Annotated in this window: 89 protein-coding genes, 1 pseudogene and 1 riboswitch (1 of these 91 cut by a window edge); of the genes and pseudogenes, 56 read left to right on the top strand and 34 right to left on the bottom strand. The window is 70.8% G+C overall.

The features are described 5' to 3' along the window. A partial coding sequence (locus AC1DIW_RS20175) for a hypothetical protein (protein ID WP_478110445.1) occupies positions 1–330 on the top strand: 330 nt, incomplete at its 5' end. A 120-nt stretch (positions 331–450) separates the two neighbouring features. On the opposite strand, the gene AC1DIW_RS20170 is transcribed toward AC1DIW_RS20175, so the two are convergent. The 3 genes from AC1DIW_RS20170 to AC1DIW_RS20160 are packed head-to-tail and all read right to left on the bottom strand — an operon-like array spanning position 451 to position 2,769. Further along, the gene (locus AC1DIW_RS20170) at positions 451–684 is read right to left on the bottom strand and encodes a lipoyl domain-containing protein (RefSeq protein ID WP_442281113.1); all 234 of its coding nucleotides are present in this window, start codon (positions 682–684) and stop codon (positions 451–453) included. Beyond that, a complete protein-coding gene (locus tag AC1DIW_RS20165; protein ID WP_442281112.1) occupies positions 681–1,727 on the bottom strand; it encodes an alpha-ketoacid dehydrogenase subunit beta in 1,047 nt (348 codons plus the stop codon). The genes AC1DIW_RS20170 and AC1DIW_RS20165 overlap by 4 nt, the downstream gene beginning before the upstream one ends. A 10-nt stretch (positions 1,728–1,737) precedes the next feature. Further along, complete coding sequence (locus AC1DIW_RS20160) at positions 1,738–2,769, bottom strand: thiamine pyrophosphate-dependent dehydrogenase E1 component subunit alpha (RefSeq protein ID WP_478110442.1); 1,032 nt, start codon at positions 2,767–2,769, stop codon at positions 1,738–1,740. Between the two features lie 471 nt (positions 2,770–3,240). Between AC1DIW_RS20160 and AC1DIW_RS20155 the strand changes: the two genes are divergently transcribed. Then, positions 3,241–4,164, top strand: coding sequence for a cupredoxin domain-containing protein (locus tag AC1DIW_RS20155; protein ID WP_478110447.1), 924 nt, complete (start codon positions 3,241–3,243; stop codon positions 4,162–4,164). A gap of 333 nt (positions 4,165–4,497) precedes the next feature. Here the strand turns inward: AC1DIW_RS20155 and AC1DIW_RS20150 are convergent. Continuing rightward, a pseudogene (locus AC1DIW_RS20150) lies at positions 4,498–5,394 on the bottom strand (DEAD/DEAH box helicase family protein); the annotation flags it as partial. A gap of 527 nt (positions 5,395–5,921) precedes the next feature. Beyond that, positions 5,922–6,473, bottom strand: a complete 552-nt coding sequence (locus tag AC1DIW_RS20145; RefSeq protein ID WP_478110440.1) for a zinc metalloprotease — start codon at positions 6,471–6,473, stop codon at positions 5,922–5,924. Positions 6,474–7,449: 976 nt separating this feature from the next. Here AC1DIW_RS20145 and AC1DIW_RS20140 point away from each other — a divergent pair. Next, on the top strand, positions 7,450–9,573 hold the full coding sequence (locus AC1DIW_RS20140) for a bifunctional lysylphosphatidylglycerol flippase/synthetase MprF (protein WP_478110439.1): 2,124 nt from the start codon (positions 7,450–7,452) through the stop codon (positions 9,571–9,573). A gap of 25 nt (positions 9,574–9,598) precedes the next feature. Here AC1DIW_RS20140 and AC1DIW_RS20135 read toward each other — a convergent pair whose 3' ends face one another. Then, a complete protein-coding gene (locus AC1DIW_RS20135) occupies positions 9,599–10,279 on the bottom strand; it encodes a response regulator (protein WP_478110437.1) in 681 nt (226 codons plus the stop codon). Then, positions 10,276–11,442 carry a sensor histidine kinase gene (locus AC1DIW_RS20130; RefSeq protein ID WP_478110436.1) on the bottom strand — a complete coding sequence of 389 codons (1,167 nt, stop codon included), beginning with the start codon at positions 11,440–11,442 and terminating at the stop codon, positions 10,276–10,278. Before AC1DIW_RS20130 ends, AC1DIW_RS20135 begins: the two co-directional genes overlap by 4 nt. Positions 11,443–11,655: 213 nt before the next feature. Between AC1DIW_RS20130 and AC1DIW_RS20125 the strand changes: the two genes are divergently transcribed. The 4 genes from AC1DIW_RS20125 to AC1DIW_RS20110 all read left to right on the top strand — a co-directional run bounded on the left by AC1DIW_RS20125 (position 11,656) and on the right by AC1DIW_RS20110 (position 15,658). Further along, positions 11,656–12,378 (top strand): ABC transporter ATP-binding protein, encoded by a 723-nt coding sequence (locus AC1DIW_RS20125; RefSeq protein ID WP_478110435.1) that lies wholly within the window; start codon positions 11,656–11,658, stop codon positions 12,376–12,378. Next, the gene (locus tag AC1DIW_RS20120) at positions 12,375–13,118 is read left to right on the top strand and encodes an ABC transporter permease (RefSeq protein ID WP_442281103.1); all 744 of its coding nucleotides are present in this window, start codon (positions 12,375–12,377) and stop codon (positions 13,116–13,118) included. Before AC1DIW_RS20125 ends, AC1DIW_RS20120 begins: the two co-directional genes overlap by 4 nt. Before the next feature lie 162 nt (positions 13,119–13,280). Then, positions 13,281–14,672, top strand: coding sequence for an NAD-dependent malic enzyme (locus AC1DIW_RS20115; RefSeq protein WP_478110433.1), 1,392 nt, complete (start codon positions 13,281–13,283; stop codon positions 14,670–14,672). 2 nt (positions 14,673–14,674) lie between these two features. Continuing rightward, positions 14,675–15,658: an aldo/keto reductase gene (locus tag AC1DIW_RS20110; protein ID WP_478110432.1), complete on the top strand. Its 984-nt coding sequence runs from the start codon at positions 14,675–14,677 to the stop codon at positions 15,656–15,658. 13 nt (positions 15,659–15,671) lie between these two features. Here the strand turns inward: AC1DIW_RS20110 and AC1DIW_RS20105 are convergent, their stop codons facing one another. From AC1DIW_RS20105 to AC1DIW_RS20095, 3 genes are all read right to left on the bottom strand, one after another. After that, positions 15,672–15,923 (bottom strand): hypothetical protein, encoded by a 252-nt coding sequence (locus AC1DIW_RS20105; RefSeq protein WP_478110430.1) that lies wholly within the window; start codon positions 15,921–15,923, stop codon positions 15,672–15,674. Beyond that, a complete protein-coding gene (locus AC1DIW_RS20100) occupies positions 15,920–16,567 on the bottom strand; it encodes an RNA polymerase sigma factor (protein ID WP_478110429.1) in 648 nt (215 codons plus the stop codon). The genes AC1DIW_RS20105 and AC1DIW_RS20100 overlap by 4 nt, the downstream gene beginning before the upstream one ends. Before the next feature lie 95 nt (positions 16,568–16,662). Then, positions 16,663–16,935 (bottom strand): hypothetical protein, encoded by a 273-nt coding sequence (locus AC1DIW_RS20095; protein ID WP_478110427.1) that lies wholly within the window; start codon positions 16,933–16,935, stop codon positions 16,663–16,665. Positions 16,936–17,123: 188 nt separating this feature from the next. On the opposite strand from AC1DIW_RS20095, the gene AC1DIW_RS20090 reads away from it, so the two are divergent. From AC1DIW_RS20090 to AC1DIW_RS20075, 4 genes are all read left to right on the top strand, one after another. Next, the gene (locus AC1DIW_RS20090; protein WP_478110425.1) at positions 17,124–17,585 is read left to right on the top strand and encodes a hypothetical protein; all 462 of its coding nucleotides are present in this window, start codon (positions 17,124–17,126) and stop codon (positions 17,583–17,585) included. Between the two features lie 35 nt (positions 17,586–17,620). Next, positions 17,621–18,259 (top strand): GTP cyclohydrolase I FolE, encoded by a 639-nt coding sequence (gene folE / locus AC1DIW_RS20085; protein WP_478110424.1) that lies wholly within the window; start codon positions 17,621–17,623, stop codon positions 18,257–18,259. A 124-nt stretch (positions 18,260–18,383) separates the two neighbouring features. Then, positions 18,384–18,743, top strand: a complete 360-nt coding sequence (locus AC1DIW_RS20080; protein ID WP_478110422.1) for an SDR family oxidoreductase — start codon at positions 18,384–18,386, stop codon at positions 18,741–18,743. Next, on the top strand, positions 18,740–19,240 hold the full coding sequence (locus AC1DIW_RS20075; RefSeq protein ID WP_478110420.1) for an SDR family oxidoreductase: 501 nt from the start codon (positions 18,740–18,742) through the stop codon (positions 19,238–19,240). Before AC1DIW_RS20080 ends, AC1DIW_RS20075 begins: the two co-directional genes overlap by 4 nt. 13 nt (positions 19,241–19,253) lie before the next feature. Here the strand turns inward: AC1DIW_RS20075 and AC1DIW_RS20070 are convergent, their stop codons facing one another. Next, entirely contained in the window at positions 19,254–19,661 is a 408-nt protein-coding gene (locus AC1DIW_RS20070) for a transferase (RefSeq protein WP_478110418.1), read from the bottom strand. A gap of 225 nt (positions 19,662–19,886) precedes the next feature. On the opposite strand from AC1DIW_RS20070, the gene AC1DIW_RS20065 reads away from it, so the two are divergent. From AC1DIW_RS20065 to AC1DIW_RS20055, 3 genes are all read left to right on the top strand, one after another. Then, positions 19,887–20,897 (top strand): aldo/keto reductase family protein, encoded by a 1,011-nt coding sequence (locus AC1DIW_RS20065; RefSeq protein WP_478110417.1) that lies wholly within the window; start codon positions 19,887–19,889, stop codon positions 20,895–20,897. A 117-nt stretch (positions 20,898–21,014) separates the two neighbouring features. Further along, entirely contained in the window at positions 21,015–22,679 is a 1,665-nt protein-coding gene (locus AC1DIW_RS20060) for a nuclease-related domain-containing DEAD/DEAH box helicase (protein ID WP_478110415.1), read from the top strand. Positions 22,680–22,754: 75 nt separating this feature from the next. Beyond that, positions 22,755–23,183, top strand: a complete 429-nt coding sequence (locus tag AC1DIW_RS20055) for a hypothetical protein (protein WP_478110414.1) — start codon at positions 22,755–22,757, stop codon at positions 23,181–23,183. A 15-nt stretch (positions 23,184–23,198) separates the two neighbouring features. Here AC1DIW_RS20055 and AC1DIW_RS20050 read toward each other — a convergent pair whose 3' ends face one another. Next, on the bottom strand, positions 23,199–24,839 hold the full coding sequence (locus tag AC1DIW_RS20050) for an HNH endonuclease signature motif containing protein (RefSeq protein WP_478110412.1): 1,641 nt from the start codon (positions 24,837–24,839) through the stop codon (positions 23,199–23,201). A gap of 151 nt (positions 24,840–24,990) precedes the next feature. Between AC1DIW_RS20050 and AC1DIW_RS20045 the strand changes: the two genes are divergently transcribed. Then, positions 24,991–26,385 (top strand): pyridoxal phosphate-dependent decarboxylase family protein, encoded by a 1,395-nt coding sequence (locus tag AC1DIW_RS20045; RefSeq protein WP_478110410.1) that lies wholly within the window; start codon positions 24,991–24,993, stop codon positions 26,383–26,385. Between the two features lie 12 nt (positions 26,386–26,397). On the opposite strand, the gene AC1DIW_RS20040 is transcribed toward AC1DIW_RS20045, so the two are convergent. Next, on the bottom strand, positions 26,398–27,753 hold the full coding sequence (locus AC1DIW_RS20040; RefSeq protein WP_478110409.1) for a wax ester/triacylglycerol synthase domain-containing protein: 1,356 nt from the start codon (positions 27,751–27,753) through the stop codon (positions 26,398–26,400). Positions 27,754–28,161: 408 nt separating this feature from the next. On the opposite strand from AC1DIW_RS20040, the gene AC1DIW_RS20035 reads away from it, so the two are divergent. The 4 genes from AC1DIW_RS20035 (at position 28,162) to AC1DIW_RS20020 (ending at position 32,617) form a co-directional block, all read left to right on the top strand. Continuing rightward, complete coding sequence (locus AC1DIW_RS20035) at positions 28,162–30,084, top strand: CARDB domain-containing protein (protein ID WP_478110407.1); 1,923 nt, start codon at positions 28,162–28,164, stop codon at positions 30,082–30,084. Further along, entirely contained in the window at positions 30,081–30,560 is a 480-nt protein-coding gene (locus AC1DIW_RS20030; RefSeq protein ID WP_478110406.1) for a hypothetical protein, read from the top strand. Before AC1DIW_RS20035 ends, AC1DIW_RS20030 begins: the two co-directional genes overlap by 4 nt. Positions 30,561–30,763: 203 nt before the next feature. Next, on the top strand, positions 30,764–31,681 hold the full coding sequence (locus tag AC1DIW_RS20025; RefSeq protein ID WP_478110405.1) for a universal stress protein: 918 nt from the start codon (positions 30,764–30,766) through the stop codon (positions 31,679–31,681). 42 nt (positions 31,682–31,723) lie between these two features. After that, positions 31,724–32,617 (top strand): universal stress protein, encoded by an 894-nt coding sequence (locus AC1DIW_RS20020; protein WP_478110403.1) that lies wholly within the window; start codon positions 31,724–31,726, stop codon positions 32,615–32,617. A 146-nt stretch (positions 32,618–32,763) separates the two neighbouring features. On the opposite strand, the gene AC1DIW_RS20015 is transcribed toward AC1DIW_RS20020, so the two are convergent. Both AC1DIW_RS20015 and AC1DIW_RS20010 read right to left on the bottom strand, forming a co-directional pair. Further along, on the bottom strand, positions 32,764–33,318 hold the full coding sequence (locus AC1DIW_RS20015) for a universal stress protein (RefSeq protein ID WP_478110402.1): 555 nt from the start codon (positions 33,316–33,318) through the stop codon (positions 32,764–32,766). After that, a complete protein-coding gene (locus AC1DIW_RS20010) occupies positions 33,315–34,778 on the bottom strand; it encodes an MFS transporter (protein ID WP_442281082.1) in 1,464 nt (487 codons plus the stop codon). Before AC1DIW_RS20010 ends, AC1DIW_RS20015 begins: the two co-directional genes overlap by 4 nt. 223 nt (positions 34,779–35,001) lie before the next feature. Between AC1DIW_RS20010 and AC1DIW_RS20005 the strand changes: the two genes are divergently transcribed. Continuing rightward, the gene (locus AC1DIW_RS20005) at positions 35,002–35,445 is read left to right on the top strand and encodes a ChaB family protein (RefSeq protein ID WP_478110400.1); all 444 of its coding nucleotides are present in this window, start codon (positions 35,002–35,004) and stop codon (positions 35,443–35,445) included. A gap of 133 nt (positions 35,446–35,578) precedes the next feature. Next, the gene (locus tag AC1DIW_RS20000) at positions 35,579–36,502 is read left to right on the top strand and encodes a universal stress protein (RefSeq protein ID WP_442281080.1); all 924 of its coding nucleotides are present in this window, start codon (positions 35,579–35,581) and stop codon (positions 36,500–36,502) included. A 61-nt stretch (positions 36,503–36,563) separates the two neighbouring features. Here the strand turns inward: AC1DIW_RS20000 and AC1DIW_RS19995 are convergent, their stop codons facing one another. Then, positions 36,564–36,995: an SRPBCC family protein gene (locus AC1DIW_RS19995; RefSeq protein ID WP_442281079.1), complete on the bottom strand. Its 432-nt coding sequence runs from the start codon at positions 36,993–36,995 to the stop codon at positions 36,564–36,566. 120 nt (positions 36,996–37,115) lie between these two features. Here AC1DIW_RS19995 and AC1DIW_RS19990 point away from each other — a divergent pair, with 120 nt between their 5' ends. After that, complete coding sequence (locus AC1DIW_RS19990) at positions 37,116–37,496, top strand: VOC family protein (protein WP_442281078.1); 381 nt, start codon at positions 37,116–37,118, stop codon at positions 37,494–37,496. Positions 37,497–37,631: 135 nt separating this feature from the next. On the opposite strand, the gene AC1DIW_RS19985 is transcribed toward AC1DIW_RS19990, so the two are convergent. The 3 genes from AC1DIW_RS19985 to AC1DIW_RS19975 are packed head-to-tail and all read right to left on the bottom strand — an operon-like array spanning position 37,632 to position 42,302. Beyond that, positions 37,632–40,049: a Tex family protein gene (locus AC1DIW_RS19985; protein ID WP_478110398.1), complete on the bottom strand. Its 2,418-nt coding sequence runs from the start codon at positions 40,047–40,049 to the stop codon at positions 37,632–37,634. Between the two features lie 56 nt (positions 40,050–40,105). Then, positions 40,106–40,870 (bottom strand): FadR/GntR family transcriptional regulator, encoded by a 765-nt coding sequence (locus AC1DIW_RS19980; protein ID WP_478110397.1) that lies wholly within the window; start codon positions 40,868–40,870, stop codon positions 40,106–40,108. Then, on the bottom strand, positions 40,863–42,302 hold the full coding sequence (locus AC1DIW_RS19975) for an amidase (RefSeq protein ID WP_478110395.1): 1,440 nt from the start codon (positions 42,300–42,302) through the stop codon (positions 40,863–40,865). Before AC1DIW_RS19975 ends, AC1DIW_RS19980 begins: the two co-directional genes overlap by 8 nt. Positions 42,303–42,469: 167 nt before the next feature. Between AC1DIW_RS19975 and AC1DIW_RS19970 the strand changes: the two genes are divergently transcribed. The 11 genes from AC1DIW_RS19970 (at position 42,470) to arfC (ending at position 52,548) form a co-directional block, all read left to right on the top strand. Then, positions 42,470–43,525 carry an isocitrate/isopropylmalate dehydrogenase family protein gene (locus AC1DIW_RS19970; RefSeq protein WP_478110393.1) on the top strand — a complete coding sequence of 352 codons (1,056 nt, stop codon included), beginning with the start codon at positions 42,470–42,472 and terminating at the stop codon, positions 43,523–43,525. Then, on the top strand, positions 43,522–45,060 hold the full coding sequence (locus AC1DIW_RS19965) for an ABC transporter substrate-binding protein (protein WP_478110391.1): 1,539 nt from the start codon (positions 43,522–43,524) through the stop codon (positions 45,058–45,060). Before AC1DIW_RS19970 ends, AC1DIW_RS19965 begins: the two co-directional genes overlap by 4 nt. A gap of 90 nt (positions 45,061–45,150) precedes the next feature. Continuing rightward, positions 45,151–46,101: an ABC transporter permease gene (locus AC1DIW_RS19960; RefSeq protein ID WP_442279919.1), complete on the top strand. Its 951-nt coding sequence runs from the start codon at positions 45,151–45,153 to the stop codon at positions 46,099–46,101. Continuing rightward, the gene (locus AC1DIW_RS19955) at positions 46,098–47,015 is read left to right on the top strand and encodes an ABC transporter permease (protein WP_478110389.1); all 918 of its coding nucleotides are present in this window, start codon (positions 46,098–46,100) and stop codon (positions 47,013–47,015) included. The genes AC1DIW_RS19960 and AC1DIW_RS19955 overlap by 4 nt, the downstream gene beginning before the upstream one ends. Next, entirely contained in the window at positions 47,012–48,034 is a 1,023-nt protein-coding gene (locus tag AC1DIW_RS19950) for an ABC transporter ATP-binding protein (protein ID WP_478110387.1), read from the top strand. The genes AC1DIW_RS19955 and AC1DIW_RS19950 overlap by 4 nt, the downstream gene beginning before the upstream one ends. Further along, a complete protein-coding gene (locus AC1DIW_RS19945; protein ID WP_478110385.1) occupies positions 48,031–48,861 on the top strand; it encodes an ATP-binding cassette domain-containing protein in 831 nt (276 codons plus the stop codon). Before AC1DIW_RS19950 ends, AC1DIW_RS19945 begins: the two co-directional genes overlap by 4 nt. Further along, positions 48,858–50,384, top strand: coding sequence for an aldehyde dehydrogenase family protein (locus AC1DIW_RS19940; protein ID WP_478110383.1), 1,527 nt, complete (start codon positions 48,858–48,860; stop codon positions 50,382–50,384). The genes AC1DIW_RS19945 and AC1DIW_RS19940 overlap by 4 nt, the downstream gene beginning before the upstream one ends. Next, on the top strand, positions 50,377–51,186 hold the full coding sequence (locus AC1DIW_RS19935; RefSeq protein WP_478110381.1) for an SDR family NAD(P)-dependent oxidoreductase: 810 nt from the start codon (positions 50,377–50,379) through the stop codon (positions 51,184–51,186). The genes AC1DIW_RS19940 and AC1DIW_RS19935 overlap by 8 nt, the downstream gene beginning before the upstream one ends. A 96-nt stretch (positions 51,187–51,282) precedes the next feature. After that, positions 51,283–51,717: a hypothetical protein gene (locus tag AC1DIW_RS19930; RefSeq protein ID WP_478110379.1), complete on the top strand. Its 435-nt coding sequence runs from the start codon at positions 51,283–51,285 to the stop codon at positions 51,715–51,717. A 124-nt stretch (positions 51,718–51,841) separates the two neighbouring features. Further along, the gene (locus tag AC1DIW_RS19925; protein ID WP_478110375.1) at positions 51,842–52,120 is read left to right on the top strand and encodes a hypothetical protein; all 279 of its coding nucleotides are present in this window, start codon (positions 51,842–51,844) and stop codon (positions 52,118–52,120) included. Beyond that, positions 52,117–52,548, top strand: coding sequence for a channel accessory protein ArfC (arfC, locus tag AC1DIW_RS19920; RefSeq protein WP_478110374.1), 432 nt, complete (start codon positions 52,117–52,119; stop codon positions 52,546–52,548). Before AC1DIW_RS19925 ends, arfC begins: the two co-directional genes overlap by 4 nt. A gap of 26 nt (positions 52,549–52,574) precedes the next feature. Here the strand turns inward: arfC and AC1DIW_RS19915 are convergent, their stop codons facing one another. Both AC1DIW_RS19915 and AC1DIW_RS19910 read right to left on the bottom strand, forming a co-directional pair. Next, positions 52,575–53,027 (bottom strand): hypothetical protein, encoded by a 453-nt coding sequence (locus AC1DIW_RS19915; protein WP_478110372.1) that lies wholly within the window; start codon positions 53,025–53,027, stop codon positions 52,575–52,577. 446 nt (positions 53,028–53,473) lie between these two features. After that, complete coding sequence (locus AC1DIW_RS19910; RefSeq protein ID WP_478110371.1) at positions 53,474–54,094, bottom strand: DUF6318 family protein; 621 nt, start codon at positions 54,092–54,094, stop codon at positions 53,474–53,476. A gap of 288 nt (positions 54,095–54,382) precedes the next feature. Here AC1DIW_RS19910 and AC1DIW_RS19905 point away from each other — a divergent pair, with 288 nt between their 5' ends. Continuing rightward, on the top strand, positions 54,383–54,970 hold the full coding sequence (locus tag AC1DIW_RS19905; protein ID WP_478110370.1) for a DoxX family protein: 588 nt from the start codon (positions 54,383–54,385) through the stop codon (positions 54,968–54,970). A gap of 111 nt (positions 54,971–55,081) precedes the next feature. Here the strand turns inward: AC1DIW_RS19905 and AC1DIW_RS19900 are convergent, their stop codons facing one another. Further along, positions 55,082–55,759, bottom strand: coding sequence for a VOC family protein (locus tag AC1DIW_RS19900; RefSeq protein WP_478110368.1), 678 nt, complete (start codon positions 55,757–55,759; stop codon positions 55,082–55,084). Positions 55,760–55,853: 94 nt separating this feature from the next. Between AC1DIW_RS19900 and AC1DIW_RS19895 the strand changes: the two genes are divergently transcribed. Further along, positions 55,854–59,204, top strand: coding sequence for a TM0106 family RecB-like putative nuclease (locus tag AC1DIW_RS19895; RefSeq protein WP_478110367.1), 3,351 nt, complete (start codon positions 55,854–55,856; stop codon positions 59,202–59,204). A gap of 25 nt (positions 59,205–59,229) precedes the next feature. On the opposite strand, the gene AC1DIW_RS19890 is transcribed toward AC1DIW_RS19895, so the two are convergent. Next, complete coding sequence (locus AC1DIW_RS19890; RefSeq protein WP_478110365.1) at positions 59,230–59,685, bottom strand: hypothetical protein; 456 nt, start codon at positions 59,683–59,685, stop codon at positions 59,230–59,232. Positions 59,686–59,766: 81 nt separating this feature from the next. Then, entirely contained in the window at positions 59,767–61,212 is a 1,446-nt protein-coding gene (locus AC1DIW_RS19885) for an ADP-ribosylglycohydrolase family protein (RefSeq protein WP_478110364.1), read from the bottom strand. Between the two features lie 182 nt (positions 61,213–61,394). Between AC1DIW_RS19885 and AC1DIW_RS19880 the strand changes: the two genes are divergently transcribed. The 3 genes from AC1DIW_RS19880 to AC1DIW_RS19870 are packed head-to-tail and all read left to right on the top strand — an operon-like array spanning position 61,395 to position 63,510. Beyond that, positions 61,395–61,757: a hypothetical protein gene (locus AC1DIW_RS19880; RefSeq protein WP_442279903.1), complete on the top strand. Its 363-nt coding sequence runs from the start codon at positions 61,395–61,397 to the stop codon at positions 61,755–61,757. Continuing rightward, positions 61,750–62,247: a hypothetical protein gene (locus AC1DIW_RS19875; protein WP_442279902.1), complete on the top strand. Its 498-nt coding sequence runs from the start codon at positions 61,750–61,752 to the stop codon at positions 62,245–62,247. Before AC1DIW_RS19880 ends, AC1DIW_RS19875 begins: the two co-directional genes overlap by 8 nt. A gap of 24 nt (positions 62,248–62,271) precedes the next feature. Then, a complete protein-coding gene (locus AC1DIW_RS19870; protein WP_478110361.1) occupies positions 62,272–63,510 on the top strand; it encodes a lipid II:glycine glycyltransferase FemX in 1,239 nt (412 codons plus the stop codon). A gap of 13 nt (positions 63,511–63,523) precedes the next feature. On the opposite strand, the gene AC1DIW_RS19865 is transcribed toward AC1DIW_RS19870, so the two are convergent. After that, the gene (locus tag AC1DIW_RS19865; protein ID WP_478110360.1) at positions 63,524–64,339 is read right to left on the bottom strand and encodes a hypothetical protein; all 816 of its coding nucleotides are present in this window, start codon (positions 64,337–64,339) and stop codon (positions 63,524–63,526) included. Between the two features lie 315 nt (positions 64,340–64,654). Further along, positions 64,655–65,314, bottom strand: a complete 660-nt coding sequence (locus AC1DIW_RS19860) for a hypothetical protein (RefSeq protein ID WP_478110358.1) — start codon at positions 65,312–65,314, stop codon at positions 64,655–64,657. 192 nt (positions 65,315–65,506) lie between these two features. Between AC1DIW_RS19860 and hrpA the strand changes: the two genes are divergently transcribed. Both hrpA and AC1DIW_RS19850 read left to right on the top strand, forming a co-directional pair. Further along, positions 65,507–69,532 (top strand): ATP-dependent RNA helicase HrpA, encoded by a 4,026-nt coding sequence (gene hrpA / locus AC1DIW_RS19855; protein ID WP_478110356.1) that lies wholly within the window; start codon positions 65,507–65,509, stop codon positions 69,530–69,532. Between the two features lie 97 nt (positions 69,533–69,629). Next, complete coding sequence (locus AC1DIW_RS19850; protein ID WP_478110354.1) at positions 69,630–70,556, top strand: proteasome assembly chaperone family protein; 927 nt, start codon at positions 69,630–69,632, stop codon at positions 70,554–70,556. A gap of 91 nt (positions 70,557–70,647) precedes the next feature. Here the strand turns inward: AC1DIW_RS19850 and AC1DIW_RS19845 are convergent, their stop codons facing one another. Both AC1DIW_RS19845 and AC1DIW_RS19840 read right to left on the bottom strand, forming a co-directional pair. Further along, on the bottom strand, positions 70,648–72,399 hold the full coding sequence (locus AC1DIW_RS19845) for a DNA polymerase (RefSeq protein WP_478110353.1): 1,752 nt from the start codon (positions 72,397–72,399) through the stop codon (positions 70,648–70,650). Continuing rightward, on the bottom strand, positions 72,392–73,558 hold the full coding sequence (locus AC1DIW_RS19840) for a MalY/PatB family protein (protein WP_478110351.1): 1,167 nt from the start codon (positions 73,556–73,558) through the stop codon (positions 72,392–72,394). The genes AC1DIW_RS19845 and AC1DIW_RS19840 overlap by 8 nt, the downstream gene beginning before the upstream one ends. Positions 73,559–73,715: 157 nt before the next feature. Between AC1DIW_RS19840 and AC1DIW_RS19835 the strand changes: the two genes are divergently transcribed. The 9 genes from AC1DIW_RS19835 to AC1DIW_RS19795 all read left to right on the top strand — a co-directional run bounded on the left by AC1DIW_RS19835 (position 73,716) and on the right by AC1DIW_RS19795 (position 84,658). After that, positions 73,716–74,471, top strand: a complete 756-nt coding sequence (locus AC1DIW_RS19835; protein ID WP_478110349.1) for an EcsC family protein — start codon at positions 73,716–73,718, stop codon at positions 74,469–74,471. A gap of 107 nt (positions 74,472–74,578) precedes the next feature. Beyond that, positions 74,579–75,121, top strand: a complete 543-nt coding sequence (locus AC1DIW_RS19830; RefSeq protein WP_442279893.1) for a YkvA family protein — start codon at positions 74,579–74,581, stop codon at positions 75,119–75,121. A 95-nt stretch (positions 75,122–75,216) separates the two neighbouring features. Beyond that, positions 75,217–76,644 (top strand): DUF4192 domain-containing protein, encoded by a 1,428-nt coding sequence (locus AC1DIW_RS19825; RefSeq protein ID WP_478110348.1) that lies wholly within the window; start codon positions 75,217–75,219, stop codon positions 76,642–76,644. Positions 76,645–76,730: 86 nt separating this feature from the next. Then, positions 76,731–76,845, top strand: a riboswitch (SAM riboswitch). 15 nt (positions 76,846–76,860) lie between these two features. Next, positions 76,861–78,144 carry a homoserine O-acetyltransferase MetX gene (gene metX / locus AC1DIW_RS19820; RefSeq protein ID WP_478110346.1) on the top strand — a complete coding sequence of 428 codons (1,284 nt, stop codon included), beginning with the start codon at positions 76,861–76,863 and terminating at the stop codon, positions 78,142–78,144. Positions 78,145–78,251: 107 nt separating this feature from the next. Next, positions 78,252–78,650: a universal stress protein gene (locus AC1DIW_RS19815; RefSeq protein WP_442279884.1), complete on the top strand. Its 399-nt coding sequence runs from the start codon at positions 78,252–78,254 to the stop codon at positions 78,648–78,650. A gap of 319 nt (positions 78,651–78,969) precedes the next feature. Continuing rightward, on the top strand, positions 78,970–80,535 hold the full coding sequence (locus tag AC1DIW_RS19810; RefSeq protein ID WP_478110343.1) for an RNA polymerase sigma factor: 1,566 nt from the start codon (positions 78,970–78,972) through the stop codon (positions 80,533–80,535). A 282-nt stretch (positions 80,536–80,817) separates the two neighbouring features. Next, the gene (locus AC1DIW_RS19805; RefSeq protein WP_478110341.1) at positions 80,818–82,569 is read left to right on the top strand and encodes a SulP family inorganic anion transporter; all 1,752 of its coding nucleotides are present in this window, start codon (positions 80,818–80,820) and stop codon (positions 82,567–82,569) included. Further along, positions 82,566–83,933 carry a diacylglycerol/lipid kinase family protein gene (locus AC1DIW_RS19800; protein ID WP_478110340.1) on the top strand — a complete coding sequence of 456 codons (1,368 nt, stop codon included), beginning with the start codon at positions 82,566–82,568 and terminating at the stop codon, positions 83,931–83,933. Before AC1DIW_RS19805 ends, AC1DIW_RS19800 begins: the two co-directional genes overlap by 4 nt. A 5-nt stretch (positions 83,934–83,938) precedes the next feature. Beyond that, positions 83,939–84,658: a phosphatase PAP2 family protein gene (locus AC1DIW_RS19795; protein WP_478110339.1), complete on the top strand. Its 720-nt coding sequence runs from the start codon at positions 83,939–83,941 to the stop codon at positions 84,656–84,658. On the opposite strand, the gene AC1DIW_RS19790 is transcribed toward AC1DIW_RS19795, so the two are convergent. From AC1DIW_RS19790 to AC1DIW_RS19765, 6 genes are all read right to left on the bottom strand, one after another. After that, positions 84,568–85,239 (bottom strand): phosphatase PAP2 family protein, encoded by a 672-nt coding sequence (locus tag AC1DIW_RS19790; RefSeq protein ID WP_478110337.1) that lies wholly within the window; start codon positions 85,237–85,239, stop codon positions 84,568–84,570. The two genes, AC1DIW_RS19795 and AC1DIW_RS19790, sit on opposite strands and share 91 nt — an antisense overlap. 23 nt (positions 85,240–85,262) lie before the next feature. Next, the gene (locus AC1DIW_RS19785; protein WP_478110335.1) at positions 85,263–88,028 is read right to left on the bottom strand and encodes a cation-translocating P-type ATPase; all 2,766 of its coding nucleotides are present in this window, start codon (positions 88,026–88,028) and stop codon (positions 85,263–85,265) included. A gap of 46 nt (positions 88,029–88,074) precedes the next feature. Continuing rightward, positions 88,075–88,935, bottom strand: a complete 861-nt coding sequence (gene ppk2, locus AC1DIW_RS19780) for a polyphosphate kinase 2 (RefSeq protein WP_478110333.1) — start codon at positions 88,933–88,935, stop codon at positions 88,075–88,077. A gap of 112 nt (positions 88,936–89,047) precedes the next feature. Further along, positions 89,048–91,360, bottom strand: coding sequence for a transglutaminase TgpA family protein (locus AC1DIW_RS19775; protein ID WP_478110332.1), 2,313 nt, complete (start codon positions 91,358–91,360; stop codon positions 89,048–89,050). Continuing rightward, positions 91,357–92,601: a DUF58 domain-containing protein gene (locus tag AC1DIW_RS19770; protein ID WP_442279877.1), complete on the bottom strand. Its 1,245-nt coding sequence runs from the start codon at positions 92,599–92,601 to the stop codon at positions 91,357–91,359. Before AC1DIW_RS19770 ends, AC1DIW_RS19775 begins: the two co-directional genes overlap by 4 nt. 14 nt (positions 92,602–92,615) lie before the next feature. Next, a complete protein-coding gene (locus AC1DIW_RS19765) occupies positions 92,616–93,638 on the bottom strand; it encodes an AAA family ATPase (RefSeq protein WP_478110331.1) in 1,023 nt (340 codons plus the stop codon). A 450-nt stretch (positions 93,639–94,088) separates the two neighbouring features. On the opposite strand from AC1DIW_RS19765, the gene mraZ reads away from it, so the two are divergent. The 7 genes from mraZ to mraY all read left to right on the top strand — a co-directional run. Continuing rightward, on the top strand, positions 94,089–94,520 hold the full coding sequence (gene mraZ / locus AC1DIW_RS19760) for a division/cell wall cluster transcriptional repressor MraZ (RefSeq protein WP_442279875.1): 432 nt from the start codon (positions 94,089–94,091) through the stop codon (positions 94,518–94,520). 190 nt (positions 94,521–94,710) lie between these two features. After that, entirely contained in the window at positions 94,711–95,748 is a 1,038-nt protein-coding gene (gene rsmH, locus AC1DIW_RS19755) for a 16S rRNA (cytosine(1402)-N(4))-methyltransferase RsmH (RefSeq protein ID WP_478110329.1), read from the top strand. Next, positions 95,745–96,425, top strand: a complete 681-nt coding sequence (gene ftsL, locus AC1DIW_RS19750; RefSeq protein WP_478110327.1) for a cell division protein FtsL — start codon at positions 95,745–95,747, stop codon at positions 96,423–96,425. The genes rsmH and ftsL overlap by 4 nt, the downstream gene beginning before the upstream one ends. Positions 96,426–96,903: 478 nt before the next feature. After that, on the top strand, positions 96,904–98,691 hold the full coding sequence (locus tag AC1DIW_RS19745; RefSeq protein WP_478110325.1) for a peptidoglycan D,D-transpeptidase FtsI family protein: 1,788 nt from the start codon (positions 96,904–96,906) through the stop codon (positions 98,689–98,691). An 11-nt stretch (positions 98,692–98,702) separates the two neighbouring features. Continuing rightward, positions 98,703–100,322 carry a UDP-N-acetylmuramoyl-L-alanyl-D-glutamate--2,6-diaminopimelate ligase gene (locus AC1DIW_RS19740; protein WP_478110323.1) on the top strand — a complete coding sequence of 540 codons (1,620 nt, stop codon included), beginning with the start codon at positions 98,703–98,705 and terminating at the stop codon, positions 100,320–100,322. Further along, positions 100,319–101,740 carry a UDP-N-acetylmuramoyl-tripeptide--D-alanyl-D-alanine ligase gene (locus AC1DIW_RS19735; RefSeq protein ID WP_478110321.1) on the top strand — a complete coding sequence of 474 codons (1,422 nt, stop codon included), beginning with the start codon at positions 100,319–100,321 and terminating at the stop codon, positions 101,738–101,740. The genes AC1DIW_RS19740 and AC1DIW_RS19735 overlap by 4 nt, the downstream gene beginning before the upstream one ends. Further along, on the top strand, positions 101,737–102,741 hold the 5' portion of the coding sequence (gene mraY, locus AC1DIW_RS19730; RefSeq protein WP_442279869.1) for a phospho-N-acetylmuramoyl-pentapeptide-transferase. The gene runs 81 nt beyond the window's last position; only the first 1,005 of its 1,086 coding nucleotides appear in the window; its start codon is at positions 101,737–101,739; its stop codon lies beyond the right edge, outside the window. Before AC1DIW_RS19735 ends, mraY begins: the two co-directional genes overlap by 4 nt.

The raw sequence follows: 102,741 nt of genomic DNA, 5'->3' as shown, positions 1-102,741 counted from the left end.
GCGGGGGAGACCCATGTGAGTGTCGATGAGCTGGCCGGGGTCACCGGGATCGACACGAGCGCGGGCGCGACCGGGACCGGGACGGCGTTCAGTTCCGGGTCGGTCACCACGACCCAGCCGAACGAGATCCTGTTCGGGGTGGTCGGGGTGGAGTCTGCTGCGACCGTGCCGGCCTGGGCGGCTGGCTGGAGCGGGCTGCCGAACCTGAGCGTGTCCACTGATGACCTGGCGACGGCCTTCCGCGTCACGACCGCGACGGGTGCCTACACCGCGTCGGGCACCAGCGGAGGCCAGTGGATGGCCGCCATCACCGCCTTCAAGACGAGCTGACCTGACACCAGGTAGTCCTTCTTCCGGTGACGAAGGGCCCGGGCGGCGTCCCGTCCGGGCCCTTCACCGCTGCCGGCTCGAAGTCCAAGACCTACGTCTCGGCCGGAGAGTCGAGGATCTCTAGTCGATCCGGGCGATCGGAGCTCCCTGCACCACGCTGGCCTCCTCGTCGACGAGCAGATGGACGACGCCGGCCACCGGCGCGATCACCTCCGCGGCAACCTTGTCGACCTGCACCTCCGCGATGAGCTGGGCGGCCGAGACGGTCGCGCCCTCCAGCACGAACCACGTGGCGAGCACCCCCACGGCCTGCGGCGACTCCTTGGACAGGGCCGGGAACAGGACGTCGGTCATATGGCCACCGCGCGGCGCACCGCCTCCTCGATCCGCTCCGGCCGCGGCAGCACGGCGTACTCGAGCACGTGGGCATACGGGATCGGGACGTCCGGCACGGCCACCCGCTGCACGGGGACCCGCAGCAGCGTCGGGTCGTGGTCGGTGACCGTGGCCACGACCTCACCCGACAGCCCGAACGAGCGGTAGTCCTCGTCGACGACGACGAGCCGGCCGGTCTTGGACACCGACTCGAGGATCGCCTCGCGGTCGAGCGGTACGAGGCTGCGCAGGTCGACGACCTCGACGTCGATCCCGTCGGCGGCGACCTTCTCGGCCACGTCGAGCGCGTGGTGCACCGACAGCGAGATCGTCACGACCGTGACGTCACGGCCCTCGCGCGCAACGGCCGCCTTGCCGATCGGCACGACGTGCTCACCTTCGGGCACCTCTCCGATCGAGCGGGCGTTCTTCGCCATCCAGGGCAGACCCATGACGCCCTTGTGGAACATGTAGACGACAGGGTTGTCGTCGCGGATCGCGGACGTCATGAGGCCCTTTGCGTCGGCTGGGTTGCTCGGCACGACGACCTTCATCCCGGGCAGGTGCGCGAACGTACCCCAGAGGCACTGCGAGTGTTGGGCGCCGTCGGAGTAACCGCCGCCGACGGCCGTGGTCAGCACCATCGGCACCGTGACGTGGCCACCTGACTCGAAGTGGATCTTGGCCATGTGGTTGTAGATCTGGTCCAGGCAGACGCCCATGAAGTCGGCGAACATCAGCTCGACGATGGGTCGCATGCCCTCGACGGCGGCGCCGATGCCGAGCCCGATGAAGGCGCTCTCGGAGATCGGGGTGTCGATGATGCGGTCAGGGCCGAAGCGGTCGACCAAGCCCGTCGTCGAGCTGAAGATGCCGCCGTAGGCGCCGACGTCCTCGCCCAGGTAGACGACCGCGGGGTTGCGCTCCATCTCCTGGGCGATCGCCTCGACCATGGCCTTCGAGGTCGTCAGTCGGCGGTTGGTCGCCGGGGTGGGGGCAACGGGGGTGTCAGTGATGGTCATCGTCGTCTCCTCAGGCGAACACGTGGGACGTCGCCGACGCGGCGTCGGGCAGCGGGCTGTTCTTGGCGTAGGCAACCGCGTCCTCGACGCGTTCGCTGGCCGCGGCCCGGATCCGCTCCACGGCGTCGTCGTCGAGCAGCCCGGCATCGCGGAGCCGGCGCTCGTAGCGGGGGATGGGATCGTGCTCCGGCACCTCGGCCAGCTCGGGCCGGTAGCCCTGCGCGTCGCCCTCGAAGTGCCCCCACATGCGCAGGGTGTGCACCTCGATGAGGCTGGGGCCGGCACCGGATCGGGCACGAGCGACGGCCCGCTGCGCGGCGGCATACACGGTCTCGACGTCGTTGTCCTCGACGCGCTCACCAGGTATGCCGTAGGCCGCGGCGCGGTCGGCGTTCGACGGGATCGCGGTGGCCACGTCGCGGGGCACCGAGATCGCCCAGTCGTTGTCCTCGACGACGAAGACGACCGGCAGCGACCACCGCGCCGCGAGGTTGAGCGACTCGTGGAAGGCGCCCTGGTTGGCGGCCCCCTCGCCGGTGACCGCTACGGCGATCCGGTCGGTTCCCTTGCGCTGGAAGGCGAATGCCTGGCCGAGAGCAGGCGGGTAACCCTCCGCGATGATGCCCGAGCAGGAGAAGTGGGTGGCGGGGTCGAAGAGGTGCATGTGACCGCCGCGCCCACGCCCGAGGCCGGTCTCGCGCCCGAAGATCTCCGCGGTCATCCGATGCAGGTCCATGCCGTGAGCGATCGCGAGGTGGTGGGGGCGGTGCGTCGCGGTCACCGCGTCGTCAGTGGTCAGATGGGCGCAGACCCCGGCAGCGACAGGCTCCTGGCCGGCGGACAGGTGCATCTCGCCGGGCACGAGCCCCTTGCCGATGTCGAAGCCGGGCCCCTTGTCGGCGTGGTACTCGCGAAGGATGGCTTCCTCGTAGGTCCGGCACAGGACCATCGTCGAGTAGAGCCCGAGACGAGCCTCGGCGTCGAGCGTGTCGCCGGGAGCGAGCCCGCCGGTGGGGGACGGGGGTTGGGCGTGCGTCGTCATGACGACCTCCAGATGCCCGGGCGATGGTGGAGGGATGGCGCCTCGGGGAGTGGGGCGACGAGACCGGCGCGGCCGTCCCGGGGAACCGGCTGGCCACTGTCCAGCGTAGGCATCCTGCGCGCCGCCGTTGAGCAAAGCGGAGGATTCTCAGGCAGGCTACGGCGCTGCCTTTCACACGCGAGCCCGTGCACAGGGTGCGTCGTGGCCCCGCGTAAAGGCTTGCGCCCCAGTGGAGTTCATCGCAGTTGCGCAAGGCTGTGAGCCCGGTCCAAGTCTTCGTATCGAGCGCTTTGTCGGTGGATTCGGCGTAAACGTGTCTTCTCGTTCTTTGCCTTCGGGCCGTGCCGCGCCGGTCCTACAGTGGTCTGTCCCCCCCGGCCGCTTTCGGCCGTGACCGGAAGCGCGCCACTCACCCACGGGCCGAGGAGGCCTGGCATGAAGAAATCCCGTTTGTCGCATCGAATCCGGTTGGTGGTCGCCGCTCTCTGTGCCGCGGCGCTGGCCCTGTTCCTGGTTCCTGGGGTCGCCGCCCAGGCCAGAACGAGTACGGATCGTGACGTCCGCACCTGGAACGTGCAGGTCGGTCAGGAGTCGCCCGACGACGCCATCCAGGGAATGGCGTTCCTACCCGGCACGATCTGGATCAATGTCGGAGACCGGATCACGTGGACGGCGATGGCAGGGGAGATCCACACGGTGACGTTCCTGGCGAAGGGCCACTCGCTGACGCCCTTCGACCCCTCGGACCCGACCATGCTGTTCCGTCAGGGCGGCCGGCACTATGACGGCGTCTCCTACTACAACTCGGGCATCATGACGGACGAGTCCGATTCGGGCTTCCCGGCATCGCGCACCTACACCCTCACCTTCGACAAGGCCGGCACCTTCACCTACTGGTGCCTCGTCCACGGCACGATGATGAAGGGCGTGGTGAACGTCCGAGCTGCCGGCACGCACTACCCCTACTCACAGGCGCAGTACGACCGGTCGAGCGCCGCGCAGGCTGAGCGGATCCTCGCAGACGGCCGGAGGCTCTGGTCCAAGACGGCGGCACTCGCCACGAACCGGACGGTCTTCGCCGGCGCCGATGACGGCGTGGCCATGGTCATGCGGTTCATCAGGCCGACGGTGCACGTGCGCGTCGGTCAGAGCGTCACGTTCCGCAACGTGGGCATGGCGGCGCCACACACCGTCACCTTCGGACCGGAGAAGGCCAACATCTTCGTTCCGTACGGCGACCCCACCCACTTCAGGGGTGCTCAGCTGAACTCGGGCATCATCCCGCCCGGCGGGTCCTTCACCGTGACGTTCACCAAGGCCGGCACGTACGCCTACATCTGTGCCCTGCACGACTATCTGGGCATGACGGGCACCGTGGTGGTCAGCAACCGGTAGACGGCTCACCACTGAGCCGCCATGGGCCACGCGCCCACGGCGGATCCAGCGTCGGAGAGGGGCTCGGACTCGTTCGAGCCCCTCTCGCGGTGGCGAGCCGTTCACGCAACGACGCTTGCAGCCGTGAAATGGTCCGCGGGCATGGGCGTTCGAAGTCGCCACGTGATGGCGATGGGCCGCTCGCCCCGATGTTCCACGTATCAGGGCGTCCCACAGTCTCAGCTCCGCGGCGACCCGGCCGTCGAAGAACGCCCGCACGTCGGTGCCGTCACCGCGCTCCGGCGTCGCGGTGAGGCCGAGGAGCTCGTCGGGCCGGAGGTGGTCGAGGATCGCCTTGTAGGTGCGAGCCTCTGCGTGGTGGAACTCGTCGATGACGACGACCGAGTACGCATCGGCTGGGAGATTGGTGATGCCGTATGCCGTGAGCGACTGGACGGATGCGAAGACGTGACCCCATCGCTCAGGGCGGGCGCCGCCGACGTAGAGCTCACCGAAGTCGGCGTCGTTCAGAACCTCTCGGTACGTGCGCAGGGACTGTTCGAGGATCTCTCGACGGTGAGCGACGAAGAGCAGTGTCGGTCGGTTCCCTCCTCGTTCGCACAGGCGTCTGTAGTCGAGGGCGGCCACAACGGTCTTGCCGGTTCCCGTTGCTGCGACAACGAGATTCCGATGCCGACCGTGCACGATGCGCTCGACGTCCAGCTGCTCGAGCATCTCGGTCTGGTGGGGATAGGCGCGCACCTCGAGACCAGAGAGCGACAGGGTGACGCGGTCGTGGGTGCGGCGACCCGAGGCCTCGGCCAGCGCATCGTCGAGGCGGTCCCGGTCGCGTTCGGGGTCATAGCGCTCGAAGGTCGCGTCGTGCCAGTAGCTGTCAAACGTCGCCCGGAACTTCTCGATCAACGACGGAGTGGCGATCGCAGAGAGTCGAACGTTCCACTCCACTCCGTCCAGCAGGGCCGCACGCGACAGGTTGCTCGATCCGACGTAGGCCGTGTCGAAGCCGGTGTTGCGTCGAAACAGCCATGCCTTGGCGTGGAGGCGAGTCCGCGGTGCGTCGTACTGGACCCTCACCTCCGCGCCGAACTCGCTGACGAGGCGGTCGAGGGCCGCTCGCTCAGTGGCCCCCATGTACGTCGTGGTGATGATGCGGAAGGGCACCCCACGATCGCGGAGCTCACGCAGCTGGGTCTCGATCACGCGAATCCCGTGCCACTTGACGAAGGCCATGATGACGTCGACGCGATCTGCGGTCGGGATCTCGGCTCGTAGCTCATGCCCGATCCCCGGCTCGCCTGAGGCATTGGTCAGGAGAGCGGCGTCTGACAGCGGCGTGGCCGGTCGGAGAGTCGACCGGTGCGGGTGATGGTTGCCCGCGTAGGACACGGCCAGCAGCTGGCGCGATGTGTCAACGACCGCGTCCTCGTCGGAACCGAGAACGCCCAGCACCCGGTTGACCAGGGTCACGCGAAGCTCCGGGTTTCGCTCACTGCGCAGAACGCGGGCCACCGCCTGGGCCACGTGCCGGCTGAGAACCTCCGGCTCATCTGCGTCGGCCACCGCTGCCCGCGGTGCGTCGACGTCTCCAGCCTCGTCGAGGCGCTTCTGGAGATGAGCCGTGATGAGACTCTCGTAGACGCCCTCGAGCAGACTTCCCCCGTCACTGGTCATGGCGGGCAGCTTGCCACGGCAAGGGGCGCAGAGCGGCTCGCTCGGGGCCGTGTCGAAGGGGTCGATGTGGAGCGGCTACGAGACGCTCAGACCCCTGGTGCGCAGGGACCACTTCCGAGCGCGGCGAGGCCTGCCCTGTCCCCGGCGCCGAGCTGCCCCGCGAAGAGCGGGCCCGAGGGACCGCCACCACTCGGGGTGCGCTCACCCCCGAACATCAGCTGTGCAGGGTCGGTGACGTGAGCCGCTCCGAGGACGTGACCGAGCTCGTGCATGATCACACCGCGGGCACCGTTCGAGCTGCCGGCGGAAGGCCCTGACATGAGCGTTGGCGTGTCCAGCCAGACGGTGCCGGTGACGTAGGTCAGGCGTCCGTGCGTATCGCGCCATGGGCGGCCGCCACCCAACCCCGCCACGCGCCCGGCGAGCCCAGGAGACTCGCTCTCGTCGCTCCACGCGATGAGGACAGGCGCCCAACGCTGTCCATAGCGTTCTGGCTGGAACGCCCGGCGCTGCTCGGAGGGTGCTTCGTCGGTGAGGCCGTCGTTGACGAACTTCAGTCCCGTGGCCGCCGATATCTGGGCAACGGCCTCGTCGACGAGGCGGGCGCCCCCTGGACCCGCGGCGGCTGTGCGCGTCACATAGTGGATCGGGCGACAGGGATCGAACGTGACGGGCTCGTCAGTACCCGTCTGCATCATGGAGAAGCCATACGTTTCGCTACCGGCGGGTGCTGCGTGCACAGGTGGCAGGAGCCGCGTCCCGGCGAACTCGACACCGGCCGGCGGGATGTCAGCGCCCATCGGGCGCTGGGCCCGAGCCGGGAACAACCAGGCGACGTTGCCGGGACCCCACAGGGCCGAGGCCACGATGAGCACCACCACTCCCGTCCCCAACCGCGGATGCCGCAGCCACCACGGACCGGTCGCGGCTGCCCGTCGTCCTGACCACTGTGGTGTCGGCGTCCAGTCACGAGGTCCGACGCCTGAGCCGACAGGCGACGGCCACAGCACGGCGCCTCCGTCCGAGGTTGCGTCGAGCCGATCCAGGCGTTCGAGTGCCTTGGTCATGCGACGTCGCCGTCGCCCCGGTCCACCCGTCAGCGCGTCGACGTGACGACGCCACCCCCCTGAAGCCATGTCGGCAGGCTAGGCACCTTTGAGACGAATCGCGCCGGTTTCGGTAGAAGTGCCCCGTACGTCCCTGGACGGTCGTGCCCCACCAGCCGCGACGGGATCGAGCACGTCGTGGGCGTCGATGTCGGCAGAGCCGTGGCAGGGCTGCTCGTCGTGGAGGAGGAGGTGGTCGTGGAGGCCGACGAGCTGTTCGACGCGACGCTCGCACCGGACGCGGTCGTTGCGGGGGGAGCGGATCCGCCTGACCCGCAGGCGCCCAGCGTCATGGAGACCGTGGCGGCGACGGGTGAGCATGCGCAGCCGTCCGATGCTGCTCGTCATCCTTCCTCCCCTCCACGTGAGCCTCGATCCATTGGACCGCCACCCGCTCGAAGCGGAGCGCCGATGTGCCCGACCAGACAGCTTCGTCGCGCGGTGGCAGCCGCCTCACGACATCGGCCAAAGCCTCGACGCGAGCAGTCCGCGGCGGGAGCATGGAAGCATGTCTCGTCTCCGGACGGTGACGCGTCGCCTCCCTCTGACGAGCACCCTCGTGGTCGCCGTCTTCGTGCTGTCGCTGTGGTCTCGAGCCCTGTGGAGTCCCCTGCGCAGTCAGCCGTTGCGCGACTCGGCGACCTACGGTCTGCCGGCCCTCCACCAGGGCTCGTGGTGGACCGTCCTCACAGGCGCGTTCTTCGCCGTGGAACCGCAGCAGTACGTGCCGATCCTGCTGGGGCTCATGATCTTCGGAGGTTTCACGGAGTGGCGCCTCGGGACCTTGCGGTGTGCGGTGGCCCTGTTGTCCTGCCACGTGGTCGCCGTCGTGGGTGCGGCAGTCCTGCTGGAGGTGACCCGAGACCACGGCTACGAGTGGACCACCGCGCTCTCCCTGGTCCGGGACGCCGGTCCGTCGGCGGGTTTCCTCGGCGCGGCCGCTGCCGCCTCCGTCACCCTGACCCCGCCCTGGCGCGGGCGCGTCCGCACCCTGCTCGTGGCGTACGTCGTGCTCTTCGTCATCCACATGGGGGCGTTGGCCGACCTCGAGCACGTACTGGCAGTGGGGTTCGGCCTGCTCCTCGGTCCGTTCCTCGTCGGCCGCGCGCCGTCGCTGACCTTCAGGCACCTGACCCGCCGGGACTTCCGGCTGCTCGCCTCCGGCTTCTTCCTCGTCGCTGCCGCCGAGGTCCTCCTGCGGCCCTTCACCACCGCCGACGGTCCGTTCGCGGTCACCATGACACCGGAGGCGCGGGCCGAGCAGCTGACCCAGACCGACATCGTGCTCGGCGTCGTCCAGGCCGTGCTCTGGCTCTGGCTCGCCCGGTCGCTCTACAAGGGTCGGCGCTGGGCCTGGCGCTGGGCGGTGGGGCTGCTGGTCGTCGTCATCGTCATCCAGATCCTCAACCTCGGCTACATGGTGGTGGTCGGGGAGCGAGGCCTGCTCGCCGCCGGCTGGGAGCTCCTCGGCAACGCGCTCGGCCTCTCGGTCTGTCTCGTGGGCCGCCACGCCTTCCGCAACCCGTCCGTCCGCCGAGCGCGTCGCACCAGTGGCAGCCTGGTGGCGCCGGCGGACGACGACCAGCGCTCGCGGGCCACGCGGCTGTTGCGGGAGGAGGGCACGGTCAACCGGCTCGCGTGGATGACGACCTGGCCGGAGAACCGGTGGTTCGCGCCGCCCTCGATGCATGGATACGTGGCGTATCGCGTGCACGCCGGCGTCGCCCTCGGCCTCTGCGACCCCGTCGGCTCCTCCGAGGAGGAGCGGTCGGAGCTGCTCGGCGAGTTCGCGAATGCCGTGCACGGGCAAGGCCTGGTGCCCTGCCTCTTCACCGTGACCGCGGAGACCTCGCGCCACGCGCGCGCCCAGGGCTGGCACTCGCTCCAGGTGGCGGAGGAGGCGTGGATCGAGCTGCCCACCCTCGACTTCGTCGGCAAGTCGTGGCAGGACGTCCGGACGGCCATGAACCAGGCCGCCAAGCTCGGAATCCGCTTCCGGATCGGCCCGCTCGCAGACATGCCGCGTGGGATCCAGATGCAGGTGAAGGCCATCTCGTCCGAGTGGGTCGAGGACAAGGGCCTGCCCGAGATGGGTTTCACGCTCGGCGGGGTCGACGAGGCCCTCGACCGCAGTGTCCGCGTCGGTCTCGCCATCGACGGGGACTCGACGGTGCACGGCATCACGTCGTGGATGCCGTTCCATGCGAGCGGAGGGGGTGACCCCGCCGGCTGGACCCTCGATGTCATGCGGCGACTGCCTCGTGGCTTCCGCTACTCCATGGAGTTCCTCATCGCGTCGGCCTGCGTGACCTTCAAGGAGGAGGGCTGCCCCGTGGTCTCCCTCTCCGGAGCGCCCCTCGCCCGCACCTCTCCGCCTGCCGGTGAGGAGTCCCTCGACCGGGGCACGCTCGACAGCTTCCTCGACCGGCTCGGTGCGTCTCTGGAGCCCTACTACGGATTCCGTTCCCTGCAGGCCTTCAAGTCGAAGTTCCAGCCGCGCTACGAGCCGCTCTACCTCGTCTTCCCCGACGAGGCAGCGCTCCCGCGCATCGGACTGGCGCTCAGCCGCGCCTACCTGCCGGACGCGGGGATGCGCGACTTCGTGACCCTGGCACGCTCGAGTCGAGGGTGACCGGCTCCGGCGACGCCGGACGCGCTCAGGCGCCGTGGGGCTCGACGAGGCCGCTCTCGTAGGCCAGCACCACGAGCTGCGTCCGGTCACGAGCCCCGAGCTTCATCAGCAGCCGGCTCACGTGCGTCTTGGCGGTCGCCGGCGTCACGAAGAGCTGCTGGCCGATCTCCTGGTTCGACAGGCCGCGCGCGACGAGGACCAGCACCTCCTTCTCGCGCTCGGTGAGGCCGTCCAGGGACCCCGTCGCTTCCCACCGCGCCACGCCGGGCGACGCCTGCCGGCGCACGAACTCCGCGATGAGCTGGCGCGTGACGCTCGGCGCCAGCAGCGACTCGCCCTGTGACACCACCCGGATCCCGTCGAGCAGCTGGGCCGGTGGAGTGTCCTTGAGCAGGAAGCCGCTGGCTCCTGCGCGCAGCGCCCCGAAGACGTAGTCGTCGAGGTCGAACGTCGTCAGCACGAGGACGCGCGTCCCGACCCCGAGTCCAGCGATCGCGCTCGTTGCCTCGAGCCCGTCCATGACGGGCATCCGGATGTCCATGAGCACGACGTCGGGCTCGAGCTCGCGCACCAGCGCCACGGCCTCCGCGCCGTTCTCACCCTCGCCGACCACCTCCAGGTCGGGCGCGGAGTCCACCAGCAGGTGGAAGGCGCCCCGCACGAGCGCCTGGTCGTCCACCACCACGACCCGCACCGGCGCGCTCACGACGACCCCCCGGCATACGGCAGCCGGGCCCGCACCCGGTAGCCCCCACCCGGACGGGGTCCCGCCTCGAACTGCCCGCCGTAGAGCTCCACGCGTTCGCGCATCCCCAGCAGACCGTGTCCCGACCCACCGCTCTGCGGCGGCCCGAGGTGCTCCTCCGGCCGGCCGCCGTCGGTCACCTCGACCTCGACCCCGTTCTCGCCACAGGAGATTCGCACGTGCGCGACTGCGCCGCCGTGCTTGATGACGTTCGTCAGGGACTCCTGGACGACTCGGTATGCCGCCAGGTTGACGCCCGCGGGCACGTCGGCGACGGTGCCACTCGACTCGAGGGTCACCCCCAGCCCGGCCGCCCGCGTCTCCGCGACCAGGCCCGGGATGTCGGTGAGTCCGGGCATGGGACGCGTCGCGGCGACCTCGTCGCCCCGGCGAAGCACCCCGAGCATCCGGCGCAGGTCGACGAGCGCGTCGCGGCTGGTGGTCTCGATGACCGCGAGAGCCTGTCCCGCAGCTGCCACGTCGGTGTCGATGACATGACGCCCCACGCCCGCCTGGACCGCGACGACGGACATGGAGTGGGCGACGATGTCGTGCAGCTCGCGCGCGATGCGCAGCCGCTCGGCCGCCACCGCCGCACGGGCGCGGTCCTCCCGCTCGCGCTCGAGCAGCCGGGTCCGCTCCTCCATCGCCGTCCACCGCAGACGCCGCTGTCGCAGGTTGTCACCGGCGAGCCAGGCGACCGCCGTGGCGAGCAGCGTCGACACGACGTCGCTGGGCGTGACCACGCCGGCCGGCTGCGCGGCGAGGGCCACGACGAAGGCTGCCACCGACGCCGAGAGCGCGACGAGCGAGTCCCGGCGACCGCCGTGCAGGGCGAGCCCGAACAGGAGCACGAAGACGCTCACCCCCGGGAACGCCGCGTAGTGCAGCAACGAGAAGGCGAGCAGAGCTGCCAGGACCACCGCGAGAGCCCCCCACGGGTAGCGGCGGTGCACGGCATACGGCGCTGTCAGCAGCAGGGCGAGCACCCACGCCCAGACGTCCGCCGGCCGCTGGGCAGCGCCTGGGGTGGCGCCGAACGAGAGGACCAGCACGACGAAGAGCCCGACGGCCACGACGGCGTCGGTCAGCCGCGGGTCGAGGCCTCGCCGCGGTCGGGGCATGCGCCACTCCATACCTGCACAGTAGGGAGCGACCGACCGCGTGGGATCGGCTTCGGGGCGTACGCCTGAGGGTGTATGCCGTCGTGCCCGCCGTCCTGCAGCCATCCCCGAGGTGCAGGCGGAGGATCGGCCGTCCGGCCGACGACTCGGGCGACCCCCGGACCGGATCGTTGGTGTCAGCCACACCGGCACCGAAGACAGGAGCTCACCACCATGCCCACCCTCTCGTTCCACCAGCTCAGCAAGCAGTACGGCTCGGTCACGGTCCTCGACCGCTTCACCGCGACGGCGTTGCCCGGTCGAGTCACCGCGTTCCTGGGCGTCAACGGCGCGGGAAAGACCACCAGCATGCGGATCATGCTCGGCCTGGCCGAGCCGACCAGCGGGACGGCGACCATCGACGGGGTCCGTTACAGGGACCTGCCGCACCCGACCCGCGTCGTCGGCGCGGTCCTCGACCAGGGATTCCATCCGAACCGCTCGGCCCGCAACCACCTGCGCCTGACCGCGAGGCAGGCCGGAGTGCCTGCGAACAAAGCCGATTCGCTGCTCGAGCGTTTCGGTCTCGGGGCTGCGGCGGCCCGTCGGGTCGGCGGGTTCTCACTGGGGATGCGCCAACGGCTGGCCCTCGCCTCGGCGCTCGTGGGTGACCCGTCGGTCCTCATCCTCGACGAGCCGCTCAACGGTCTCGACCCGGACGGCATCCGCGAGATGCGTCACTTCCTCCGGTCCTTCGCGGACGCGGGCGGCACGGTCTTCCTCTCGAGCCACCTGCTCACGGAGGTGGCAGCCGTCGCCGACGACCTCGTCGTCATCCACGGCGGCACCCTTGCCGCAGCCGGGCCGGTCGACGCACTCGTCACCGACGACACGGACCTCGAGTCCGTCTTCCACACCCTGATCCACCCCACCGACACGCAGGAAGTCTGGTCATGAGAAACCTTGTCTCCCTAGAGCTCTACAAGCTCCGAACCACCCCGGCAGCCTGGGTCAGCCTGGCCGTCACCCTGGTGCTCGGCACGGCATCGGTCGCGTCGAACGCGCTCGTTGCCAGCCCGGGCGGGCCGGCTTTCGGCTCCACCGACCACGTCAACCACGCGCTCTCCGTCTCGGCGCTCACCTCGATGGTGATGCTGGCGGTCGGCGTCCTCATCGTCGCTGGGGAGTACCGCCACCGGACGGTCATGCAGACCTTCCTCGCCGAGCCACGCCGGATGAGGGTGCTGGCGGCCAAGGCGGCGACCGCCCTGGGTCTCGGCGCGATCCTCGGCGCGGGCACGTTCGGCATCGCCTACGGGGAGGCCCTGGCGATCTACGGCGCTCGTGGCGTTCACTCGCTGCCGGTCGACGTCGCCCAGCTGTGGATCGGCGTCACCGTGGCCACCGCCCTGTACGGTCTCGTCGGCGTGGCCCTCGGTGCGCTCACGCGAAACACCGTCGCTGCCATCATCGGCGCCATCGCCTGGGTGATGGTCATCGAGGCCGGCATCCTCGGCAGCCTCGTCCCGGACGTCGCCCACTGGCTGCCCGCCGGCGCTGCCATCGCCCTGACGAGCGTGGGCACGGCAGCCCAGGGCGCACTGAGCCCGACGGCTGCGGCCCTGGTGCTCGCGGGATGGGCGCTGCTGATCTCGGGGATCGCGGCGCGGTTCAGCCTCCGGCGCGAGGCGCACTAGCAGCTCCCTCCAGCACGCCACAGCACCGCGCAGCACCGCACAGCACCGCACAGCACCGCAGGGACCGTGCACCACGTCGATGGTCGACGTTGTGCACGGTCCCTTGCCGTCGCGGGTGGAGGATGAGGCATCGGCAACGTTGCATCGCGCGAGAGGACTGTCATGGCCATCCCGAGTCCCGGCTACTCGATCACGGTCCGGGTCGAGGTTCCGGCCGCGGCCAACGCGACCGCGGCCCTCACGACGGCCGTCGCCTCGACGGGCGGCGCGCTCACTGCCCTCGACGTCGCGGAGAGCCGGACCGATCGCCTCGTCGTCGATGTCACCTGCGACACGAGGGACGAGGCCCACGGACACCTCATCACCGAGGCGATCGCGGCCATCCCCGGTGCCGTGGTCCGCAAGGTCAGTGACCAGACGTTCCTGCTCCACCTCGGCGGCAAGATCGAGGTCAACCCCAAGGTGCCGCTCAAGCACCGCGACGACCTCTCGCGCGCCTACACGCCCGGAGTCGCTCGCATCTGTCTGGCCATCGCCGAGCACCCCGAGGACGCCCGCCGCCTGACCATCAAGCGCAACACCGTCGCTGTCGTCACCGACGGGTCGGCGGTGCTCGGTCTCGGCAACATCGGCCCGCTCGCAGCCCTGCCGGTCATGGAGGGCAAGGCGGCGCTCTTCAAGCAGTTCGGCGGCGTCGACGCGTGGCCTGTCTGTCTCGACACCCAGGACTCGGACGCGATCGTCGCCACGGTGCAGGCGATCGCGCCTGTCTACGGCGGCATCAACCTCGAGGACATCTCTGCGCCAAGGTGTTTCGAGATCGAGGCTCGACTGCGGGAGTTGCTCGACATCCCCGTCTTCCACGACGACCAGCACGGCACGGCGATCGTCGTCCTCGCGGCCCTGAAGAACGCGCTCCGGGTCGTCAACAAGTCCATCGACGACGTGCGCATCGTCGTCTCCGGCGTCGGCGCGGCCGGTCACGCGATCATCCGCCTCCTGCTCACCCAGGGCGCGCGCGACATCGTCGCGTGTGGCCGCACTGGTGCGGTGCACAACGGCGGAGAGGGGATGGAGCCCTTCCGCCAGTGGATCGCCGACCACACCAACCCCCGGCGTCAGAGCGGCACCCTCAAGCAGGTCCTCGTCGGCGCCGACGTCTTCATCGGCGTCTCGGCGCCGGACCTGCTCACCGGCGACGACATCGCGACGATGGCGCCGGACGCGATCGTCTTCGCCCTCGCCAACCCGGTCCCCGAGGTCGACCCGATCGCCGCCAGCGAGCACGCGGCGGTCGTGGCGACCGGTCGCTCCGACGCGCCGAACCAGATCAACAACGTCCTCGTCTTTCCCGGCTTCTTCCGCGGGCTCCTCGACGCCCACGTCTCCGAGATCACCGACGCGATGATGGTCGCGGCTGCCTCGGCGATCGCCGACTCGGTCCATCCCGGCGAGCTCAACGCGAGCTTCATCATCCCGAGCGTCTTCGACGCCAGCGTCGCCCCGGCGGTGGCGGCCGCCGTGCTTCGTGTGGCGGGTCCGGCCAGGCTCTGACCATGCAGACACGTCAGCTCGGTCGCACCGGTCGTCAGGTCTCCGTCGTCGGTCTGGGCTGCTGGCAGCTCGGCGCCGACTGGGGCGACGTCGACGAGTCCGACGCCATGGCCGTCCTCCACGCGGCGGTCGATGACGGCGTCACCTTCCTCGACACCGCGGACGTCTACGGTGACGGCCGCAGCGAGACGCTCATCGGCAGGCTCCTCGCCGAGCGCCCCGACGCCGGGCTCACGGTCGCGACGAAGATGGGCCGCCGGGCCGATCCGCACGTGCCCGAGGCATTCACGATCGATGCGTTCCGGGTTTGGACCGACCGCAGCCGCCGCAACCTCGGCGTCGACCGCCTCGACCTCGTCCAGCTGCACTGCCCGCCGACACCGGTCCTCTCCGACGATCGCGTCTACGACGCCCTGGACACCCTCGTCGACGAGGGCGCCATTGCGGCATACGGCGTCTCGGTGGAGACGTGCGACGAGGCGCTGACGGCGATGGCCCGGCCCGACGTCGCGACCGTGCAGATCGTCCTCAACGCCTTCCGGCGCAAGCCGCTCGAACAGGTGCTGCCCGCTGCTGCGGCCGCCGGGGTCGGGATCATCGCTCGCGTGCCGCTCGCGAGCGGGCTGCTGTCGGGCAGGTACGACGAGGGCACGACCTTCTCGCCCGGGGACCACCGGACGTACAACCGTGGCGGTGACGCCTTCGACGTGGGGGAGACCTTCGCCGGCGTGCCGTTCGAGCTCGGAGTGCGGGCCGCGCGGCGGGTGACGGCACTGGCCCAGCCGCACCCTGCGGCCCAGGTGGCGCTGCGCTGGATCCTCGACCAGGCCGGCGTCAGCACCGTCATCCCCGGCGCCCGCAATGCGGCACAGGTGCACGGCAACGTGGCTGCGGCGACCCTCGACCCGCTCGGCGACGAGGTCCTCGACGGGCTGCGGGACATCTACGACGAGGAGATCCGCGAGCACGTCCACAGCCGCTGGTGACCGGGTCGGGTCGTCACCGCGCTCTCAAGAGGTCGATGAGCGACCGTGCCTCCTCGTCGCAGGCGGCGCACCCGCGCAGGTGCGTGGTCATCGCATCGTCGCGGTGCTGCGGGTCGTGGACCGATGCCTCGGCATAGGTGTCCATCCGCTCGAAGCACTCCTCGCACGAGAGCCAGGGCGTCGTGTCCTGCAGGAGCGACTCGACCGCCTGCTCGGTCAACGCAACGGGTCGCGGTCGGGGGCGGGGTCGGGGTGTCTGGCTCATGGCGTGCCTGCCGAGGGGGTGGGGTCGTGATCTGTCTGGGGAGTCCGGGGTGAGTGTGCCTGTGACGCAAGGAGATAGCCCTTGACGGTGAGCTCGCGTCGGAGGCGGGAACGCACGTCGTGGAGTGCCTTGTAGAGGGCCCCGCGGCTGGTGCCGAGTCGTTCGGCGAGGACGTCGATGGGGACTGCATCGACGAGGAGCGCGACCGCGATGCGTCGTTGGTAGGGGGTGAGGACCCGGCTCATCGCCTGGCCCACTGCGCTCGCGAGGTCGGTGCCTTCCGCGGACAGCTCCGGACCGTCGTGTGCAGGTGACGGCTGCTCGAGGTCGCGCAGCTCGACCTCGCGGTGCTGCCACTGCAGGCGCCGCACCTCGGTCGCCGCCTGGAGGATGGCGAACTTGAACGCCCACGTCGTGAAGCGGCTCCTGCCCTGGAAGGTGTGCAGCTTGCCGAGGAGCGCGGTCATGGCCTCGTCCGCCGCCTGGTTGACGATGACGTCGACCGCACCGGGCGAGGGGTCGGGCAACGCTGCCCGCATCCGCCACACCTGGTGACCGGCCGCGCGGATCATCAGCGAGTGGAGCTCGCGCAGCGCCGACACCTGGCTAGGACCGGTGCCGCCGAGCGCGGCGACCCAGTCCACGGTGTCCGCCTCGCCGTTCCGAGCGCCGGCAGAGTCCCCGGCCGACGATGAGCGGACGCCGACGGAGGACAGGTCGTCCCTTTCCACGGCCGTCATCAGCTCGCCCGCGGCTCGTCGATGTGTACAGCGGCGTCCACGTCGTCGAGAGGCGAGAGGATCCGTGCCGCGAGCTCGGGCGGGCAGCCGGCGTCGACGAGCTCGAGCAGGGCGTGCAGGTCGATGTGCTTGCCGGCCAACGACATGGCCAAGGCGGCCGGGAACCCGGCCTCGCGCAGCCGGCACCAGCGCCACTGGGCGACGTCGAGCGGAGGCCCTGACGAGCGGCAGGGCGCCGGTGAGGAGCGAGGGCGGAACTGGTCGGTGATCATGCTCTGTTTGCCGCCGCGAGCGGCTCCCGTCTTACCGGCGACGGACCTCGCACCCCCGGTAAGACCTGTGGTCCCTGACCGCACTAACACTCCGTCAGCGTCCCACCGTCGCGCCTCGATGTCCTCGATGTCCTCGATGTCCTCGAGAGCGGCAGGTCGGACACCGCGTCACCTGTCCAGGAGGACACATGGTCACCATCGGAAGCCACCGCTCGATCCTCGAGCGCCAGGCACGCACCCCATCGCAGGGCAGCGACCCGGCACACCAGGCGTACGCCGTTCTGCGGACGGCCTTCGTGGTCGCGCCGATCGTCTTCGGACTCGACAAGTTCGCGAACGTCCTCGTCCAGTGGGACCAGTACCTCGCTCCCGTCCTCTCACGGCCACTGCCGGTCACGCCCCACCAGGCCATGTATGCCGTGGGCGTCGTCGAGGTCGTTGCCGGCCTCGTCGTGGCGTTCCACCCTCGTCTCGGCGCTGTCGTCGTGGCCGCCTGGCTCGGCGGGATCATCGTCAACCTGCTCCTCCTCCCCGGCTTCTACGACGTGGCGCTGCGCGACTTCGGGCTGCTGCTCGCGGCCGTGGCGCTGCAGCGGCTGGCCACCCGCTTCGACCCGCGACCCCTGACGTGGCCGCTGCGCCGCGGCTGAGCCGTCATGCCCGCACCCCAGGAAGGACCCATCCCGTGAATCCGTCACTCTTCCGGCCAGAGGCCACGCCCCCGGCGCACCAACGCACTCGCACATGGTCGGGCACCGGTGCCGTCGCGGAACCGGACCTCGAACGTGCAGCGGCCGGAGCGCGCATCCTGTTGGAGGCCCTGGGCGTCGACCTCGACAACGAGTCCCTGGCCCGCACGCCGGAGCGGATGGCGGCCTCCCTGGCCGAGCTGATGAGCCCCAGACCCTTCCACCTGACGACGTTCCCCAACGACGGCGGCTACGACGAGCTCATCGTCGCGAGAAGCATTCCGCTCCGATCGCTGTGCGAGCACCACATGCTGCCGTTCGTCGGGACCGCCCACATCGGCTACCTGCCGGCCACGCGCATCCTCGGGCTGTCGAAGCTGGCTCGGGTCCTCGAACACTTCGCCTCGCGCCCGCAGGTGCAGGAGAGGCTGACGGTCCAGGTGGCCGACTGGTTGAGCGCCCAGCTCTCACCCGTCGGCGTCGGGGTGGTCATCGAGGCCGAGCACCTGTGCATGACCCTGCGGGGCGTGCAGGCTCCGGGGACCACGACCATCACGTCGAGCCTGCTCGGAGTCCTGCGTGAGGACTCCCGCTCCCGCGCCGAGTTCCTCGCCCTGACCCGGCCGCCCGGCTGAGCGGCACACGGATCGACGCAACCGGCTGACCGCCTATGCCGTCCGGTGGCAGCCTGAGGGGGACGCGAGGTCCACCCGCGCCGCGTGTCCCGCGCCAAGGGGCAGTCCCGGAAGGACAACGGCCATGATCGCGGTCATCGGCGGCACCGGCCGCCTCGGTCGTCTCGTGTCGGCACGCCTCGTCGAGGCAGGTGAGCACGTCCGAGTCGTTGCGAGGTCGGCGACGAGCACCGCGGTCCCCGGGATGGAGTTCGTCGCCGCCGACCTGCGCGACCCGTCGACCCTGGCGCCGGCGCTGAACGGCGTCGACACGGTCGTGGCGGCCGCGCACGGCATGTCGCCGGGCGCGGGGAGTCGCCGGCCGAGGTCGACCGCGACGGCAACATCGCCCTCATCGAGGCATCGAGGACGCGTGGAGCCGCTGTCGTCCTCGTCTCCCTCGTCGACGCGTCGGCGCACCACCCGATGGAGCTCCACCGGATGAAGTGGGCGGCCGAGCAGCACCTGCGGGCGAGCGGCGTCGCCTGGACCATCGTGCGAGCGTCGGCCTTCGCCGAGATGTGGATCGAGATGCTCGCGCAGACGGCGGCCGGTGGCAAGGGGCCGCAGGTCTTCGGCGACGGGACCAACCCGATCAACTTCGTCAGCGTCGAGGACGTCGCTGTCGCCGTCACCCGTGCGGCCACGGACCCGTCCCTGCGCGGGCAGGTGATCGACGTCGGAGGACCTGACGACCTCACGCTGAACGAACTCGCAGGGATGGTCCGGCCGGACGTGGCTCCCCGTCACCTGCCACGTCTGGCGCTGCAGGTCATGGGTCAGGCCGCCCGACCCGTCCGACCGTCGATGGCCCGTCTGGTCCGCATGAGCCTGGCCATGGATCACGCCGACCTGCGCTTCGACGCGTCAGCCGGCCACGCGGCATACCCCTGGCTGCCGTGCACCTCGGTGCACGACCTCGCGCAGGCAGCGACCGGCTGAGACCGGGGTGAGCTCAGGCCGCGTGGCGGCGCGGGGAGCTCGAGCGGACGACAGCACCAGGTCGAATGACGTCGTCGCTGTCGACGCGCGCCCCGTCCCAGACGTGCGCGTCGGCGCCGATCTTGGCACGCGCACCGATCCGGGCGTCCCGGCCGATCACCGCGCCGGGAGCGACGTGCGCGGTGGTGCCGACGCTGGCTCCGTCGTGGACGACCGCCCCACGGTCGATCCAGGCGCCACCGGCGATACGGACGCCCTCTCCGACGACCGCTCCACGGTCGACGTAGGCGTGCTCGCCGACGAAGGCCGTCGGGGCGACGTGGGCGTGCGACTCGACGAATCCGCCACCGTTGTCGTGGCGGGCGTAGCGCAGCATGGTTCCGTTGTCCTCTTCGAACTCCTCATACTTCCTTCGCCTCATGGTGCACCCCCTTCTGGTCCGGGCATGAGCACTCTGCCCACGCGTTCCTCGTGCGGATCAACGTTCAAGTAAGAATGAAGATTCCGCGGTCACCGGCGCTTCTGCACCGGCTCTCGATCAACGTTCTTACCCGCACCGACAGTTCCAGCCACGCCCGATTCGTCCCGTCTCACCAGGCGACCAGGCGCCTCTGGCGGTGTCGGTAGGGCGGCATACGGTAGACGAATGAACTTCCGATACCTCGGCAACAGCGGACTCAAGATCTCCGAGATCACCTACGGCAACTGGCTCACGCACGGCTCGCAGGTCGAGAACGACGTGGCCACCAAGTGCGTCCGGGCCGCGCTCGATGCCGGCATCAGCACCTTCGACACCGCCGACGTCTACGCCAACACCAAGGCCGAGAGCGTCCTCGGCGAGGCCCTGAAGGGCGAGCGGCGCGAGAGCCTCGAGATCTTCACGAAGGTCTACTGGCCCACCGGCCCCGGCGGCAAGAACGACACCGGGCTGTCGCGCAAGCACATCATGGAGTCGATCAACGGGTCGCTCGAGCGGCTCCAGACCGACTACGTCGACCTCTACCAGGCCCACCGCTACGACACCGAGACGCCGCTCGAGGAGACGATGCAGGCCTTCGCCGACGTCGTCCGCCAGGGCAAGGCGCTCTACATCGGCGTCAGCGAGTGGACGGCAGACCAGATCCGCGAGGGCGTCACTCTCGCGAAGGAGCTCGGCTTCCAGCTCATCTCGAGCCAGCCGCAGTACTCCATGCTGTGGCGCGTCATCGAGGACGAGGTCGTGCCGACGTGCGAGGAGCTCGGCGTCAGCCAGATCGTGTGGAGCCCCATCGCGCAGGGCGTCCTGACCGGCAAGTACCAGCCCGGCCAGCAGCCGCCGGAGGGCTCGCGTGCCGCCGACGAGAAGGGCGGCGCCGACATGATCAAGCGGTTCATGAACGACGACGTGCTGACCCGCGTGCAGAACCTCAAGCCGATCGCCGACGAGGCCGGCCTGACGATGGCCCAGCTCGCCGTCGCCTGGGTGCTGCAGAACCCGAACGTCGCAGCCGCGCTGGTCGGCGCCTCACGTCCCGAGCAGGTCGCCGAGAACGTCAAGGCCGCAGGCGTGAAGCTCGAGCCCCAGCTCATGACCAAGATCGACGACGTCCTCGGCGACATCGTCGAGAAGGACCCGGGCAAGACGAAGGAGACTGCGCCCCAGCAGCGCGTCGCCTGACGCTCGCTCCCTGAGCAGGGCATCACCACCGAGGGCGTATGCCGTCCGCCGCGTTCCGCTGGGACGCGCCGGACGCCATACGCCCTCCGTGTCACCCCGAGCGGCTAGCGTCGCGCCATGGTCAGGGTCACGGGGGAGACACCGCGCTTCGCGCACGAGTCGGAGCGGGTCGTGTGGGACCTGCTGCAACGGCAGAAGGACGCCGACTGGATCGTGCTGGCCAACCAGCGGCTGACGACCGCGAAGAAGGACCATGAGCTCGACCTCGTCGTGCTCATGCCAGGCGAGGGCGTCGTCGTCGTCGAGGTCAAGGGCGGGTCGGTCTGGGTCGACGAGCAGGGACAGTGGCGCCAGGGCAACCGGCGGGACAACCTCGTCCATCCCGTTGACCAGGCCCGCGAGGGCAAGTACGCCCTGCGTGAGTACGTCGAGCGCGACCCGCGGTGGCGCGACTCGTCCTGTCGGCGCATCCGGTGGGGCCATGCGATCGTCTTGCCCTTCAGCGATCTCGCGGACGACTTCGCCACGCCGGACTGTCCTCGGTGGACCATCTCGGGCAGGGGCGACCTCGACCACCTCGCCGAGCGACTGCGCGACGTCGTGGCTCGGCAGGAGACCGCGTGTCGTCGCCCGGATGAGGACGACCTCGACCTCGTCGTCGAGATCCTGGCCGGACGGAGTCTCCCCCTCCACGACGTGGCCGCCGAGGCCGACGACCGCGAGGCTGTCGCGGACCGCCTGACGCAGGAGCAGGCCGCCCTCCTATCGGTGACCCGGCTCATCAACCGGATGGAGATCCGCGGGGGAGCCGGCAGCGGCAAGACGATCCTCGCCCTCACCCAGGCCAAGGACCTGACCCGCGGGCAGGGAGAGCGCAGGTCGCAGCGTGTCGCTCTCGTCTGCTACTCGATCGGGCTCTCGCAGTACTTCAAGCGACAGCTCGCCGGGGTGCCGCGCCACCACCGGCCCGCGTTCGTGGGGTCGTTCGAGGACCTCGCCAACGAGTGGGGCATCGACACGGCGTCGCACGACCGCAACGACGCCGTCTTCTGGGAGCGAGACCTGGCGGCGCGCATGACCGAGATCGCCGCAGGCCTGTCTGACGGCAAGAAGTTCGATGCCGTGATCGTCGACGAAGCACAGGACTTCGCCGACCACTGGTGGCACCCGCTGATGAAGGCGCTGCGCGACGAGGACGAGGGCGGCCTCTACGTCTACTCGGACGAGAACCAGCGGATCTTCGCCCGTTTCGGTCAACCACCGGTGCCGCTCGTCCCGCTGGTGCTCGACCACAACTTGCGCAACACCCAGCAGATCGCTCGGGCGTTCGGGCCGCTCGCCCCCATGCGGATGCACCTGCGCGGGGGGCCGGGCGCCGACGTCCGCTTCGTGCCGTGCGCTCGCGAGGATGCGATCAGCAGCTCCGACGACCAGGTGGACCTGCTCCTCGAGGAGGGCTGGCAGCCGCAACACGTGGCGCTGCTGACCATGGGATCACGCCACCCCGCGCAGGTCGAGCGGCAGGAGGCCGACGGACACGTCGGCTACTGGCGCTCCTTCTGGGACAACGACGATGTCTTCTACGGCCACGTCCTCGGCTGCAAGGGCCTCGAGCGTCGGGCCGTCGTGCTCTGCGTCAACGCGAAGAACACCGATCGCGCACGCGAGATGCTCTACGTCGGCATGTCCCGTGCCACGGACGAGCTCGTCGTGGTCGGCGAGCCCGGCTTCATCCGCGAGATCGGCGGCGACCAGGTGGCGCACCGACTCGGCATCTGCTGATCTTCGTCGTCGAAGCCTGAACAGGCTGGGGACAACTTCGACGGGCCGGTGGCCCACGAGACGACCATGGCGGCCATGACCTTCGAAGACCTGCCCCCTCGGGCCAACGAGATCCCTCTGACCAACCGACGCGTCGCGGCGGACGTCATCGACCTCATCATCAGCGACGCGGACCGGGCGACGGGGTGCGTCGCCGTCATGATCTGCGACTCCGAGGACCGAGGCATCCAGCCGGTCGTGCTGCATGACGTGCCGCCGGATGCCGAGGCCGGCGGCTTCGCCCAGCTGCTCGACATGCTGCTGCCGCTCGTGGCCGAGAACGACGGCGCGGTCCTCATCGGCCGAGGGCGACCGCATGGGACCGCGCCGAACGACACCGATCGAGCGTGGCACCAGATGGCGATCGACCGGTGTGCCGACCATGACGTCGACCTGCTCGGCTACTACCTCGCGACGGCCGATGGCGTCTTCAGGCTCCCCGAACCGCTCTCGGCGGTTTCCTGACGCCGAAGGGGATGGTCAGAAAGGCGGGTGATCGTTCCCCAGAGACCTCGACAATGAGGTACTGCCCTTCCGGGTGGAGGGCGCCCTTGCTTCGTCGCGGACCGCCTCGAGCCAATCCTTCGGGCAGGTGTCGTAGATGCGGGCGGCCTTGGTGCGCCATCGAACTCGATCGCCGTCGCGCCCCACGAACCAGTGCCCGTTGGTGTGCAGGTTGTGGTGCGCCCGGTGCTTGCTGGTGAGGTTCGCGACCTCTGTCGGGCCGTGTGGCCATGGGATGTCGTGGTCGAGGTCGCACCGAGCGGCTGGGACCGTGCAGCCTGGCGCGCGGCAGGTGCCGTCGACAGCCTCGACGTGCGCCCGCATCGCCGCAGTCGGCCGGTAGGCGCGCGTCTCGAGGTGCAGGGCGGCTCCAGTCTCGGCGTCGACGCGGAGGCGGCGCCACGTCGAGTCGTCGTTGAGCATGATCTGACGGGCATGGTCGGCTGTGACCCATCCGTGGCCGACGACCTCGCAAGGCGCACCGGTGAGGCCGACGGCCGTCGTCCACGGGATGACGAGCGTGATGGCGGCCGCCGGCCGCCGCCCCAGACGGGTGAACCACTCACTGACGCGTTGGGACGCGTGGTCGGGCCCGGCCGGCGAACCCGGAGCCGCACCGGGGACGGCGGCGCTCTCGGGCCAGCCGAACATGAGGATGTCGGTGATGACGTCGGCGCGGAGCGAGTCGAGGTCGCGGGGATCACCTGCCTGTCGGGCGGCGCGGGCAATGGCGTCGACGCGCTCCATCGCGGCGATGACCTTGTCCGCGTCGTTGACGAGGTTGAGCACCCCGAAGCCGTCGCGGTCGATCTGCGCGTGAGCACCACGCCGGCGCCGCGCCCTGCGTCGGCGGTCGGCAGCCTCGCGGTCGGCAGCCAGGCATGCGCGGGTCAGTCGCTGACGGAAGAGAGTGGGGGAGGGCGGCGCACCGTCCTTGGGCCGAAGGACGGCGTCGACGATGTCAGGGCCGCACTCGACGGGCAACGCGGCGATCTCGGACTGCATCGTGCAGGCGCGGTAGAGAGTCACCGCACCTCGCTGAAGACGACTCCGCAACGATGCGGCACCCGGCGTGCCCGCGGTGGCGAGGGCCAGGCGCGCGCGCACCTCATGCGTGCCGAGCCCGGTCGCCGTGCAGACCTCCATGCCCGTCAGCTCGTCGGCGTCGATCCATCCGGGCGGTTTCGTCCGACCGAGATCGGCGAAGCGCGCCAGCTCGCTCGACTCGATGGTCGAGCGCAGGCGAGCCAGGGCCTCCAGGCCGACGGCGTCCAGGACCGCCTTGCACCGCTCGACCGACTCGACGACTCGCAGCTCGGCATCAGCCTCGGCCTCGAGCTCTGATCGAGCCTCGTCCGGGGCAACGGATGTCAGGTCGTCGGCGACGGCCTCGAGCAGCTCGCTCACGAGCGCCGGCATCACGTGGGTGAGCAGGGACTCGGCCACCTGCTTGCGCAGGGTGCGCTCGAGCAGCGGGAGGTCGCGCTGCCGAACCGGGGTGCGACTCTCTGCGCGGATCCGGAACAGGCCGGCGAGACGGTCGAGATCAACGACTGCCTCGCCCGTGTGGGCGGCGCCGAGCGACGCCATGCCCGCCGCTTCCCCTGTCCCGTCCATGATCCATTGTAGAACACATGTTCGACTAAATGGTCAAGCGTTCCCAAGTAGATTCGCGGCCCGGTCGGGGCGGCGAGCGGGACGACCCTCCCAGCCTCAAGGCGCGCCCGCCTCTTGCGTCTGCCCAGAGCTGCGGAGGAGCGTGCGGGAGATGGACGTTGACCTGCACCAGCTCTTCACTCGCGCTGCCGCCGAGGCCGCCCGCCACCGAGCCGCGGTGGCAGACCGGCCGGTGCACCCTTCGCCCGATCAGAGATCGCTCGATGCGGCCTTCGGCGGTCCGCTACCGACTGGGCCGACCCACCCCGATCGCGTCGTCGACGTCCTCATCAGTGCGGCAGGTCCCGGCCTCGTCGGAACCGTCGGGCCGCGGTTCTTCGGGTTCGTCATCGGAGGCGCATCGCCCGCTGCGACTGCGGCCGACATGCTCACTGCCGGCTGGGACCAGTGTGCGTACAACGAGGTCCTGTCACCAGCGGCAGCAGCCGCGGAGCGAGCCGCAGCAACGTGGACGAAGCAGCTGCTGGGGCTGCCCGGGTCGGCGTCCGTCGGCTTCGTCACCGGCGCCCAGGCCGCCAACACGGTCGGCCTCGCGGTCGGACGTCAGCGCGTGCTCGCTGACGCCGGTTGGGACGTCGCCCGGGATGGTCTCTTCGGGGCACCCCGGGTTGCCATCGTCGCGAGCGAGGAGCGGCATGCGACGATCGACCGCGCCGCCCGACTCCTCGGCTTCGGCACGAGCAGCATCCAACCCGTCGCAGCGACCGCCCAGGGCGCCATCGACGTGGACCGGCTCCGTACAGCTCTCGACTCCCTCTCCGGGCCCGTCATCGTCTGTCTCCAGGCGGGCAACGTGAACACCGGCGCCTGTGACGACCTCCGGACGGCCACGACCCTGGCGCACGAGCGGGGAGCGTGGGTGCATGTCGACGGCGCCTTCGGACTGTGGGCGGCGGCGAGCCCTCGGACCGCCCATCTCGTCGCCGGCATCGAGCTCGCCGACTCCTGGGGCACGGACGCCCACAAGTGGCTCAACGTCCCCTACGACTGCGGCCTCGCGTTCTGCGCGGACGCGTCGCTGCATGCCGCAACGATGTCGTATGCCGCGGCGTACCTCACCGGGTCCGGCTCCGTCTCCGACCCTGTTCTGGGCGATCTCACGCCCGAGTCATCCAGGAGGGCAAGGGGATTCGCGGTGTGGGCCGCGCTCCGTGAGCTCGGTTCGGACGGCGTGGCCGAGCTCGTGGACCGTTGCTGCGCGTTGGCCCGTCGGATGGCCCTTTGTCTCGAGGCCGGTGGCGCGACGATCCACAACGACGTCGTCCTCAACCAGGTCCTCGTCAGCATCGGGGACCCGGCACGCATCGATGGGGTGATCGACGCCGTGCAGCGCGACGGCACGTGCTGGGTCGGGGGCACGACCTGGCACGGCCGCCGGCTGATCCGCATCTCGGTGTCGAACGCCACGACCACCGAGTCCGACATCGACGTCGCCGCCGCCGCGATCCTCGCCGCGGCCACTGCTGTGGAGCAGTCCGCCGGCTGACCGCCGGACGGCTCACTCGACGAGTGAGGCCAGCCCTTCCCGAAGGTGTGCGATGAGCGGTGTGTCGTCGGGCACCACCTCGGGATCGGTGACGACGGTGATGCCCAGCGTCCCGGCATACGAAAGGACGTCGAAGCTGACGGCGACGTTTCCGGGGGTCACGGCTATCGGGACCAGACGGCTGACGGTGCACCCGCAGAAGCGCCACGGCGTCGCAGGGCCGCGGACGTTCGTGACGAACGAGTTGACGAGTCTCTGGTGGTTCACGAACCACTGGAGGGCGCCGAGCCTGGCGAGGCCCCGGAAGGCGACACCGAGCGGAGCGGCCGTGGCTGCGCGCGGACGCGAGCGCTGATCGCGCGAGAGGCGTGCAACGGTGTCGAGCCGGGTCTGCACGTCCACGTCGAGCGGGATGCGGAACGGGACGACTCCGCTCTCGTTGCCGAGCCGAGTGGCCTGGGCCGACGAGCGCGCCGAGTAGGGCACCGACAGGACCAGCGAGTCGACAGGTTCGTCGCGTTCGGCGAGGGTGGCGCCCATCGCCTCGGAAACGGCCGTCAGGACGATGTCGTTGACGGTGACGCCGCGCCGGTGGGCGGCTTTGACCACCAGCTCCGTCCGCGCCTCGACCACGGAGAGCCGCCGATGGGGTCCGGTGGGGCGGTTGAGGGAGGTCCTCGCGCAGAGGCGGGGGCGGGTGCCGCGTAGGCCCAGGTCGCGCATCCCGGCCCCGGCCGAGCGGGCGCGCGCGACCAGGGACGGCACGGAAGTCACGGCGGCCAGGTGCGAGCCCCAGGCCTCGGCGGCCAGGGCGCGTCGCGTGTGGGCGGTGCTGGTCGGAAGAGGCTGTGGACGCGTCAGCCCGCTTGTGGCGTCCGTGATCGCGGCCAGCACCGCGAGGCCGCCGATCCCGTCGGCCAGGACGTGGTGGGCTACGAGGACGAGGGCTGCCCGGTCAGCCGCCAGGCCGGTGACCCAGTGAGCGCCCCAGAGCGGACGGTCGCGGGGGAGCCTGCGGCACACCAGGTCTCCCGCCAGCTGCCAGAGCGCGTCGTCGCTGTCGACGCGGCTGAAGCTCAGATGCCGGTCGACGCGATAGTCGTCGTCGCGGACCCAGTACGGCCGGCCGCAGAGGAACGGCGCAGGACGCAGGCGCTCCCGCAGCCGCGGCACCGCTGCCACGCCGTCGTCGATCGCTCGGGCCACCTGGGCTTCGTCCCGGAGCGCGCCACCGTCGACGACGAGCACCGCGGCGATGTTCATCGGCACGGCCCCTCGGTCGCTGGCCAGGGTGGTGAGATCGTTCGGCGTGGCCCGCTCGACACCGCCGGCTCGAACCCGTCCAGGACTCGGAGTCCGCGTCCCCATGGTTCGACGCTAGGCGGCAGCCCGCCCGCGCGGGCCGTCTTGCGGCAACCTGGCGCCACGGGCTCAGGCACCATTCAGCCGACTCCCAGCCTCTCCTGACCGACTCTTGACCTTTCGGTCCGTAGCCCACCCCGGACCCGACTCGTTGAGCCGTCGAGCGAGGACGCCTGTCGTCGCTCGACGGTCATTCGACCCGATGTCTCGGGGTGTCCTGCAGTACCGGATCCAGGAGTTGCGCACATGCTGCCGACCTTGTTGAGAAGAACCCGTTCACGAGCTCTCCCGCTCCTCACCGCGACCGCCCTGGTGGCGGCTGTCGGAGTGGCAGCTCCCGCCCTCGCGGCGACGCCGACCTCGGGGACGGTGTCCGACACGAGTACCTCCGTCCAATGGGGCGCGGGTCCCTTCGTGGCCCCCAACGTCACGGGGGCGACGGGGGGCGTCACCTGCGGCCCCGACCTGTGCGACGACTTCGCGCTGCACGTCGCGACCCCGGCCGGCTACGGCGACACGCATCAGCTGACGATCAAGGTCGGCTGGCAGAACGCGGCGGCCGACTTCGACGTCTACCTCCTGGACCCGACCGGCGCGGTCGTCGCGTCGTCCGCCTCGAGCTCGGACCCCGAGGTCATCGTCACCGCCCCGACGAGCGGTGACTTCACCGTCCGGGTCGTGCCCTACGCCCCACTCGGGGAGTCCATCACCGGGACGGCCACCCTCACGGACGTGCCCGCGAACCCCGCTCCGAGCACCGCGACGCCGCCCACGTTCAGCCAGTACGGCGCACCCTCGTCGTTCGCCCGCGCCCACGACGCGGGTGAGCCGTCGATCGGCAGCAGCCACCCGACCGGCTCGACCTTCTACCAGGCTCTCTATGACACGTACAAGGCCACGTGGGACGACAGCGTCACCCCGTCGAAGGTCACGTGGTCCGACGTCTCGGCCAAGCCCGCCAACGGCTGCGCCACGGGCGGCTCGACGTCACTGGACCCCATCGGGTTCACCGATGCCAAGACCGGTCGCGTCTTCGAGAGCCAGCTCGCGGGCAAGATCTCACTCATGTGCTACTCGGACGACGAGGGCAAGACGTGGTCACCCAGCCAGGGCGGCGGCCTCAACTCCGGCGTCGACCACCAGACGGTCGGCGGCGGCCGCTACTCGCCCAACGGCGTCGGCGCTCTTCCCACGTCGACCTACCCGAACGCCGTCTACTACTGCAGCCAGGACATCGCCGACGCCAACTGCGCATCGAGCCACGACGGCGGCGTGACCTTCGGACCAGCCATCCCGATGTACTCCCTCCTCGACTGCGGTGGGCTGCACGGGCACGTCAAGGTCGCCCCGAACGACGGCACCGTCTACGTCCCCAACAAGTCGTGCGGCGGCAAGCAGGCCGTCGCCGTCTCGGAGGACGGTGGCACGACCTGGTCCGTCCGCAAGGACCCGGCCAGCACGGCGGGTGACTCCGACCCGAGCGTCGGCGTCGGCGCCAAGGGCACCGTCTACATGGGCTACCAGGCCGCGGACGGCACGCCCCGCGTCGCCGTGAGCCGCGACAAGGGCAAGACGTGGACGGACGACCAGAACGTCGGTGCGAGCCTCGGCGTGCACAACACCGTGTTCCCGGTCGTCGTGGCCGGTGACGACGACCGCGCCTCGTTCGCCTTCATCGGGACGACGACGCCCGGCAACTACCAGGACGCGACGAACTTCAAGGGCGTCTGGCACCTCTACGTCTCGACGACCTACGACGGTGGCAAGAGCTGGGCCACGGTCGACACGACGCCGAGCGACCCGGTTCAGCGCGGCTCCATCTGCACGGGCGGCACGACGTGCGGCAACGACCGCAACCTGCTCGACTTCATGGACGCCACCGTCGACCGGACCGGTCGGGTCGAGGTCGGCTACGCCGACGGCTGCACCGGCGCCTGCACCCAGCCCGGCGGTGCCCAGAACTTCGACGCGTACGCCACCATCGCCCGTCAGCAGTCGGGCAACACGCTGTATGCCGCCTACGACGCCCTGCCCAACCTGACCCCGACGACGGTGTCGGTCACCCGGTCGGGCGGGCTGTACGCCACGTCGACGACGGTGGCGAACACCGGCAAGGCGACGGCGCGAGGGGTCACGACCCGACTCCTCGTCGACGGCGTCAACGTCGCCACGGCTGCGCCGGTCGACGTCGCGGCCGGCGGGTCGACGGCTGTCGCCTTCTCGGGGGTGCGGCTCGGCAAGGGCACTCACACGGTGGTCGTCGTCGCTGACCCGGACGGACGCATCCGCGAGTCGAACGAGTCCGACAACCGTCGGCAGACCCAGGTGGCCCGGTGAGCAGACCGAGTCGGGGAGCCGCACCACGTGCGGCTCTCCTCGCCGTGACCGCGCTCGGGGCCTGTGTCGCTCTCGGCGGGTGCGGCACGGACGAGATGGAGGCTGCGATGGCGGCGCCCGGCTCGAGCGCGACGTCGGCGGCTGTGGTGTGCGCCAAGGATGCGAAGCCGGTGGACCTGCCGGCCTCCTTCCCGGTGCAGGCCACGGTGCCTGACGGGTACGTCGTGACCGGTGTCGAGGCCCGGAGCGCTGGGCGGACCGTCGTCACCGCCGTCTCCTCCAAGCCGTTCACGCAGACGCTCGCCGACATGCAGGGCGCCTACTCGACCCGCGGGTGGACGGCCTCGGAGGGTGAGGTCGAGCACCGCGACGCCGAGTCCAACTTCGCCGGCAACGGGCTCCGCGGCCGATGGGCCATCCGCGAGATCCCCGAGTGCACCGACAACACGTCAGTGAGCGTGCTCATCGGCAAGTGACGCCTGCCCGACGTTCGACCTGACACCCCACCTGACATCAGACCGATGGCGGGGCCGGACCCGGCCCCGCCATCGGCCTCTCCGAACTGGCTGTCCGGGCAGGCTGTCTGGGCTGTCACAAGTCGCCCCCGAATGCGCCCTGGCGCGGGACGATGGAAGGGGCCCGGTACATGCGGCCCCGACCGCACGGGAAGGGGAGAGCGATGAACGCCGCAGTCAGCGGGGCGAACGAGACCACGAGCCACGGGATCGTCGTGGGCTACGACGGGTCCCCGGGGTCGCGGCTGGCCCTCGACTGGGCCATCGAGACCGCGAAGCGCGACGAACGCCCGCTCACCCTGCTGCACTGCGTCGGCCTGAACATGACCCCGACCTTCCGCGCCTACGACCCGGGAGTGCAGGCGCACGCGTACGACGAGATGGCGCGCGGCGTCCTGGCCGAGGCCGTCGACATCGCTGCGAAGACGTTGGACCGCGACGACGTCCGCCCGCTCAGCGTCATCGGGAGCGCGGCCGCGGAGCTCGTCGGCGCGTCGTCCCAAGCTGATCTCGTCGTGACCGGCTCCCGCGGGCACGGCGCCATCTCCGGTGGCCTGCTCGGCTCGACCTCGTATGCCGTGACCGCCCACGCCCACTGCCCCGCGGTCGTCGTCCGTGGCGACACGGTCGTCCACGCGGGTCCTTCGCATCCGATCGTCATGGCCTTCGACGACTCGAAGAGCTCCCAGAAGGCGCTGGAGACCGCCATCCAGGTCGCTGCCGCCGCGCAGGCGCCGCTGCACGTGGTGGCGGTCGACAACGTCGGTGGTCTGGAGGCGTGGCCGGAGTCCGACACGATCGTGGGACGTGAGGAGATGATCGACGAGATGCACCGTCACGTCGGTCAGACGCTACGAAACGTCGCCGACGACGCACGGCGCGCACACCCCGGTCTCGACGTGCACACGAACGTCCTCGGCGGCGGGGCCGGCGTGGCAATCGCTGCCTACGCGGTCGACGTCAGGGCCGGCCTCGTCGTGATGGGCTCGCGCGGGCACGGCGGCTTCACGGGGATGCTCCTCGGGTCGGTCAGCCATCGTGTGGTGCACGACGCTCCGTGCCCGGTCATGGTCATCCACTGATCTCGAGCTGGGCCCGATTCGACTGGCCCCACAAGGTTTTCGATGCACACTCCGAGCTCCGCCGGTGGTCAGATGGTCGTGGGCTACGACGGTTCGGCCGCCTCCCAGCGAGCCCTCGTCTGGGCCGCAGCCGTCTCCCACGCCCTCGGTGACGGCCTCAAGATCGTTCACGCCGTCGACCTGGACGTCGTGCGCAGACGTCGAGGCTCCGCGCCGCGACCGTTGAGCCCGTCGCTCGAGATGGTGGCGGAGACGATGGTCGGCGGTCCGTCGACGTGGCCCGGTCGACCACTGGCTCGATCGCAGGTCCGCGCGGTACACGCCTTCGGTGGTCCGGTGGGCGAGCTGGTCGACGCGTCGATGACAGCGGACCTCGTCGTCCTCGGCACCCGGGGACGGGGCCGGACCCGAAGCGCCCTCATCGGCTCGGTCTCGTCCGCGGTGGCCGCCCGCTCCTACTCCCCGGTGGTCGTCCTCCACGACCTCGGGCACCCGGCTCCCGGGACTCGCCGCGACGTCCCGGTGCCGGGGCCGGAGTGCGAAGTCGTCTGCGCCCTGACCCCGGGCACGGGCGAGGCCCACGCGAACAGGATGGAGCGGATCGTCTCTGCCGCAGCGAGGATCGCTGCTGGTTGCTCCGCGCGGCTACGCCTCGTGACCGTCCTGCCGCCGGACGCAGCCGGTCCCTCCGACGGCGCCGAGCCCCCGACGAGTCCGTATGCCGTGGCCACCTTGGGCCTGACGCACCCGGACCTGACCGTTGCGAGCCAGACGCTGTACGGCGACCCGGTCGACGCGCTCACCGGGACGAGCCGCGACTGCGGGCTGCTCGTCATCGGGGCTCCCCGCCGGGGCGGGGTCGGCGCTGTCCTGGTCGGGACCGCGCCGTACCGGATCGTCCACGACGCGACCTGCCCGGTCATGCTCGTCCACTGACCGGCGACCGAGACTGACACCCGATGATCCACGCCCGATGATCCACTCCCGGTCGGGTCTCGGGCCGAATCCGCGGCAACTCGCAGGGGATTCGGGTCCCGAGACCGGGCCACACGGCATACGACCGCGGTGCGCGGAGCGGAGCGTCAGGGCGACGGCGGGTGCTGGAAGCCCGGTCTTCCTGCGGTTCCCGCGGCGCGCTCGACCGAATGACCCAACCGACTGGCGGCTGCGCCGAATGCGCTCGAGCTTCGGCCCCCCAGCGCAGGCGGCACGACGACGACGGGACAGTGCGAGGCCCGCGCGAGCCGGCTGCCGAGCCAGCGCGCCCCGACCTCGGTGGAGCGGCCGGCATCGATGACGATGAGATCGGCCGAACGGCTCTCCTCGGCGAGGACCGCGCGCCGTTTGCCCGCGACGACGCGTGTCTCGACGAGGTGGTCGTGGCCGAGCACGTGCGCGACGTCCTCGGCGAGCCTCGACTCCTCCACGCTCCGGGCACTGTCGTCCGAGACGACGGACGGCACACGACCGCCGGTGGCGGTCTCGGGGGCGTGCGGCCGCCAGGCACGCACCGCCACCACGCGCCCACCGCGGAGGTACGCCTCTTCGACCGCCCAGCGCAGCGCGCCGGGGGAGCCGCTGGTGGGACTCACCCCGACGACGATGGTGTGGGCCCGGCCGAGGTCCGCGACGTTCACGCCACCGCCCCCGACTCCTCCGAGACCTTGCTCAGCGGGTCCGCGACGTCCTCGAGCGACTTGCGTTCAGCGTCGATGCCGATCACCAGGGCCACGATGCCGCCGAAGATCATGATGACGGCCCCGGCGACGTAGCCCCAGGTCAGCGGCACCCGGTCCTTGCCGTCCCCGATGAGGGCGCCGTAGAGCACGGGCGCGATCGCCCCCGCGCACTGGGCGACGACGAAGAAGTAGCTGATCGCCTGGCCGCGTACCTCGAGCGGGAAGATCTCGCTCACCGTGAGGTACGCCGCGGACGCGCCGGCCGAGGCGAAGAAGAACGCCACGCACCAGAAAATGGTGTGGGTCGTCGCGTTGAGGATCTCGGCGTGGAACGCCCAGGCCGACGCGAGCAGCACGACCCCGGCGATCGTGTACGTGCCGAAGATCATCTTGCGACGACCGATCGTGTCGAAGAAGTGGCCCAGCAGCAGCGGCCCGAGCAGGTTGCCGAGCGCGAACGGCAGGAAGTAGAGCGAGGTGTTGGCCTTGCTGATGCCGTAGAAGTTCGTCAGGACGAGCGCGTAGGTGAAGAAGATCGCGTTGTAGAGGAACGACTGCGTCACCATCATCGTGAGGCCGAGCACCGTGCGGCGACCGTACCGGTGCACGAAGACGTCCCACAGCACCTTGGCGCCCATCCGGTCCTCGGCCTTGACGAGGATCGCCTTGCTCTCGTCGACCTCCGGGATCTCGCCGCCCTCGCGGCGCACGCGCTCCTCGATCTCGTCGACGGTGCGCTCCGCCTCGTCGCCGCGCCCGTGGGTGAGCAGCCAGCGCGGGCTCTCCGGGATGTGCCGGCGCAGCCAGATGATCGACAGGCCGAGCAGCGGGCCGATGAAGAAGGCCAGACGCCAGCCGATGTTCTCGGCGACGTTGTCGGGGTTGAGCAGGTAGAGGTTGGCGAGCGCGCCGAAGAACGCGCCCAACCAGTAGGTGCCGTTGATCGCGATGTCGACGCGGCCACGGAAGTGCGCCGGGATGAGCTCGTCGATGGCCGAGTTGATCGCGGTGTACTCGCCGCCGATACCCATGCCGGCGACGAACCGGCACACCCAGAGGAACCACATGTTCGGGGACAGACCGGCCAGGCCCGAGCCCACCAGGTAGATGACCAACGTGATGATGAAGAGCTTGCGGCGCCCGAGCCGGTCGGTGAGCCGACCGAACGTCAGCGCTCCGACGACCTGGCCGACGAGGTAGACGGTGCCGGTGAGTCCCACCTGGGCGGCCGACATGCCGAGCGACTTCTGGAAGCCGGACTCGGACACGATCTGGATCTCGAGCCCGTCGAGGATCCAGGACACCCCGAGCCCGAAGACGACCGACCAGTGGAACTTCGTCCACGGGAGCCGGTCCATGCGGGCGGGCACCAGACTCCTGATGGCGCCGTCCGTGCGTTGTGCGACAGCCTCGCTCATCCCAGCTCCTTCGATCCGAATCGCTTGTGAACCGTCGGGTCAGGGCGTGCTGCGTGGCTCACGTCCTCGTGCGTCACGTCCTCACCGCGTGAACTCGTACCCCCTCGGGCACGACGCGCAACACATCGGGAGCAATCAGACGTTGTCGCGCTTCACCGTGGGTACGTTGCCACTGCACGCGCGGCGAATGGGTGCCGTGCGCGAGAAGCCCAGGAGGCCCGCCATGCCCGCCAAGAAGCGTTCGACCACGCCGTCGAGGACCGAGCTGCCGTCCACCCTCGAGCGGTCGTCGAAGAAGGCGCAGGAGACGTGGCTGGCCACGCATGACTCCGCGGTCGAGGAGTACGGCGAGGGCGAGCGTGCCCATCGGACGGCCTTCGCCTCCCTCAAGCACTCCTTCGAGAAGGTCGGAGACCACTGGGAGGAGAAGGACCACAAGGGCCCGAGCGACCCGCAGGCAGCCCGTAGGAGAGCGGCGGCGCGCGCCGGAGGCGACGGTGACTCTGCGGGAGGTGTCGACGCGAACGCGTCGAAAGCCCACCTGCTCGACGTCGCGAAACGGCTGGACGTGCGCGGGCGCTCGCGGATGACCAAGAGCGAGCTCGTCGAGGCGATCCAGAAGGCGAACGACAGGGCCACCGCTGCAGCGCGGAAGAACGACGCCTAGCGGCCACGAGCCACGACGCCGTCGGGCCCCTGTCTGAGTGCTCACAAACCCACCCCGTCACGTTCCCCCTGGCGGGAGGATGGAGATGGCCGGAGCAGTGGCCCGGTCCCGGGACCCAGTGAAGGGGTGCACGATGAACGCCCAGGCACCGACCACGTACGGCATCGTCGTCGGCTACGACGGTTCGGTGGCGTCACAGCTCGCCGTCGGGTGGGCCGCGGAGACGGCACGTCAGCAGGGCAAGCACCTGACCCTCGTGCACAGCGTCAACCTGGCCGGCACTCCGGGGTTCCCGGCGATGGACTTCTCCGAGCTCGAACCCTCACTCGAGCATGCCGCCAAGGCGCTCGTGGACGAGGGCGCGGAGCGTGCCAGCACGACGCTCGACGCCTCGCAGGTCGAGACGCAGTACTGGCTCGGGAGCGCCGCAGCCCAGCTCGTCGATGCGTCGCGGGACGCCGAGCTCCTCGTCGTCGGCAGTCGCGGACGCGGCCGCCTGCTCGCGGGGCTGCTCGGCTCGACGTCGTATGCCGTCGCGGCGCACGCCCAGTGCCCCGTCGTGGTCGTGCGTGGGCCGGGGGGTGAGACGCCCGACGACGTGCCCATCCCGCCGCGGCCCGGTCGCGGACACGACGTCGTCGTCGGCGTCGACGACTCGGATGCCTCGGTTCGGGCCGTCGACGCCGCCGTCGAGGTCGCCGAACGCGAAGGTGCCGTGCTGCACATCGTCCGCGTCGCCCACTCGCCGTCGATGGAGGCCTGGACCTACGCCGAGACCGCCAAGGGTGGCACGGAGGAGACCCACGCGATCCGGGACCACGCCGAGCAGTCGGTGACGCGCGCGGCCAATCGCGTGCGGGCGCTGCACCCGAAGGTGATCGTCACGACCGAGGTGCTCTACGGGTCCCCGGGACAGTCGCTCGCCGACCTCGGGGCGACGGCAGGGCTGATCGTCGTCGGATCCCGCGGGCACGGCGGCTTCACCGGCATGCTGCTCGGGTCCGTCAGCCACCGCGTCATCCATGACGCAGAGTGCCCGGTCATGGTCGTGCGCTGACCACGGTTTCTGCTGACGAAAGCCCTGTGAGGAGAGACGAACTCACCAGGGAGCGAAGGAATCAGGCAAGCGTCTGGGCAAAGCGTCCGAGGGCGGCGTCCCAGCGCGACTTGTCGCCGGCGCCGTCCTCCGCGATGCCCTCACCCTCGTGGTAGAGGTCGACGCGGGTGCCGTCTCCGTCGGGCCTGAGCTGGAGGTCGAGGATGCTGAGCGGACCGTCCTCATGGGGGTGCCACGACACGCGTACCTGTTCCATCGGGTGGTAGCTGCGGACGACCCCGTGCGTTCCGTCGGTGCTGTGCCACGACTCACCCTTGCTGCCCAGGGTGACGCCGGGGCCGAGGAGGGCCTCCGTGCCGCGGGGGCTGATCAGGTGACGCCAGACCTGGTCGACCGGCGCACCGACGGTCAGCGTCGAGTGCACACCCGCAGGAGACCCCTCGAGCTCGGCGTCCTCTGCGTTCTCAGGGATCGACTGCGTTGAACTGCTCATGGGCACCTCCGGGTCGTGCGGACCGGCCCCTGATGGGCCGGACCCACCACAGACAGTCGACCAAAGACTGGCCCGGATGACAATGCCTCGGCGCGACCTCTTCCCGCCTACGCTCGGATGATGATCGACCACTTCGGCATCAACTGTGCGGACTTCGACGCCAGTGCCCGCTTCTACGACGCGGTGCTCGGTGTCCTCGGCTACAGCCGGCAGATGGACGTCGGGATGGCCATCGGATACGGGTCCGACGGGCACCCCGACTTCTGGATCACCCGGTGGGAGGGCGGCGGACCCAACCGCGAGATGCACTGCGCCTTCCAGGCCGAGAGCGTCGAGGCGGTGCGGGCCTTCCACGCCAAGGCGCTCGAGCTCGGCGCCGAGTCGCTGCACGAGCCGCGGCTGTGGCCGGAGTACCACCCCGGCTACTACGGCGCCTTCGTGCGCGACCCCGACGGCAACAACGTCGAAGCAGTCTTCCACCGGGCCGGCCCGGACGACTGACTCCCGCCGCAGAGCGGGAGGTGCCGGCCCGTCAGCGCAGCACCGTCGGCGTCTCGACGACGACGTCGAGGGCCGCGATGTCCGTGAGGGCCACGTCGCAGTAGAAGTCGTCCCCGGAGTAGGCCGCCGGTGTCGTCACCCCTGGTAGCCCGCTCGTCGGAGAGCCTCGGCCATGGCGCCGCTGGCGGGCGCCTCGACTCGGCCGGCGTGGTTGCCCTGGCCCGCTGAGCCCTGGCTCCCGCGAGACTGGCCGCCACGTGCCTGACCGCCCCGCGCATGGCCTCCCCGGGACTGGCCTCCCCGGGACTGGCCACCCGGTGCACCCTGTCCGCCGCGCTCCTTGGGCCCACCCGACGTCACCTCGTCGTCCAGACGCAGGGTGAGGGAGATGCGCTTGCGCGGGATGTCGACGTCGAGCACCTTCACCATGACGACGTCGCCTGGCTTGACCACCTCCCGCGGGTCGCGCACGAAGTTCCTCGACAGTGCCGACACGTGGGCCAGCCCGTCCTGGTGCACGCCGATGTCGATGAAGGCCCCGAATGCCGCGACGTTGGTGACGACGCCCTCGAGCGTCATGCCCGGCTTGAGGTGCTTGATCTCCTCGACGCCCTCCTTGAAGGTGGCTGTCTTGAAGGTCGGTCGCGGGTCGCGCCCCGGCTTGTCGAGCTCGCTGATGATGTCGGTCACCGTGGGTAGGCCGAAGGTGTCATCGACGTAGTCGGTCGGCCGAATGGCCTGCAGGGCAGTCGTGTTGCCGATGAGCGACGTAAGCTTCTGCCCGGTCGACTCGAGCATCCGACGCACCACGGGGTAGGCCTCCGGGTGCACGGCTGACGCGTCGAGGGGGTCCTCGCCTCCCGGGATGCGCAGGAAGCCGGCGGCGAGCTCGAACGCCTTGGGTCCGAGGCGCGGCACGTCCTTGAGCGCCTTGCGCGTGCGGAAGGGCCCGACCGCGTCGCGGTGCGCGACGATGCTGTCGGCGAGACCCGGGGTGATGCCCGAGACGCGGGTCAGCAGGGGAGCAGAGGCGGTGTTGACGTCGACGCCGACCGCGTTGACGCAGTCCTCGACGACGGCGTCGAGCGAACGCGAGAGGGCGGTCTGGCTGATGTCGTGCTGGTACTGGCCGACGCCGATCGACTTCGGGTCGATCTTGACGAGCTCGGCGAGCGGGTCCTGCAGGCGCCGGGCGATCGAGACGGCGCCGCGCAGCGACACGTCCATCCCCGGTAGCTCCTGGGAGGCGAACGCCGACGCGGAGTAGACCGAGGCGCCCGCCTCCGAGACGACGGCCGACGTCAGCTTGAGCTCCGGGTGGGCCTTGATGAGGTCGGCGGCGAGGCGGTCGGTCTCGCGCGAGGCGGTGCCGTTGCCGATGGCGATGAGGTCGACCGAGTGCTCCTTGGCCAGGCGGGCCAGTGTGGCGAGCGAGCGGTCCCACTGGTGCTGCGGGACGTGCGGGTAGATGACCTCGGTCGCGACGACGCGGCCCGTCCCGTCGACGACCGCGACCTTGACGCCGGTGCGGAAGCCCGGGTCGAGGCCCATCGTGGCGCGTGCGCCGGCGGGGGCAGCGAGCAGCAGGTCGCGCAGGTTGGCGGCGAACACGCGTACCGCCTCCTCCTCGGCGGCGCGGCGCAGCTGCATACGGGCGTCGATGCCGAGGTGGACGAGGATCTTCGTGCGCCACGCCCAGCGCACGGTGTCGGCCAACCACTGGTCGGCGGGGCGCCCGGCGTTCTCGATGCCGAAGCGGCGCGCGATGGCGCGCTCGTATGCCGTGGGGCCGGGCTGCTGCGCGGCCGTCGGGTCGTCGGGGACGATCTCGAGGGAGAGGACGTCCTCCTTCTCCCCCCGGAAGAGGGCGAGGATGCGGTGGGACGGGAGCTTGGAGAGCGGCTCGGAGAAGTCGAAGTAGTCGGAGAACTTCGCGCCCTCCTCCTCCTTCCCGGAGCGCACGTGGGAGCCGATGTGCCCCTGCCTCCAGACGCGCTCACGCAGGTCGCCGATGAGGTCGGCGTCCTCGGCGAAGCGCTCGACGAGAATGGCGCGGGCTCCGTCGAGCGCGGCGGCAACGTCTGCCACCTCGCGGTCGGCGTCGACGAATCCGGCTGCGGCAGCTGCTGGTTCGGTGTCGGGTGAGCCGAGGAGAAGGTCTGCGAGCGGCTCGAGGCCTGCCTCCCGGGCGATCTGGGCCTTGGTCCGGCGCTTCGGCTTGAACGGCAGGTAGATGTCCTCGAGGCGGGCCTTCGTCTCGGCGGCGAGGATCTGCGCGCGGAGCGCGTCGTCCAGCTTGCCCTGCTCCTCGACGGATGCCAGCACGGCCGCGCGCCGCTCCTCGAGCTCGCGGAGGTAGCCGAGGCGCTCCTCGAGGGTGCGCAGCTGCGCGTCGTCGAGGCCGCCAGTGACCTCCTTGCGATAGCGCGCCACGAAGGGGACGGTCGACCCGCTGTCGAGCAGTCCGACGGCGGCGGTCACCTGCCCGTCCCGGACGCCGAGCTCCTCTGCGATGCGACGCTCGATCGACGCCACCTTCACCTGCACACTCACTGGGCTGTTCTCCTCTGACGACACATCGAGCCACGCATTCTGCCGTGCCGGGGCACTCAGTCGTCGAGCAGGGCCTTCAGGGCGGCGCGCTCCGCCTTGGGCACGTAGCCCGCGTAGTAGTCGTACAGGCTGTGCAGTGAGGCCCGGCCCGCTTCGGGGCCGTCTCCGGCCCGGATGGCGGCGAGCACCTGCTCGTGGTGCCCCAGGGAGCGCTTCATGAGGGCCTGGGCGTTGCGGGCGTGCGCGATCTTGTCCGAGATCAGCGACAGCACGGTGTCGCGCACGACGCCGTTGCAGACCTGGATGAGGGTGTTGCCGCTAGCGCGGGCGATGGCCTCGTGGAAGGCGAAGTCGGCCTCGCTGAACGAGCCGTACCCACCATCCACGGCCGCGCGCATCTGCTCGATGGCGGCATCCATCTCGGCGAGCTCCGCGTCCGTGCGCAGCACGGCCGCGAGCCGGTTCGCCGTCGAGTCGAGCATCATCCGGGAGACGAGCAGCTGCGAGAGGGTCAGGCCATCGGCACGGGCCAGCCGGCGCATCTGCTTCGTGAGGCCGCCCGTGGTGAAGGGGAGGATCTCGGGGCCGTTCGGGTCGCCCGGACGCGAGCGCACCACGCCGTTGCTCTCTAGCACGCGAAGCGCCTCGCGCACGGTGGCCCGGCTGGTGCCGAACTGCACGACCAGCTCGCGCTCGCTCGGCAGCCGCTGGCCGGGACGCAGCTCGCCGCTCGCGATCGCCTCCTCGACCTGCTCGACGATGCGCTCGTAGAGGCGCACCGGGCGCACCGCCTCGAAGGCGGGGGCCGTCACCTCAGGCATGGGAGCCACCGAGGTCGCTCATCTCGGGAATGGGCCACGCAGGCGTCGCCGATTCGGGGCGGTGCGCCTCGTACCAGTCGACGGCGCTGAGCACGCCGACGTCGTCGAAGCGCCTGCCTGACACCTGCAGCCCGATGGTGCGGCCGTCGCGCGTGAACCCGCAGTTGACGGACGCGGCAGGCTGGCCCGACATGTTGTAGGGCGCGGTGAAGCCGATGTGCGCCATGCCCCGGTCCTCGTCACCCCACGGCATGGGCCAGTCGGCGGCGAATGCGGTCACCGGCGCCACGGGGGAGAGCACGAGGTCGTACGGCTCGGTGGCGGTCACGGTGGCCTGCTGGAGCGCCATGATGCTGGCGTAGTCGCGAAGGACGGTCGTGCCGTCGACGTCACGCACCGCGAGCACCCACCGCTGGATGAAGGGAAGGACCCGCTCGCGGGCTGCCGGGCTCAGGGCCTGGAAGTCGGCGAGCGAGCGCACCCGCCAGAACTCGTCGAGGTCGTGCAGCATGCGCGGTGTCATGAAGGGGGGCAGGAGCTCGACTTCGGCCCCGGCCTCGGCGAAGACCGCAGCGGCCGCCTCGACGGCCCGGTGCACCTCCGGCTCGAGTGGCAGCCCGCAGCCGGCGTCGCGGTGCAGGCCCACGCGGAGGCCTCGCACGTCGCGTGGCTCCGGCGGCAGCACGGTGCCGAGGTCCTCGGGGGGCAGGCTCGTCCAGTCCCGGACGTCGGGGCGGCTGATGACCGACAGCAGCAGGGCCGCATCGCGCGCCGAACGCGCCAGCGGACCAGCCGCCCGGCCGAGGTAGGGAGTGTCGAGCGGTACCCGCCCGGCGCTGGGCTTGAGGGTGGTCAGGCCCAGCCACGTGCCCGGGAGCCGGATGGAGCCACCGATGTCGGTACCGACGTGCAGCGGCCCGTAGCCACCGGCCGCCGCCGCTCCGGCCCCGGAGCTCGAGCCGCCGGTCGTCAGCGAGGTGTTCCAGGGCGAGCGTGTCACCCCGTGCAGACTCGACACGCCGGAGCTGAGCATGCCCCAGTCCGGCATGACCGTGGCGCCGAGGATGACGCCGCCGGACTCTTCGACGCGCTCGACGACAGGGCTGCTGCGGGTCGGGACGACCGGCTCCACGCCGGCGTTCCCAGCAGGCATCGGAACCCCTGCTCGCGCGAGGTTCTCCTTCACGGTCACAGGCACGCCGTCAATGGGCCCGGCGGGCTGGCCTCTGTCCCAACGCTGCTCACTGGCACGGGCTGCCGTGAGGGCACTCTCGAGGTCGAGCAGCCAGAAGGCGTTGAGCTCCGGCTCGCGCGCCTCGATGACGGCGGCGACGTCCTCCAGTGCGTCCACGGGCGAGAGGTCTCCGGAGGCATACGCGGCTACGAGCTCGGTGGCAGTGAGGCTGGCGGGTCGGCCAGACGAGTGCGGCATGGACGTCCTTCCGCGTGGGACGGCCTTCGGGCCGCCTGACTCGCCGGACGAGCTCTTGACATCCGGCCTGATGAGAGAAACGGTACCTCTCACGGTGAAAAAGTCCACTGGTCAGACCAGTGAATTCGTAGGGGCGACGTCGACCCCCTCCCGGAGCAAGGAGACCCATGACGGTGAGACTCGCAGCCATCCCCGGTGACGGGGTGGGCCCCGAGGTCGTCGCTGCCACGCTGCCGGTGCTCTCGGCCGCCCTGGCAAGCCAGGGGGAGGATCTAGCCCTCACCGAGCTCGACTGGGGCGCAGACCGATTCGTCCGTGAGGGTGCTGCGATGCCCCCCGATGCCGCCGACACGGTGCGCCGACACGACGCCGTGCTCTTCGGAGCGGTGGGGCGACCCGACGTGCCCGACCACGAGCTGGTCTGGGGCCTGATCATCGGCCTGCGCCAGCAGCTCGACCTCGCCGTCAACATCCGTCCGGTGCGGGCCTTCGAGGGTGTGCCGAGCCGAGTCAAGGATGTCGACGGGGTCGACCTCGTCATCGTGCGCGAGAACACCGAGGGCGAGTACGTCGGGGCGGGTGGTCTGGCTCACGCGGGTACCGGCCACGATCTCGGGATCGAGGTGGCGGTGCACTCGCGGCGCGTCATCGAGCGCGCTGCAGAGCACGCGTTCACCCTCGCCGAGCAGCGGCGCGGGCGACTGTCGCTGGTCACCAAGTCGAACGCGATGCGTCACGGCTACCCGCTCTGGGACGCAGTCGTCCGGGAGGTGGCGGAGCGACACCCGGACGTCGAGCTCGAGGTCGTGCTCGTCGACGCCATGGCGGCCCGGCTCGTGCAGAGTCCGCACTCGCTCGACGTCCTCCTCGCCGGCAACCTCTTCGGCGACATCCTCAGCGACCTCGCTGCCGTGCTCGCCGGCGGCATGGGGATGGCCCCGAGCGCCAACGTCCTGCCCGGCGGGACGGTTCCGGGTGTGTACGAGCCGGTCCACGGCTCGGCGCCCGACATCGCAGGTCGTGGCATCGCCAACCCCACTGCGTGCCTGCTCTCGGGTGCGATGCTCCTGGACGACCTCGGCCGCACCGCAGCCGCGCAGGCCGTCCGCACCGCCCTGGCTGCGGCCCTTCGCTTCCCGCACCACCACACCCCTGACCTCGGCGGCACGGCGAGCACCTCGCAGCTGGCCACAGCGGTCCTGCACGAGATGGAGTCACGATGAAGCACACCCGCATCTGCACCGCCGCGTCGGCGACGCTGCTCCTTGCCCTCACCGCGGCCTGCTCGGCCGGCTCGGGGACCTCCGGCGCCGGTGGCTCGGGCGGCGCCGGGGGAGCCGGGGGATCCGGGGGCGACACCTCCCTCACCGTCGGTCTGGTCGCCGAGCCGGCAAGCCTCGACTTCACCACCAAGGACGGCGCCGCCATCCCGCAGGCGCTGCTCGACAACGTCTACGAGACGCTCGTCAAGGTGGACCAGCAGGGAGACCTCAAGCCTGCGCTCGCCAAGTCGTGGACCGTCTCGACGGACCGCCGCACCTACACCTTCGACCTCGTCGACAACGCGAAGTTCACCGACGGCCAGCCGTTCACCGCCAAGGACGCCGTCTACTCGATCGACCAGGTCAAGAACGCCTGGACGGTCTCCCTCAAGGCGGCCATGGACGTCGTCCAGGACGCGAAGGCGCTCAGCGACACCAAGCTGCAGGTCACCCTCAGCAAGCCGAGCAACGACTGGCTGTACCGGATGTCCACCCGGGTCGGCGCGATGATGACCGAGAAGGAGACGTCCAGCCTGGCCACCAAGCCGGTCGGCACGGGCCCCTACGTCTTCGACCAGTGGCGCCGCGGCGACTCCATCAGCCTCAAGGCCAATCCGTCCTACTGGGGGAAGAAGCCGTACTTCCAGCAGGTGACCCTCAAGTACTTCAAGGACCCGACCGCCCTCAACAACGCGCTCCTGACCAAGACGATCAACGTCATCGGGACGGTCCAGGCCCCCGAGTCGCTCGCCCAGTTCCAGGGCAACGACGCCTACGAGATCGTCGAGGGCTCGACGAACGGCGAGGTGCTCCTGTCGATGAACAACGGCAAGGCGCCCTTCAACAACGTGAAGGTCCGCCAGGCCGCCCGCTACGCCATCGACCACAAGGCCCTGCTCGACACCTGCTGGGCAGGGCACGGCAGCCTCGTCGGGAGCATGGTGCCGCCGACCGACCCCTGGTACGAGGACCTCACGGGCCTCTACCCCCACGACCTCGCCAAGGCCAAGGCCCTCGTCGCCGAGACGAACGCCGGGGCCACCCCGGTGCGCCTGCGCATCCCGTCCCTGCCGTATGCCGTCTCGTGCGGCCAGGTGGTCAAGAGCCAGCTCGAGCAGGCCGGTTTCAAGGTGACCCTCGACCAGCTCGAGTTCCCGGCAGTGTGGCTGCAGTCGGTCTTCAAGGACGCCGACTACGACATGTCGATCATCGCGCACGTCGAGCCACGCGACATGCCCGCGGTGTTCGGCAACCCGAAGTACTACACGCGCTACGACAACAAGCAGTTCCAGGCCGACCTCGCCGCGGCCGACTCCGGCACCCCCCAGGAGCAGGTGACGCTGATGAAGAAGGCGGCGCGGGAGCTGTCCCAGGACGCTGCCGGCGACGTGCTCTTCGTCCTGCCGAACCTCATGGTCGCCGAGAAGGGCATCACCGGGCTCCCGAAGAACGCCATCACCGAGTCGTTCGAGCTCGCCGACCTGGCGAGGTCCTGACCGTGGAGGACCGGCCGGCCACCCACCGGCCGGTCCCTCGCGCCCCGACTCGAGTCGGACCCTGCGTCCCTCGACCCTGACAGGACATCGATGCTGCTCCAGATCCTCAGACGCACGGCGGCGCTCGTCGCGAGTCTCGTCGTCAGCTCCATGCTGGTCTTCGTCTTCATGGCGCTGCTACCGGGCGACCCGGCACGGGTTGCGCTGGGCGTCAACGCCTCCGACGCCTCGGTCGCACAGCTGCGGCAGCAGTTCGGCCTCGACCAGCCGCTGGTGACCCAGTACCTCTCGTGGGTCGGGGGATTCCTGCGGTTCGACCTCGGCACCAGCTACGTGTCCAAGGTGGCGATCGCCCCGCAGATCGTCGACCGCCTGCAGGTGACCCTCTGGCTCGTCGTGTGCTCGATGGTGCTCGCCCTCGTCATCGCGATCCCCTTCGGCACGGTGATGGCCCTGCGACAGCGCCGCCCGAGCGGGCTGGTGCTGTCCGCGATCTCGCAGGTCGGCGTGGCCGTGCCCGCCTTCCTCGCCGGCATCCTGCTCGTCACCGTGTTCGCCGTGAAGCTGCAGTGGCTGCCCGCCAACGGCTGGACGCCGCCCAACGAGGACCCCGTCCAGTTCCTGCGCCAGCTCGTCCTGCCCGTGCTCGCGCTCGGCCTCGTGCAGGGCGCCGTGCTGACCCGCTACGTCCGCAGCGCGATCCTCGACGTGCAGCGCGAGGACTACATCCGCACGGCACGTGCCAAGGGCCTTGGCCCCATGCGGGCGCTGCGCCGGCACGGGTTCCGCAACGCAGCGATCCCGGTCGTCACCGTCCTCGCCCTCCAGCTCGCCACCCTGCTCATCGGGGCGGTCGTGGTGGAGCGCGTCTTCGTCATCCCGGGGCTCGGCAGCCTCCTGCTCGACCAGGTGGCCAACCGCGACCTCATCTTCGTCCAGGACATCGTCATGCTGCTCGTCCTGGCCGTGCTCCTCGTCAACTTCGTCGTCGACCTGCTCTATCTCGTCATCGACCCGAGACTGAAGGTGGCCACCCGATGAGCGCCGACCACATGCCTCGCCCCGTCGTGTCACTCGACGGGCCGACCGCACCCGACGTCGCGATGGAGCCCGCCCCGGCACCCCTGAGTCCACGGCGTCGCCCAGGGGCCAGCTTCTTCGTCGGCGCGGGCATCGTCGGTGTCGTCGTCCTCATGGCGCTCGTCTCGTTCGTCTGGACGCCGCACGACCCGACGTTCGTCGACGCCTCGGCCCGGCTGCGCCCGATCGGCGACCCGGACTACCTGCTCGGCACGGACAAGCTCGGCCGGGACGTGCTGAGCCAGGTCCTCGTCGGCGCCCGCACCACGTTGTTCGTCGGCCTGGTCGCCGTCGGTCTCGCCGGACTGGTCGGCGTCCCGCTCGGCATCATCGCGGCCATGGCACACCGCGGGGTGGGCGAGCCGCTCATGCGCGGCATGGACCTGCTCCTCGCCTTCCCCGCGCTGCTGCTCGCCATCATGTTCAGCGCCGTCTACGGCGGGAGCACCCTCGTGGCCATGGTCGCCATCGGCATCGCCTCGGTCCCGAGCTTCGTGCGCGTCGTCCGCAGCGGGGCGATGCAGGTGCTGGGCACCGAATACGTCATGGCGGCGCGAGCGGCGGGACGTGGACCATGGGCCATCGGACTGCGCCACGTGCTGCCGAACGTCAGCGGGCTGGTCATCGTGCAGGCCTCGGTCTCGTTCGCGATCGCCGTGCTGGCCGAGGCGGCGCTCTCGTTCCTCGGATTCGGCACGCCCCCGCCCACGCCGAGCTGGGGCCGGATGCTCCAGGAGAGCCAGGAGCTGCTCTTCTCGGCCCCGCGGCTCGCGATCGTTCCGGGCATCGCCATCGCGGTGGCCGTCCTCGGGTTCAACCTGCTCGGTGACGGACTCCGTGACCACTACGATCCCCGGCTGGAGGACCGACGATGAGCGCCGTTGCCGCGCAAGCGCGCCCGACTGATTTGCCGACGTCCCGGGTGCTCGACGTGCAGCACCTCGACGTGCAGCTCGGTCGCTTCCACCTCCTGCACGACGTCTCGTTCAGCATCGGCAAGGGCGAGCGCGTCGGCCTCATCGGCGAGTCCGGTTCCGGCAAGTCGCTGACCAGCCTGGCACTCCTCGGGCTGCTGCCCGACGACGCCCGGGTCAGCGGCTCCATCCGGCTCGCGGGAGTGGACGCCGACCTCGTCGGGGCACGGGAGCGTGACCTGGCCGCGCTCCGAGGTCGAGACGTCGCCATGGTGTTCCAGGAGCCGATGACGGCGCTCAACCCGACGATGCGGGTGGGCGACCAGGTCGCGGAGGCGATCACCACGCACGCGGGCCGCGGTGGCCCCGACCGGCGTGCCGCACGTGCACGGGCGGTGGAGCTCCTCGACCAGGTCGGGCTGCCCGACCCGCGGGACGCAGCGAGGGCATACCCCCACCAGCTCTCCGGAGGCCAGCGCCAGCGCGTCGTCCTGGCCATCGCCCTGGCCAACGACCCGGCGCTGCTGGTCTGCGACGAGCCGACCACGGCGTTGGACGTCACGGTGCAGGCCCGGGTGCTCGACCTCATCGTCCGTGGCGTGACGGCGCGCGACTCGGCGATGCTCTTCATCACGCACGACCTCTCCGTTGTCGCGACGGTGTGCGAGCGCGTCCTCGTGATGTACGGCGGTCGGGTCGTCGAGGCGGGTCCGGTCCGCGAGGTCTTCCGGCGGCCGCGCCACCGCTACACCCAGGGGCTGCTCGCCGCGTCCGACCTCGACGTCGCCGTCCCCGGAGGGAGGCTGCCCACGATCCGCGGCACCGTGCCGCCGGCCGGCGCCTTCCCCGACGGGTGCGTCTTCCGCAGCCGCTGCGACCACGCCACCGAGGTGTGCGCCACGGACCCGGTGTGGACCGGGTCGGACCCCGGGGACGGCTACGCCTGTCACCATCCCGCGGACGAGGAGCGTCAGTCATGACGACTCCAGCCATCCGCGTGCACGAGCTGCGTCGCACCTACCGACGACCGCGCACCTCGGTGCGGCAGGCCGGGCCGGTCGTCGAGGCGCTCAAGGGCGTCTCGTTCGAGGTGGCACGCGGGGAGCGTTTCGGCATCGTCGGTGAGTCCGGATGCGGCAAGTCGACGCTCATGCGCCTCCTCGCCGGTCTGGACCAGCCGACGAGCGGTGAGGTGCAGGTCGAGGGCCAGACCGTCTCGGGCGTCCCCGAGCGAAAGCTCGGCTTCCTGCGCTCGAGCCTGCAGCTGGTCTTCCAGGACCCGATGGGCTCGCTCGACCCGCGCATGCGGGTCCGCGACATCATCGCCGAGCCGCTCGTGGCGCAGCGGCTGCCCAACCGGCGGGCGCGCGTCGCTGAGCTGCTCGACGCCGTGGGCCTGAGCCCGGAGGCAGCCGATCGGTTCCCGCACCAGTTCTCGGGCGGCCAGCGCCAGCGCATCTCGATCGCACGGGCGCTCGCGCCGTCGCCGTCGATCCTGCTCGCCGACGAGCCCGTCAGTGCCCTCGACGTGTCGGTGCGCGCCCAGGTGCTCAACCTCATCACCGATCTCGTCGGCGAGCTCGGGCTCACGCTCGTCTTCGTCTCGCACGACCTGTCCGTGGTGCGGCACGTCTGCGACCGCGTGGCGGTCATGAGCGAGGGCGAGATCGTCGAGACCGGGTCGACGCAACAGATCTTCGACGCCCCCCAGCACCCCTACACCCAGCGCCTCCTGCGCGCGGCGCCGAGCATGCGCCGCGCCCTCGCAGGGGCAGGCACGGCAGACCTCCTTGGAGACGCATCGTGAGCACCAGCTACACCCCGGAACACCCCGTCGGGCTCCCGGTCGGCGACGGGTGGGTCGACGCGCCCAAGACGGCGACCGTGACGTTCCCCTTCACGGGTGAGGGCGTCGCCTCGGCTCCAGTTGGAACGAGCGAGATTGCGCTGCAAGCGCTTTCGTATGCCGCCAGCGTCCGCGAGCGGATGGGTTCCCTTCCGTCGCACGCGCGTCGGGCCGCCCTGATGGAGACGCACCGCGTCTTCTCGGAGCGACGCGCGGACGTCGAGCGTCTGCTCGTGCTCGAGACCGGCAAGCCGCTCGTCGACTGTCGCGTGGAGGTCGACCGGACCCTGCTGACCCTCGTGACCGCGGCCGAGGAGGTCGCACGTCTCCACGGCGAGACGGTGCCGCTGGACCTGCTGCCGAGCGGCGAGGGGCTCATGGGTTTCTGGGTCCGCAAGCCGATCGGCATCGTCGTCGGGATCGCCGGGTTCAACTACCCGCTGCTGCTCGCCGTGCACAAGCTGGCCCCGGCACTCGCCGCGGGCTGCCCGGTGGTCCTCAAGCCGGCGCCCCAGACCCCGCTCGCCACCCTGTGGCTCGTGCACGTGCTGCGCGAGGCGTTGGCAGCGGCCGGCGGTCCGCGCTCAGGGGTGCAGCTCGTCACCGGTGGGGTCGACGTGGGTGCGGCCCTGACGACTGACTCGCGCGTCGCGGCGGTCTCCTTCACCGGTTCGGCCGCGGTCGGTCACCGCATCGCCAAGGACGCGGCGCCGACGAAGGTGCTGCTCGAGCTCGGCTCGAACGCTGCCCTTGTCGTGGCTGCTGACGCGGACGTGGAAGCGGCCGCGGACGCCGTGGTCCGGGGCGGCTACTACGCCTCGGGGCAGGCCTGCATCAGTGTGCAGCGGGTGGTCGTCGTCGAGACGGCGCGCGCGCGTTTCCTGGCGGCGCTCGCCGCCCGCATGGATCGGGTCGTCGTCGGTGACCCGCGGGACGAGGCGACCCGCGTCTCGGCCCTCATCGACCCCCGATCGACCGAGCGCGTGGTCGAGTGGGTTCGCGCCGGCTGCGAGGCCGGGGGCACCCTCGTGCACGGTGGCGGCATACGCCACGGCGTCCTCGAGCCGACGGTGCTGCTCGATGTGCCGGACGGCCAGCTCGCCTGGGACGAGGAGGTCTTCGGACCGGTGGTCGTCGTGCGGTCGGTGCCCGACCTCGACGCTGCCATCGACGTCGTCAACCGGTCGCGCTACGGCCTGCACGCGAGCGTCTTCACCGAGGGCCTCGGCTCTGCGTTCGCGGCGATCGACCGGATCGAGGCCGGTGGGGTCGTCGTCAACGAGGTGCCGGGCTTCCGGTCCGACGTCATGCCCTACGGGGGCGTCAAGGACAGCGGCGTCGGCCGCGAAGGCCCGCGATTCGCCATCGAGGAGCTGACGGTGACGCGGATGGCGATCATCCGACCATCGGCGGCGGGGACCTCAGCCCCGGCCGCGACCGAACCGGCAGTGGTGCCGGAGAAGCAGGGACGTGCGCATGGGTGAGCCCGAGACCGACCAGACCACCGGGACGGCCCGGCCGGACTACTCACGACTGTTCCGGCTGGACGGCCGGCGTGCGGTCGTCGTGGGCGCCGGCAGCGGCATCGGCCGGGAGAGCGCGCTCGCCCTGGCCGCGCACGGAGCGGACGTCGTGTGCGCGGACCGCAACCTGGAGGCCGCCGAGGAGACGGCGGCCCTCGGGGCCGGCACGGAGGTCTACGAGCTCGACGTGACCGACGCCGACGCCGTGGCACGGGCGGCGGCCGACCTCGGCGACGTCGACGTGCTCGTCTTCACGGCGGCCACCAACGTGCGCAAACGGGTGCTCGACTACACGGCAGAGGAGTTCGACCGCGTCGTCGGGCTCAACCTGCGCTCCTCCTTCGAGCTCGTGCGCGCGTTCGGTGCCGGCATGGCCGAGCGCGGGCGGGGCAGCATCGTCGGCTTCAGCTCGATCCGTGCGGTGACCGTCGAGCCGGGGCAGGGCGTCTATGCCGCCACCAAGGCTGGCCTCGTCCAGCTGCTGCGGGCGGCCGCCGTCGAGCTGGGGGGGCAGGGGGTGCGCGTCAATGCCGTCGCGCCCGGCATCGTCGACACGCCGCTCACGGCGCAGATCCGTGCGGTGCCGGAGTGGTCCCAGGCCTACGCGAGCAAGAGCGCGTTGGGCCGGTGGTCCCGGCCGGACGAGCTGGTGGGCGCGGTCGTCTATCTCGCCTCGGACGCGTCGTCCTTCGTCACCGGGAGCCAGCTCTTCGTCGACGGCGGGTGGACCGTCATCGACGGGCGGTACACGCCGCCGATGTGATGTGCAGCTGCGAGTGGGTCGGCTGCGGTCGGGTCCGACAGGGGGGCGTGTGGACAACGCGCACCGACTGTCACCGGTCGCAGCCATGCTCGACCCATGCACTTCGAGGAACTCCCGCGGGACTGGGCCCAACGACCGATCACCGACCCCGACGTCTTCGAGGGGGTGGTCGACCTCATCGTGCCGGAGCAGTCGCGGTCAGACGGCGCCACCTACCTGCTGCTCTGCCACCCCAACCTCCACCTGCTCCAGCCGATCTGTCTGCCGGACGACCCGCGGCGCCTGGGCGTGGGTGAGGTCCTCGAGGGCGTCCGCCTGCTGCTGACCGAGGTCTCGCGCCATGATGTGCACGACGTCGTCATGGTGATCGCGCGACCGGGCGGCGCGACGCCGACCCCACGAGACCGGGATCTCCGTGCCGCCTTCGAGGGTGCCTGTCGCGAGACTGGGCTCACGTTGCACGCCGTGGCGATCGCGGCGCTGGACGATGTCGCGGCGCTGCCTCCTGAGGGAGACCGCGCAGCGGCCTGAGGGGCAGGGGGACGACACGGCGTGGGGAAGATGCCGTGGCGTTCCCTTGCGCCCCGGGTGCATCGGGGTAGCGTCCAAGTCGTGGTCGCGACTGCGGCTTGGACGTCCGAACCTCGGAGGACCCATGGCCCAGCAGGTCCCCAGCGGTGGGAAGACGGTGAAGCGCGCCTACCGACGCGATGTCGGCGGCGCCTGGTGGACGGCGCTCGTCGTCGGGACGGTGCTGATCGGCTTGATCGGACGCAGCGACAGTGGCTTCTGGAGCGTGTTCCTGTGGAGCATCGTCGGGTTTGTCGTGGGTTCGCTCACGGCGATCGCGGTGGCTGGCCGTGTGGTGGCCGCGAGTTCGGAGGATGAGGCGTTCGCCGGTCTCATCGGGGTCCGGCCGGAGACCGCACGATGAAGTGGCTGCTCGTGGCCGCCGCGTTCGTCCTAGGGGCAGTGACCACGTGGTTCCTCACCGTGAAGCGGGTGACTCGGGTGGTGTCGGCAGAGGACCAGGTGCCGGGGGGCGCCGACGGGCAGGCTGCGGAGGGCACGGGCAGCTCCGCAGACGTCGAGGTCGACGACGTCGAGGACGCAGCGAGCGCTTTCGGTGGGGCTCACACCGCCACGTCCGACGCCTCGGGTGCTGCCGAGGCATGGGATCGCGACGCCGAGGACGAGGATGCGCTCATGTCGGGCCGGGCGGACGATGCTCCTGAGCGGAGCACTCCGCCCGTCGCGGATGCGACACCCAACGGTGACGTGGCGGGCGTCGGCGACCCTGACGGAGTGGCGGCCATCGACGAGCAGGTCGAGCAGCACACCGAGACCCCGAAGACACCGTGACATGAGGACGCCGTAGCGGATTTCCGTCAGTGGTTGACGAGGACGCCCTTGGCCTCACGAACTGTGATGGTCGTCGACGGGCCCGGCACGGTGACGGTCGAGGGGATCTCGTCCCACGTGGAGCCGTCCAGGCTGAAATCGGCCCCGAAGGTCGTATCCACTCGGACCGGGTACTCGCCCTTCATTCGGTAGACGTGCGTGATGTCTCCGCTGGGGTAGACGCCGCCCGTTGATGTGGTGGGACCCACGGTCGAGCCGTCGCCGAACACGTAGGTGAACCCGACGAGCTTGGGGCGGATCTGCACGGGGATGCCGCGCAGCACGGACCGGTCGACCTCGCCGGGCCGGAATCCTTCGACCGCCCAGTTGACCTTGTAGAACGTCGTCAGGTTCACGAGGGTCGTGTTGCCGGCCGGCTGGCTCGAGATCTGCGGCTTCGACCACGGCGTCCGCATGAAGGCAGCCTTCAGATCAGCCATCGTCAACGTCGGCCGAGACCCCGGCGCCACGTCGGTGTGACATGTGAGGCCCACACTGTTCCAAGGCTCAACGACTCGCCCGTCCATGACTGCTCGTCTCCATACTCGGGCAAGCGGGCCGACCGTGTTGGGCGGACAAGCCTTTAGCGCTTTGCTGCAAAGGACGTCCTGGTTGGGAGTACCTGGCAGAGCCTCATCGCAATCCGCCAGGGTTCGGTACTCGTAGTACGGTCGCTTCTCATCCGCTTCTATGACTGTTGCCCCGTCGTCACCTGGGAATTTCGGTAAAGCCTTTAGTTGCTCGCGACTCAGCAGACCGACCGTTGCATAATCATTCGTGGTCTCGCACCCGACAACGTCCTTCCCGCTGCAAGCGAACGCGTCGTCGGGTAATAGGACGATGGACAGGGCGGCGAGGCACGCTACCAACGCCAAGCGTGCCCTCCTCATGAAGGCCGGCCTAAGTCGGTAATCACCCAATGGTCTTTGTAAGTCACGACGGCCACAAATGCTCCAGAACCGGCCTTTGTAGTGTCAACCCGTTTGCCATGACTATCCACGATGGGCACGGCGAACTGGTCGAGTTTCACTAGGACCTGGCGCTGGCGCGAGTTAAAGATCGTCGCCGAGGAGAACGTGACCTTGAGCGTGTCACCGTCATGATGCTGAGAGGCGGCTTTGAGCTCGCTTGCGGACTTGTGCAGGTCGACACAGATCTTGCATGACGACTCAAAAAGTCCCTCGAGAAGTTCCGGCGACGCATCCTTGAATGAGCGGTTCAATTGTTCAAAATAGAACTCAGAAAAAGCGGCAGCGCCTGCTTGTGTTTCCGGGCGGGCGTTGGCTGGGATTTTCGCGATTACCGGGTCGACGGAGGTCGTTGGGCTGGGGACGGGCGTGGTTGTCGTCGTCGTGGGCGACGCCGACGTGGTGGTGCTTGCCGGGGGAGTCGTCCTGCTCGGTCCGGGGTCTCGGCCCGTGCACGCACCCAGCGTGGCGACCGCAACGAGCGCTGCGGCATACGGAAGGAGCGTGCGGTGTCGGTGCGGTGTGGCGGCTGCGGTCATCGGCGTCCCCTGTTGATCGTCGACCTTCGTGCGGTTGCATCGTCTGACGTGCGTTCACGCCGTCGTCCCTCGTCGGCAACCTACGACGATCGTCTCGCACCCGCATCCCGAGCGTGGTCCGTCATCCACAGGGCCTTCGGATATATGGGCCGTCAGGTCGCAGCCCAGTGCACCGCTGTCCCGCAGATCACATTCGAATGGGTGGCGGCCGTCCGGAGCGACTACTACGCTGTGTAGTACCGACAGAGAAGCTGCCGGAACACATATCGAGTTCTGGAGTTGAGTTCAATGGGCACCATCCCCCGCGACACGCATGCGCAAGGCACCGCGCCAGGCACCGCGCATGACCCCACCAAGGGCGTCGTCACCTTCCAGGAGGAGGTGGTTCGGTCGTCCCTGGCTCGCAAGTTCCTCGCGGGTCTGCGCATCGTGCTCGGCTTCACCTTCCTCTGGCCCTTCCTCGACAAGATGTTCGGCTTCGGCTACATGACCCCTGCGGCCAAGGCCTGGATCCACGGCGGCGCGCCCGCCCAAGGATTCATGAAGGGTGCTGAGGGTCCGTTCGCCAGCTTCTTCAAGAACATCGCCGGCCCGTGGGCCGACTGGCTGTTCATGGCCGGCCTCCTCGGCATCGGCATCGCCCTCCTCGCCGGCGCCGGCCTCAAGCTCGCAGCCTGGACTGCCGGCCTCCTTCTCGCGCTGATGTACCTCGCCGAGTTCCCCCTCGGCACCACCGGCGCCTACACCAACCCGCTCTTCGACAGCCACTGGATCGAGGCACTGGGCATCGCGGTTCTCGCCACGACGCTCGCCGGGGACACCTGGGGCCTTGGCAAGTGGTGGGGCCGCCACGTCGGTAACGGCTTCCTGCGGTGAGTGGGTCGGTGACCGCGATCCCCTGACACGGTCACCAGCCCGGGCCTCGAGCCCGAGCAGCAAGGCGGTCCTCCTCGGAGGGCCGCCTTCCTGCTGCGCCGGGCGCGCTGGTCAGTCGGGCGTGAAGGCGCAGAACTCGTTGCCGGCGGGGTCGGCCATGACGGTCCAGCCGATGCCGCCGTCGCCCTTCTCCCGGACCGCCCTCGCGCCAGCGACCACGAGGGCCCCCACGTCGTCGGTCGTCACGTCGATGTGGATGCGGTTCTTCGTCGTCTTGTCCTCGGGCACGGGCTGGAAGACGATCGCCTCGAACGGCAGCCCCGACACGTTCTCGACATGGCTCCAGCCCTCATCGCGGACGACGTCGCCGCCGAGGGTCTCGCCCCACCAGCGGGCGAGTCGGTGGGCAGCGTCCTCGTCGCCCGTGACGTCCCAGACGAGCTCGTAGGCCGGCTCCCTGACCGGCTCGTCCCGGAGGAAGACGCAGAACTCCTGTCCGTCGGGGTCGAACAGCACCGTCCAGCGCGGCTGCTCGTCGTGGACCACGGCGCCGGCGTCCAGTGCGGGCTGCAGCGAGGCGGCCCGGATGTCCAGGTGGAGACGGTTCTTCGCGGTCTTGGGCTCCGGCACCTGGTTGACCCACACCCGGACCTCGTCACCGACGCGCAGGCACGAGCCGCCGTCGTCGTGCGGGTGTGCCTCCCAGTCCAGGAGCGGGCCCCAGAACGCGGACAGGGCATGCGGGTCGATGGCGTCGATGCACAGGTCCTTGTACGTCGCGAGCGGCATGGGATGACCGTAAACCCATGCGGCACCTGGCCTTCCCATCCTCAGGGACGACACGACGAGGAGCCTGTCGGTGCCGGGCGGCATACTCGGCTCCATGCAGCGCATCGACGGCCACCTCGTCCTGAGTCCCACGGACCTGACGAAGCACGTCGCCTGCGCGCACATCACGACCCTCGATCTCGAGGCGCTCGATGCGGCGGCCGCTCGGGGCGGCAGCCCGCGGGTGGCTGCGACCGGCGCCGACGACTCGCTCAACCTCGTCTTCGCCAAGGGTCTCCAGCACGAACGCGCCTACCTCGACCGACTCGTGGCCGAGGGGCGGGTCGTCGAGGACATCGCGTCGCTCGGGCTGCGCGGTGTCGAGGCCGAGGCTGCGACCGTCGACGCGATGCGCCGCGGCGTCGACGTCATCTACCAGGCGACGTTCTTCGACGGTCACTGGGTGGGGCTTGCCGACTTCCTGCTGCGCGTCGACGAACCGAGCGACCTGGGCCCCTGGCGCTACGACATCGCCGACACCAAGCTCGCTCGTCGGCTCAAGGTTCCCGCCCTGCTCCAGATGGCGACGTATGCGGCCCGCCTCGAGCTGCTCCAGGGCGTCCCTCCGCAGTGGTTGACCGTCGTCACAGGTGACGCCGAGTCGCACCCGTGGCGTCTCGTCGACGTCGCCCCCTACGCGCGCCGTCGCCGTGCCGAGCTGCTCGACGCCATCGCCCAGCCGCGCGAGACCGAGTCGGCGCGGGTGCAGCACTGCGGGCAGTGCCGGTGGAAGGAGCGCTGCGCGCAGGAGTGGCTTGACCGCGACGACCTGATCCAGGTCGCGGGCATGCGTGCGGACCACCGGTCAGCGCTGATCGACCTCGGCATCCCGACCCTGCGGTCGCTGGCGCAGTCGACTGAGGAGCTGCTGGCGCCGGCCCTGTCGATCGCCACGCGACGTCGGCTGCTCCAGCAGGCCCGGCTGCAGCTCGCCGAGCGTGAGACGGGTCAGGCGCAGTACGAGCTGCTCGACCCCGAGCCGGGTCGGGGTCTGCAGATGCTGCCTGAGCCCGACGAGGGCGACGTCTACCTCGACTTCGAGGGCGACCCGTGGGCCGAGGGCGGCGCGGGGCGTGAGTACCTCGCGGGCCTGTGGACCCGTCAGGGAGAGTTCGTCGAGTTCTGGGCGCATGACTTCGCCGAGGAGGGGCGTCTGACGGCCGGGCTGCTCGACTGGCTCACCGACCGGTGGCGGCGTCATCCCGACATGCACGTCTACCACTACGCGCCCTACGAGACGACGGCCCTGAAGCGGCTCGTCGGGCAGCACGCCACCCGCGAGGCCGAGCTCGACCAGCTGTTGCGGCACGAGGTGTTCGTCGACCTCTACGCTGTGGTGCGACAGGGCGTGCGCATCAGCAAGGGGTCCTACTCGATCAAGAAGCTCGAGGAGTTCTACTGGGGCCACACGAGATCCGCTGACGGCGCAGGTGTGGCCGACGGTCTGTCGTCCGTCGTCGAGTACGAACGCTGGCTCGCCGGACGGGACGACGGTTCGGCCGACCAGGCCATCCTCGACGACATTCGCCGCTACAACGAGGAGGACGTCCGTTCGACGCTGGCCCTGCACGAGTGGCTCGAGGACCGGCGGGCCGAGCTCGAGCGGTCCGGTCATGCGTTGACCCGGCCCGTGCCGGAGAAGCTGCGCGAGATCTCCGACGAGGAACGCGCCGAGATCGCCCTCGCGGACCGGCTCGTCGACCGCGGGCACGAGCTCCTCGCCGGACTCGTGGGGTGGCATCGGCGCGAGAAGCGCCCGGAGTGGTGGGACTTCTTCCGTTACAAGGAGCTCGAGACCCCTGAGCTCGTCGAGGACGGCACCGCGATCGGTGACCTCGGGGAGCCCGAGGAAATGCGCGTCGTCAAGCTCTCCAAGGTGTGGCGCTACCCGTTCCCACCGCAGGACTGCAAGGTGGCGGTCGGCAAGTACGTCCCCGACGTCGACACCCACGCGCCGGTCGGCAAGGTCGTCGCCATCGACCCGGTCGAGGGCTGGGTCGAGCTGTCGATGAAGAAGTCTCTCGCGCCGCCACGACCACGCGGTCTCGGCGGACCCGGGCCCGTCATGGACGCCGTGCTGCGCGCCAGCATCGCCCGCACCGGAGAGCTGGTGCTCGCCGGGGGAAGCAACCTCGCGACGCGACTCATCGAGCGTCTCGTCCCGACCGGCGACGTGCTCACGGCTCGCCGCGACGAGACCCCCAAGGACGTCGTCGTCCGGGTCGGACGCACGCTCAAAGGCGAGGTGCTCGCGGTCCAGGGCCCGCCCGGCACGGGCAAGACGTATGCCGGGTCGGCCCTGATTCGCGAGCTGCTCGACGCGGGGCTCCGAGTCGGTGTCACGGCGCAGTCGCACGCCGTCGTGCTCAACCTCCTCGACGAGGTGGCGCGACCCGCATGGCACAAGGACGGCAGCAACGTCGAGGAGGGAGTCGAGCCCGACGATCCCAACGCCCTGATCCATCACACCTCCGACAACGCCGCGATCGCGGCCGCCCTCGCGAGCGGCGAGGCCACGCTCGTCGGTGGCACTGCCTGGCTCTGGTCCCGTGACGACATGGTCGAGGCGGTGGACGTGCTCGTCATCGACGAGGCGGGTCAGTTCTCGCTCGCCAACGCCTTGGCCGTCGCCCCGGCCGCGCGCTCGCTCGTCCTGCTCGGCGACCCCCAGCAGCTGACCCAGCCGACCAAGGCGGTCCACCCGTACGGATCCGGCGTGTCGGCCCTCGACCACCTGCGCACCACGGACGACGGTCTCGTCCACGACGTCATCCCCGCCGACCGGGGCGTCTTCCTCGACCGCACGCACCGCATGCACCCGAGTCTTACGGCGTTCGTCTCCGAGCTCGCCTACGAGGGTCGCCTCGAGTCGGCGCCCGGCCGGGAGCGGCTCTCGGTGGAGGCGCCGGGCGCGCTTTCGGGAGACGGACTCCGCTGGGTGCCGGTCGAGCACGAGAACCTCGCCGAGCAGTCGAACGGCCAGGAGGCCGCCGTCGTCCGCGCCCTCGTGGACGACCTGTTGCGCGGCAGCTGGACCACCGCAGAAGGGGACTCGCTGCCCATCGAGCTCTCCGACATCCTCATCGTCGCCCCGTACAACGCGCACGTCGCAACGCTGAGCGCCGAACTGCCTGATGGCGCGCGGGTCGGGACGGTCGACAAGTTCCAGGGACAGCAGGGCGCCGTCGTCATCTACTCGCTGGCGAGCACGACGGCGGCACTCGCGCCCCGCGGCATCTCGTTCCTCTACGACCTGCACCGGCTCAACGTCGCCATCTCGCGCGCCAAGGCCATGGCCGTCATCGTCGGGAGCCCGCTGCTCACCGACGCGGAGGTCCACACGCCCGAGGAGCTGCGCGCCGTCAACGCGCTCTGCCGTTACGTCGACGAGGCCAAGACCGTCTGACCGCGTCCTCGCCGGCGGGACGACGTCACGGACGGCGGGGGAGCGTCGCCAGGTCTGCCTCGACGACCTCGCGGTCCTCGACGTCGGTGACCCGCATGCAGACCTGCCGGGCCTCGGCCTCGAAGCGCTCGGAAGCGTCGAAGTCGCCGCCGACGGCCGCGGCCCGCGCCGAGGCCTCGAGGGCCGCCGCGAGGTCCCAGTCGTCCACGTCCCCCGCCCGCGAGATCGCCACGTATCGCGCCGCGTGGTAGGCCGCCGTGTCCGCCTGTCCCAGGACGGCGTGCACCCGCGAGCACAGCCAGTGGCCACGGCCGACGTTGGTGGGGCGGACGTCCTCGACCTGGGTCCAGTGGTGGAAGGACGCGTGCGCCCGCGCGATCATCGCGTCGTCGTCCTCGACCGACCGGTCATCCCGGTCGAGCAGCTCCCAGGTCGCGTTGTAGAGGTCCACGCCGAGGCGCCGGTGGTCGATGTCGCTCATGGCGGCAACCTAGCGCGGCGGTCCGGCGTAGGAGAGAGCGTGCGGAAGTGCCTCCCACGAGGTCGGCACGGGCAGCCGCCCTCAGGCGCCATGGGCGGCGACCTCCCAGAGGCGGCCTTCGCCGCGGATGCCGGGCAGGGCGTCCCGGATGGACCGCTCGGCGAGCTCGGGGGCGACACCGAGGTCGACGGCATACCGCAGGGCAACGGCCGGGGTCCGCTGGACGCCGTGGCGGCAGTGCACGAGCACTCGCTTGCCCTCGGCCCGGAACTGGCGCAGCGCCGACGACGCGTCGTCGAGGACGAAGTCGAGGTGCGGGTTCGTCTCCTCCTGCTCCTCGTCGTTGATCCAGAACTCGATGTGGTCGCGGGCGGTCATCCCGGTCGCCGGGATGTCGTCGAGGCCGAGCGCGCACAGGGAGACGATGGCCTGGACGTCGAGCTCGCGGACCCGGCCGAGGTCCGAGATGGTGCCGAGGACGATGTCCGGGTCGATCGGGTGCGGGATCCCGATGGTGGGGATCTGTGGGTCGCCCATCGAGGTGACGGACGGCCAGTCGTCATGACGACGGCCACCCACCGAGGTCGAGACGGCAAGCTCGACGAGGTCGTGCGCGCGCAGCCCGGGCCAGCCGTGCACCATACGGCGCCACTGGGTCGGGACGGCCGAGGCGCCGTACCGTGCCCCGAGCAGCGCGCCTGCGACGGCTGCGACCGTGTCCGTGTCGTGTCCGGCCCGCACCGCCGCCTGCAGGCCGCGCTGCAGGTGCATGGCGGAGCCGTCGCCCCGGTCGGTCGTCGTGATCGCGGCCCAGGCGTCTTGCAGAGCGGTCACGGTGAAGCCGTTGTCGCCGAACCCGCCCGGCTCCGCTCCGGTCGCAGCCTCGATCCAGTCGCCCCACCGGCCGACGTTGGCGGCGCTGACGAGGTCGAGCCCGGCCGCGAGGTCGAGACGTCCCTCGGTGACCGCGACCCGGATCGCCTCCGACCACAGCACGGCGGAATCCCCGGCCAGCGGGTCCGCGTGGGTCAGCAGGGCGATGGCCCGCGCGGCCCGCGCGGTCGCGTCGCGGTCCTCGAGCGCCGACAGCCCGACGATGGACGTACGCATCAGGGCCCCGTTCCCGGCCGTCAGCCCGGTCCGCGCGTGCAGCGCCTCGCTGGCGCGGGTCAGGCGGTCGTGCGGTGCGCCGGCGAGGTGCTTCGCCTCCGTCAGGACGGAGCGCGTCTGGGTCCCCACGTCCATGGCGCCCCCGTCGAGCCACGCCGTGAAAGCCTCGGACACGGCGTCCAGTCCCGCGGGCGAGGCGAGGTCGGTGCCCTGGGCTGCCACCCGAGCCACACAGAGCGTCATCTGCGTGTCGTCGCTCCACTCTCCCGGCTCGTACGGGCCGAGGCCACCGCCCTTCATCACGGCCTCACCGACCGGTGGTGCGGCCATCTCGTAGGGCACGCCGAGGGCGTCGCCGCAGGCTTCACCGAGCAGCACCCCCGCCGCACGGTCGACAGCGATGGGGCGGATCGGCACGGCTGCTCCTCGGTGGCGTGGATGACGGTCGGTCACGTTGGGGGTGGCGCGCCTCGGGGGCGGCGCACAGGAAAACTACCGTCCGGCGCGATCCATCCGGACGTGCGGTCCAGCCCTCGACGCCGGTGCGGACGGCGCGGCCCGACCCGTGGCGCCCCAGGGCGACGCCGTAGGCTTCTCGCGTGCTGCAACCCCTGACCGTCGTGCTGCTCGTCGCAAGCGGCGTGCTGGCCCTGATGGCCGCGCACCACCTTCTCCGGGGCCGTCTCGTCGACGACCCGGTCATCGTCGTCGGCGCCGCCATCGAGCTCGCGCTGCTCGTGCAGCTCGTCGTGGGCCTGGCCAAGGCGTCTGCAATCGGCAACGGCGCCGAGCGGGCGACCTTCATCGCCTACCTCTTCACGGTGCTGCTCGTCATCCCGGCCACGATCGTCATCGCCGTCAAGGAGAAGACGCAGTGGGCGATGGGCGTCGTGCTCGGGGGCGCCTTCGTCGTCGCCATCCTCGTCGCCCGTCTGCAGCAGGTCTGGAGCCTCAATGCCTGAGCCGCAACGCCAATCTCCGCCCGACTCCCAGCCGGAGCCGCACGACGAGTCGCAGCACGAGTCCCCGCACACCGGGCACGGCTTCGGTCGTCTCCTCGTCGCGGTCTACGGCCTCCTCGCGCTCGCCGCCACGGGGCGCTCGATCCTGCAGATCAGCGAGTACTTCGACCGGGCCCCGGTGCCCTACATCCTCTCGGCGGTCGCGGCCGTCATCTACCTCGTCGCGACGGTCGGGCTCGCACGGGGTGACCGGGCGTCGGTGCGCCTGGCCACCATCGCCCTGTCCGTCGAGCTGGTCGGCGTCCTCGTCGTCGGGACTGTCTCGGCGCTCAGACCTCAGGCGTTCCCGGACAAGACGGTCTGGTCACACTTCGGGCAGGGCTACGGCTTCGTGCCGCTCCTCCTGCCACTCGTCGGCCTGTGGTGGATCCGCCGCACGGCCCGCGCCAGTGCTGCCTCCGCCGCCGAGGTGGCGCAGTCGGCGGACTGACGCGTCGCCGATAGGGTGGCCGCCATGACCGAGCAGACCCCTGCCCCTGCGCCGACGACGCAGGCGACACCCGTCGCCGGCCCCCTGACGGTTCGCGAGATCAGCGCCGACGAGGCCGTCGAGACCCTCCTCGAGCTCGGCGGCAGCTTTCTCCAGACGCCCGCCTGGGGCCGGGCCAAGGCGGGCTGGCGCCGCACGCACCTCGGCTGGTTCGACGCCTCGGGCCGCCGGGTCGGTGCGGGCCTCGTGCTCTCACGCACCATCCCGCGCCTCTCCCGGTCCTACGCCTACCTGCCGGAGGGCCCCGGCCTGCCCTGGGACGTCGTCGCGACCGACCCGTCGGCCTGGATCGACCCGCTCGTCGCGTGGGCCAGGAGCACCAAGGCCTTCGCGCTGCGCCTCGGCTACCCCGTCGTCTCGCGCATCTGGGACCGCGAGCCGGTCAAGAAGCAGGTCGTCGACAACGGCCTGCTCAGCTTCACGAGCCTCCCCGCCGCTGTCGACAACCCCGCCGCCCGCCGCCTCGAAGCCTGGCTCGACCGCAACCAGTGGCTCGCCCTCGGTGCCGACGGCGTCGCGGTCGGCCAGCCCCGCCTGCTCTGCGTGGTCGACCTGCGCGACCGCACGGACGCGGACCTCCTCAAGGGCATGAACCAGCAGTGGCGCCGCAACGTCAAGAAGGCCGAGAAGGCCGGGGTGCAGGTGCGCACCGTCGGCCCGGAGGGTCTGGACACCTTCCACGCCCTCTACGTCGAGTCGGCCGAGCGCGACCACTTCCTGCCCAGGCCCAAGGCGTACTTCGAGGTCATGGCCAACTCGTTCGCGTCCGACGGCGGCATAGACGGTGCGGCATCGGCGTGCTTCTACGAGGCCCACGTCGACGGCGACGTGCTCGCGTCGGCGCTGATGATCCGGTTCGGCCGCACCTTCTCCTACCTCTACGGGGGCTCGACCGAGCGCAACCGCGACGCCCGCGCCTCGAACGCCCTGCAGTGGCAGGCGATGCGCGACGCCGCGGCAGCCGGGTGCGAGGCCTACGACTTCCGGGGCTTCAACACCTCGCTCGGGGCCACGAGCCCCCTCACCGGCCTGCTGCTCTTCAAGCTCGGCGCCGGCGCCGACGTCGTCGAGATGGTGGGGGAGCGCGAGCTCGTCCTCAGCAGGTTCTGGCACTTCGCCTTCGCCCGGGCCATGGCTGCCCGCATCGCGATCAACGAGCGCCGCAACGGCGCTCGCGCCGCGGAGGACGGCGCCGACATCTGAGCTGCCGCCACCGTCACCGCCGTCTGATGTCGAAGTAGGGGCTGATGGAGCACGTCGCATAGTCCTGGCCCTGTTGCGCCGTGACCACGACCCCGTCGACCACGATGCGGCACGACACCGCGCCGGTGACCCCGGACCCCGTGGGGTCACTGATCCGGACCCGGAGGCTGAAGTAGTCGTTGTTCGTCGCTCCCGGGTCGACGGGTGTCTCGAAGGCGAGCGGTGCGGCCTGCGCGGGGTAGTCGTAGCGGTGGTGAGCCGCGTCCGAGAGCGACACCTCGATGCGGGCGCCATTCTCGGCATACGCCTCGAAGCGGATGGTCCGGGCGTTCGCCTGAACGGGTGTGACGGGGATGGCCGGGACCGATACGACCCTGGGCAGCGGCATCGTGCCCGACCGGGTCGGCATGGGGGCCGTCGGAAGGGGAGCCGTCCGGGTCGCCGTGGGCCGGTGTCGGGTGACGCCGACGGCGGGCCGGGCCACCGGGTCGAGGTCGTCCGCGAGGCCTGACGCAGCCCAGAAGCCGATGGGCACGAGCACTCCGAGCACGATCGCCACGACGTGCCACGCCTGGAGGCGTCCGCCGAGCAGCCGGGCCGCGTGACCGCCACCAAGCTCCACCGTGCGAGGGTCGGGGGGCACGGGCGGGCCGGGCTGCGGAGGCACGTGGCCGAGGGGCTGAGCCGCGGAGCGCTGCGGCACCCAGCTGGGCTCGGCTGGCGTCTCCCGCCCGAAGAACGTGTCGTATGCCGGCGGCCCCGCAGGTGCGCCCTGCCCGTAGACATCGTCGGGCGTGTCAGGTAGGTCGACGGGGGTCGCGGCGCCCACAGCCGGCATCGTGCTGGGCGCATCTGTGATGGCCGCGACGGTGGCATCGCGTGTCGGGTCCGGACGGTTGCCCAGTGGTCCTGCGGGCTGTTCTGACACGTCGTCCCCCTGTCTGTTCCTGCAGTCTGCACCGCTGGTCAGCGGGCGTTCTCTCGCGTTGCTCGGCGGCGTCTCGTCACATCTCGGGCGTGCAGGTCACCGTGGCGCCTCCGGTGCTGATGGCCACCAGCCGGCTCCCGGCATACACGCGGCACTGCAGCTGGCCCGTTCCGGACACCACGCTGGCCGTCACGTGAAGGCGCGACGGCCGCTCGTTCAGGTGCACCGTTGCGGCGAAGGGGAGCGCACTGGACGACGTGTCGGTGGCGGAGTCGTTGGCAAACGTCTGGACAGAAGGTCCGCCGAAGGGGCGGCATCGGCCGTGGGGAGGCTCACCACCTCGACGCGAAGCGCGGTGGCACCGCCGGGCACCGCCACGGTCTTGGGCTTGCCTGGTAAAGCCGGGAGAACGCCCGACGTGTCGCCCGCCAGCTCGACCGTCACGGGGTCGACCGACATCGGGTCGACCCCGGGCGGCAGGTCTCCGCCCATGGGCACCTCGATGCCGGTGCTGCTGCCACCGGTGTAGGAGTACTCGTCGGAGCCGCTCGAGAAGTGGCCGAGCAGGAGCGGCACGAGCAGCAGCAGCCAGCCCGACCGACGTCGGCGGCGAGCCGGCCTGGTCGGTGGCGTGGTGAGCGTCGGCGGCACCGGTGCGGACCATGCCGTCGGCTCGTGCCTCGCGGGGTCCTGACTAGTTGGCTGGGGCGCCCAGGCCTCGGGCGGCAGGGCCGGGCCCGACGGAGCCGGACCGAAGCCCGGCGCACGGTCGGAGGCCCCGTTCGACACATCGTCCGGCGCATCGTCCGGGAAGGAGACGTGCCGGTCCTGCTGCGGGTCCGGGAGGGCCGGACGCAGGCGATCTGGATCGGACAACAGTGCCTCACTTCGACGGGTGGGACCACGGTAGGTCCTCTGGAGCCCCGTCGTCGCACCTCGGACCCCTCGGGTCGGCGCGGCGTTCCCATGCCCGCGACCGATCCGCAGCGCCCGGCATCCGGAGACGGTCAGTCGGCACGCGGGATATCGGTTCGGAGCGTGCCGCGTCGCGCGCCTATCCTGTCGACCATGCCCGACGAGCCCGCGAACGCACCCGCGCGCTCGCGGCCACCCCGACGTCGCGGTCGCCGCCGACCGGCCACGGGCGAGACGGCGTCCCAGCCGGGCGCGAGGTCCCAGACGTCCGTGGAGCCGAGCGAGCGTCGCAGCTCCGGTCGCGGCCCGGCTCCGCACCGCCAGGGTGGCCGCAGCCTGACACCGGAGCAGCGGGAGGCCCGCCGCGCCGCGCGGGCGGCCACGGTTCCGCGGATCACGTATCCCGAGCACCTGCCCGTCGTCGACCGGCGTGAGGACATCGCGGCCGCGATCCGCGACCACCAGGTCGTCGTCATCGCCGGAGAGACCGGCTCGGGCAAGACGACCCAGATCCCGAAGATCTGCCTCGAGCTCGGCCGGGGCCTCGACGGCGTCATCGGCCACACCCAGCCGCGGCGCATCGCCGCCCGCGCTGTCGCCGAGCGCCTTTCCGAGGAGCTGGCCGTCGAGCTCGGCACCGCCGTCGGCTACCAGGTCCGGTTCACCGACCAGAGCAGCCGCGACACCCTCGTCAAGGTCATGACCGACGGCATCCTGCTCGCCGAGATGCAGCGCGACCGCGACCTGCGCCGCTACGACACGATCATCATCGACGAGGCCCACGAGCGCAGCCTCAACATCGACTTCATCCTCGGCTACCTCAAGCAGCTGCTCCCTCGGCGCCCGGACCTCAAGGTCATCATCACCTCGGCGACGATCGACCCCCAGCGCTTCGCCGAGCACTTCGCCGACCCGGCCACGGGGGAGCCGGCCCCGATCATCGAGGTCTCGGGCCGCACCTTCCCCGTCGAGATCCGTTACCGCCCGCTCGTCGACCCCGACCGTCCCGAGGCCGAGGAGCGCGACATGGTGACCGGCGTCTGCGAGGCCGTCGAGGAGCTGTGGACCGAGCGGCACTCCGGGACGAGCAGCGACATCCTCGTCTTCTTCTCGGGCGAGCGCGAGATCCGCGATGCCGCCGACGCCCTGAACGGGATGAAGTTGCCCGTCACCGAGGTGGTCCCGCTCTACGGACGCCTCTCTGCCGCCGAGCAGCACCGCGTCTTCTCCTCCCACACCGGCCGCCGAATCGTCTTGGCCACCAATGTCGCCGAGACCTCGCTCACGGTCCCGGGCATCCGCTACGTCATCGACACCGGCACGGCGCGCATCAGCCGCTACAGCCAGCGCACCAAGGTCCAGCGACTCCCCATCGAGCCGGTGAGCCAGGCCTCCGCCAACCAACGCTCAGGCCGTTGCGGCCGTGTCTCCGACGGCATCGCGATCCGGCTCTACTCCGAGGACGACTACGCCAGCCGCCCCGAGTTCACCGACCCCGAGATCCTGCGCACCAACCTCGCGTCCGTCATCCTGCAGATGACGAGTCTGGGGCTCGGCGACATCGCCCGCTTCCCGTTCGTCGACCCGCCCGACAGCCGCCAGATCACCGACGGCGTCCGGCTCCTCGAGGAGCTCCAGGCCTTCTCGCCCGAGGACGACCAGCCCGCCGCGGGAGGTCGGCGGCGCCCGGGACGTCGCCTCACGGCATACGGCCGCACCATCGCAGCCCTGCCCATCGACCCCCGCCACGCCCGCATGGTCATCGAGGCCGACAAGCGTGGGGTGCTGCGCGAGGTGCTCGTCATCGTCGCCGCCCTGTCGATCCAGGACCCGCGCGAGCGACCGCAGGACAAGCAGGAGCTCGCCAACGCCGCGCACAAGCGCTTCGCCGACGAGACGAGCGACTTCGTCACTTGGCTGGGCCTCTGGGCCTACCTCAAGGAGCAGCAGAAGGAGCTGAGCAGCAGCGCCTTCCGCCGGATGTGCAAGGCCGAGTTCCTCCACTACCTGCGCATCCGCGAGTGGCAGGACCTCCACAGCCAGGTGAAGCAGGCGGCCAAGTCGGCCGGGCTCGACGTCAGCCGCGGGACCGTCCACGTCGGCGAGGGCGAGATCGACGCCGACGCGATCCACCAGTCGCTGCTCGCCGGCCTGCTCTCGCACGTCGGCGTCCGCGACGAGCAGAAGCGGGAGTATGCCGGCGCCCGCGGCACGCGGTTCGGCATCAGTCCCGGGTCGGCGCTCTTCCGCAAGCAGCCCCAGTTCGTCATGGCCGAGGAGCTCGTCGAGACGAGTCGCCTGTGGGCCCGGGTCAACGCGCGCATCGACCCGGTCTGGGCCGAGCAGCTGGGCGAGCACCTCGTCAAGCGGCAGTACTCCGAGCCGCGGTGGTCGGGCAAGCGCGGCTCGGCCGTCGCGACCGAACGGGTCACGCTCTACGGGGTGCCGCTCGTCGTCGGACGCGTCGTCGGCCTCGGTCGCGTCGACCCCGAGCTCGCCCGCGACCTCTTCATCCGTCACGCCCTCGTCGAGGGGGACTGGCACACCGAGCACGCCTTCCTCCGCGACAACGCGGCCCTCGTCGAGCGGCTCGGCGAGCTCGAGGCCCGCACGCGAAGGCGCGACATCGTCGTCGACGACAGCACGTTGATCGCGTTCTACGACAAGCGGATTCCCGCCGATGTCGTCTCGGGACGTCACTTCGACACGTGGTGGAAGAAGGCACGGCGCCAGACGCCCGACCTGCTGACCTTCACCGAGGAGCTGCTTCTGCGCGAGAGCGCGGGCAGCATCGCCGACGAGGACCACCCGACGACGTGGACCCAGGGCGAGAACATCCTGCCGGTCACCTACCAGTTCGAGCCCGGGTCGGCACAGGACGGCGTGACTGTCCACATCCCCGTCGAGCGGCTCAACCAGGTGACGCCCGAGGGCTTCGACTGGCAGGTGCCGGGCTTCCGCGAGGAGCTCGTCACGGCCCTGATCCGCAGTCTCCCCAAGGGGATCCGCCGCAACCTCGTGCCCGCGCCGGACCATGCGCGCGCCGTCCTGCCCGACCTCGACCCGACGTCGGGCCCGCTGCTCGTGGCGCTCGCGACGGTGCTGCGACGCCGGGCCGGGGTGGCCGTCACGCCGGCCGACTTCGAGACCGACCGCGTGCCGCCGCACCTGCAGGTCACCTTCAGCGTCGACGGCGCGGACGGCCGACCCATCGCCACGGGCAAGGACCTCGAGGCCGTTCGCGACACCGCGGCGCCACAGCTGCGTCGTCAGGTGAGCCGGGCGGGTTCCGGCATCGAGCGCACCGGCCTCACGTCGTTCCCCGACCAAGGGGTGCCCGAGTCCTTCGAGGGCGCTCAGGGCATCCAGGGCTTCCCGGCCCTCGTCGACACCGGGGCTGCCGTCGACCTGCGCGTGCTCCCGACCCGGGCCGAGGCCGACGCCGAGCACCGCCTCGGCGTGCGACGACTGCTCCTGCTCGGCATCAGCCCGCCATGGAAGCAGATCCTCGCCCGCCTGACGAACAGCCAGAAGCTCGCACTCGGGCACAACCCGCACGGCAGCGTCCCGGCACTGCTCGACGACTGCCTGGCCGCCGCCGTCGACGCCATCCGCGACGACGCGGTCACTGATCGCGCCGACCACACCGTGCGCAGCCGCGAGGACTTCGAGTGGGCCCTGTCAGCTGTGCGCACCCACACGAGCGCCAAGGTCGTGCAGGTCGTCGGCCTCGTCGAGCCGATCCTCGCCAAACACCTCGCCCTGACCAACCGCCTCGCCGAGCTCGACCGCTCGAGCAGCGCTGCCATCCGGCCGATGCTCGCCGACGTCCGCGCGCAGCTGCGCGAGCTCGTGCGGCCGGGGTTCGTCGCCGACACGGGCTTGCGCCGGCTCCCTGACCTCGACCGCTACCTGCGGGCGATCGCCCACCGGCTCGACAAGGCACCGGCCAACCTGGCGCGCGACGCACAGGCCCTCGAGCAGGTCGACCTCGTCGAGGGCCGCTACGCCGACCTGCTCGACGCGCTGCGGCCCGCCCAGCGCGGCGCAGCCGACGTCATCGACATCGGCTGGATGATCGAGGAGCTGCGGGTGTCACTCTTCGCGCAGACGGTCGGGACGGCATACAGCGTCTCGCCGCAGCGCATCCTCAAGGCGATCGCGAAGGTCCGCGGCTGACCCGTCCCGCGTCCCGCGCCGACGCCCTGCGCTGGGGAATCATGGGATGGAGCGGGGCGTTGCACCCTTCGACCCCGTACGACGAAAGGCCAGACCCGTGCAGGACCCGACCGAGCTCTTCCAGTTCGAGAGCGACACCTCACCCAGCCAGCTCCAGGAGCTGCAGGCATCGGTGCTCGTGGTCGCCCTCGGCGGATTCATCGACGCCGGCCACACCCAGCGACTGATGGCCGACCACATCCTCGAGACGCACGACTCGCGCGTCATCGCCTCCTTCGACGTCGACCAGCTGCTCGACTACCGCGGGCGCCGGCCCGTCATGGTCTTCGACCGCGACCACTGGAGCAGCTACGACGATCCGAGCCTGCTGCTCCACCGCGTCGTCGACAAGGAGGGCGTGCCCTTCCTGCTCCTCATCGGCCCCGAGCCGGACTACCAGTGGAACCGCATGGTCGAGGCCACGACAGCGCTCATCAGGACGTTCGGTGTCGACCTCACGGTCAGCGTCCACGGCATCCCGATGGCCGTGCCCCACACCCGTCCCCTCGGCGTCACCGCCCACGGCACCAACCCGCGTCTCGTGACCGGCAACGACCCGGCGTTCGGCACGGTCCAGGTGCCGGCGAGCTTCTCGTCCCTGCTCGAGTTCCGGCTCGGTGAGGCGGGTCTCGACGCCATCGGCTTCGCCGTCCACGTGCCGCACTACCTCGGACAGAGCGAGTTCGCCGACGCAGCCGTGCTCGGTCTCGAGCGCGTGCGTGCCGCCACCGGCCTCGACCTCGACCTGCGCGAGCTCGCGGCGACCGCCGGGCTCAACCGGGCCGAGATCAGCCGGCAGATGGAGGAGTCCGACGAGATCACGGCGGTCGTGCGGGCCCTCGAGCAGCAGTACGACACCTTCCTCGAGGGGCGCCAGCAGCGCAACCTGCTCGCCACCGACCTGTCCGACCTGCCCACGGCCGACGAGATCGGCGCCGAGTTCGAGGCGTTCCTCAAGGACGTCACCGAGGACGACGAGCAGTAGCCGTCTCCGCTCCCGATCCCACAGGTGGATGGAGGTATCCGGCTACCGGCTCTGGTCGCCGATCACCTCGGCCCACTGACCGTCCGGCTGGTCAGGCCTTGGCCTCGCTCCAGCGGCGGATGACGGAGGTGTCGGCGACGAAGCGGACGTCGTCGGTGCCGGCCCAGGTGCGGGCGGCGCTCGTGAGCGTGGCCTCGACGGCGGCTGCGGCGGCTGCTGCGTGCTGCTCGGGCACGTGCACGAGCAGCTCGTCGTGCAGGCACAGCACGATCTGGCCTCCCAGCGGACGCACCGCGTGGCGCACCGTTGCCGCCCAGGCCTTGAAGAGCTCGGCGGCGGATCCCTGGATGATCGCGTTGCGCGCGTAGCGGCCGCGGGCGCCGTCGGCGCCGGTGGCCGCGAACTCGGCGTTGCCTGACGGCTCGGGCGAACCCGGTTCGAGGGCCGGCAGGGGCACGCCGCCGAAGCGGATGAGCCGGCCGCCCCACGTGCGCACCGGTCGACGCGCCACACCGTCGGCGTAGGCGCGGTCGAGCAGCCCCATGGCCACGGGGTAGGCGCGCTCGAGGTCCTTGAGGGCCTCACCCGCCGCCCCCGAACGCTGGCCGTACATCGCCGCGAGCACGGCGACCTTGGCCTTGGGTCGGTCGGCGCCGAGCTTGGCCGCCACCGGGGCATAGAGGTCGTCGGCGCGGGTCGCCTCGGCGAAGGCCCGGTCGGCGCTGACGACCGCGAGCACCCGAGGCTCGATCTGGCCGAGGTCGGCCCGGACGAAGACGTGCCCCGGTGCGGCGCAGATCGCGGGTCTCAAGGGGGCCGGCAGGTTGTGCAGGCCGTTCTGGGCCGTCATGCGGCCGGCCGCGCCGTCGCACGCCGTCCAGCCGCCGCGCAGCCGGTCGTCGGACCCGACGTGGTCGTCCAGCCACCGGTAGCCGTAGGTGGTCGCGATCCGCTCGTCCTTGCGCCAGCGCAGGAGTGCGTCGACGAGTGGGTGCGTGTGCCGGTAGGGCTCGAGCACCCAGGCGCGGGTGTTGGGCACGTCGACGCCGGCGGACAGGAGCAGGTCACGCACCTGCGCGGGGTTGCGCAGGTCGGTGCGCTCGCGGCCGCGAGCGTGTCGCAGCACGAGTGCGTCACGCTCTCGGCGGATGCGTGCGGCGTCCGCGTCGTCGAGCGGTCGGGCTCCAGCGGAGGCGGCGATGAGGTCCTCGGCCGCCGCGCGGTCGACGGGCAGCCCGTCGCGCTCGAGCTCGAGGCAGAGCACGGCGGCCGCGGACTCGGACCACACGGTGCGCTCGAGGCGGGCGACGTGCGAGCCCCCGATGCGACCTAGAGCCTCGCGCTGAGCCCGCTGGCAGTCGAGCGCCAGCACCGCGAGCTCGCGCAGCCTCCTCTCGTCCGTCGCCCATCCCAGGGCGTCGGCCCGCAGGTGGCCGGCGGGGGTGAGCAGGTCCAGGTCGGCACCGGCCGCGACGTCGAAGAGATCGCCGTCGAAGCCGCTCAGGCGCGGTGCACGTGGTGCCGGCACGGTGGCCTCGTCGAGCCCGCGACAGCCCGCGACGACGTGGCCCGGTGTGGCCCACCAGCCACCGTGGACGATGCGGTGTGCCTCCGCGAGGTCCCACGTGCGCGACACCTCGACGCCGGCGCCGACGACACCCCGCAGCGTCGACGCGGCCGACCACACGACCCATCGCGGTCCGAGACGCCCCGTGGCCTCGACGAAGCGGCGTGTCACGTCGCCGAGCGGCCACGGCTCGTCGACACCCGGCCCCACGGCATACGCCCCGTGCGGACCGACGACGAGCGCGACGAGCGGGGGCCCGGACTCCTCGTCACTCAAGGATGCTCGCGATCCGGCCGACCGCGTCGCGGAGGATCTCGGGTGACGTGGCGAAGTTGAGCCGAGCATGCCCGCGCCCACCACAGCCGAAGATGGGCCCGGGGGACAGGGCGACGCGAGCGCGGCGCAGCACCTCACCCGCAGGGTCGTCGCCGAGGCCGACGCCGGTGAGGTCGAGCCACGCGAGATAGGTCGACTCCGGCACGACGAGACGGGCGCCCGGCAGCTGCTCAGCGACGAGGGCGGCGAGCAGGTGCCGGTTCGCGTCCAGCTCGTCGACGAGCCGGTGGAGCCAGCCGCGACCGTCTCGGTAGGCCGCTGTCTGGGCGATGACGCCCAGATGGCTCGCGCCGAAGGTGACGAAGGGGTGCAGCCGGCGGACGTCGTCGACGGCCGCGTCGCCGGGCACGATGATCGCCGCCTTGAGTCCCGCGAGGTTCCACGCCTTGGAGGCCGACGTGACGGTGACGCCGCGCTCGGTGCCCGGCACGGTGAGGTACGGCGTGAAGGTGCTCGTCGGGAGGACGAGCGGCCCGTGGATCTCGTCGGACAGGACGCGCACCCCGTGCGCGTCGGCCACGCGCGCGAGCGCCTCCAGCTCGGCCGGGGTGTGCACCGTGCCCGTCGGGTTGTGCGGGTTGGACAGGAGGTATGCCGCCCGGGCGCCCTCGGCGGTCAGGCCGGCGAAGACCTCGGCGAGCCGTTCGAGGTCGAGGCGGTGGTCGGCCCCGAGGGGCGCTTCGACGACCCGGCGTCCGCACGCCTCGATGACCTCGTAGAAGGCGTTGTAGACCGGCGGGCTGACGACCACCGGGCCCCCCGCGTCGGTGAAGAGGCCGAGGAGGTGGGTCACGCCGGTCAGGACGTCGGCCACGCGGGTGGTCGTCCGCGGATCGAAGTGCCACCCCCACTCGGCGTCCGCGAACGCAGCGACCTGGACGGCATACTCCTCGGTCAAGGCGTAGCCGGTGTCACCCCGCGACACGGCGGCACTCACGGCGTCGACGACGGCCGGACACGGGGCACAGTCCATCTCCGCGATCCACATCGGGATGACGTCGGACCCGTGCACGCCCCACTTGACGGACGTGCGGTCACGACGCAGGTCGGCCAGCGGCACCCCGAGGATCGGTGGCTGCGTCCTTCTCGTCTCGCCCATGGGGCGACCCTACGAGAGGGGACCGACGCGGTCGCGTGTGGTCCCGTGGCGCCGTCGACTGGGTACGAGGGTGCCACGGGCGACGCCGGCGGCTTACGGTGTCGTCGGCGGCGACCGAGCCGCGCAAAACAGACATCACAGACAGAGGCGGGAACTCGTGAGCATCTTGGGTTGGAGCAGGGACGCGACGATGAAGGCATCGGACGCGACCGCCGCACAGCTGCGCAAGGCGAAGGACGCCGGCGCGCTCGAGCGCGCCGCTCTGCCTGCCGAGGGAGGGCTCACGGGAGCGGCGACCCGACTCGTCGAACGTCTCCTCGACGTCGGCATCGACGGCAAGGGGCCCTTCGACCCCGCCCACGAGGTGGCGGCCAAGGCACTCGAGCAAGCCCATGGCGATCGCGAACAGGCCCTCCGGGTCATCGCGCGCGACCACCGCCAGCTCGGTGCCGTGGGCGGTTTCGCCACCGGCTTGGGCGGGTTCTTCACGATGCCGATCTCGTTGCCCGCCAACGTCCTGGAGTTCTACCTCCTCGCCACCCGCATGACGGCCGCCACGGCGAAGGTGCGGGGCTACGACATCGACCAGCCCGAGATCCGCTCGGCGATCCTGCTCAGCCTCGCCGGCGCCGACAGCGACGACCTGCTCAAGAAGGCCGGCCTGCAAGCCGCCGGAGGCAAGCTGTCGTCGGTCGCCTTCGACCGGCTGCCCGCACCGGCCCTGATGGTCCTCAACAAGGCCGTCGGCTTCCGCCTGCTCGGCCGTATCGGCCAGGGCACGTTCGCCAGGCTCGGGCGGGCCGTGCCCCTCGTCGGCGGACTCATCGGCGCGGCGGTCGACGTCTACATGCTCAGCCGCATCGCCAAGCAGGCCGCCAAGGAGTTCCCGGCCGTCGCGACCTTCGGGCCCTGAGCCCACCGGGTTGGGCGACCCAGACCTGTGAGGAGAGGGAAGATCACCGTTTCGCAACGCCGTCAGCGCGGGGGAATCGCCCCGGCCACTCGCTCGTTGGGCCGAGCATGAAGACCGCATCCGGCATCAAGATGGCAGCCACCGTCGCATCGGTCGTGCGCGCTTCCACCCGGCCTGGCGCACCGAGCATCCCGGAGCGGGTGCAGGCCGTGCCACGCCTTGTGCGCTGCACCCTGGAGCGGACGTATGCCGGCACGACCCTCAAGCGGCTCGGGCTCGTCGCCGGGGCGGTCGCCTACGTCGCGTCCCCGATCGACCTGCTGCCCGAGGCGATCCTCCCGGTCGTCGGCGCCGCCGACGACGCCGTCGTCATCTCGTGGGCGATCAAGGCGTTCTTCGAGGAGACCGATCGCTTCATCGCCTGGGAGGCCGGCCAGGGCGTGCGCGTGCGCCCGTCACGGCCCCCTCGTGAGAGGGCCGGCGTCCTCCGGCTGACGGCCCGTGCGACGGAGGCAACGACCGGCGGGACCGCTGGTGCGGAGCCGGCCACGAGTGCCGGTCGCGGGGACCGCGTGCGGCTGCCCGAGGGCGCGCGGCAGGCGGCCACCGACTACGTCCTCGAGTCAGTGCGCAAGCGTCTGGAGCGTTAAACCGTCGATCCACACCTCCTCGGCGTGAACGGCGCTCGTCCACAGGCCGCCCGACGTGGCTGTCCCCGGCGGAAGGCGGGGGCGAGGCTCGGTGCATGCCGAAGATCTCACTGTCCGGGCCGGCCGAGCTGCTGACCATCATCCCCTTCCACCTGGGCTTCCAGCCGGCACGCAGCGTCGTCGTGGTCTGCTTCCACGGCAAACGACTCGGACTGGTGGCCCGCCTCGATCTCGTCGACGCGCAGTTGGCCGCGGAGGCCGCTGAGCAGACCGTGCCGACCCTGCTCCAAGGGGCGCCTTCGTCCGTGGCCCTCGTGGGCTTCGAGGACATGCCCGACGAGTCCCTTCCCCTGCTCGAGGCCATTGCCGACAGCATCTCCGCCGATCGAGTCATGGTCCGGGAGCGCCTCGTCGTCCGCGACGGCCGTTGGCGTTCCGTCGGGTGCGACTGCTGCCCCGACGAGGGCTGGCTCCTGCCCGAGCAAGCCGACGTGCCTGCCGTTGCGAGCTACGTGGCCCTCGGGCACGCGGTGCTCCCGGACCGCGACGAGCTGGCCCGACTCGTCGAGCCGCTCGCACCGTCCGAGCCCCGGCACGACCTGGCCCTGGCGGCCATCGAGGACTGGCAGCGCCGCTACCGGGCCGCTGGAGGGTCGGTGAGCGACCTGCCGGGCCCAGGCGGCAGGCGCCGTCGGTTCCCGCGGCGCGCGAGCTCTGCGAGCACCGGGCTCGGAGTGCTGGACGGCGGCGACCCGTCCGCGCGCCAGTTCCTCGTCAACGACTCACTGGTCGCCTGGGGTGGGGTGCTGAACGGTGACATCGAGGGCTACGGCATCGAGCACTGGCTGCCGTCCCTCGTGGGGCCGCTCCGCGACGTCGAGGTCCGGGACGCCCTCATCGGATGGCTGTGCCCGGGCACGGTGCCGCTCGACACGTTCCCTGACGACCTCGTCGTCATGCTGGACGTGCTTCTCGGTCCGGAGCTGCGGCTCGCCCCGACGACCGGCGACGCAGGACTCGATTCAGCGCGTGACTCGGCCTGGGGTCAAGCGGGCGACGTCACGGGCGACGGCGGCGGGACGGGTGGCGACGTCGCGTCGCGGCTCACCGCTTCGGATCGCGAGGCGCTGCGGGCCCTCCACGAGCTGCTCGACCTCGGGTCTGCGCCTGCATCCGGCGTCCCGGGAGTGGAGCCCGACGCCCCGGCGGGGGACGCCGCCGACCGGCCCGCCGGTCCCGACGGAGTCCGCGGACGCGAGACGGATGAGAGCTGGGAGGACTGGGACGAGGCGACCCTGCCGCGCCTGGTGCTCGGACGCCTCGAGCCCGTGTGCCGACTCACCCCGGCCGTGCACGCAGCACCGCTGCTCTCGGTCGTCGCGGCGCTCGCGTGGTGGTGCGGCGATGGAGCACGGGCCGGGGTGGCCGTCGACCATGCGCTCGACCTCGAGCCCGACCACCGGCTGAGCCGACTGGTGCGCCGGTCGCTCGACCACGGCATCCGGCCGTCCCGCTGCGCGTGACCCACCCGCCCGCCCCGCGGGCGGGGGCGTCCATGTCGTGGACCGCTCGATCTCCTCCGGGTGGCGTCTCGCGTATGGTTTGACCAGGTCACGAGTACCAGCGACAAGCCCCGGCTCGCTGGTCGGCAACCCTCCTACGCGGTGGGGTGCCCCGGGTGAGGACCTGGCCGCGCTCGTCCCGGGTGCGTGCAAGCGCGAGGACCGAGGAGTACCCCGATGACCGTCACCCACCGGAAGCCGAGCTCGCGTCGTCCCGCGCGGCACGCTGCCGCTGGCACCGTGCCGTCCGAGGGCGTCGCCCCGCCGTCGTCCGGTCACGCAACGGCTGGGCCGAGGACGGCGGACCGGGGTGACGAGACGACGCTCCCTGCACAGCGCAGACCGGACGGGGCCTGGCGCGACGGCGATCCCGTGGGTGGGCGGCAGTTCGTGCGCATCGGTGACGTGGAGCTCGAGCGCGGAGGTGTGCTGCCCGACGTCCGCATCGCCTACGAGACGTGGGGCCGGCTCAACGACGCGGGCGACAACGTCGTGCTCGTCGAGCACGCGCTGACCGGCGACAGCCACGTCGTCGGTGAGGCGGGGCCGGGGCACCCATCACCCGGATGGTGGAACTCCCTGGTTGCCGAGGGCGGCCCGGTCGACCCCGACGAGTGGTTCGTCATCGCCTCCAACGTCCTCGGCGGCTGCCAGGGCAGCACCGGCCCGTCGACTCCCGCCCCGGACGGACAACCCTGGGGGAGTCGGTTCCCCTACGTCACCGTCCGTGACCAGGTCACAGCCGAGCGTCTGCTCCTCGACCACCTGGGCATCCGCCGGGTCGCTGCCGTCGTGGGCGGCTCGATGGGCGGCATGCGAGCGATCGAGTGGGCGGTCACGCATCCTGACGACGTCGACCGGTGCATCGTCCTCGCCTCGACCGCCCGCGCCACCGCCGACCAGATCGCCTGGTGCCAGCCGCAGCTGCTGGCCATCCGTCACGATCCCGACTTCGCGGGCGGGGACTACTACTCGAGCGACCGCCGCCCGGACACCGGCCTGGGTCTCGCGCGTCGCATCGCCCACATCACCTACCGCACGGAGTCCGAGCTCGACGAGCGCTTCGGGCGCTCCGCCCAGCTCGGCGAGGACCCGTTGCGCGCCGGTGACCGAGGTCGCTTTGCCGTCGAGTCCTACCTCGACCACCACGCCGGCAAGCTGGCGCGACGTTTCGACGCGAACTCCTATGTCGTCCTGACCGAGGCGATGAACTCCCACGACGTGGGCCGGGACCGGGGCGGTCTGCCGGCTGCCCTGAGCCGCGTCAGCGCCGACTGCACCATCGTGTCGGTCGACACCGACCGCCTCTACCCACCGCGCCTCTCGGACGAGCTGCACGCCGCCCTGCCCTTCTCCGAGCGTGCGCACATCGTCTCCGACTTCGGCCACGACGGATTCCTCATCGAGGAGGAGCAGGTGGGCCGGATCGTCCGAGGCGCGCTGGACCGCCGCCGCGGCTGAAGCCGCCTGGGCACGTCGGCGCGGTGCGCGCGGGACGCACCGGACGTGCCTCGATATCGGGTACGGTGCGAGCACTGGTTGTTTCCGTCCCAAGGAGGTCCGGGAAAGTGGCCATCGTCGTTGGTTATGTCGCCACCAAAGAAGGTCGCGCGGCGCTCAAGCGAGCCGCCGAGGAGTGCGTCCTGCGCGGTGCGAAGCTCGTCGTCATCAGCTCCCACCGTGGAGGCAAGGACTTTGACGCGGACGAGGCCAGGGAGTTCGAGAGCGAGCTTGCCCGCGTGCAGGCGATCCTCGAGGAGAAGGGGCTCGAGCACGAGGTGCGGCAGCTGGTCCGGGGCAACGACCCCGCCGAGGACCTCATCTCCGTCGCCGAGGAGGAGAAGGCCGACTTCATCGTCATCGGGCTTCGGCGCCGCAGCCCGGTGGGCAAGCTCATCCTCGGCTCCAACGCGCAGCGGATCCTGCTCGACGCGAGCTGTCCCGTCCTGGCGGTCAAGGGCGAGTGACGCGTCGGGGGTCGCCTACGGGCGGGTCCCATCGGCCTCGTCAGCCGATCAGCGCCGTGCGCGGGTTCGCCGTCCGTTCGCTCAGATGGCGTGTGCCGTTTTATAATGTCGGAGTACCGGATCGCACCAGGCGCACCGAGAGCTCGAGACAGGGATCGACTCCGACAGGCCACGCCCTCCCGGCACCAAACCCCATTCTTCTTCGTTGTGATGATGCATGCCCGAAACCGGGGTGATCAACCGACGAGGCCTGCGACGAAAGGCGACTGCATCCGTGCCCAAGGCAACAACCGCTGGAGCTCCGAAGACCCTGCCGAAGGTGTTCCAGCACGAGGCGATCATGCAGCTCCTGGTCAAGGGCAGCACTGACGGCACCATCACCGGAACGGAGATCGCCCGCGCCCAGGTCGATGCCGGTCTGGACCTGAAGCAGATGAAGCCGGTCCTCACCACGCTCGAGGCCCACGACATCGAGATCGTCGTCGACGCGCCCCACGCCAGCACGACGAAGAAGACCCGAACAGGGACCAAGGGAGGCACTGTGGCCACCGCACGCACCAGCACGGCCGCGGCGACGAAGTCCGCGACACGGACGACGACCGCGACCGCGGCGACGAAGACCGCCGCCAAGAAGACCACCACCAAGAAGGCTGCGACCAACGCCGGCGTCGCCAAGGCGGCTGCCAAGCCGGTCGCGAAGAAGACGGCGGCGAAGAAGACCGCGGCGAGCAAGGCCGCGACGCCGGCCGACGGCGTCGTCGTCGAGGCTGAAAGCCCCGACGACGCCGAGCCCGCGGACGCCCCGGTCGGCGAGCTCGAGGACGTCGTCGTCGAGCCCGTCGACGCCGACGAGGACTCCGAGGACGGCGTCGTCCCTGCCGTGGCCGCCAAGACCGAGGAGACCGAGGAGTCCGGCTTCGTCATCCGCGACGACGACGAGGACGACGCCCCGGCCCAGCAGGTCGTCACGGCCGGCGCCACGGCCGACCCGGTCAAGGACTACCTCAAGCAGATCGGCAAGGTCGCCCTCCTCAACGCCGAGCAGGAGGTCGAGCTCGCCAAGCGCATCGAGGCGGGCCTGTTCGCCGAGGAGAAGCTCAACTCCGGCGACAAGATCGACATGAAGCTCAAGCGTGAGCTGTGGTGGATCGCCCAGGACGGCAAGAAGGCCAAGAACCACCTGCTCGAGGCCAACCTGCGACTGGTGGTCTCCCTCGCCAAGCGTTACACCGGTCGCGGCATGCTCTTCCTCGACCTCATCCAGGAGGGCAACCTCGGCCTCATCCGTGCCGTCGAGAAGTTCGACTACACCAAGGGCTACAAGTTCTCGACCTACGCGACGTGGTGGATCCGCCAGGCCATCACGCGTGCCATGGCCGACCAGGCCCGCACCATCCGCATCCCGGTCCACATGGTCGAGGTCATCAACAAGCTCGCCCGTGTGCAGCGGCAGATGCTCCAGGACCTGGGCCGCGAGCCCACCCCGGAGGAGCTCGCCAAGGAGCTCGACATGACCCCGGAGAAGGTCGTCGAGGTCCAGAAGTACGGCCGCGAGCCCATCTCGCTGCACACCCCGCTCGGCGAGGACGGCGACAGCGAGTTCGGTGACCTCATCGAGGACTCCGAGGCCGTCGTCCCGGCCGACGCCGTGAGCTTCACGCTCCTGCAGGAGCAGCTGCACTCGGTGCTCGACACGCTCTCCGAGCGTGAGGCAGGCGTCGTGTCGATGCGTTTCGGCCTGACCGACGGCCAGCCGAAGACGCTGGACGAGATCGGCAAGGTCTACGGCGTGACGCGCGAGCGCATCCGGCAGATCGAGTCCAAGACGATGAGCAAGCTGCGTCATCCGAGCCGCAGCCAGGTGCTGCGCGACTACCTCGACTGACGGTCAGCGCTTCCGTCGCGGTCCAGCGGGTCAGGTTCCCTTTCGGGTACCTGACCCGCTGTCGTCCGCGCCGCCTCGCCGGGCACGAGGGGGACGGTCTCCGGCATGGCGGCGTCGATGCCAACCGATGGGATCCGCGCCGGTGAGGGGCGCTTCGAGAACGCCGGACGGCGGGGCCGGCCGCCGGTAGGCTCGGATCGTGCCTGTTCTCCGAGCTGGACGAGAGTACTCTGGCGCTGGCCGACCCCAACTCGGCCCGCGTACCCAGATCGTCGGCTGACCATGGCCGAGCTCGCCGACCGACCTGACGTCGGGCCGCGCGAGTGGGCGGAGCGCGTTCCGGGCCTGCGTCTGGCCCGCTCCTATGAGCCCTCGTGGCTCCCGAAGGACATCGTCGCGGGGCTGGTCCTGTCCGCGCTGCTGGTGCCGCAGGGGATGGCGTATGCGCAGCTGGCCGGGCTGCCGCCCGTCACGGGTCTCTACACCTCGATCCTGTGCCTGATCGGGTATGCGGTGTTCGGCCCCTCCCGCGTGCTCGTGCTGGGACCGGACTCGTCCCTGGGCCCCATGATCGCGGCGACGATCGCCCCCCTGCTGCTGTCGGGCGGAGACCCCGCGCGCGCCGTTGCGCTCGCATCGATGCTGGCCGTCATCGTCGGCGTCGTCATGGTCGTCGCGGGACTGGCAGGGTTCGGGTTCGTCGCCGACCTGTTGTCGAAGCCGACACAGATCGGCTACATGAACGGGCTCGCGCTGACCATCATCATCGGCCAGCTGCCCAAGCTCTTCGGCTTCTCCACCGATGCCAACGGTCTGGTCGCCGAGACGAGCGCCTTCCTGTCTGGCCTGTTCGCCGGTGAGGCCAACCGTACGGCCGCCCTCATCGGACTCACCGCGCTCGCAGGCATCCTGCTCCTGAACAGGTTCATCCCCAAGGTCCCGAGCGTCCTCGTGGTCGTGGCCCTGACTGCCGTGGCGGTGAACCTCTTCGACCTCGAGGCCCACGGGGTCGACACGATCGGTGTGCTGCCGCAGGGCCTCCCCGCCTTCACGGTCCCGCACGTCACCTGGGGAGATCTCCCGCCGCTGGTGCTGGGCGCCCTCGCCATCGCCGTCGTCGCGCTCGCCGACACGATGTCCACGGCCTCGAGCTTCGCCGCCCGCAAGGGCGTCCGGGTCGAGGGCAACCAGGAGATGATCGGCATCGGGGCCGCCAACATCGCCGCCGGCGCCTTTCAGGGTTTCCCGGTCAGCACCAGCGGATCGCGCACTGCGGTCGCGGACCAGGCCGGCTCGCGGACCCAGGTCACGGGGATCGTGGGTGCCGTCGTGATCGCCGTCGTCCTGCTCTTCGCCAACTCGCTCATGCGGTACGTGCCCCAACCGACCTTGGGTGCCGTCGTCATCGCGGCCGCCGTGTCGCTGACCGACGTCGCCGGGGTGCGTCGGCTGTGGCTGCAGCGCCGGACGGAGTTCCTCCTGTCCCTCATCGCCCTGCTCGGCGTGGCCCTGCTGGGCGTCCTGCCCGGCATCCTCGTCGCGGTGGGGCTGTCCATCCTCAACGTGTTCCGCCGCACCTGGTGGCCGCACCAGGCCGAGCTCGGCCGCGTGGAGGGGATCGCTGGGATGCACGACACCGAGAGCTATCCCGATGCGGCGCGGTTGCCCGGGCTGGTGGTCTACCGATTCGACGCCCCGCTCATCTTCGCCAATGCCCGGAGCTTCGGCGAGACCGTCCGCGAGATGGCTGAACGCGATCCGACGTTGCGCTGGATCGTCGTCGCCGCGGAGCCGATCACCGACGTCGACACCACGGCCGCGGACATGCTGGAGGAGCTCGACACCTGGCTGAACGCGCGCGACGTGTCCCTGGTCTTCGCGGAGATGAAGGACCCGGTTCGAGCGAAGATCGAGCGGTACGGCTTGACGCGCACCATCGCGCCAGAGCATTTCCTCCCGACCGTGGACGAGGCCGTGGCCGAGTACAAGCGCCGAACCGGCATGAGCTGGCGAGACCCGAAGGAGCCGACATGACGACATCCGATCCGGCCGCCGCACCCGGCGCGGGCCCCACCCCGATGCGCAGGGCCTCGGCAGCACTTGCGCTGACAGCGTTGGCGGCGGCGTTGCTCTTCGTCGTCGTCGTCTCCATCCGCCGATGGGACGTCCTGCTGGTGAGCGTGCTCTCGCTCGGGCTCGCGGTGGTGGCCGCCTGGTACGTGGTGTCGCGCCGAGGACTCGTCCGAGCCGCTGCTGCTGCGCTCGTGGTGGGTGCGCTCGTCGTCTTCGTCGTGGTGATCCTCGCGAGCGAGAGCGGTCGCGTGCTGGCGGTCGGGCTGGGTCTCGCCGCCATCTCCGCAGTGGCGGCCGGCTACGCACTACCCCCGACCGCGCAGCCCGACGCCGCCGACGCCGCACGCAGGGCCAAACACGCGGTCCTGATTATGAACCCGCGGTCAGGGGGAGGCAAGGTCGCGCGGTTCGGGCTGGTCGAGCTCTGTCGGCAGCGGGGCGTCGAGGCCCATGTGCTCACCCCTGGCGAGGACCTACGAGCAGTGGCCGAGGCCGCCGTGGCCGAGGGGGCGGACCTGCTCGGTATGGCTGGGGGTGACGGATCGCTGGCGATCGTCGCCTCCGTCGCGAGCCGACACGACCTGCCCTTCGTCGTGGTGCCGGCCGGCACGCGCAACCACTTTGCCCTCGACCTGGGAATCGATCGCGAGGACGTCCCGGGCGCGATGGATGCCTTCGACGACGGAGTCGACCGGCGCGTGGACCTGGCCGAGATCAACGGGCGGGTGTTCGTCAACAACGCATCGATGGGGGTGTACGCCAAGGTCGTCCAGTCGGCGGACTACCGGGACGCCAAGGTGCAGACCGCCTCGGCCCTCCTGCCGGACATGCTGGGTCCCGGAGCCAGACCCCTCGACCTGCACTACAGGCTGGCGTCCGGGGAGGAGGCCGTCCCCGGCCAGCTCCTGCTGGTGTCGAACAACCGCTACGACCTGGCGCACCTGCGCGGCGGAGGGACGCGCGACCGCCTCGACGCCGGGGTGCTGGGAATCGTCGCACTACGGGTCAGCTCTGCTGCGGATGCGGAAAGGGTGACTCTCCTGGAGATGGCGGGCCAGGTGCAGCACTTCGCCGGGTGGAACGAGTGGACCGCGTCCCAGTTCGAGGTGGACTCGTCCGGGCCCGTCGAGGTGGGCGTCGACGGCGAGGCCCTCGTCCTGGATCCACCGCTGCGCTTCGTCATCCGGCCGGGGGCCGTCACCATCAGGCTTCCGCGTGCGGCGCTGCAGAGGGCGCGCGACAGCCACCCGGCGCGGATGACCCTGAGGTCGACGCCGGTCGAGCTCTGGCAGACGGCGACCGGCGCCGGTGCGAGGGCCGGATGAGGCCAGTGAGCGGTCCGACCCCTCCCGAGTCCGTCGAGGCCCGGCTTGCCGAGCGCTTCTCGGCTCGGGACGATCCCCGGCTGTCGAGGGTCGTGCGGATGTTGCGCTCCTTGGACTCGGTCGACCGGGATGTCTACCGGGCTGTGGCACGGCTGCCCACGGCATGGCTCGACACACCGCTGCGCCGAAGCTCGGACTTCGCCGACTTCTCCAAGCCCTGGCTCCTGACGGCGGGCGTCCTGGCCGCGGTCGGGGGAGCGAGAGGGCGCCGAGCCGCCCTGACGGGACTGGCCGCGATCGGGGTGACCTCGTTCCTGGTCAACCAGCCGATGAAGCTGGCAGCCCGTCGCCGCCCCCACCGTTCGCGGCTGGGCGTGCCGCAGACGCGGTGGGTCGGTATGCCGTCGTCCGCCTCGTTCCCCTCCGGCCACTCCGCGTCGGCCGCGGCGTTCTGCGTCGCGGTCAGCCGGGCAGTTCCCGAGCTGCGCTGGCCACTGCGGGCGGCGGCAGGGGTCGTGGCGTTCTCACGCGTGTACACCGGGGTCCACTACCCGGGGGACGTCGCGGTCGGCGCCACTGTTGGTGCCGGCTTGGGACAGCTGGCATCGATGGTGGCCTCGCGGCTGGGCGACCGTCAGTCGGGGGCTTCGCCACCGGCACCGGTGCGCACCGCCGGGTCGACGACGTACGCGGCGAGCAGCCCGACCCCGAGTCCGAGGGCGTAGCCAGCAACGACCTCCGTCAGGGTGTGCACGCCGAGCATGAGCCGATCGAGACCTACGACGAGCGCCACCAGCACCCCGACCACCAGGACGAGCCGCCGGCGCGCGCGTAGCCGCACGAACAGGGCCGACAGGACGCACGCCACCGTGACCGCCGCTGCGATGTTCGACGCGTGGCCGCTCGGCATCGCGCTCGAGGTGTACTGGAGGATCGGGTCGACCACCACGGGCCGCGCCAGACCGACGTACTGCTTGAGTGCGCTGGTGACCAAGGAGGTGACAGCGATCGCCAGCACGACGTAGGCGGCTGCCCGGCGCTGCCCCTTGATCAGCAGCAGACCGGCCACCACGGCGGTCGCGATCGCGCTGGCCACGGTGCCGAAGGCGGAGGACACCCACACCAGCGGACGCTCGAGCCACGGCGCCGAGGGCCGCCACCGGTCTGGACCGAGCATCAGCACGTGGTCCCACTGGGTGAGGACCGACGGCCGGTGCGCCGCCACGACACACAGTGCCAGGCAGGTCACGGTGCCGGCAGACCCCCAGACGAGGAACCGTCGGCGCGTGCGCTGGGTGAAGGCCACCTGCGCGGTCAGCCGGTGGTGGCCTACGCCGCGGTCGGGTCGGACGTTGTCCTCCGGTCGTGCGCCCGCCGAAGGCGAAGGATGACCTTGTACAGCTCGCCGAGGAGCAACAGCACGACACCGGGCACGAGGACGATGGCCCACTGCCTGCCATCGAGGGGCGTGGTGTGGAACAGGTCTTGCAAGACGCGCATCTGCGTGATCAGCATCGCCCCGACGAACGCCCAGGCGAAGGCCCACAACAGCTTCGGGTTGGAGAGGGTCGCGCTGCCGAAGGCGCTGTCCTCGGGGAAACGGAGGTTGAGTGCGAGGAAGATGTTCATGAGCGACAGGCCGACCAGGGCCATGGTCTGCCCCACCTCGAGCGAGTTGTAGGTGGTCTTGCCGATCTGGACCAGCACCAGCGTCGCAGCAGCCATGAAGAGGCCGTCGACGAACAGGCGCACCATCATGGACCTGACGATGATGGCCTGGTTGAACGGACGGGGCTTGCGCCGCATGATCCCCGGGCTGGCGATGTCCAGACCCATGACGGCGCCCAGCGGCGCCACCACGGCCATGTGGATCCACAGCACCTGAGAAGGGATCAGCAGCGCTGTGCCAGCGATCTGGAACGCACTCGATCCGAGGAAGGCGAGGACGAACATGAACAGGTTGGCGATCTGGATCCGCAGGAACTTCTGCAGGTTGTCATAGACCGACCGTCCTTCTTCGACGGCGGCGACGATGGTGGCGAAGTTGTCGTCGGTCAGGATCATCTTGGCCGCGCCCTTGGCGACATCCGTTCCCGTGATGCCCATGGCGATGCCGATGTCTGCAGCGCCGATGGCGGGCGCATCGTTCACCCCGTCGCCGGTCATCGCGACGATGTGGCCGTTGCGCTTGAGCACCTCGACCAGCCTGACCTTGTGCTCGGGGGCCACCCGGGCGATCACGCCGATCTCGTCGACCCGCTTGGCCGCCTGCTCGTCGTCGAGTGCGGCGAACTCGGCGCCGGTGATGGCCCGCCCCTCGATGCCCAGCTCACCGGCGATCGCGGCCGCGGTGACGGCGTGGTCACCGGTGATCATGCGGACCCTGATCCCGGCTTGCCTGGCCTCGGCGATGGCCCGCATCGCCTCGGCCCTGGGCGGGTCGACCTCGCCGACGAGGGCAGCCATCTCGAGGTCCTGCATGAGTTCCATCAGGTCGGCGGACGGGTCGAAGGTGGCAGGGTCGAACTCGCGTTGGGCGAACGCGAGGACGCGCCGCCCCTGGCTGGCGATGCGCTCGTTCTCGGCCAGGACCTTCTCGCGCATCTCTGCGGTGAGCTCCACGCTCACGCCTCCGGGCATCCGGGCCCGACTCGACCGGTCCAGGACCACGTCCGGCGCGCCCTTCACGTAGGCCCGTACGACAGGTTGCCCGTCGGCCCCGGGCATCGTGTGGAAGGTGGCCATGAACTTGTAGTCGGAGTCGAAGGGCACCGCTGCGATGCGCGGGTGGTTCAGGCGGAACTGCCGGACGTCGATGCCGCCCTTCTGGGCGAGCACGTAGAGCGCCCCCTCCGTCGGGTCGCCGACGACGGCGCCGTCCTGGATGTCGGCGTCGTCGCAGAGCGCGCACGGGAAGAAGACGTAGTCCAGGTCGGCCTCGGGTTCACCCGTCGTCCGTTGCACCTGGCCGTCGAAGCTGTAGCCCTCACCGCTGACGGTGTAGTGATGAGCCACGGTCGTGAACTCCCGGACGGTCATCTGGTTCAGGGTGAGGGTGCCGGTCTTATCGGAGTTGATCGCCGAGGTCGAGCCCAGCGTCTCCACGGCGGGGAGGACCTTCATGATCGCGTTCTTCTTGGCCATGTTGACCGAGCCCACCGACAGGATCGTGGTCACGACTGCCGGGAGGGCGTCCGGGATGGAGCCGACGGCCAGGGCGACACCGATGCCGAAGAGGACGGTGAAGGACTCACCCTGGGCGAGACCCATGATCAGGATGGCGATGAAGGCGAAGAGGGCGGCGCCGATGATGAAGACCGTGAGCCGGTCGACCTGCTTGGTCAGGGGAGTCTTCTCCACCTTCTGCCCGGCGAGCAGGTGCGCGATGTGCCCGACCTCGGAGCCCATCCCCGTCGTCGTCACGAGGATCTCCCCGTGGCCACGCGTGACGTTGGTGTTCATGAACGCCATGCACGTCCGATCGCCGATCGCCACGTCAGTCGTGCCGAGCGGCTCGGTCGTCTTCTCGACTGCGACGCTCTCGCCGGTCAGAGCGCCTTCTTCGACCTGGAGCGTGGCGGCGACGATGACCCGGCCATCGGCAGGCACCCGGTCACCGGCGTCGACGAGGACGATGTCACCGGGCACGATCTCCGTCGCGGGGATCTCGAGGATCGAGCCGTCGCGCCGCACCTTGGCGACCGCCTCCAGCATCGCCCCGAGGGCCGCCGCTGCCGCGTGGGCCTTGCCCTCCTGGTGGTACCCCAACCAGGCGTTGAACAGGGTGAGCAGCGCCAGTCCGACCGCCGTCCCCCATTCACCGATCAGCAGGCTGACGATCGCCGCGACGACGAGCACGATCTGCATGTAGTCGCGGTAGTGCTTCAGGAACTGCTTCCAGACCGGTTCCGGCGCCTCCTCGGCTATCGCGTTCGGACCTGACGCCCCGAGCCGCCGCTCCGCCTCCAGCTCGGTCAGGCCCCTGACCGGATCGACAGCCAGCCGCGTGGTCACCTCGTCCACCGGGAGGGCCCACCACGCGACGGCGTGCTCCCGCCGAGCAGTCTCGGTCGGAGCGGTGACCTTCTGGGACATGGTGTCCTCCCTGGGAGACGCGGTCAGCCGTGAAGAGGTCTCGCCTTCAGAACGGAGTGGGGATGAAGTGCGGAGGCAGGGTCGGGGACTGGTAGCCCTCGGGAGCCTGACGCGAGGGCAGCTCGACGTCCCTGACCTTCAGCGGTTCGTAGGGCACCTGGCTCAGCAGGTGACTGATGATGTTCAGCCGGCCGCGCCTCTTGCTGTCGGTGTGCGCGACGAACCACGGGGCCCACGGGGTGTCGGAGGCCGCGAACATCGCGTCTCGGGCACGGGAGTAGTCGTACCAGCGGCTGTAGGACTCCAGGTCCATGTCCGAGAGCTTCCACACCTTCCGGGGGTCGTGGATCCGGTTCTCGATCCGGCGCGTCTGCTCGTCGGGGCCGACCTCGAGCCAGTACTTGACCAGGATGATCCCCGAGTCGACCATGGCCTTCTCGACACCGGCGACCTGCTCGAGGAAGTGCTCGGTCTGGGCTGGCGTGCAGAAGCCCATCACCCGCTCGACCCCGGTGCGGTTGTACCAGCTGCGGTCGAAGATCACCACCTCACCGGCGGCCGGGAAGTGGCTGATGTACCGCTGGATGTACATCTGCGACCTCTCCCGATCGGTCGGTGCCGGCAACGCGACCACTCGGAACACCCGCGGGCTGACGCGCTCGACGATTCGCTTGATCGTGCCGCCCTTGCCTGCCGTGTCCCGCCCCTCGAAGACCACGCAGACCTTGGCCCCGGACGACTTCACCCACTCCTGCATGGCCACGAGCTCTGCCTGCAGGGGTTCGAGCTCCGCCTCGTAGGTCTTGCGACGTAGCTTCGAGCAGTCCGAGGGCTCGTCCCACGTCCCTGCTGCACCGACCGGGGAGTCCTCGGTTGCGCTCGCCTTCTTGGCCTTCTTCTTGCTCATCGCCGGCCTCCTGCACGACTCGCGTCGCGTCAGCGGTTGCGGTCCACGGAAGCGCTCGCCGCTTTCGTAGGCTAACTCGCGTGGGCGTACCGCGTCCGACCTTCCCGCAACGTCAGCGGCGGCGGGGGAGGCGGCGACCGGGAAGCGAGCGCCAGAACGAGACGCCGGCCTCGGGCCAGAAGAAGGACCGCGCTCGGGCCTGCCACGCACGGGTGCGCCCCACCTGACGCCGGATCGACCGGATGTCATCGTGCAGCTGGGATGCCTCCTGCGGCGTCGTTCGCTCGGGCCGGTCGTAGCGCGACTTCTCGAGGGTCGCCGTGACTCGCCGCATCGCGGTGGCATTCGCCTCGTCGAGATGGCCACTCACGACGTAACGCTCGCGCAGCTGGCGCAGCGTCACCCCTTCCGGTGTGCCGATGCCCAGGTCGCCGAGGTGCGAGGTGAGGTCGTCCCACTCGACCTCGATGAGGTCCCGTTGGGTCACGGCTCGCCGTCGCCGTCGCCAACGCCGGAGCCAGGCCGTGATCGGCATGGCGAAGGCTGCGAGCAGGCCGACCAGCACCGCGACGACGAGGACGACGTTGCGCAGGGTGAACAGCGCGCCGAGCGAGGCGAGGAAGCCCTGCTGCTGCGGCACCGGCGCGGCGGTTGCCTCGGTCGTCGTCGGGACCGGCCGTCCCGTCGAGGCGCCTCGTGAACCCGACTCGGTGACCTGGCGGCCGCCCCCGGTGGCGCCGGAGCCGGCGCCGAGCACGGCATACGGCGGCGGGGTGCCTGCCCGGGCACCCGGTGTCGGCTCGAACCGCAGCCACCCGTAGCCCTGGAAGTAGAGCTCGGGCCACGCGTGGGCGTCGCTGGCGCGGACGACGTAGTGCTCGCCCGAGAGCTGCCCGGGCAGGAAGCCGATGGCCATGCGGGCCGGGATGCCCTGCGCCCGCGCCATCATGATCATCGCCGTCGCGAACTGCACGCAGTACCCGCGTCGGGTCTCGTAGAAGTTCTGGATCGGCTCGAGCAGGCGTCCCTGGCTGTCCCGCAGCGGCTCGCCGAGGTCGAGCGTGTAGGTGTAGCGGCTCGTGTCGCGCAGGTGGTCCTGGATGGCGATGGCCTTGTCGAGCTCGTTGGTCTGGCCCCGGGTGACCTCGTCGGACCAACGTTGCACGAGGTCGCGTGAGCGGTCCGGGAGGGTCAGGTCGTCGTCGGTGATGTCAGGGGAGTCCGGGGGGCCGGCCTCACGCAGCTGCGGCGGCGACGGGGCGAGGTCGGCATAGGTGATGCGGTAGCTGCTCACGGCACGTCCGACGCGAACGTCGCGGGTGACGGGGTCGATCGTCCACGGCGTGCCATCCATCGCCACGGCGACGACGGGGTAGGGCGCAGCGATGCGCGGCGCGGCCAGGGTGTTGTCCGAGACGGTGATGACGTAGTCGCGTCGCTTGTCCTGCGGCGGCAGGGGCGCCGGGCTGTCCGGCCGGGGGCCGGTCGTGCTGGCGACGGTCCACAGACCCCGCGAGTAGTACGACGTGGCGAGCACGCGGAGCGGAGCGCGCGTGAACGCCGTCGTCGTGTAGGTGAGGATGGGCGTCTGGTCCTGGTTGTTCAGGCTTCGCGACAGGTCGAGCGTGTCGTTGAAGCCGACCGAGCCCTCGCCGCCGCCGTCGCCGCTTCGCCCGAGGCCCTCGGTGAGGTAGCGCGGAGGGAAGTGCGGGATGACGGCGGGGACGACGACGGCGACGACGACGGCGATGGCGCCGAGCTTGAGCGCACCGGCCGTGAAGGAGCGCAGGGCGTCCCGGTCGTGCTCGGCCACCTCGACCTCGGTGTCCCCGGTCGGGTTGGCCGTGCCCCAACGGCCGAACTGGGCGCGCGCCGTGGTGTGCAGCATGACCAGCCACACGGCGACCGGCACGACGAAGTACCGCAGGGCCAGTGCCGTGTCACCGTTGGCGGCCGTGATGAGGTAGGCGGTGAGCAGCGGCAACCCGGCAGCCGCCGGGCTGCGCCAGGTGGCCGCCAGGGCGTCGACGGCGATCGCGACGAGCCCGACCAGCACGAGGAGGCAGAAGGTGATCCCCTCGTTGAGCGGGGCCGGCGCGGAGTAGCGGTTGATCGTCTCGAGCGCCTGCACAGCGAGGGAGTTGGCGGCATCGAGGGTCGCCGGCGTGGGCACGAGCAGCGCGAAGGTCGCCCCGGTCGAGCGGGCGAGGATGACGTAGGCGGTGACGAGCACCTGGGTCAGGACGACGAGTCCGCGCGAGCGGGTGAGTCCCCGCCCGACGAGACCGAGCCCGGCCACGAGGATGATGACGAAGAACGCCTGCGGCAGCCACGTCGTCTCCATGAAGAGGCTGGTGATGGGGTAGATGGCGCTCAGCGTCGCGAGCGCGCCGAGCACAGTGATCCTCCAGCGACGACGGGTCATCGGCTGCCTCCCACGGTCGCGGCCGTCAGCAGGGCCCAGACCTGCGCGATGTCCTCATCGCGCTGGACGGCGACGGCGCGCCATCCGGCGAGACGAAGGGCGTCGACGTGCGGCTCGGCCGCCTCGGCGTCGCTCGTGCCGAAGCTGCGTGCCTCGAGGACGAGAGCCAGCCCCGTCGTCCCGGGCTGGCGCAGGCTGGCGACCCGGGAGGTGACGTCACGGCCCGACGGCCCGACGATGGCCACGAGGAACCCGCCCGCAGCGGCGAGCGCCTGCGCGGCGCGGAGGATCTCGTCCTCCCCGGTGTCCTCGCGCAGGGTCGCCACGGCGAGCACGTCGAGGATCTCGTCAGGCGTCATGGTCTCGGCCGCGCGTGTGGTCTCGACCGTCTCGGCGCAGACGAGGTGGACGGCATACCCCGAGTCGCAGAGGTGGACCGCCACTGACGCGGCAGCGGTCACCGCCCACTCGAACGAGCTGCTCGCGCCCGAGCCGCCGTGCGCCGACGGGCGGGGGTCGATGAGCACCACCGCACGTCGCTGGGCGGGGCGGTCCTCCTGGCGCACCATGAGGTCACCGGTGCGGGCCGTTGCCGGCCAGTGGATGCGGCGCAGGTCGTCGCCGTCGCGGTACTCACGGATCGTCACGTCGTCCTCGCCGTGCAGGGCGATGAGCTGGGCCTGCTCGCCCTCCGATCCCACGCCCGCGCTGGGACGGCGGTTCGACGAGAGCGGGTGCACCTGGGGCAGCACGACGAGGTCTGCGGTCCCCTCCAGCACGGCGTTGCGGTTGGCGAGGCCGAAAGGGTCTTGCACCTGCACCCCGAGGGGGCCGAGGTGGTGGCGTCCGCGCAGGTGGGAGCGGACGGCATAGTCGATCGAGCGCACGCGTCCCGAGGGGATGCGGCCGACGACGAACCGCGGCCGGTCGCCGAGGACGTACGCGAGGCGCTCCTCGGCGAGGAAGATCGGGGTCGTCGCGGTCGAGACGTTCTCGAACGACAGCGTGACGTGGGCGTCCTGGCCGACGCTGATCCGCTCGGGGTGGGTGTGTCGCTCGATGCGCATCCGGGTCTTGCGGGTGCGCACGAGCACGGCCGAGATGAGCGGGAGGGCGACGAGGAGAACGCCGAAGCGGGTGAGGTCGCGGAAGCCGAAGATGACACCGGCGAGCACGAGGACGGTCCCCGAGCCGATGAAGGCCCGGCCCCTCGTCGTCAGGACGCTGCGCAGCGAGCGCATGGACGCGCCGCCGCTCAGCGGGCTGCGGGCGGCACCGGCACCTGGTGCAGCAGGTCGGTGACCACCTCAGCGGTGGTGCGCCGGGCGAGCTGGGTCTCGCTCGACGGCATGAGACGGTGCGCGAGGACGGGCCCGGCCAGCATCTGCACGTCGTCCGGGATCACGTGGTCGCGACCCTCGAGCGCGGCGTAGGCTCTCGACGCCCGGAGCAGGTGCAGGGCCGCCCGGGGAGAGGCTCCGAGACGCAGCGCCGGGGTCGCCCGCGACCGCGTCACGAGGTCGACGATGTACTGGCCCACCGCCGGGCTGGCGTGGACTCGGCTGACCGACTGCACGACCCGGTTGATGGTCTCCGCATCGGTGACGGGGGTCAGGGCGTCGAGCGGCGAGCTCGAGCCATGGGTCGCGAGCAGGTCGAGCTCCGCACGCGGCGCGGGGTATCCCATCGAGATGCGGGCCATGAACCGGTCCCGCTGGGCCTCGGGCAGAGGGTAGGTGCCCTCCATCTCGATGGGGTTCTGGGTGGCCATGACGATGAACGGGGCCTGCAGCGTGTAGGTCGTCCCGTCGACGGTGACCTGGCGCTCCTCCATGGACTCGAGCAGCGCCGACTGCGTCTTGGGCGACGCGCGGTTGATCTCGTCGCCCACGACGACGTTGGCGAAGATGGCGCCCGGCCGGAACTCGAAGCGGCGGGCGTCCTGGTTGAAGATGCTGACGCCGGTGACGTCGCTCGGCAGCAGGTCCGGAGTGAACTGGATCCGCCGCACGGTGGCGTCGATGGAGCGCGCCAGCGTCTTGGCGAGCATCGTCTTGCCGACGCCGGGGACGTCCTCGATGAGCAGGTGCCCTCCGGCGAAGAGGACGGTCACGGTGGTGCGGACGACGTCTGCCTTGCCCTCGATGACGCTGGTCATCGCCCCGATGAGGCGCTCGGCGACCTCGTGGATGAGGCCGAGGTCGGCGCCGTCACCGCTGGCGCCCGCGAGTGAGCCGGCGGATGCCGTGGTCTCGATCCCCGTGTCCGTCGTGGTCACACTGTCCTCCGTCTGTCGTCCCCATGTCGTGGCCCGCCCGCACGTCGCGGGATGAGCCACCCGTTCCGTGATCTTCTCCCATGGACCCTCTTCACGGTAGGGGCGCCTCACTCGTGACCGGATGGAGACCCGTCGCGAGCCAGGGTCCTGGACCCTGCGGCCTCAGCACCACTTTCCTCCACCTGCGACGTCCGGGGGAGTCGTTCGGTTCGTTCGGAGCGGTTCACGACGGTTGGGGCCGGTTCCCCCGGCCCAGTCGGGCTTGCGTATGCCGTCTCGCCGGGTCGATGCCCTCCACTTCCCTCCACCGTCGCTGACCTGCGCAAACGCGAGACTCGCCGGCGACAAATAGCCCAAACATGATTGACGGTGGAGGAGAGTGGAGTATCGTGGTGCATCAAGGTAGTGAATGGGTGCGCTCGAGGGTCGACAAAGGGGAGGTGGCGGACCATGTTTCTCGGGACGCACACACCCCGGCTCGACGAGAAGGGTCGGCTGTTCCTGCCTGCGAAGTACCGCGAGCGGATGGCCGGCGGCCTGGTCGTCACCCGCGGCCAGGAGCGCAGCCTGTTCATCTACCCCATGGACGAGTTCGTCCGGGTCGCCGACCAGATGCGTCAGGCCCCCACGACGAGCAAGGTCGCCCGTGACTACATGCGCGTCTTCCTCTCCGGCGCCTCGGACGAGATCCCCGACAAGCAGGGCCGCTTCACCATCCCCGCCAACCTGCGCCAGTACGCCGGCCTCGACCGCGAGGTCACGGTCATCGGTGCCGGCTCGCGCCTCGAGGTCTGGGACAGCGCGGTGTGGAACACCTACCTCGAGCAGACCGAGCAGAGCTTCGCCGACACGGCCGAGGAGGTCATTCCCGGCCTGTTCTGACCGACCCGCACCACCCAGCACGACCCAGCACCTCCAGCACCACCTGAGCGCCGGCCTCCAGCCGCTTCGCTCCCGGGACGACTTCCCCCGTCCCGGGCGACGTAGCGGATGGGGACCAGCCCCCAGGTGACGCAGCACCACCAACGGCCCCGGCCCCACCCCAGCACCACCCGAGCACGAAGGACGCAGCATGACCGACCGAGGACCGGCGCAGGGACGACACGTCCCCGTGATGCGCGATCGGATCCTCGACCTGCTCGCTCCTGCCCTCGAGCAGCCCGGGGCAGTCCACGTCGACGCCACCCTGGGGATGGGTGGTCATGCCGAAGGCGTGCTGGAGCGGTTCCCGGAGAGCACCGTCGTCGGCATCGACCGCGACCGCGAGGCCCTGGCGCTGGCGGGGGAGCGCCTGGCGCGGTTCGGCGACCGTTTCCGACCCGTCCACGCGGTGTACGACGAGATCAAGGACGTCGTCGCCGACCTCCACCTGCCTGCCGTGGACGGCATCCTCTTCGACCTGGGGGTCAGCTCCCTCCAGCTCGACGAGGCGGACCGCGGCTTCGCCTACCGCGTCGATGCTCCGCTCGACATGCGGATGGACCAGTCGACGGGCCAGACGGCGGCGGACGTCCTCAACACCTACTCCGTGGACGACCTGACGCGGATCCTGCGCGACTACGGCGAGGAGCGCTTCGCCCGGAAGATCGCCAAGGCCGTCGTGCACGACCGAGCCGTCGAGCCCTACACCTCGTCCGGCCGGCTCGTCGACATGCTGCGCCGTGTCATTCCGGCCGCCTCGCAGCGCCAGAGCGGCCACCCGGCCAAGCGGACCTTCCAGGCCCTGCGCATCGAGGTCAACGACGAGCTCGAGGTCTGGCGCCGCGCCATCGACGAGGCGATCGACGTCCTCGCCGTCGGTGGACGGATCGCGGTCCTGTCGTACCACTCCCTCGAGGACCGCGCCACGAAACGCGCGTTCGCCGCGGGGGCGACGTCGAGCACCCCGCCCGGACTTCCCGTCGAGCTCCCCGAGCACGCGGCATACCTCTCCCTCGTCACCCGGGGCGCCGAGATGCCGGACGACGCGGAGGTCACGGCCAACCCGCGGGCAGCTTCGGCCCGCCTCCGCGTGGCCGAGCGCGTTCGCGACACCCACAGCAGCACCAGCAGCGCCAGCAGCACGGACAGCACCACCGACAGCAGGACCAGGAAGGGAACCCCCCGATGAGCCAGATGACCGCCACGGCCCGGCCGCTCCGCGCGCCGCGGCGCGGGCCCTCCCCGACACCACTACGGGTCATCCCGAGCAGCATCACCCGCACCGGCACGGGCACCTTCGCCACGACGTGCATCGGGCTGCTCATCGCGGGCCTCATCGCCCTGCTGCTGCTCAACACCGCCCTGGCGCAGGGCTCCCTCGCGCTCGGAGACCTGCAGCGCGAGTCGGCGCGCCTCAGCGACACCGCCGGCAACCTCCAGGAGGAGATCGACCGGGCCTCGGCGACCGGCTCGCTCGCCCGCAGTGCGGCCGAGATCGGGATGGTGCGGATGAACACGCGGGGCTACATCGACCTGTCCAAGGGCACCGTCTCGGGTGCGCCCGAGCCGGCGACGCAGAACAACGCCTTCCCGATCGTCACGAGCCCGACGCCGCCCGCGGTCACGGCCACGGTCAAGAAGGTGCTCTCCTCGGCCGCCCAGGTGGGGGCGGCCGCGTCGTCCGCGTCGTCCGCGCCCGCACAGGCCGCGCCCGCACAGGCCGCCACGCCGACGGAGTCCGGTACCGGCGTCGCGACCCCCGCAGCACCCACACTGGGTACGACGCCCGGCGCGTCGACGGGGCAGGCCACGGGCGGCGCCGCGTCGAACCCTGGCGGGCAGGCCCAGCAGACGACGGTGAGGTGACTTCGTGACGCAGACCCGAGGGACCGATCCACAACGGACCGGTCGGGGACCTGCGCCCGCACGAGAGACCCGCCGCGAGTCCTCCGCGGGCACGGCCCGAGGAGGACAGGCTCGCGCCGGCCGGGCAGGTCAGGCCCGGCAGGGCGCTCCTGCGCGTGCGGCGAGCCCCAAGCCCGACTCCACGGCGCGCGCGAGCGCCACCCGACGGGGCCCCGCTCCAGCTGGCAGCGGTGGGCGTGAGCGAACCGGTGGCAGCGCCGGCGCACGCACCAACACGCGCACCGGCTCGGCACGGACCGGTTCTGCACGGAGCAGTTCTGCACGGACCAATGCGGCGCCGTCGCGGGGGCGGGGACCGGCGCCGAAGCAGGCCGCCGCTCGCCGGGGTCCGGTCGGACCCCGAGGGCCGCGGGGACCTCGGGGACCCGGGCGTCCGCTCACGCTCTCGCGAGCCAACCCGCGCCGTCGCGCGCGGGTCATGTTCGTCGCCATCCTCTTCGTCTTCACCATCTTCGCCGGGCAGCTGCTGCGCATCCAGGCCTTCGACGCGTCGGCGACGCAGCAGGCCGCGCTCTTCAAGCGGTCCGTGAGGACCGTCACGCCGGCCATGCGCGGCCAGATCCTCGACACGAACGGCCAGGTCCTGGCCGACTCGGTCGAGCGCTTCACCATCGCGGCCGACCCGACGGTCATCCCCGAGTACGCCGTGAAGGTCGACGGCGTGCGGACCAAGGTCGGCGTCACCCGTGCCGCGGCCGACCTCGCACCCCTGCTCCAGATGTCGCCGGCGGACCTGACCGCGCTCTTCACCCGCTCGGGCACCCGCTACGTCGTGATCAAGAAGGAGGTCAACCCGGCGATCTACCGCGAGATCCGGGCCCTCGGCATTCCCGGCATCAGCGGCGAGCGCACCGCCCAGCGGATCTACCCCACGTCGATGGCCCTGGGCCAGCTCGTCGGCTTCGTCCGGCCGGGTGACCAGAGCGGCGCGGGCGGCATCGAGCAGATGCTCGACAAGGAGCTGAGTGGCACTCCCGGGGTCAGCGTCGCCGAGCGGGCCCGCGACGGCTACATCATCCCGGGCTCCCAGCGCGTCGACACCCCGGTCGCCAACGGCCGGGACGTCAAGCTGACCATCGACGCCGACCTGCAGTGGTACGCCCAGAACGCCCTCGCCAAGCAGGTCACCGCGGTCGGCGCGGAGTCGGGCACGGCCGTCGTCATGGAGGTGGCCACCGGGAAGATCCGGGCGGCCGCCAGCTACCCGACGTTCGACCCCAACGACCTCGCCGCAGCCAAGCAGGCAGCCCTGGGCAACTACGCCTTCAACGACGCCTTCGAGCCCGGCTCGACCGGCAAGCTCATGACGATGTCGGCCGCCCTCGAGCAGAAGGTCATCACCCCCGACACCGGTGTCATCGTGCCCCCTCGGCTGCCTCGCGCCGGAACGCCGTTCAAGGACAACGAGCCGCACGGCGTCGAGAACATGACGGCCACGGGCGTGCTCGCCAAGTCGTCCAACATGGGCACCATCATGATCGGTGAGCGGGTCCCGCCCGCCGTCATGGAGGGCTACTACCGCAAGTTCGGCATCGGCTCGAAGACGCCCGTCGGCTTCCCCGGCGAGTCGGCCGGCCTGCTGGCCGGTGCGAAGGACTGGGTGTCCACGCGCCGCTACACGATCCTCTTCGGGCAGGGCTACTCCGTCACGGCCATCCAGCAGGCGGGCGTCTTCCAGACCATCGCCAACAAGGGCGTACGCGTGCCGCCGTCCCTCGTCGAGGGCACCGTCAACGACAGCGGGACGCTGATCCCGTCGACGCCCACGACGCCGCTCCGGGTCGTGAGCGAGGACACCGCGACGAAGGTGTCGCGCATGATGGAAGAGGTCACCGGCAAGGACGGCACCGCCAGCGCGGCCCGCATCAAGGGCTACCGCGTCGCCGGCAAGACCGGAACTGCCGACCGCTACGACGACAAGCTCAAGCGCTACAACGGCTTCACGGCATCCTTCATCGGTTTCGCGCCGGCCGAAGCCCCGAAGTACGTCGTCGCCGTCTTCATCCAGAAGCCGAGCGCCGGCATGTTCGGCGGCGCCCTGGCCGGACCCGTCTTCAACCAGGTCATGTCCTACCTGCTCGAGCGCACCGCCGCTCCGCCCAGCCCGAAGTCGCCCCTGAACTACCACGTGTGGGCCGACAAGCCCCTGTCGGCGGACGACCCGACGGTCATCAGCGATGCACGGGCGAAGCGGGATGGCCTGTAAGTTGGGATGACGTGTCACCTACCCCCCTTCGACCCGCCGCGTCCGGCGTGCTCCTGCGCGACCTGACGGCCCGGATCGGGACCGGATCGCCCCTGCGCACGTCAGGCCCTGACGCCGGCGACCTGTTGGTCACCGGCGTGACGCTCGACAGCCGGGCCGTGGTCCCCGGCGACGTGTACGCCGCCCTGCCCGGTTTCAACGTGCACGGAGCCCGCTTCGTCGCGGACGCCGTCGCTGCCGGCGCCGTTGCGGTCCTCACCGACGACACCGGCTTGGCGGAGCTGGCGGAGCTGGCAGCGGACGTCCCGGTCCTCGTGGCCGACGACCCCCGCGGTGTCCTCGGAGCGGTCGCGGCCGAGGTCTACGGGCACCCGTCCGAGGGCCTGACGATGATCGGCATCACCGGCACCAACGGGAAGACGACGACCGCCTACCTCGTCGAGTCAGCGCTGCGCGCCCACGGGCAGCGGACCGGGCTGATCGGCACCGTCGAGACGCGGATCGGCGATGAGCGCATCGAGTCGGTGCGGACGACCCCGGAGGCGACCGACCTGCACGCGCTGCTCGGCCTCATGCACGACCGTGGCCTCGACGCGTGCGTCATGGAGGTGTCGAGTCATGCCCTCGCCCTGCACCGCGTCGACGGCGTCGTCTACGACGTGGCCCTCTTCACCAACCTCTCCCAGGACCACCTCGACTTCCACGCCTCGATGGAGGACTACTTCGGCGCCAAGGCGTCCCTCTTCACGCCGCAGCGCTCCCGCACGGCGGTCGTGTGCGTCGACGACGCCTGGGGTCGCCGTCTCGCAGCCGAGGCCTCTGTGCCGACGACCACGCTCGCCACGACGTCCGCCGGCGCAGACGGCGCAGACGGGGCGGACTGGGTAGCCGCGGCGGCCGCCCAGGGCGACGCCGGCGGCGCCGGTGCGTTCACGCTCCTCGAGCGCGCGACCGGTCGGACGCTGCGGCTCGTCTCGCACCTGCCGGGCCACTTCAACGTCGCCAACACCGCGCTCGCCGCCCTGGCGCTGCTGCACATCGGGCTCGCGCCGTCCGAGGTCGAGGCCGCGATGTCTGTGGCCCCCGACGTGCCGGGCCGGATGGAGGTCGTCGCACCCGGCGGTCCCGAGGGACCGCGGTGCGTCGTCGACTTCGCCCACACGCCCGACGCCGTCGACGCTGCCCTCGCAGCCCTCCGCGGCTCGACCGCAGGCCGGCTCATCGCCGTCCTCGGCGCCGGGGGCGACAGGGACCGCGGCAAGCGTCCCGCGATGGGCGCCGCCGCAGCGCGCCAGGCCGACGTCGTGGTGGTCACGGATGACAACCCCCGCTCCGAGGACCCGGCCGAGATCCGGTCGGCGGTCATCGCAGGGGCACGAGAGGCGGTCCGCGACGACGCGCCGCCGGTGACCGAGATCATCGACGGTGGGCCGCGTTCGAGCGCCATCGCCGAGGCCATCGCGCTCGCGGTGGTCGGCACGGGGGAGGACCGCCCTGTCGACACCGTCGTGGTGCTCGGCAAGGGACACGAGAAGGGTCAGGAGATCCACGGAGTGAAGCACCCGTTCGACGACCGCGACGCCGTGCGCGCCGCCCTCGCAGCCGTCAGCTCGTCGGGGGTGACGCCGTGATCGCCTTGTCCCTCAGCGAGATTCGAGATCTCACAGGTGGGGTGGTCCACGGCACCGAGGTGCCCGAGACCGTGGTCATCGACGGCCCGGTCACGACCGACTCGCGGGACTGCGGCCCGGGCAGCCTCTACGTCGCGCGGGTCGGCGAGACCGCCGACGGCCACGACTTCGTCGCGTCGGCGGTCTCCGCCGGCGCCGTGGCGGCGCTCGCGTCGCGTCCCGTCGAAGGGGTCCCGTGCGTGCTCGTCGACGACGTCCAGACCGCCTTCGGCCGCGTCGCGCGAGCCGTCGTCGACCGCGCGCCCGAGCTTCGCATCGTGGGCGTCACCGGGTCGTCGGGCAAGACGAGCGTCAAGGACCTCCTCGCGTCGGTGCTGTCGTCGGTCGCCGAGACCGTGGCGCCCGTCAACTCGCTCAACGGCGAGATCGGTGTGCCGCTCACCGTCTGCCGCGTCACCCCGACGACCCGCTTCCTCGTCGCCGAGATGGGCGCCCGCGGCATCGGCCACATCGACTACCTGACCCGGATCGCGCCTCCCCAGGTCGCCATCGTGCTCAACGTCGGCAGTGCCCATGTCGGTGAGTTCGGCTCTCGCGAGAACATCGCCCGCGCCAAGTCAGAGCTGCCCCGTGCCGTCCCGGCCGAGGGCCTGTCCATCCTCAACGCCGACGACCCCGTCGTCGCCCCCATGGCCTCGGGCCTCGCCTCCAGGGTGCAGCTCTTCGGGCTCGCGCCCGAGGCGGACGTGCGCGCCGTGGACGTCTCCCTCGATGAGCGCGGCAGGGCCGCATACACCCTCGTGTGCCCGCAAGGGACGGCGCGAGTCTCGCTGCAGCAGAGCGGCGCCCACCACGTCGGCAACTCGCTTGCCGTCGCTGCCGCCTCCCTCGAGCTCGGTCTGTCGCTCGACCAGGTGGTCGCGGGTCTGGGGGCAGCCGTGGCGGTGAGCCGCTGGCGCATGGAGATCACCGACCGCCCCGACGGGGTGGTCGTCGTCAACGACGCCTACAACGCGAACCCCGAGTCCATGCGTGCAGCGCTCGACGCCGTCGCCGCGATGCGCGTGACGGGGGAGCGCTGGGCGGTGCTCGGCTCCATGCTCGAGCTCGGCCCCGACGGCGACGCCGAGCACGCGGCCGTCGGGTCGTATGCCGCGTCGCTCGCCTTCGACCACGTCGTGGCCGTCGGCGAGGGTGCCCGGCCGCTCGCCGACGCGTTCCCCGGTTCGCAGTGGGTGCCCGACACCGACGCGGCCCACGACCTGCTCGCGCCGCGACTGCGCGCGGGCGACGTCGTCCTGCTCAAGTCGAGCCGGGACAGCGGGCTGCGCTGGCTCGGCGACCGGCTCGCGTCCGAGGGCGGCGATCTTGCTTCGACACCGGTCGCCGCCACCACCGGAGAGGCGGCCGCTCGGTGAAGGGCGTCCTGCTGGCAGCGTCGTTCTCGCTGCTCATCTCCTTGTTCGGCACCCCGCTGTTCATCAAGTTCCTCGTCAAGCGCGGCTACGGCCAGTTCATCCGCGACGACGGACCGACCTCGCACCACACGAAGCGAGGCACGCCGACGATGGGCGGCGCCATCATCCTCGCGGCCATGCTGGGTGCCTACTTCTTCTCGCACCTCTTCACGCTCAACCCCCCGACGGCGAGCGGGCTCCTCGTGCTCTTCCTCGCCGCCGGCCTGGGCTTCGTCGGCTTCCTCGACGACTTCATCAAGATCAGCAAGCAGCGCAGCCTCGGGCTCCGGTCGAAGCAGAAGCTCGTCGGTCAGGCCCTCGTCGGCATCATCTTCGCCGGGCTGGCCCTGCAGTTCCCCAACGAGCAGTACCGCACGCCCGCGTCCCTGCTCGTGTCGTTCGTGCGCGACACGAACATCAGCCTCGCCCTCGGGGGCAGCACCGTCGTCGGCGTGATCCTCTTCGTCATCTTCGCCAACGTCATGATCGCCGGCGCGTCGAACGGGGTGAACCTCACCGACGGTCTAGACGGGCTCGCGACCGGTGTCTCCACGATGGTCTTCGGCGCGTACGTCCTCATCAGCATCTGGACGTACAACCAGAACTGCCAGACCAACCCGGGGATCAAGTGCTACGAGGTGCGCGACTCGCACGACCTCGCTCTCGTCGCGGCGGCCGGGATGGGTGCCTGCTTCGGGTTCCTCTGGTGGAACGCCACGCCGGCCAAGATCTTCATGGGCGACACCGGCTCGCTCGCGCTCGGTGGCGCCCTGGCGGGTCTCGCGATCACCACCCACACCGAGCTCCTCCTCATCATCCTCGGCGGGATGTTCGTCCTCGAGACGCTGTCTGTCGTCGCGCAGGTCGCCTCGTTCAAGACCACGGGCAGACGGGTGCTGAGGATGGCGCCGCTCCACCACCACTTCGAGATGGTCGGGTGGAACGAGGTGACGGTCGTGGTC

The organism is Terrabacter sp. 01T434 (assembly GCF_056398545.1).
This window is presented reverse-complemented; position numbering and strand designations above follow the sequence as displayed.

Coding starts and splice junctions, on each gene's coding strand:
- AC1DIW_RS20170 (WP_442281113.1), bottom strand. CDS start 684: ATGACCGACGTCCTGTTCCCGGCCCTGTCCAAGGAGTCGCCGCAGGCC.
- AC1DIW_RS20165 (WP_442281112.1), bottom strand. CDS start 1,727: ATGACCATCACTGACACCCCCGTTGCCCCCACCCCGGCGACCAACCGC.
- AC1DIW_RS20160 (WP_478110442.1), bottom strand. CDS start 2,769: ATGACGACGCACGCCCAACCCCCGTCCCCCACCGGCGGGCTCGCTCCC.
- AC1DIW_RS20140 (WP_478110439.1), top strand. CDS start 7,450: ATGTCTCGTCTCCGGACGGTGACGCGTCGCCTCCCTCTGACGAGCACC.
- AC1DIW_RS20130 (WP_478110436.1), bottom strand. CDS start 11,442: ATGCCCCGACCGCGGCGAGGCCTCGACCCGCGGCTGACCGACGCCGTC.
- AC1DIW_RS20125 (WP_478110435.1), top strand. CDS start 11,656: ATGCCCACCCTCTCGTTCCACCAGCTCAGCAAGCAGTACGGCTCGGTC.
- AC1DIW_RS20120 (WP_442281103.1), top strand. CDS start 12,375: ATGAGAAACCTTGTCTCCCTAGAGCTCTACAAGCTCCGAACCACCCCG.
- AC1DIW_RS20115 (WP_478110433.1), top strand. CDS start 13,281: ATGGCCATCCCGAGTCCCGGCTACTCGATCACGGTCCGGGTCGAGGTT.
- AC1DIW_RS20110 (WP_478110432.1), top strand. CDS start 14,675: ATGCAGACACGTCAGCTCGGTCGCACCGGTCGTCAGGTCTCCGTCGTC.
- AC1DIW_RS20105 (WP_478110430.1), bottom strand. CDS start 15,923: ATGAGCCAGACACCCCGACCCCGCCCCCGACCGCGACCCGTTGCGTTG.
- AC1DIW_RS20095 (WP_478110427.1), bottom strand. CDS start 16,935: ATGATCACCGACCAGTTCCGCCCTCGCTCCTCACCGGCGCCCTGCCGC.
- AC1DIW_RS20090 (WP_478110425.1), top strand. CDS start 17,124: ATGGTCACCATCGGAAGCCACCGCTCGATCCTCGAGCGCCAGGCACGC.
- AC1DIW_RS20080 (WP_478110422.1), top strand. CDS start 18,384: ATGATCGCGGTCATCGGCGGCACCGGCCGCCTCGGTCGTCTCGTGTCG.
- AC1DIW_RS20075 (WP_478110420.1), top strand. CDS start 18,740: ATGAAGTGGGCGGCCGAGCAGCACCTGCGGGCGAGCGGCGTCGCCTGG.
- AC1DIW_RS20070 (WP_478110418.1), bottom strand. CDS start 19,661: ATGAGGCGAAGGAAGTATGAGGAGTTCGAAGAGGACAACGGAACCATG.
- AC1DIW_RS20065 (WP_478110417.1), top strand. CDS start 19,887: ATGAACTTCCGATACCTCGGCAACAGCGGACTCAAGATCTCCGAGATC.
- AC1DIW_RS20060 (WP_478110415.1), top strand. CDS start 21,015: ATGGTCAGGGTCACGGGGGAGACACCGCGCTTCGCGCACGAGTCGGAG.
- AC1DIW_RS20055 (WP_478110414.1), top strand. CDS start 22,755: ATGACCTTCGAAGACCTGCCCCCTCGGGCCAACGAGATCCCTCTGACC.
- AC1DIW_RS20050 (WP_478110412.1), bottom strand. CDS start 24,839: ATGGACGGGACAGGGGAAGCGGCGGGCATGGCGTCGCTCGGCGCCGCC.
- AC1DIW_RS20045 (WP_478110410.1), top strand. CDS start 24,991: ATGGACGTTGACCTGCACCAGCTCTTCACTCGCGCTGCCGCCGAGGCC.
- AC1DIW_RS20040 (WP_478110409.1), bottom strand. CDS start 27,753: ATGGGGACGCGGACTCCGAGTCCTGGACGGGTTCGAGCCGGCGGTGTC.
- AC1DIW_RS20025 (WP_478110405.1), top strand. CDS start 30,764: ATGAACGCCGCAGTCAGCGGGGCGAACGAGACCACGAGCCACGGGATC.
- AC1DIW_RS20020 (WP_478110403.1), top strand. CDS start 31,724: ATGCACACTCCGAGCTCCGCCGGTGGTCAGATGGTCGTGGGCTACGAC.
- AC1DIW_RS20010 (WP_442281082.1), bottom strand. CDS start 34,778: ATGAGCGAGGCTGTCGCACAACGCACGGACGGCGCCATCAGGAGTCTG.
- AC1DIW_RS20005 (WP_478110400.1), top strand. CDS start 35,002: ATGCCCGCCAAGAAGCGTTCGACCACGCCGTCGAGGACCGAGCTGCCG.
- AC1DIW_RS20000 (WP_442281080.1), top strand. CDS start 35,579: ATGAACGCCCAGGCACCGACCACGTACGGCATCGTCGTCGGCTACGAC.
- AC1DIW_RS19995 (WP_442281079.1), bottom strand. CDS start 36,995: ATGAGCAGTTCAACGCAGTCGATCCCTGAGAACGCAGAGGACGCCGAG.
- AC1DIW_RS19990 (WP_442281078.1), top strand. CDS start 37,116: ATGATCGACCACTTCGGCATCAACTGTGCGGACTTCGACGCCAGTGCC.
- AC1DIW_RS19980 (WP_478110397.1), bottom strand. CDS start 40,870: ATGCCTGAGGTGACGGCCCCCGCCTTCGAGGCGGTGCGCCCGGTGCGC.
- AC1DIW_RS19975 (WP_478110395.1), bottom strand. CDS start 42,302: ATGCCGCACTCGTCTGGCCGACCCGCCAGCCTCACTGCCACCGAGCTC.
- AC1DIW_RS19970 (WP_478110393.1), top strand. CDS start 42,470: ATGACGGTGAGACTCGCAGCCATCCCCGGTGACGGGGTGGGCCCCGAG.
- AC1DIW_RS19965 (WP_478110391.1), top strand. CDS start 43,522: ATGAAGCACACCCGCATCTGCACCGCCGCGTCGGCGACGCTGCTCCTT.
- AC1DIW_RS19960 (WP_442279919.1), top strand. CDS start 45,151: ATGCTGCTCCAGATCCTCAGACGCACGGCGGCGCTCGTCGCGAGTCTC.
- AC1DIW_RS19955 (WP_478110389.1), top strand. CDS start 46,098: ATGAGCGCCGACCACATGCCTCGCCCCGTCGTGTCACTCGACGGGCCG.
- AC1DIW_RS19950 (WP_478110387.1), top strand. CDS start 47,012: ATGAGCGCCGTTGCCGCGCAAGCGCGCCCGACTGATTTGCCGACGTCC.
- AC1DIW_RS19945 (WP_478110385.1), top strand. CDS start 48,031: ATGACGACTCCAGCCATCCGCGTGCACGAGCTGCGTCGCACCTACCGA.
- AC1DIW_RS19935 (WP_478110381.1), top strand. CDS start 50,377: ATGGGTGAGCCCGAGACCGACCAGACCACCGGGACGGCCCGGCCGGAC.
- AC1DIW_RS19930 (WP_478110379.1), top strand. CDS start 51,283: ATGCACTTCGAGGAACTCCCGCGGGACTGGGCCCAACGACCGATCACC.
- AC1DIW_RS19925 (WP_478110375.1), top strand. CDS start 51,842: ATGGCCCAGCAGGTCCCCAGCGGTGGGAAGACGGTGAAGCGCGCCTAC.
- arfC (WP_478110374.1), top strand. CDS start 52,117: ATGAAGTGGCTGCTCGTGGCCGCCGCGTTCGTCCTAGGGGCAGTGACC.
- AC1DIW_RS19915 (WP_478110372.1), bottom strand. CDS start 53,027: ATGGCTGATCTGAAGGCTGCCTTCATGCGGACGCCGTGGTCGAAGCCG.
- AC1DIW_RS19910 (WP_478110371.1), bottom strand. CDS start 54,094: ATGACCGCAGCCGCCACACCGCACCGACACCGCACGCTCCTTCCGTAT.
- AC1DIW_RS19905 (WP_478110370.1), top strand. CDS start 54,383: ATGGGCACCATCCCCCGCGACACGCATGCGCAAGGCACCGCGCCAGGC.
- AC1DIW_RS19900 (WP_478110368.1), bottom strand. CDS start 55,759: ATGCCGCTCGCGACGTACAAGGACCTGTGCATCGACGCCATCGACCCG.
- AC1DIW_RS19895 (WP_478110367.1), top strand. CDS start 55,854: ATGCAGCGCATCGACGGCCACCTCGTCCTGAGTCCCACGGACCTGACG.
- AC1DIW_RS19890 (WP_478110365.1), bottom strand. CDS start 59,685: ATGAGCGACATCGACCACCGGCGCCTCGGCGTGGACCTCTACAACGCG.
- AC1DIW_RS19875 (WP_442279902.1), top strand. CDS start 61,750: ATGCCTGAGCCGCAACGCCAATCTCCGCCCGACTCCCAGCCGGAGCCG.
- AC1DIW_RS19870 (WP_478110361.1), top strand. CDS start 62,272: ATGACCGAGCAGACCCCTGCCCCTGCGCCGACGACGCAGGCGACACCC.
- hrpA (WP_478110356.1), top strand. CDS start 65,507: ATGCCCGACGAGCCCGCGAACGCACCCGCGCGCTCGCGGCCACCCCGA.
- AC1DIW_RS19840 (WP_478110351.1), bottom strand. CDS start 73,558: ATGGGCGAGACGAGAAGGACGCAGCCACCGATCCTCGGGGTGCCGCTG.
- AC1DIW_RS19830 (WP_442279893.1), top strand. CDS start 74,579: ATGAAGACCGCATCCGGCATCAAGATGGCAGCCACCGTCGCATCGGTC.
- AC1DIW_RS19825 (WP_478110348.1), top strand. CDS start 75,217: ATGCCGAAGATCTCACTGTCCGGGCCGGCCGAGCTGCTGACCATCATC.
- metX (WP_478110346.1), top strand. CDS start 76,861: ATGACCGTCACCCACCGGAAGCCGAGCTCGCGTCGTCCCGCGCGGCAC.
- AC1DIW_RS19805 (WP_478110341.1), top strand. CDS start 80,818: ATGGCCGAGCTCGCCGACCGACCTGACGTCGGGCCGCGCGAGTGGGCG.
- AC1DIW_RS19800 (WP_478110340.1), top strand. CDS start 82,566: ATGACGACATCCGATCCGGCCGCCGCACCCGGCGCGGGCCCCACCCCG.
- AC1DIW_RS19785 (WP_478110335.1), bottom strand. CDS start 88,028: ATGTCCCAGAAGGTCACCGCTCCGACCGAGACTGCTCGGCGGGAGCAC.
- ppk2 (WP_478110333.1), bottom strand. CDS start 88,935: ATGAGCAAGAAGAAGGCCAAGAAGGCGAGCGCAACCGAGGACTCCCCG.
- AC1DIW_RS19775 (WP_478110332.1), bottom strand. CDS start 91,360: ATGACCCGTCGTCGCTGGAGGATCACTGTGCTCGGCGCGCTCGCGACG.
- AC1DIW_RS19770 (WP_442279877.1), bottom strand. CDS start 92,601: ATGCGCTCGCTGCGCAGCGTCCTGACGACGAGGGGCCGGGCCTTCATC.
- mraZ (WP_442279875.1), top strand. CDS start 94,089: ATGTTTCTCGGGACGCACACACCCCGGCTCGACGAGAAGGGTCGGCTG.
- rsmH (WP_478110329.1), top strand. CDS start 94,711: ATGACCGACCGAGGACCGGCGCAGGGACGACACGTCCCCGTGATGCGC.
- ftsL (WP_478110327.1), top strand. CDS start 95,745: ATGAGCCAGATGACCGCCACGGCCCGGCCGCTCCGCGCGCCGCGGCGC.
- AC1DIW_RS19745 (WP_478110325.1), top strand. CDS start 96,904: ATGTTCGTCGCCATCCTCTTCGTCTTCACCATCTTCGCCGGGCAGCTG.